Origin of the sequence: Shewanella gelidimarina (assembly GCF_023283945.1) — a bacterium.
GTDB lineage: Bacteria > Pseudomonadota > Gammaproteobacteria > Enterobacterales > Shewanellaceae > Shewanella > Shewanella gelidimarina.
On sequence record NZ_JAKIKW010000007.1, the window covers coordinates 1 to 115343 of the forward strand.

The following is a 115343-nucleotide window of genomic DNA, read 5'->3' on the forward strand; positions in this document are numbered from 1 at the left end:
GTACTTGAACCCCGGCGGGAAAGAACATTCCCCAGAACAGTAAAGCCACGGCCTCAACGATATGCTAGAAACAAAAATGCCGCTCACCTTAAGTGAACGGCATTAGAGCTTTCGCTCTCTTTTTATTACATCGTTGCCATGGTCCAGTAATCAAGCCGCTTATCTGGCTGACTAATCACCACTTTACACGACTCTTTATATTTCCCCATCAAAGGACCTAAGCTCTTTGAGTTAGGCATTGATGCTTTATGTTGCTCTGTAGCTGCAATAACAGCCTGATTAACATACTCTGTGCTTTGATATTTATTCGCGATTTCAACCGCTTGTTCGCCAGAGAGTTTTAATCTATCACCTACTGCTTGCATTTGTGGTGCATTCATAGCTGCTATCGCATTCGACGCTATCTGATAATATGCAGCACATTCAGTTAACTCTTTAGTCAATGCGTCTTCAGCATCGCCCGCAACAGCATTAAAAGACAATAAACCGACGGCTATTGCTAGCGTACTTGCGTAAGTGGTACCAGACATGAAAATAATCCCTTTTTATATTCGTTCGATTTAACTACTTCTACTTTAGCTTTCATTTAATATCAAGCGTAACATCAAAAAAGATGCAAAGACGCTAACAATTAGAACGAGTTAAAAACCATCGATTGATGTATTCGCTTTTATGAGATTGTCACATTGAGTTTGTTACGCAGAGCGGTTTTTACCTCACCCCATTCAGAGTCGATAATCGAGTAAACGACGGTATCTCTTATAGTGCCATTCTCTAAAATTTGATGGTTGCGCAAAATACCATCTTGATTCGCCCCTAAACGACAAATCGCCTGCCGTGACACTTCATTCTGAATATGAGTTCGAAACTCTACCGCGATAACATCTAATGTTTCAAAGGCATAGGCTAATAGCAGTAACTTACACTCAGTATTGACTGCAGTGCGTTGCACACTTTTAGCATACCAAGTGTGGCCGATTTCAAGACGACGATGATTTTGCTGCCAATGACAGATCCGTGTGCAACCGACAATAGCTCCAGAGTGACGATCTCGAACCGCAAATGCCAGTGTTTCCCCTTTTTCTTCCGCTAAAAGAGCTTGGCTAATATAATCATTCACATCGTCGGGATGCGGGACTTTGGTAAACCACAGCTGCCAGAGCTCACCATCACAAACTGCAATACTCAATGCTGGAGCATGCGCTAACGTTAAAGGTTCTAAAACAACGTGTTCACCCACCAGCGCATTGTCTTTCACTTGTTGTGCGTTCAACTCAATCTCCTTTTAAATTGTAGTCACTAGGGGTTGCTCATCCACTATAAATATCGAGCGAAGCCCATCCCCTCTTTCACCGGCTTAGTTGTTGCTTTCAGTGCTGGTGTCCCAATATAAAGGAAGCCAACAATCTGATCCGTCTGTTCAAGATCAAGTAATTGATGCACATTTTTATCAAAGGCTAAGGCACCAGTTCGCCATATCCCGCCCAGGCCCTGTGCAAATACAGCTTGCTGCATTGCCATTGCGGCGCAACCTGCGGCAAGCTGTTGTTCAAATGCTGGAACTTTGGGGTGCTGCTTCACTTTAGCCACCACGGTGATGACCATAGGGGCTCTTAAAGGCATGTTCTTTGTTTTATTGATAACATCTTCTTCTGCACCATTTAATGCTGACGCTTCAGCAAAAACGTTCCCTAGTTTCTCAAGCCCATCACCCGTCGCAATGATAAACTCCCACGGCGTCAAACCACCATGGTCGGGTACACGTGCCGCAGCGTCTAAAATATTCTTAAGCTGGTCATCTGATGGGCCTGGATCGATAAGGCGTGGCGCGGATTGTCTGGTCAATAAAAGGGTTAATGCGTCCAACGGATCATCCTTAATAAATTGAGATTAATAATTGCTTCAGTTGAGAGTATCAAGCTCCCAAAAAAAATCCCACCTATTTGGTGGGATTTAATAAAGTGAGCTCGTTAAGCAATGCCGTTCTTCTTCGCAATGTAATAATCAAGACTGGTATATCGGCCGCCCCCCATAAATACCAGAGCCACCAACATAAAGAGATAAGTTACCGCAAACTCGATGCCGTTATTCAGTACCACAATATTACCTGAACTGGTCAGCCACTCGTAATTCCCGTTCTGTTGTAGTAGTTCTTTAGCGCGTTCAAGTTTTTCTGTCGATGCCAACACCTTGTCGTTTGCTAACCATGAACTCGCATCCGCTATTGCTAACCAGCCGTTATCCCAATGAACCGCAAAAGCGGCAACTAACATGGTAATTGATAATGGGATTGCGATTAAACGAGTCGCTAAACCAAGAATGAGTAAGCCACCACCGACAAATTCTGTGCCTGCTGCCAAGACAACCATCACTTCAGGAAATGGCAAGCCAAGTCCCCAATCAGGATTACCAAACCAAGCTGCCGTGTCACTAAAATGGGAGAGTTTGTTATAACCTGCTTGCATTAATACCGGCGCGAGATAAAGTCGTAACGCCAGCGGTGCAATACCTTCAGCATAGCGAATGGTGTTTAGAAATTTTTGATATAGTTGTCCAAGTAGCATGTCGATCCCTCTTTAATTCCGTTAACCTATTAGACCTTAACAAGTATCATTATCTTTCAGTTGCAACTGATAAAAATCAATCCAGCAACAATAATATCAAGATGCTAGGGTTAAATATCTTCACTGATTTCAGTAAGCTCTCTAATGAGTGTATTCAATTTATTTTCAAAGCGCTGTTTTTGTTTTTGATTTGCTAAACGGTTTAGTTTGATCAGTAGCTCGCCGAATCTTGCCGTGTTGTCATCCAATTTTGTCTGATAGGCTTTTGATTTCAGCGTATCAGGCTGAGTCATTAACAGCTTTAAGCTATGTGACAGCGCTTTTTGGTTTTGCCTATTTTTTAATGCTTGTGAGAATAAACGGATCCAATCATGGCGGTATTCAAGCCACATATCTAACGTATCACCGCGCTTAACATTGTAAGCATGTATTGCTTTTTTTTGCGACGGCAAGAGTTTTCCAAGCCATTTTTCAACCCGTTTGTCTATTCGTTCATCAGCCATTTCAATCAACTGCGGTTGACTCTTGCCAAGATACTTCTCATTTAACTCCTTTTCTTCGACTCTAAGTTCAGCAATCACCTGTTTAACTTGATCATCTGAGAAAGAGCTTATGATTGGGATCAGCGATGGCTCAACAAAATCAAACACTCGAAGCCAATGTGCTTTAGCCGAAACCACATGATCACTCCAAGATTGTGTGCTAAAACGTTGATGATTGATTTCAGCTGCGAGCAGGGCTAACTGATCTTTATAACGGGGCATTTCTTGTGTCCGATGCCATACCAAAAATGCATCTAACGCCAGTTCAAATTGTTTGTCCTGCTGGTCATCTAATGCAACGTACTCTTCGAGTTTCCACTCAATTGCCCAATCCAAAAAGTAATAACCAACTTTGGTGGAGCAGCCAATTAAGCTAATCGATAACAATCCCCATAAAATCAATTTTTTCATATAACCCCCAACCGTTAATATCAACCTAGCATAGAATATGCGCAATCGTATGAACGGTTACAAAGTGTCAATGAAGGGAGTTTACAAGGTCGGGTTGGATATATTGACAGGTTTACGGCGTAAACAGTCTTGAATTATGAACAGCTGGCAATAAGATGCTGGTATTGCTCGGCGCAAATAAGATAGTTACTTGCTTGTTCATCAGAGGATATTGCTTGGCCGTTTTCATCGAATGCTAGAATATTATCAAACGCCATTTGCAGCGCCCAACAGACGGCAAAAACCCAATATAGATCAACGGCTGCAGGTACAGCATTCGATGCGTGTAGATTCAAATTACTTTGCTGTCGCAGATAATTTGCCACCAACCAATGTCGCTGTTTCGACGACAATGAATGACTGGCGATCACTGAGGCGAGATCGCATAATGGATGCGAGCTGCAAGCATATTCAAAGTCGATGCAATGGAGCTTATCTTGCCCGATTAATATGTTAAATGGATTTAAATCACGATGGCTAAACTGGAGATTGACTAAGCACTTATCGAGAGTGTCGAGCATTGAATTAATTGCATCTGTTTGTGTGAGTAAACAATCAAACTGTTGTAACCAAGGCTCAATACTTGGATGATTATTACTGTCTTTATTCAGTAATTGTTGCTTCATTTGGCACAAACGGGCGTGATATATCTGCCATTGTTTATCAACTGCGATGACATTTTCAGGAGTGGGCAACTCTTTTAAACCATTGAGTAATTGCAGTAACAATTGTTCTGCACCCGGCCAATCCTCTTGGGTATGGGTGACTGGGTGAGCCCCATTCGCACTGATAAGCTCACTCCAACTACGGTGGTGCTGTTGGGATAAGAACTCACTCAAATAAAATTGCTTATCGGGGCTGATATAGACCACCTTAGGCGCGAGGTTAGCATCGCTTGCAGAGCGCCAAGCAAGCACTTCACTATCTCGGTCACAGATTTGAGAGCTAGCCCAGCTGTTAAGCCTAAGCACCCACTCAGACTCTACGGCCTTACTCGGGTGTAATCCGCGAACATAATAGTTTTGATTGCTCAAACCTTGCGTTAAAGGGGCTATAACACTTACCCGAGTCAAACCTGACAGGGTCAAATAGCGAGCTAAGTCTTGCTTAAGCGAATCACTCAACTTAAGTCGCTCCTGCCAGTACAGCCATACTGTCACTTGGCTGCTGCGTTTTCATTTTATTGCGCCACATAAAGTAACCAAACACCACCATAACGACATAGAACACAAAGAGCACTGACGTTAACATCAGTCCCTTGCTCACATACAAGTAGATAGACACGGCATCAATAACAAACCAATAGATCCAGTTTTCCAACACTTTTTTAGCCACTAAAAAGGTTGTCATCACTGCAAAACAGGTCGTTGCTGCGTCCAAATAGGGAAATGAGGCTTGGGTTTGTGTTGCCATAAAATAGCCAATAATCAGCGCCAGCAATGTGGTTATCGCAATCAATTTAAGGTGAGTCGACAGTCGCCATGAAACAATTTTAATCCCATCATGGCCATTGCCTCCTTTGCTCCACAGCCAATAACCATAAACGGCCATCGCCATATAATAAACGTTAAGCACCGATTCCATCAGCAATGATACTTTCCAAAACAGCACCGTATAAATTGCAGTACTGGTTAATGCCGCGGGCCAGCACCACACGCTACCTTTCATCGCGAGTATCAAATAGGCTAAAGCCAGCAGCACAGCAACCGCTTCCCAAGCCGTTAGCGCTTGCGCTTCACCGAATGCTGATGTAAAACTGTCGACTAACGATAGCCAGAAATCTGCCATTGACTTAAGTCTCTCTATTAAAAATATATGCTATTAAAAGCCTAAAATAAAAAGCCACAAAGTATCGATAACACTCTGTGGCTAATTGTCACTACGTTAGCTTAGTTATTCACTGTGGCTTAAGTCGAGCTCACCACCGATAAACTTACACACAAACACCGCTTTTCCCCACTTCTCGTGAGCCGCTTCCATCTCGGTGGCTAACATTGCCATCACCTCAGCGTACTCTCCGCACACCTGTGTTGCCATTGCGTTAGTCACACGCTGGATATTGTCATAAGTATCTACTCGACCTATAAACCACTTAATCGGGTCTAAATAATTATCTTGTAGTGGGTAGCAACTAATTTCTGCAGTTAACTTCATTTTTTTGACCTTAGCATTTATCGCTGATAACAATATTAAAGATATTAATCTATTTATTAATGATGCTTTACATAAACTTAACGTTTAAGGTGACCCCTAATTGGCGAGGATCACCATAGCGTACATATTGCTTATCTGCCCAGCCTAAATCAGGCTCATTACCGAAGTAGAAGCCTCGAACGCCGTATTTTTCATCAAATAGATTGCGTCCCCAAAGATAGGCTGACCACATATCAGCTTCGTAACCTAGTTTGGCATTAAATATTTGGTAAGCATCGGATGTCGACTCATTACTATCGGAGTAATAAAAATCACTCTTACCACTGGTATTCACGTTAGCAAACCAACCAGAATCGTTGCGATAAGTGGCACCAACACTAAAGGTAAAGTTAGGTGAATGGGCTAGTTCACGGCCTGAAAGGTCCACCACTGTGCCATATTTATCTTCGTATTCGTAATCACCATAAGCAGTTTCTAACCAACCTAAACTGGTGTAAAGTTTTAGGTTATCGGTTGCATACCAGTTAGCATCAAGCTCTGCACCATAGTTATGAGAACTGCCAGCATTTTCGGTAAAGAGAATGAAATTACCTTCTTCGCCTACCACTGTCGATTGCTGTGATGCCGCAACTTGTTGATCTTGTCTATCCATAAAGAATACTGACAAATTGGTGCTTGCTTGACCCTCGAACCAAACCGACTTTAATCCCACTTCGTAATTATAAAGAATTTCGGTGTCATACTCTTTTTTATCGGCGAGTTCGAGCGGTAATGACATATTAAAGCCACCCGCTTTATAGCCTCTCGCGACACGAATATAAGATTCGTGGTTCTCACTGAGTGCTTTGCTTAACGCAATATGGCCGCCCCACATCGTCTCGCTTGGATCAAAACGGTCTCCATCTGAATCACTATATTCACTGTCTCGACGCTCAACGCGCAGGCCTAGTGATAACGCGTAGTTAGCGCCTAAATCTGAGTCCAACTGACCAAATAACGCATAGTTTTTAGCTTCGTATTCCGCACTTAGCTGACTATAAGTATCCATAGTCTCATTATCTTCTTGTAAATCCATAGCATATACACCCACCAGCCAGTCGGTACTGCCCGCGAAAATACGCCCTGATTCAGTCGAAGATAACCTAAACTCTTGCGTCACGGTCTGTCTGTCGCCTTTCTTATCCCAATTATACTCATATTCACAAGGGCTACCGCCGCAATCTCGACTGTCCCAATAATCAGGGTTAGCCCAGTCGCCGTCATAGTTATGGTGAGTTTCTGACTTTGCAACAGAGGTTAATGACGTCAGTTCAACGTTTTCAGCACCAGTGTAAGTAAACTTTAAAACGCTACCGTTAGTACGCTGTTTATCAACGCCTGGCGCATCCGTTAACGTATCAAAACCGTTGTTATCTAATGTCCAAGCGTCATAACCATTATCGTAGTTTGCATGTAAGTAGGTCAGGTCAATCTCTAGATCTTCAGTCGCGTACCAACGTAATTTTGCGCGACCGGTAAATTCATCACGATTATTAGTATCGCTCTCACCCAGATAAAGATTGTCACGATAACCGTCTTGCTGATGCTGCTGTAACGACACGCGGTAAAGCAAGTTACCAGAGTCGGTTAATGGTCCAGAGCTAAAGCCACTAAAAGTCTGCAAATTATCATCGCCTAGCGAGATCTCTGCACCATTTTCAAATACGTCGGTGGGGTCGTTACTTTTAAGGTAGATAAGGCCTGCTAATGCGTTTGCGCCGTATCGAGTCCCTTGTGGTCCCCTTAGCACTTCGACTTGTTGTAGGTCATACATGCTTGAAGCCATGCCTAAACCCGATAAGTCGATATCATCAACGATAAAGCCAACAGAGGAGTTAGGTGCGCCTTGATACTCTTCTTGTTCACCGACACCACGAATTTGGAAGTATTTAGGCCTTGAGCTACCGCCAGACCAGTTGAAGTTAGCAATTGAATTTAAGATATCTTCAAAGTGCTGGGCACCTTCATCTTCAATTTGCTGTTGATCAATAACGGTGACGCTTGATGGCATTTTGTCTAGCGTTGTACCACGAAAATCAGACGTCACAACCATGACTTCCATTTCATCAACAAGAGTCTTTGAGTCAGTATTGGCAAAAGTAGGCGATGACACTAGCGCTGCCATGACGGCAATCGCAACAGGGGAATAAACGTTTAAATTTAACATAGGACCTCAAATAAAAATTTTGAGATCCGGCAACATAAAGAAGCGATCGGGAAATGAATTGTGGCCCATTCCTACGCCGGTATTAGCCGGATCAGGTTCAAAGGGTTCGTTTTTCAACATCTCAGTTAAAGTCCACAATATCCAACTTATGGTTTATAGACTTTAACACCCCTTGGCGCGGCGGATTATACATCAATTTTACAAGCTGATGACAGACTTCTTAACGTTTACAATCTTTATGCATAAAAAAACGTCATCTTTACTGACGTTTTCATAACAAAATTAATGTCTAATTGTTTACATATTAATTAGAAAAGGCTTTTCTTACATATAGCTCAAAACGAGTTGCGTTAACATTAGGCGCAACCGCTGATACTTGTAGTTGCTGCTTGCCATGCAGTTTTACTGACTTCCAGCTTACGCCTTCATCATCAATCGTCATGCCACTGGTATCAAACCAAGTGAATTTATACTGCAAGCGCAAGTCAGTAGAGACCTGACTAATAATCGTGCCAGTGCCTTGTAAAAAACCACCTTCAGGACGCGCCATTACGCTTTGCACGGTGACTTCTTTACCAAAGCTGTTGTTATCAACACGCATTTCACCTTTAGAACCCACCATTAAGCCTGCAGTGTGTGGTGCACAAGCCGCGACAACCAATGCTGTAAATAAGCCTAAAATCAATTTTTTCATTTTGTTCCCTAGAATAAAATCATTCAGTGTTAATACAAAGATAGCTAAGTTAGTCTATTAAAAAATGGGCTCTTGCCGTCGCAATCAAGTGTTTACGATTAGTCTGCCAACAAGTAATGCTCACGTTAGCGACTCGTCGACCTTGGCGAGTGATCTTACATTCAGCAAAGCTGCCTTTATGGTAGCCAGCTCTGAGGTAATCTATCGAGAAATCAACTACTTTTGGTACTTTGGTTGTCTGCATAAAGACCATTAGCTGCACAATGGCTGACATTTCCATAAAACCCGCGATAACACCACCATGCAGTGCAGGTAGTACTGGGTTACCGATATTATCATCTTTTGCTGGCAGCTTAAAAACCAGCTCATCGCCAAAACGCTCAACACCCATTCCAATAAACTGGGCGTAAGGTACATGTTCAAGCAAGTGACCAAAATCATTTAGTTCCGTTGCTTTTCGTACGATACTTTTGAAATCTAACTTGGTCGCATCTGATTCTGAATGACTCGGGTTAGTCATGACGCGGCTCTCCCATCAGTGCTTGTCTAAACTCTTCGCCAACCATTTCCGGACTAATTCGCATGAACGAGCCTACCGCATTCGCAATGGGATCATCGATTGAGTCTTGGTAAGCAATAGCACGAGTAAAAGCGACGCTGGATGACAATTTATAACACTCTGCAAAACCATAGACTGGCTTAAACGGTTCAGCAGGTTTCATGTAATCAACTCGTAAATCAAGCGTTGGTGAGATCTCCAAAGCGCCAAACTGTTCAAAAATAGAGCACACTACTGCGCAACCACTGGCCGTATCCATCAATGTTGTTATCACTCCACCGTGGATCACACCGGTGTCTGGGTAACCAACAAGTTGAGGATCATAAGGCAGCTCAATGAGCACATGTTTATCACTGCCCTCTAGTACCTTAAGCTTTAATTTTTGGCACTGAGTAAGTTGCCCAACAAATCGACTTGCCATCTCCGTTAACGGGAAAACATCGGCAGTTTTTTTCATCGTTTTTTACTCAACATAGGGCCTAAAGAGTGGCCTCCGACTAGATGCATGTGAATATGAAAAACCTCTTGGCCTGCGTGTTCATTACAGTTCAAGATCAGGCGATAACCATCTTCTGCAATCCCTTCCTCGCGAGCCAGTTTGGCCGCCACAGACATCATTCTTCCCAACGCTTTCTCATCAGAGGCCTTAATATCATTTATTGTCGGGATCAGATGGTTGGGAATGATCAATATATGCGTCGGCGCTTGTGCACTGATATCTCTAAATGCAGTCACTAGCTCATCTTGAAATAAGATATCTGCTGGAATTTCACGTCGAATAATTTTGCTGAATATGGTTTCTTCGGCCATTTTATTGCTCTCATAAGAATAAGTTAAACCTAGTATACTCGAAAAACAGCATCTGGCGATTCGCGTTTTTAAGGGTTAAAAAGTCTATTTGCCATGATTTGAGTGCCGATTGAACAGGTGTATACACAATATGATTGACTTTAGGGCTATATCCATTTTAAATAAATAAAAAATTTACAGGACTCATCATGCTAACCACTAAAGAAACCGCACTGCTTAATGCTGCCGCCGAGCTGATACAAGAAAATGGCATGATCGCGCTCAATATGTCTGACGTTCACAAAAGAGCCGGTTACTCACGCGCCGCTCAATATCAGTCATTCAGTGACAAGAACTCACTACTTGCCGCACTTAGCATGCGTGAACTGGTATTGAATACGTATGCATTAGAAGAACAACGTTACTCAGATCTTAGCGGGAATTTTTCAGTTGTGTTAAGACCTGTTGTGTATCGTTACCTCAAATTATCAGATCGACTTATGATTGACTCAGCTTTTAACAATATGCTTAAAGAAGTGAGAAAGTTACCTGATGAAGAGCAATTTATATTTTGGAAAAGAGGCTTTGAATTTTTAAACAGTGAACGTGAACAAGATAAGTAATACCGATGTTAATCTTAATCAGTTGAGTATGGCCAAATAACACGCCTTGCCGTTGATTTGGCCCTTCGGCAGCACAAGCCGTAGCGCTAAACGACCCGCTTTAAAGAACGCCTCTTGCCAAATGATGTTTCATCATTCAATGCTGTCGCTGTCGACGTTTCTCTTACTTTCAAAAAGACTTGATAACACCCAGAGCAAACATAGCGGCCAAGCAATGTATTCTTGGTTTCATATTCGTTGCAAAAAGTACACAGTCCAAAACCACTCACTTTACCTAAGGCTAATGGCCTTATGTCTACGCCTTTCGCTTGCCGATGATGATCCAGTAAACTTAACGTACTATGGCTCAACCCAACAATTAACAGCTTGAAAATATAGAGCGTTAACGCCAGAAGCAGAGTCACTGCCATCGTCAAAATACTCATTTCAGAACCCTGCGATTTAATAATAAACATCACCCCAGAAAAGCACATCAGCGCAACGATCATCACCAAGGCGTGATCTAAAAATTTTAGATGTCGCTTAAACTCATCAACTTTGTTCATTTAGTTAGCCTAAATCTTTTATTATCCCTACTGTATTTAACCAATTCCTGATTAACTCTGTTCCTTAATCAGGTAAACAACGCCATCTTTTTCATAAACGTTTTTAACTTCATTACCTTCCCCAAGCACCACCACTTTATCGCCTTTATTGGTTACCGCATTACCGGCAGCATCTAGCACAATAGCTAAGCCTAATGCTGAAAGCAGTGGCGTATGATAAGCATGGTAATGGAGATGACTTCTAGGAATGACAACCACTTTTGCACGTTTATAGGGCTTGTAGGGCTTATTAACTTTCTGGCATTTCACTCCACCCGCCCTTTCACAACCGACAGTGGCCGCTTCAGCAGAAAACATTACCGATAGAATAGTAATAGCCAACATCATAACTTTAATCATATTCATCTCTTTCAATCTCATCGTTTAATCACGAGAGTGATAATATCAGATGAATACACAAGTGTATAGCGATGGGTTTACTTATGATGATCGTAACAAAAAAGGCACTTAAGTTGAGCGCCTAACAATATCAGTAAAGCCAATGAGAGCTTAATCCCATTGAAGAGGCTTATTGAATGACTTCATGGGTATTCATTTGTGCCCAAGCGATTGCTTGGCCACGGCTAGAAACTCCAATTTTTCTAAAAGCGCGATATAAATGGGTTTTAATCGTACTTTCACTAACAAACAGTTGATTTGCAATATCAATGTTGGTACTCCCAGAACGCAGGACCTGCAGTACTTCACGTTCTCGGATAGTCAGAGCGTCTGACTCTTCATCAGTACTGACGTTATGAACATCTTGCTGATTAAAATCGTCTGGGATAGAAGTTAGCCCCTGAACTATTTTGGCCATGCCTAAACCAATAGTGTCTAATGAGGCGCCCGAATAGAATAGTCCCGCTGTAATATTACTTTGCACTAAGAATTTGGCATCTACCTGTTGAGGATAATGCAGGAACACAACCCGAGCCCCACTCCTCTCCTTCTCTAACCTTCGTTGAATTTGATAGGCTTTTGGGATATCGACACTAGAGAGATCAATAATGACCAAGCTTACTCTGTTCTCAGTAAAATTATCGATCACATTATCTGGAATAACATTATGAATTTTAACTAAAAATTGTTGAGGCCATCGAGTATTGAGCAGATCGACTAATATTTGTGATCGGGTTACAATAACCCAGTGCATAACTTTAAACATTTAACTCTCCATGTTTATATGGTGATCATCCTTGTATGTATAAGTGTAATACAAAATTCAAATAATGAACTAACGAAAGAAATTCAACATTGAAAAACCTTAATCTTCATCCTACTCACACTTTTTTTACTATCGAAAATACAGATTACACACCTCGATAATCTGTTAATAAAAGACTCCCATCGTTGTTATAGCCGCCTCTTCCTTTGGGACGTCAATTCATTCAACCCTATAGCAAACTGATGTTAACGACAACTGCATGTGACTCACCTTAAAACAGCGCAAGTAATACGGCCAACAACCCAAAAAACACCGTCAAACATTGCCAAAAAAGCAGTGGCTGACGATCAATCAATGGCGATTTCATGGCTGATTGCTGCCAATGCGTTACCGGTTGAGTCATCTCAAACAACCATTCACTACTGTCAGCTTGGCGCTGCTCTGGCGCAACACTAAGCGCCTTTTTAAGGGCTTTATCCATCCAGATTGGCACCAGCGGGTTAATGTCATAACTGGAGGTATACTTAAGCCGCAAAAAATCCTGTTTCGTTTTACAGTGCGACTGCTTGCCATCGAAGGGTAATCGACCCGTTAACATCTCAAACGCGATGACCGCAATAGAATAAAGATCGGCTTTTTGATTAACTTGATAACCCAGTATGCTCTCTGGGGCAGAATAATCTGCAGTACCCAATATTCGGTCTCGTGGTAAGGGGCTGCTGATCTCAGCAATACCTTTAATAAAACAGGCGCCAAAATCGATGATCTTCAGCCGCCCCTCATTGGTCAACATTAGATTGTCAGGCTTAAGGTCTTGGTGCAGCGTTTCTTTACGATGAAACGCTCGTATCCCCGTCTCTAGCTGTTTTAACAGCTCTAATACCGTTTGAACTTCGGGTGTTGGATTGTGTTTGATCCATTGACTCAACGAATGACCGGCAAGGTACTCGGTTAAATAGTAGAGTGCCGACTTCGCTCTATTTCGATCGATTATCGACACCACATAAGGACTATTAATACGTTTGCCAATCCAGCTTTCAAGCAAAAATCGTTCTATGTACGCCGCATCATCTAAATAGTTAATAGACGGTGTTTTCATGCACATCAAACTCCCTAGCTCATTTTTAACTAAATAGACTTGGCTTCTCTGGCTTTGGTGCAACACCTCAACCACCTTGTAACCATCCAATGTCATGCCAATACTCAGCGGCGGTGGAAATGGCAGTTTAGATAGACTTCGATAAACCTCATCAATGTTTTTATCCGGTAAGGCCTCGATATACAGTAGCTGGCAACTCGCATTGTCCTGAGAGCGGCAATTAAACGCGTTATCAACCATCGCCATACAGAACTGATCGCACTCTTCATCGGTAAATCCAGCACTTGTCTCTGCATCACAGCGACCTTGAGAAAACTGCTGCAGTCTTGCCTCAATTTCGATGTCGGTAATGACATCATGCACACCATCGGTGGTGAGTAAATACAGATCGCCCTTGGCTATCGCTAGCATTCGGTAATCCACGTCAACGTTGACATCTAACCCCATGGCTCGAGCCAGATACTGCTGGTTTTTCCCTACAAGGCTGGTGTGATCATGGCTAAGTTTATCGAGCGTACCATCGCGGTAACGGTAAACTCTTGAGTCCCCAACATGAAACAGATGTAGATGGCAGGATTTAAAGACTAATGCGCTAAAGGTACATACGTAGCCCCGCCTTGCATCGCGGTAATCTTGCCCTAATCCGTAAAGCCATCGATTCAGTGCCGTTAATACTTGGGTACTGGACTTTTCTACCGACCAAAGATCAGGAGTCGAGTAGTAATCCGCGAGGAAATTACTCACACTAATGGCGGAGGCGGCAGCGCCACTTTCGGCCGTACTCACGCCGTCACTTATTGCAGCAACCGCCCCCTTAGTTGTGAGCATCAGTCCACTTGGAATACGGATCCCAATAGCATCCTCGTTTGTGGCTTTAATGCCCTTATCAGAATACTGACCCGCCGCTATCATTAAGCCATTAGCAGACTTTAATGAGGCTATAGCATTGCTATCTTTTGAAGAGTTCATCCATTTTATCCAAGGTCTACCTAGGGGCTGTTGATCTTTCGAGCATCGTTTTTGTTCGACTCTTACCCGTAAAGAAAAATGGGGTTAGTACGAGGCTTGCGCGAAAGCTCGTAACGCACTCTAGTCGTAGAAACCAAAAGTATTGAAATGAACCCGAAGGGCCGCGCTTCTTAGCTAATTGACGCTAATCAAGGTCACTTCACCTTTCTCATTCACTTCAGCGATATGGCCCTTGGGCTCGGTCATCAAGAACAATGTAAAAAAGCCAAATAGCGCACTAGTCGCAATAATGTAGAAAAATGTTTGCGTTGATACCATTGAATAAGCAGTTAAAAAGAACACCGCGCCCACATTGCCATATGCTCCGGTCATACCGGCTATCTGGCCCGTCAAACGGCGCTTAATCAGTGGCACAGCCGCGAATACAGCGCCTTCGCCAGCTTGAACAAAAAACGAGCAAGCCATCACCATCACGATGGCTAAAGGCAATGCCCAGCTGCCATCAATTTGCGCAACCCCTAAATAGCCTATGGCGAGCCCTGCCGTTAAAATCAATAACGTTGATTTACGGCCAAAACGATCACTTAACCAGCCACCTCCAGGACGAGACATTAAGTTCATAAAGGCATACGAAGACGCCACCATTCCCGCTTGTGCAAAACCAAGTTCAAATGTCTCAGCAAAGAAAAGCGGCAACATAGAAATAACTGCCAGTTCAGAGCCAAATGTTGAAAAGTACAATACATTGAGCACTGCCACTTGCTTAAATTCATAGCGCTCGAACTCTGGAATAGTGCCAGTAAATACTGGTTTGTTGACTTGATAAGTCTGATATACGTCAATGATAAAGATGGCGATAAGTAGCGCATAAATGCCATTGGTGACTTGTTGGCTAAACATCACCACGCCGGTGGGTGATAACTTCCAAGTCAGCAATGCTAACGTGGCATACATGGGCACTTTCATGATCAGTAGCAACACAAAATCGCCCTTACTGGTGACTTCCAGTGCCCCCGCCTTTTTCGGTTTAAAATAGGTTGAGCCTTTAGGAGTATCTGTCACATTAAAGTAGTAGATAAATGCAAAACCTAAACTCATCAAACCGGTGAGACCAATGGCATAACGCCATCCATCTGGCCCCCCAAATGCTAACGCAATCGTCGGCAACGTAAAGGCTGCTGCCGCTGAACCAAAGTTTCCCCAACCACCATAGATCCCCTCTGCAGTGCCTAACTCTTTCGCAGGGAACCATTCACTGACCATGCGAATACCGACAACAAAACCTGCGCCAATAAACCCAAGGAGGAAACGGGCTAATGCCAATTGCTCGAAAGTCGTCCCCAAGGCAAACATAAAGCAAGGGATAGAGCAAAAGCCAAGTAGTAAGGAGTAAACCAATCTGGGTCCATACTTATCGGTCACCATACCAATCAATACGCGCGCCGGGATCGTTAAGGCGACATTGAGAATAAGCAGGGTTTTTATTTGCGCTGTCGTCAGCCCAATACTCTCAGCAATCACCCCCAGCAGAGGCGCCGCATTAAACCAAACCATAAAGGTAATGAAAAATGCCATCCAGCTTAGGTGCATCATTTTCATTTTTCCTGAAAATGAAAACAGCTTAAATGTTGACTGACTTACATTGTTATAACTCATACTGTCCTTGAACATAATAGCGCCCTCATCCTTAAGCTAATGCACGCGCCAGAACGTTGCCCGACTGACGTTTGATTTCAAAAATATCGACACTTAGCGCTTCATTTTCCAAACACTGGCCGGTCGTTAAACTGTAATGTTGCTTATGAATTGGCGAGGCGACAAACAGCTCATTATTGAGTTCACACAATAGTCCACGCGACAGCACGCTAACCCCGGTAGCGGGGTCAATATTATCTATCGCGAATATTCCTGCCTCTCCCAAATGAAATACCGCAACAGCTCGACCAGCAACCCAAGCGGCAACCCCTCTGTTTGCCGGTAGTGCCGACTCTTCGCAGATAGTGACCCAACTCATACCAATGCATCCTCATTATCTAATAGGGTGATAGCGATATTGCCCGCCCCTAAATCACGGTTATTTATCGCAGCAAAAGTCTGCACATCAGATGCTATTGGGAATTTTTGTTCACGTTGATATTGATAGTGTTTTTCAGCGTTCGTCGGCGCCTCTTCTGGATTAACAAACTCACTAAAGCGCTGCAGAAAAACGTCATCTTGTAAGCTGGTTTTCCATTCACACTGATAATTCGCCACCACTTTATCCATCTGCTGCTCTAACTCATGATTCACACCCAGTGCGTCATCAATGATCACCGACTGCAAATACTCAAGCCCACCAGCAAGTGACTCCATCCACACCGAAGTGCGTTGTAATCGAGCGGCTGTTTTGGTGTAGAACATCAATACACGGTCGATGTACTGAACTAACTGTTCAGTAGAAAGATCGGTGGCAAATAGATCACCGTGTCTTGGTCGCATGCCACCATTACCACACACAAACAGGTTCCATCCTTTTTCGGTGGCTATCACACCGATATCTTTACTTTGTGCTTCGGCGCACTCTCTTGTGCAGCCCGACACGGCAAACTTAATCTTATGGGGAGAGCGCAGGCCCTTATATCGATGCTCCAACGCAATCGCTAAGCCGACAGCGTCTTGCACGCCATATCGACACCAAGTACTGCCAACACATGATTTAACCGTGCGCAGTGACTTGCCATAGGCATGCCCAGTCTCGAACCCTTGTGCTATCAGTTCTGACCAAATCGCGGGTAGGTCTGAAAGTTGTGCGCCAAACATATCTATGCGCTGCCCGCCAGTGATCTTGGTATAGAGATCGTATCGTTTGGCAATTTGCCCCATGGCGATTAGCTTGTCTGGGGTGATCTCCCCTCCAGGGACTCTTGGCACCACTGAGTAGCTGCCATTTTTTTGTAGATTACCTAAATAGGCGTCATTGCTGTCTTGCAGTGCCACATGCTTTTCATTAAGCACGTATTGATTTTCTAGCGAAGCAAAAATAGAGGCGGCAACGGGTTTGCAAATATCACAACCCAGTGCCAGTAGCGAGGCATTCGCGACGGCGTGCTGTTGGTATAAGTGTTCGAAGTCTTTAATATCTTCAACCTGGCACAGGTGAAATAGCGCCTGACGGTCATGATCAAAATGACAACAGATCCCGGAGTCCGTTTCTAACCCTTGCGCCTGCATCGTTTGATCAATGATCTGCTGTACCAAAGCAGAACAGCCACCACAACCTGAAGCCGCTTTGGTGCAGCTCTTTATCTCAGCCAATTGATGATTACCCGCTATCACCTTTTCAACAATGTCGGCCTTGGTCACCTGATGACACGAACACACTATGGCGTTGTCTTTTAGCGTTAGTGGCGCTGACTCATCCGTCAACAATAAGGTCACCGCCGGCTCCTCAAGCGCTTCACCGCTCAAGTATTGACTGAGCAAATGGCTATATTCATCGACGTTACCGACAAGCACCGCGCCGCGAAGATAAAGACCCGTTTCGTCAAGCCACAGCTTTTTGTAGACGCCCGCTTGTACGTCACTCAACTCAACATATTGCGCTTTATCAAAGCCACGACTTTCGCCAATTGACGCCACATCAACGCCAAGTAGCTTTAACTTGGTGCTCATGTCTGCCCCCGAAAATGTCAAAGGGGCCACCGATAAACCCGGCATTAGCGGCGTAATTTGCGACAAGGCCACTTTTGCCATTTGATATCCAGGGGCCACTAAGCCAAATATCTTGTGTTGCCATAAAGCACATTCGCCTATCGCATACACATCATTAACAGAGGTCTGGCAGTTATCATCAATAACGATGCCACCTCGTTCACCGACACTGATATCACTGTTTCTTGCCAATGTATCTTGAGGACGAATACCCGCAGAAAATACAATCAGATCCGTTTCTAAAAAGCTTCCATCACTGAATTTAAGCCGATGTTGCGCCGTCTCCCCATCGACAATCTCTTCAGTGGCTTTGCTCAAATGGACACCAAGCCCCAACGCTTCAATTTTCTGCTTCAGTAGCTCACCGCCTTTATCGTTTAACTGCACTGACATCAGTTGCGGTGCAAATTCAACCACATGGGTCTTTAAGCCTAATGCGCTCAACGCATTAGCCGCCTCAAGCCCGAGTAAGCCCCCACCGATCACGACCCCAGAGCTGGCATTGAGCGCTGCTTGCTCTATTGCTTCTAGATCGTCAATCGTGCGATACACCATACAATCGCGGCGATCATTGCCTTTTATTGGCGGTACAAATGGATAAGATCCTGTTGCCAGCACTAGTTTGTCGTATGGGGTTTGCTCGCCATTAACGGTCAGGCATTTATTCGCGGTATCGATATGTGAAACCTGCTGACCCAGGTGTAGCGTGATACCCTTAGACTCATAATCAGCCTGTGACGTCAGCATCAGTTCATCTGCGCTGCCGCTGACAAAATATTTAGACAGCTGCACTCTATCGTAAGCAGGTATCTTTTCGGCGCCATACGCCTCAACATCATAGTGTTGGCTGATCTCTTGTTCACATAACTGCTCGACAAAATGGTGGCCAACCATGCCATTTCCCACAACGACCAACTTGGGTTTATTTGTTTTCATGTTTCGCCCCTATCGCTATCCACACTGGCTTTTTGCCAACAAAAAGGCGCCAATCTCCCTTGCAGGAGATGGCGCCTTTGCCAAAAATTAAAATTGTTAGTTTTCTATACTGCTATTATCTGTTCTATTTATATGTTGCAGAGAGTATGCCAGTTTACACATTGCCTACCGACGAACCTAAAGTGCTGTTACTGTTAACTTTAATCTTAAAGTTAAAAACCAGGCCAACGCATTTCGATATGTGCCACACTGCCATTGCACCATTGTGGTTACCTGGTGCTGATTTGGGTGCAATTTAACGGCTCGATGGCTGATTACCAAGCTGAGTAGCAACTTCAGTCAAGCGCAAACCACTGCTCATAGCTTGTTGCTGTAGTGCCTTATGTGCATCTTGCTCAGATAAGCCAATGTGTTGTAGCTGATGTTTGGCGACACGCACTTGTTTTTGCTCTTCTAGGCTTCGCTCAAGTTCCGCCAGCTTATTATGCAATTGATTTGCTGTTTTAAAGCGTATCAACGCGAGCTCTATAATTTTATCTAGACGTGCAAAATTAAATTGCTGCGGGATATAGGTCACTCGTCCACATTGTAATAGTGCCGCTATTTGCGAGGGCTCTGCACGCCTTGAGGTAATAATCAGCGGCACCGCTGCAAACATCATGACTCGTTCAATGAACTGGACGTGCATCGCCGTCATTGAGTCAACGCATAGAAGCACAATATCGCTATCCGTTTTTAGCGAAAAACGTTCTAATTCCGATAGCGTGTTAAATTTTATTAGCTCATGGTTGCGGTTGATGGCACTGTTTAATAGCGGCTCATGATCCGTCATGTCATATAGATTCAGTATGCGCATTAGCCACCTCCGAATGGGTTATAAGCGATTGATACGGCTTAAAAGTACCTATCGCAGCTTGAGTCATAAAGTGGGAATGTCTATTCATCCAGTATTCACCCGCCAACCTCTTAGCGCTATCAATGCTGAGGGACAGATCAGTTAACATCAGTATCGCCATGACATTGGTCATAATCGCGCTGTGAGCCCGAAGAGACTCGGTTGAATTACGAGTGCTAGTACTAGTATTAGTGCTAGTACTAGTGCGAATACAAATGCCATGACTATCGCCGCCCAACGACTCACCATGCCAAAGTGCGGTTAACCACTGCGCCTGAAGCTCTGCCGCTTGCGCCTTACGGCCTATTAAAGCATTGAGTTGAGTTGTCATCTCAATCTGGGCAAGGCCTTCATGCTTGAAAACATTGATTCTGGTGCTCGATCTGGGGTTTAACTCGCACTCTCCTTGATAGCCTTTAAATATCGCCACATTCGTTTTACGTAGCGCTTGCGAATTTTCAGCCATTAACTTGGCCACGTTCAAATGAATATCATCTAGGCCCGGATGAAAATAACTTCTAAGACTGAGCCTTGCCCCCGTAGGGTTGATACAACGGATGGCACTTTGATAAAGACTTCTAAGGCCAATTTCCTGATGAATATCCGTAAACGAATTCACTAAGGGGGACAATACATCGGCGTTGACATAACAGATCCCTGTTGATGTTAATGCCACTTCCGCTTCTGCCGCTGAAGTAACACTGGTGATCCCTACTGCGTCAACGAAACCCGCAATGTGTTGCCGATGGGGCAACACCCTATTATCGCCGTGCAATAATATCTTAAACCCATTACCAGCCAACAGTTTGGCGCTCAGCAGTAAATAAGGGAGCTGATCTCGCTTTGCGCCATAACAGGGCCAGTCAATATCGACCTGAAGTTGCTGCCATTGATTATCGACCGTAGAGCGCAGAGCAAGTGCCGCCCCCGCAACCTCTTCTGCGGTCTCACCTTTTACGCGCATTAACATTAACGCCACACTAAGCTGGGTAACAGTGCCAATGTTGTCGTAAAAACCACGAACCAACTGAAAGCTTTCCACTAACGTCAATGAACGAGAACCTTTTTTACCTCGGCCAAGCGTTTTAATAAGCTGTCGATATTCTGCGGGGTCCGTCACTCCAGTGAGCAGATTATTGTGACTATCCATATGCACGCTCAAATGCATCACTTTTAACATCGCTGGTGATATCACAAGCAGCCAAGCATTGCGCTAGCTCTTGCCCTATGCCAACCACCTCTCCCACGATTAAAAGCGTTGGACCGTCGACGTTGATACTCAACGCAACATCCACCATATCTTGCACTGAGGTGGTCATTATCGATTGATTATCGCGGGCACCATTGCTAATAAAGGCCACAGGCAAAGCGAGTTTAGCTCCCGCCTGCAGTAAACCATGGGCGATGTCAGCCGCGCTCTCTTTTCCCATATAGAAAACCAGGGTGCTTTTTGCCGCTAACAATCCCGCCCACTCTCTTGCAGTGTCATCACAAAGATGTCCGGTCACAAAAGTCACCGAGCGCGCAACCTTTCTATGCGTCAAGGGGATCCCCGCACCAGCAGCGCAGCCTAACGCGGCAGTCACTCCAGCAACAAAATGGCTTTTAACGCCGTTTTCAGCCAAAAAGAGGGCCTCTTCAGCGCCTCTACCAAACACATTAGGATCGCCGCCCTTAAGTCGAATAACCACTTTACCTTGTTGGCTTAACTGCAGCAGTTTTAGGTTTATTTGCTGTTGCGTTGTACTGGGTTTTCCAAAACCTTTACCCATGTAATACATGTCGCAATCATCAGCGGCTAACTGCAAAATATCTTTACTCACCAAATTGTCATAGACGATCGCTTCTGCTGCTGCAATCGCTCTGGCTGCCTTAATTGTTAACATGTCGATATCACCACAGCCCGCCCCTACTATCGTCACGGTATTGGGGTCATCTTTACCCGTGGCGTCGTTGAGCTGCAGTAGCTTTGCCAACACTAAGTCACTATTTGATTGCTTTATTGATCGCGTTAACTTGCCAATATGATCGAGTTTCATTATGCAACCTCCTGCTTTAGCTTCTGTTTTTCTGCAATAACGGAATCGGCAAACTCATTCACTTGATTTAAGCAGCTGCCACACACAGCACTGCATTTGAGCGTTTGCTGCACCGCGTCGACAATCAACGCCGTAGTTGTCGCGCCACCGTCAAAACTCACCCGCATCTGCTGCTCAATTTCATTTTCGGTCACGCCAGTACAGGCGCAGACCACTTTGCTGCTGCCTGCACGTAAAACCTGGTGTAAGTGTTTAATAAATTTCGTATCAAAAGGAGTATTGATGAATGATTGAATCGCGTTAACATCAATGTCTAACGCTTGCTCACATGTGATAAGTACGCTTTTGAGGCTACCTTGGCTGAGGATGCAGTAGATCTGTTTGTCTTGATCGCGCCAATGCATAATGCGGCGGTAAGACAATGAATTTAGATTTTCCTCACTGTGATGTTCAAGCTCCATCATCTCAGAGGTAAAGCTCGATGTTGCCGCAATATGGCGGCAAACCCCACCACGGAGCTGCTGCTTTACATCCCAACAGAGTTGCTGAGGATCGATTAGCGTCTGCCCCCACTCGATCCCTTGCTGCGCCACCTGCTGATGTTGCAATTCAACCCATTGATTTTTAAAACCGGGTTGTTTTGAAAAAGGATCAACTTGAGCGGTAATCACCTTATTGACGCCACCGCTTTTGCTAAATTGCGATGACCAATGCATTGCAAGAAACGCCGTATCTTGCAATAGTGATTCATCAATCACCGCTCGAGCGATAAGCGGCTCCACTAGATTATCGGTTTTAATGGCCACTAGCCCACCAGCCTCTAGCCCATGCTTATTCAGAGTGTGCACATCAAGCATCAATTCCGGTTGATAATTAGAGGCTGCCAGTTGCTCAATATGCCCCGTTCTCGTCATTGTGTGCCATTGATCGCGACTACGACCGCTGTTTAAGCGCACTCGGTTTTGGCTTAAGGAATGATGGTCAATCACGGCTTGGTTACTGTTTGCTTGAGACAATCGAGTCTCTACAAAGTGAGCTTTACCACTGTCAGTGGCAAACTGACCTTGGGTAAATAAGCGCATATTTTTTTGGCCAATCGCATCGACATGTTCAACGGGCCATTGGGTGGGTATTAGTTGTTGATATTGCTCAGCGGATAGAGCTGATAAACCTGCGAGGGATAATTGTTTTTCAGGGTAGTGTTGCTGCACTTTGACGGTGAGATTAGCGTACTCATTAAAGATTTCCGCACTGTCTTTGAATGCAAACTCATCATTAAACCCAAGCTGCTTGGCAACTTCACACAGCGCCCACCAATCTGCTTTTGACTCTCCTTGAGGCTCAATAAAGCCGCGTTGACGGCTAATGGTTCGCTCACTGTTGCTGACCGTGCCTGACTTTTCTGACCAACCCTGCGCCGGGAGTAACATGTCGGCATATTGAGCGGTATCTGTGTCTGCTGTGATATCTGATACCACCACATACTCACACTGCTGTAACGCCTGTTTGACCAACTGGGTATCAGGCATTGAAACCGCCGGGTTGGTGCCCAAGATCCACACCGCCTTTATTTTACCCTTTGCCATATTGGCAAACATCTCTGTGGCGGTTAACCCTTTGGATTTTGGCAGCGCTGATGTCTGCCAAAAGTCTCCCACTAACTGCCGCTCGGGCTCCGAAAAGCCAAGGTGACAGGCTAGCTGGGTTGCCAGACCGCCCACTTCACGACCTCCCATTGCATTGGGTTGCCCCGTTAATGATAAGGGGCCACAACCAACTTGACCGATATCACCTCGCGCCAAGTGACAGTTAATAATCGCATTAGCAGTGTTAGTGCCAGAGGTTGACTGATTAACACCTTGGCTACTGGCAGTAACCACTTTATGGCTTTGTTGGTAAAGTGCGTAAAAAAATTCAATCTTATCTGCTTCAAGCCCGGTGACGTCGGCAATCTTATCCAGTGTGTCACCACCTTGTCGCGCACTATGAAGCGCTTGTTCAAAGCCTTCGGTATGACGATGTATATAGTCCTCATTCAATTGGCCTTTATCGGCAAGGGAACAGAGTAAACCATTAAATAAGTGCAGATCTGAGCCTGGAGTGAGTTGCAAATGTAGATCCGCTTGCGACGCTGTGGCGGTAAGCCGTGGATCGATTACAACAATTTTAGTACCACGCTTTGCTCTAGCAGCGAGGATTTTTTTAAATAGAACCGGATGGGTCCAAGCGGTATTAGCACCGACTAATACCACAACATCAGCAAGTTGCAGATCTTCATAACAACCAGGAACCACATCTTCTCCAAAAGCACGTATATGGGCACTTACCGCTGAGGACATGCATAATCTGGAGTTAGTATCAACATTTGCGGTACCCATAAACCCTTTGGCAAGCTTATTGGCAACATAATAGTCTTCGGTCAGTAACTGACCTGAAAGGTAGAAAGCGACAGAATCGACTCCGTGCTCCGCGATGGTATCTTTAAAATTTTTCGCTATTTCTGCTGTCGCAGCAGACCAGCTAATGTTTTGATCGCCGGCCTCTAAACCTGAGCGGTTTCTTCGGCGTGGGTACAGTAATTTATTCGGAATGTTTAAACTATCGATTAATGCAAGTCCCTTACCGCATAAGTCTCCCCAATTAGCCGAATGTTCACTATCACCAGAAACCGTCAGCGTGCGGTGGTGCGAAAAACTGATGCAGTCTGTTTCGATAAGATTATTCACTGTAACTCCGCAGCCAACGCCACAGTATGCACAGGTTGTTTTACAGCTTGGCATCATTAGCATCTCTCAATATTAGTGTTAACTCATGCCTATCACTTCGCAAATCCTATGCCAACGCATAACCACATGTTTTATATATAAAATAAGTAAAGCAAACTCAGATGCACTCATCTAATGTGCTACATGAGTGCATCTTCACGCACTAAAATCACGCAATCTATTGATAAAAAACAGTGGGGTAACCATAAAGATCTATTAGTGATTAAGAAGTTAGCGGATTTAAAACTATAGACAAATAACAAAAAGAGGACGAATCAACGGAAAAGAATCAGGGGGCCCTATTGAGGAACTATTAACGCCTGACATCGATTAAAAAACATCAATCTCAAATTTTGGGCACAAAAAAACCAGCGCTAAGCTGGCTTTTATCGGTAACGGTTTAGGTTACTTAAGTATTGACTCTGCCGTACGGCCATCATCATGACAGCTGTCACATGTTGGCTTATCACCCACGTTCATTTCGTGAGGTGCATGACAATCAGCACACATCAACATGCCATCGTGTGGTTGATGAACAGCGTCCATCTCGTCTAATGTACCGTGACAAGATTGGCATTGCTCAAATTCGTACTCGCCATCTGCAGATGGAGAACCGTCTTCGTGACATGCTTCACAGCCGTCCATTTCTGCATGCATTTCAGCCAGTTCTTGGCCTTCAGCGAAAACAGCAGGAGATAATGCTAGCGCTGCGATAGCCGCACCAAAGATTGCACTTAATAGTTTTTTGCTCACAATTGTATCCTCATTTAATGTCCGCATAGTGGAAACGCTATCAGTCAGGTTTGTTTCCATCTTGCGATCAATATTATTAGCACGACTTAGCTTAATTTAGCTAAGGAATGACAAATTCGCAACTAATTTAGTTTGAAGATCATATCATTGTGGTAAATAGCAAAACGTGCGCTCCATCAAATTATACGGCTCACTTGCGCTATGAAAGCCCAAAAGCGTTCAATTATCATCTTGATTTTGAGTAGTAAAAACACGATCCGGAAGTTGAACCTCCGAATCGGCTTTATTAGTGAAACATGAATTAACTTGCTCTTAGAGCCGCAATACGTTTCTCAAGTGGTGGATGGCTCATCAATAATTCAGACATTGATTTCTTACCATTGATACCAAGTGCTGACATCTGAGCTGGCATAGCGCCTGTCTCCGGGCCTTGACGAAGCCTGTCGAGCGCAGCAATCATCTTCGCTTTACCGGCCAATTTAGCACCGCCTTCATCAGCTCTAAACTCACGAATACGAGAGAAGTACGCCACTATCATTGATGCCAAGATACCGAACAGCATATCGAGCACAAAAACAACGCCCATATAGGCGAACATACCAAGGCCTTCACCCTCTTCATCATTGCTAGACACAAAATTGTTGATAATGCCTGCAACCACTCGAGCTGCAAAAATCACAAAGGTATTAACCACCCCTTGAATAAGCGTCAGCGTCACCATATCACCGTTAGCAACGTGGCTGATTTCATGAGCGAGAACCGCTTCAATCTCATCATGATTCATGCCATAAAGTAAACCACTACTGACGGCGACTAACGAGTTGTTTTTACTCGGACCCGTTGCAAAAGCATTGAATTCTGGTGATTGATAAATAGCCACTTCAGGCATTTTAATCCCAGCTTGCTCCGCTTGGCGCGTAACCGTCTCAACGAGCCAACGCTCGGTATTATCACGAGGCGTTGTAATGACTTCACAACCCATGGTTTTCTTTGCCATCCACTTAGAGATAGCCAAGCTGATAAATGCACCACCAAAACCAAAAATAGCAGCGAAGACTAACAGTCCGCCCATGGTTGAAGTATTCACACCCAAAATAGACATCACGATTGATGCCACTAATAAGATCGCCATATTGGTAGCAATCAGTAAAAATATACGCTTCATTTAAGCTCCTGTAGGATTCATACGTTCCAGATAAACACTCTTAAAGACATAATATGTCCGAAAGTTGGAATTTCAAGGGACGCTAAGGAAAAAACAGTTCAACTGCGTTTATCTTAGACGATCCGCTTTATTTATCAGGAGCTGCGAGTTTATGCCGTTTTTATTAATCTAATCTTAAATCGCTACTGAATAGGAGGATAAGAAGATTAATCTTTTTTAACAGAGGGATAGCCCTTAATAAAATGAACAATTTAACATCATTTAAAGGGCTAAAATAGCGAGGAGTTCAATGCCTAAGCGAGCAGTGTTACATCAAGGTGCAACGCAGCTTCTGCTGCTGTGGCGTTATCGATATAGGGAATATGGCCAAGAAACGGTGCTGACATCATCTGTTGTAATGCCGCTAGGTTATCTTGTTGATTAGCCATGTTAGCGTCAACTTGATTTGCAACCCAGCCCGCAATAACAAGGCCATCTCGCTCAATCGCTTCTGCAGTCAACAACGCATGATTTAGGCATCCTAGTTTCATGCCAACCACTAATATCACCGGCAGTTGCATCGCTTGCACTACTTCAGACATGAAGTGACCATCGCCTAATGGCAAACGCCAACCACCCGCTCCTTCGACAAGTGCAAAGTCAGCCCCTAAATATTGCGCCATATTGAGTTGGGCTTGGATCTTTTTCGGTGACAGCAAAATATTTTGTTCACTTGCTGCGATATGCGGTGCAATGGCCGGTAAAAAAGCAAACGGATTAACGTCGTCATAAGGAAGCTTTATGCTTGATGCCGCCATCAGCGCTAGTGCATCGCTGTTTCTAAGACCCTGTTCAGTTTGCTCACAACCTGACGCTACAGGTTTAAACCCAACCGTTTCTCCCTTTACTGCTGTTAACAATGCTGAAGACACTAACGTTTTACCGCAGTCGGTGTCAGTCCCGGTTACAAAATAAGTCATGCATACTCCAAGGTTTTTCAGCCTTTATTAACGCGTCTTTCTCGCTTTGATAAAACTGATATTATAAGTCAAAGGAAGCCCTTGCGGGCCGCGGCTTAACTCTGCCTTATTAAGCAATTTTTGCCAATCGCCTCGCCCTCTCAATGTGACGTGAGCTTGATTAAGCTGACTTTTAACCTCAACGGTAGATGCACCAACACCTTTAATGGACTGAAGTAACGACTTAAAGTCATCAAAATAGACCGTGATAGCACGCGTCTCTATATGCTCAATGCTCCAAACATCTTCATTAAAGCAGTCTTGTATCGTTCGCTCACTTTTAAATCGGTTAACGTTTAAGCGAAGATCTGACAGTTGGTACAGACTATTTTCGGCCACAATACTCGCATTAAACTCCCCCCCCACGTTAAGGACTCTATTGGCTTCTGCTACCGCAAGTGGCAGATTGCTACACCACTGCAGTGCCACATTGGAATAAACCGTCGCTATTGAATCATCCAACAAGGGTAAGTTTTGCGCATCACCACACAGCGCCTTGTAATCTGGAAAATCTTGTTTCAGCGTGCGCAGCATTCCCTGTGCTATGTCGACACAGATAACATCTTCGATATGATTAAAACGTGTAAATGAGGTTCCGGGGCCGCAACCAAGATCGAGTAAGGGTTGAGTAGGCGACATTTTCTCGAACAAATACTGAGCTGCCATTCGCTGTAAAACATCATGTGAATGGTATGAAGATGCCGCCGCGGAGAACCGATGAGCGACATCACTTTTTAACTGGTTTACCCCTGTTTTCACGACATTGGATCCTAAACGCTATGAGAGATTAAAATCATACTGATAAACAAGCGCTTTAATCATCTTGTAAAATATCAGCAAGTACGGCGACAAATGCGTTGATATCTTCTGCGCAATGCTCTGCTGTTATGGTTATTCGGAGTCTGGCACTTCCCTGAGTTACCGTGGGGGGTCTTATTGCGCCAACCCAAAAACCATGCTCTTTCAATCGTTTTGCTATCGCAAGGGTTCTCGCACTGTCACCGATAATAATCGGTTGAATCGCGGTGGTTGAGCCCGTTAAAGTGATATCTTTTGTTTTACATGCTTCTATAAAACAATCAATGTTCTGCTGCAGCTGTTCATTGAGTGAGGGACGCTCGATAATTGCTTCTACTGCAGCGCAAACAGCGCAAGCCATGGCTGGAGACAACGCCGTCGAATAGATATAATGACGGGCATTGGCCACGAGGTAGTCGATTAACTCACGGCTTCCTAAAATGGCTGCGCCCTGGCCGCCGAGTGCTTTTCCAAAAGTGACTATCTGCGCATCGATATGAATATCGCCGGCAAGTGTGCTGGCGCCAAGCCCCTTGTCGCCGATAATGCCAAAGCCATGTGCATCATCAACAATAAGCCACGCATTATACTGTCGACACAGCGCCGATAACTCAGCCAAAGGCGCAATGTCGCCATCCATGCTAAAGACGCTTTCGGTTAATAAAGCGCAGGGAGCATGACGCTCAAAATGGGTGTTTGCTGATGCTAAATCATTATGCAGAAAACGCTTTATAACAGCGCCACTCTCTTGTAATCCATCAATCACCGAGGCGTGTACCAGTTTATCAGCCAGTACGGTGTCGTTGTCGTTAAACAGGCTTTTCATTAAGGCATTATTGGCGCTAAAACCGGAGCAAAATAGCAATGCGGCTTCGTGGCCTGTTGCTTGGCAAAGGACTTGCTCCAATTGTTGGTGGGCTTGATTATAGCCAGTGACCAACGGAGACGATGTGCCGCCAACACCATAATCCTGCGCGCCTTTATGCAGCGCATCGATGACATTTGCAGACCTCGACAAGCCTAAGTAGTCATTACTGCTAAAATTTATGTAAGGTAAATCATCGACTTCAAAGCAATTAGCATGTTCAGTATCAAGGATAACCTTAACTCTCTTTCTCAACAGTCCTTTATTATCGAGTTCACGATTTTTATCGATGACTCTCGATTGCAGTGAAGGCTGTGTTGTATTTCGATCAGCAGCGTCAGACATTAACTCGACTCAATTGAAAAGCGGAACCCAAGTACTCATAGTATAATAAAAACATATCAATACGTTAGCCAAACGAGGCGCTAAAAATGAATGTTAGCGCCTGATATTGTTTTACGGGAAATTAAAGCGCTGCTGCATCGTAAAATGCTGAGGATTTTTTATCTTGCTGTGCTGCAGCTTTAGCCAGCATGGCTTTATCTTGCTCTTTGGTTGCTGCCACGCCCTGCTCTGGGTGCAAACCTAAACGTTTAAACAAACTCATATCATCATTTTCTTCAGGGTTTGCCGTGGTAAGTAGCTTACAGCCGTAGAAGATTGAGTTTGCCCCCGCAAAGAAGCACATGGCTTGTAATTCATCAGACATGTTTTCACGACCAGCTGACAAACGTACACGAGATTTGGGCATGATAATACGCGCCACGGCGATAGTCCGCACAAACACAAGCGGATCTAAATCTTCAATATTCTCAAATGGCGTGCCTTCGACTTTAACCAACATGTTAATCGGTACTGAATCGGGGTGCTGCTCTAGATTGGCTAACTGCTGCAGTAGCCCTGCTCTATCGGTTGCCTTCTCGCCCATCCCCACAATGCCGCCTGAGCAAACTTTCATTCCTGAAGCTCGCACATTTGATAGCGTGTCTAGTCGATTTTGGTAAGTGCGGGTAGTGATGACTTCACCATAATATTCAGGTGAAGTGTCTAAATTATGGTTGTAATAATCCAGGCCAGCATCGGCTAATTCGCCCGCTTGATCGGATGAAAGCATGCCTAGCGTCATGCACGTTTCCATGCCTAAAGCTTTAACCTCTTCAACCATGGTCTTTAGATAAGGCATGTCGCGCTCTTTAGGATTACGCCAAGCAGCCCCCATACAAAAACGTGAAGCGCCTGCCGCTTTTGCGCTGCGCGCTTCAGTTAAGACCGTTTCCATTGCGACTAAACGTTCTTTTTCTAAACCCGTGTCATAACGAGCACTTTGCGGACAATACTTACAATCTTCCGGGCAAGCACCAGTTTTTATAGAGAGTAAACGGCTGATTTGAACCTCATTGGGATCAAACTCTTGGCGATGTACGCTATGCGCCTGAAACAACAAATCATTCATAGGTAACGCAAACAAGGCTTCTATCTCTTCGCGTTGCCAGTTATTTCTCACTTGTACTTCAGACATACTTAATCCTTTTCTACCACACTCATTAAAAAACGTGCTTTGGTATCAATACTAACGCTGTGTTTATAATTACTGAGCTAATAAATGTACAGGGAAAAGTAAGGGTTATAAATTATATCCTTACTAAGCAGTAACATAAGCCACAGGCATCGCGTGATCTAGTTATTATTTATCTTGCCTAGGATACCTACAAGCCTTAACCTGTCAACGCCAACCAGTTTAAAAGGTTTACCAGCGGTTAAATTATGAACATAAAAAAGCACTCAACCACACAACTAATCGAGCCATCGGCCGATCAAACTATTGATCTAGAATTTGATAAGAACCATCTTTGGCACCCTTATACGTCAATGGAAAATGCCTTGCCGGCTTTTGGTGTGGTCAGCGCTGAAGGGGTCGAACTCACATTGCAAAATGGTGACAAGCTAATCGATGGCACCAGTTCGTGGTGGGCCTGTGTTCATGGTTATAGCCATCCAAAAATAGTGGCCGCGATGCAACAGCAGACGCAGCAGTTAAGCCATGTGATGTTTGGCGGTATCACCCATCGCCCTGCGGTTGAACTGGCAAGAATGCTTGTGAATATGACCAGTGAACGCCTTACAAAGGTGTTTCTAGCCGATTCAGGCTCTATCGCAGTTGAAGTTTCAATGAAAATGGCACTGCAATATTGGCAAGGTAAAGCCAAACCCGATAAACAGAAAATCCTTACGGTCAAGAGCGGTTATCATGGCGATACTTTTGCCGCGATGAGCGTCTGCGATCCTGACGGCGGTATGCATACCATGTTTGGCGAGCTGGTGACCAAGCAGTTGTTTGCCCCCGCGCCAACCTCTTGCTTCGGGGATACGTTCGATCCTGAAGAGTTGGTCTCTATTAGTGACATGTTTGAAAACAATCACCAACAGATTGCGGCGGTATTGATAGAACCCATCATGCAGGGGGCCGGTGGCATGCGTTTTTATCACCCTGAGTATTTAGCCGCATTACGCCGTTTATGTGACAAATACGATGTGTTGCTCATTTTAGATGAAATCGCCACTGGATTTGGCCGTACAGGCAAATTATTTGCCTATGAACACGCCAATATTGAAGCCGACATTTTGTGTTTGGGTAAAGCGCTCACGGGTGGCTATGTATCACTTGCTGCAACAATGTGTAGTGATAAGGTCGCCAAAGGTGTTAGCGACTCCCCTGCAGGCGTTTTCATGCATGGTCCTACTTTTATGGGCAATCCTCTCGCTTGCTCTGCAGCCATCGCCAGTCTTGAACTGATAAACCAACAACAGTGGCAAGCGCAGGTATCAAGTATTGAGTCACAGATGAAATCTGAACTTGCTGACGCCAAGGCATATAGCAACGTTGTGAATGTCAGAGTGCTCGGTGCCGTTGGTGTATTGGAGATGAATTCGACATTGAATACTGCTGAGCTTCAGCAGCAATTTGTTGATTTAGGCGTTTGGATCCGACCTTTCTCCAATCTCATCTACATCATGCCGCCCTATACCATCTCAGCCTCGCAGTTATCTAAGCTCACAACTGCGATGAAAACCGTCGCTAGCCAAATTGAGCTATCTGATGATAAACAGGCGTTTATCAGTCACGGTTAGGACAACTATAAACTCGCTGACGGTAATCGCCGTTGGCGTTGCATTATCTTCTTAGCTCATATTTTTATCGCTTTAAAGATTTAATGTTTAAAACTCAATTCTGTAATGAACCATCTTTTAAATGGGCTTGCGAACGCTCTGGTAAATGCCTTAGTAGATTGCCTTGTGACGAATAATACCGTGCTAATCGTTGCAGCTGCTCAGCTTTAATCACTGGGAAATCCTGTCTATCGATATAACGGCGGTACGTTTGATAAAATAAGCGAGTATTAGCAATAGCATCTAACTGCTGCATCAATGCTTCACCCGTACTCTCTTGTGCCAAACAACACTGACTGTATTTTTCGACCACCGCCGCTAAACTGCCTCCTTGTTGCATCAGCAGTAAGTCAACCTCAACAAAAAAGGCTGCACCGGTCCAATACACCCGCATATAGGCGTGCTGACGCCACATGTCGGCGGAAATATCGCTTAGTTTCCCCGGTTTTGATAACGTGTTTTTACGTCCCCTCTCTAACCCAGACAGCACCTTGTTCATGAATGTCTTTTTATCAATCACCCCACCATTTAGCATGCTGACATTCTGCATATAGGTGGCAAAGCCTTCATTGAGCCAAAACGCTGAATAGTTCAGGTAGGGAAGATATAGGTGTGATAACTCATGATATAAGGTCCAGTCATCAACAAAGTTTTGCAAAGGCCAAGTTGGATTAACTTGCAGCTTAACTTTATTGGGATCACCCCGGATGACTTGAGCAAAAGGGACGGGTTCACTCGCAAATGATTTTTTAACCAATTCGACATTCAATCTGTCGGCAGGCATTGGGCCTAACGTCAGTTCAACCACTTTTACGCCATTTTCAAGCCAGTGCTTCATCTTCTGTAGCTGTGCTTTTTCGATATGAGATTGCTGAATCAAAACCTCAGTGGTATCACGTTCAGCTTTACTATAAGCATCTAAAGGCACTAGCAGCAGAATGAATACCATCGCGAAGCCAAGCAAGAGCCTGCTAATGAGGCCACTAAAGTTAACCGACTTGAGTTGACCGCCAATAGCAAAAACCATCCCTTTTACCTTCATATTCTATCCCTTACTCTATTTAGTTTTCAGCTAATCAGGTGGATTACGTAATGCTAGTGCAAAAGGGACAAATTATTGTGCAAAGGACTGTAACAAAGCATGAACGGTTTCGACGCCAACAAAATGTGGCTCTGGTGGCGTTGGGTGCCATTGAGTCAGCGATATTTTCGCCACGGGCTTTCCGCGTCGCTCAGTCACTCTATTTGGATTTGCCTACCCCAAGCGTTCAAAATCGTCGATTCCAGCGCTAACCGTGCTAAATATTTGGTTACGCTTTAGCCCATAAGGGCCACTTCTAGCGCTGATGTTAACGCATTATAGACGTGCTCTTTAATGATCGCCGTTTGACTGCCCATCATCAGTAACAGTGTGAGTTTCGGCTTGTTGTTGGACTAAGGCACGCTATACATTAGCGGTAACACCTTGCACCTTCGCACTCGCAACAACATCTTCGCGGGGCAATTTATGTTCATAAACCGATTTTGCCAGCGGCTCTGCTGACCTCAGTGAATCGAAACGCTTGCTCTAGCGGGCTCAACGTAAGATGAGTAGATAAGCCAAAGATTTCACGTGTTATTTACAACATCCGCTTATCCTGCTAGTGCACGAAAAGCGTGTGCCAATCATTGAAAGTTAGCAGTGTTACAATCACAAATAGGTGCATTTCTTTTTAAAGCTCAATCGATTAGCGATGCGATTAAGGTAAGAGCAATCATGAGTCGTTGAGTCCGTTCTACATTGAAGTAGGTTCAATAGACCCGAAGCACGCACTTTTCATGTTATTTATTTAGCATTTAACATTAATACTGAATGCCAATATATCAAATGCGGGTTGTTAGGCTTCGACATCAGCTAACGGCTATTTTTCGAACTCACTATTGCAACTGACATTGCCGTTGGAATAACCGTTGGAAGTGTACCAAAGCACCGCGAATCCTCTTCGTTTATTGGATCCGCGCGGTCTGCAATATTCGTTAGCTTGTCACTGTATTTTTAGTTCTCTGTACAATAATCGAGCAACCCCATCTACCAAGCGGAGCATTGTGAAACATTGCCCTGAGCCCTTTTAGGTCAAAAAATGTGATTTTTTCATGATATTTCGCGAAATATGCCCCTGAATGATAAAAATGAATAAAATAAATGGGAAAGTATTGCTATACTTGCGCGGAATTTTAGAACGTAACTCCAATAGAGTAGAAAAATGACTGATTTATCAAAGTACAGAAACATTGGTATCTTTGCTCACGTTGACGCGGGTAAGACCACCACAACTGAGCGTATCCTTAAGCTTACCGGCAAAATCCATAAGATCGGTGAAGTTCATGATGGCGAATCAACAACTGACTTCATGGAACAGGAAGCTGAGCGTGGTATTACCATTCAGTCTGCTGCTGTTAGTTGTTTTTGGGACGGCCACCGTTTCAACGTTATTGACACCCCTGGCCACGTTGACTTCACTGTAGAAGTATATCGTTCTCTTAAGGTTCTTGATGGCGGTATTGGCGTATTCTGTGGTTCTGGTGGTGTTGAACCACAATCAGAAACTAACTGGCGTTATGCTAACGAATCAGAAGTTGCACGTATCATCTTCGTCAACAAATTAGACCGTATGGGTGCTGACTTCCTACGTGTTGTTAAGCAAACTAAAGATGTTCTGGGTGCTAACCCGATCATCATGGTACTTCCTATCGGTATCGAAGATGAGTTCACAGGTCTGGTTGATCTGCTGACTCGTAAGGCTTGGATATGGGACGAAACCGGACAAGCTGAAAACTACAAGATTGAAGAAATTCCTGCTGACATGGTTGACCTTGTAGAAGAATACCGTGAAATGCTAATCGAAACTGCTCTTGAGCAAGACGATGACCTATTAGAAGCATACATGGAAGGCGTAGAGCCATCTATGGAAGACATCAAGCGTTGTATCCGTACCGGTACTCGTAAGATAGAATTCTTCCCAACATACTGTGGTTCTGCTTTCAAGAACAAAGGTATGCAGCTTCTGCTTGACGCCGTTGTTGATTACTTACCAGCTCCACAGGAAGTTGATCCACAGCCGCTTACCGACGAAGAAGGCGAGCCAAATGGTGAATTCGCTATCGTATCTGCCGATGAGCCACTTAGAGCATTAGCATTCAAGATCATGGATGACCGTTTTGGTGCACTAACCTTCGTACGTATTTACTCAGGTACACTTAACAAGGGTGACACCATCCTTAACTCGTTCACAGGTAAAACTGAGCGTGTTGGTCGTATGGTTGAGATGCAAGCCGATGAGCGTAACGAGTTATCTTCAGCACAAGCTGGTGACATCATTGCTATCGTAGGTATGAAGAACGTGCAAACTGGTCACACTATTTGTGATCCTAAGCACCCTTGTACTCTAGAAGCTATGGTATTCCCAGAGCCAGTTATCTCTATCTCTGTTAAGCCGAAAGACAAAGGTGGCAGTGAGAAGATGGGTGTTGCTATCGGTAAGATGATTGCAGAAGATCCTACTTTCCGCGTTGAAACTGATGACGATTCAGGCGAAACCATCCTTAGAGGCATGGGCGAGCTTCACCTAGACATTAAGGTTGATATCCTTAGCCGTACCTACGGTGTTGACCTCGTTGTTGGTGAGCCTCAAGTGGCATACCGTGAAACTATCACTCAGGTTGTTGAAGATAGCTACACCCACAAGAAGCAGTCTGGTGGTTCTGGTCAGTTCGGTAAGATCGATTACATCATCCGTCCAGGCGAAGCCAACACTGGTTTAACATTTACCTCTAAAGTTGTTGGTGGTAACGTACCGAAAGAATTCTGGCCAGCCGTTGAAAAAGGCTTCAAGAGCTTAATGGGTACCGGTACTATCGCTGGTTTCCCTGTGCTTGACGTTGAACTAGAACTTATAGATGGTGCTTTCCACGCAGTTGACTCGTCAGCTATCGCGTTCGAAATCGCTGCTAAAGGTGCTTTCCGTCAGTCAATTCCAAAGGCAGATCCTAAGCTTCTTGAGCCAATCATGGCTGTTGACGTGTTCACTCCAGATGACCATGTTGGTGATGTTATTGGTGACCTTAACCGTCGTCGTGGCATGATTAAAGACCAAATGGCTGGCGTTTCAGGCGTTCGCATCAAGGCTGACGTAGCGTTATCAGAAATGTTTGGTTACATCAGTACACTACGTACTATGACATCAGGCCGTGGTCAGTTCTCTATGGAGTTCTCTCACTACAGTCAGTGTCCAAACAACATTGCTGAGAAAGTTATCGCTGATGTTAGAGAAAGAAAAGCTGCTGAAGCTAAGAAGTAACTATTAATCATAGTTATTGCTCCTAGGAGTTTTACACTTTAATAAAAGCCTATAGATGAAAATCTATAGGCTTTTTTATTGACTCACATATATGGTCATTTTAATCATCTTTATCTTTGACTTACAATAATGCCATTGTTTTTAATAATCTAACGCACGTATTTATTCAGGGCTTAGACGCAAAGTCTCTGTTATCTTACAATGCTAAAATCGACTCACCTTGCCCTAGCCCCTGTTAATATGCCCTCTCGGTTTACAATCTACTTATTCAATCAAAACACTCACACCGCCACGTGTTAGCAGATAACTAATTCAAGTTCAGAGAGACAGCAGATGGTGTTATGCCAGACAAGTGTAAAGCAGGGCCTGTGCTAAACTAGAGCATGTTGAAGGTTTACGCTGTGGTGACAATATTGTGCAGTCGAGGATACCTTGCAAATCGTGATGAACGATGGATTCGCAACAGTGCTGAGCGGTAAGATTGGCCCCATTATGGCTGATACGCCATTTACCATAATGACGTTTTGCGTAATAGTGAAAGCTAAGCAGCCTAATAATTAGTGGGCTTCAAACACTGATCCCATGCGTTTGATACTATTGAGTGGAACATGATGACGATTGCGTTTTGCGCACATTAATTGGTGTTCTAAATCTGTAGGAACACCCATTTGCTGTATGCGAACCTCGTACCCTAACGCTACTGCAGCAGCTTGATATGCCTTAAACTCCCACAATGCTAGATTGGTGTTATCACAAATAACAAACGCTACACCATCCGACATCGCTTCAATAAAGGCTGTCAGGTTTAATTGGTGATATTTGGACAACAATTTCACATTAAACTGATAAATACCGTTTTGACAAAAGTACTGGTCGGTTGAAAAAACCTCGACTTGAGCGGGCGTGCCGCTCAACTCCATCTGCTGAACTTTAGCCTCGACAAACTGCGACACCCAGTAACTTTTACCACTACCAGGCAGTCCACGCATTATAATCGCCTGCCTCGGAGTATCAATTTGTTCACGCATTGACGCTACCCTACTTGTAACTGATCATTAAGAACTTTACCTTGAAGGATCTGTTCAACTAATTTGGGTAAAACCTCACTGGCTTTACCCTCTAAATGATACTGAAATTGACTGTGGCGATCTGCAGGCAATAAATTAACATCAATCGTTTGAGCACCATGATGATTAGCGGTATCGACAAAACCCGCTGCGGGATAAACCGAGCCTGAAGTGCCAATGGCAATAAACAGATCGCATGTATCCAATGCATGTTGAATTCTATCGAGGCCTATTGGCATCTCTCCAAACCAAACAACATGAGGCCTGAGCCTTTGCGCTGGAATACAGCAGGTACAAGTATGATCTGGGCCAAAAGGCTCTCTAAGCAGAAAGGTTTGTCTGGAACGCGGACAACGTCCTTTTGAAAGCTCGCCATGCATATGCAATAAACGCTTTGATCCCGCTCTCTCATGCAAATCATCAATGTTCTGTGTTACGACGAGCAACTTACCATCGAATTCACTTTCTAATTTGGCCAGGGCTAAATGACCTGCGTTAGGCTCAATGGACCCATTATGAAACTGTTGCCAGCGCTCATTATAAAATTTTTCAACGAGCAGCGGGTCATTCTCATAACCTTCAGGTGTGGCAACCTCTTCAATCTTGTGCTCTTCCCATAAACCATCTTGATCTCGAAAAGTACGTAATCCAGATTCTGCGGAGATCCCTGCTCCGGTTAGTATCACTATCTGCTGGTACATCTACAATCCTATTTCTTAGTTTTATTATTTCCATTTTGCCTAGTTAACAACCCTTTTCACATTAGGCGTTAGTATAAACAGTAATAACAATACAAAAAGTATGCTTAAATTGCTTGTTTTATATCGGCTTTATCGCTTTTATCTACAATAGATGGCTTATTGATAGATCAAAGGTTTAAGTTTTCTAATTGTGCACATATAATGGATTGCATACCCACATATGAACTGGCTCGTGTTATCAGGCCGTTCTGCAATCAAGAGACCAATAATGACAGATGGAAATCAAGCGCTAAAGAAAGCGGGTTTGAAAGTAACCTTACCACGAGTCAAAATTTTAGAATTGATGCAAGCGCCAGAGAGTCAACACATCAGTGCTGAAGATCTCTATAAAAAACTGCTCGTATTGGGTGAAGAAATTGGATTAGCAACTGTTTATCGAGTTCTCAATCAGTTTGACGATGCTGGCATTGTTACCCGCCACCACTTTGAAAGCGGCAAAGCAGTATTTGAACTTGCTACCCAGCATCATCATGACCATCTAGTTTGTTTAACTTGTGGCAAAGTGTTCGAATTCTCAGACGATATGATTGAGCAGCGTCAAGATGAAATCGCGATGAAGCACAATATTAAACTGACAAACCACAGTTTATACCTTTATGGTGTTTGCACTAACGACAACTGCGAGCACGGCGAAGCGTAAAAGAAATTAAAAAAACAAAAACCAGCTTAATGCTGGTTTTTTTGTTTTATCCCCATTCCACTATATAGATGCTCATTCCGCGGGAATTGAAATCACTGTAGGTGAGTAAATGGGTTATCGATATTAGAGATGTTTGTGAAAGACGTTGACTTTATGCCCCATAAATTTGTCTCTACCACGTTCTGTCATACCTAACTTTTTAGCGACCCCCTCAGAGCCTTTATTACCGATCAAAATCAATGCAATCGCTTCTTTGACACCGTAATCTACGAATTTTGATAGTGCGGCACTGCCAGCCTCGCCTCCGATCCCTTGCCCCCAATAAGCGGGTAAGTAACGGTATCCCAGCTCCACTTCATCAAACTCGTCGATATATTTCGGCCCACAAAAACCGATAACTTTACCGTCGGCCTTATGCTCTACGGCCCAACGGCCATAGCCAAACTGTTCATAATTTTTCAATATCATATTTTCGAAAATCTGTTCAGCCTGAGAAATGTTCGTCATCGGCGCACCCGGTATATAGGTGAGAATTTCCGGAATACTATTAAGTAAAAAAATAGCTTTAATATCTTTAGACTCAAACCTGCGTAAGATTAGCCGTTCCGTTTCTGCGATTATCACTTTGAACTCCTTGGTATTGCACATCACTGCAACATACGACTGATTCAGCTTTGTATGCCTATCTGTATTCGCGACTCATTGACGATTATTGCTATTAATATACCCAGTTTCTGTTTAAATTAGAAAGTATTAAAACAAGTTTGCCTAAATTGCAATAATGGCTTTCAATATCACTGAGACTTATCTGCTGTATAATAGTAAGGAACAATTATGACCATCATGCAAAAATTCTTTTGGATTATCGCTTCCTTTGGAAATTTGTTCGCCATTAACTTTGCCCTCAGCCAAGTAGGTGTGGGGACGATATTATTACTGCTGTTTACGCTCAGCTATACCGCTGTTGGTTATTTTGATATGTACCACAGCAAACATACTTTAAATCGTTTATACCCTGTTGTGGCGCATATTCGATACTTCCTTGAATCCTATCGTGTCGAAATTCAACAATATTTTATTGCCAATGACACTGAAGAGAAACCTTTTAACCGCGAGCAGCGCTCACTAGTGTATCAAAGAGCTAAAAATGTACGTGACACCATTGCTTTTGGTACTCAGCGCGACCTTTTAGAAGATAATTATTTAAGCCTCTGGCAGTCATTACACCCTCTGCATGTGGTTGCAGAGGCTAAACGTGTTCGCTTTGGTGGGCCAGACTGCTTAAAACCCTACGATGCCTCCTACTTAAACATATCAGCAATGAGCTTTGGCTCTCTTAGTGCCAATGCTATTGAAGCGTTAAACTTGGGCGCCCTAAAAGCGGGCTGTTACCACAATACAGGTGAAGGTAGTGTTAGTCCTTACCACTTGAAACATCATGGTGATATCGTTTGGCAGATTGGCTCAGGATTATTTGGATGCCGTGATGATGAAGGTAACTTTAACCCAGACACCTTCAGTGCCATGGCAACTCGACCACAGATAAAGATGATTGAGATAAAGCTCTCACAAGGTGCAAAACCCGGACATGGTGGCGTTTTACCCGCAGCGAAAATCACTGATGAAATTGCCGCTATACGCCATATTCCCAAAGACAGGGATTGTGTATCACCCGCGGTTAACCCTGAATGCACAACGCCCAAGGCCCTGCTCAATTTTGTCGTCAAACTCAGAACATTAAGCGAAGGGAAACCCGTTGGATTCAAGCTATGCATGGGTAATCCAGTCGAATTTCTGGGGCTGTGCAAAGCGATGATCGAAACAGGGATAACCCCCGACTTCATCACCGTAGATGGCGCAGAGGGTGGCACTGGCGCCGCACCCGTCGAGTTTTCTAACCGTCTGGGCATGGTATGCCTCGAAGGCGTATATTTTGTTCACAATGCGCTTATAGGCGCAGGACTCAGAGACAAAATTAATATTATCGCTTCGGGTAAAACAGCATCCAGTTTCGACTTGTTAGCCAAAATTGCCATGGGTGCGGATACCGTTAATGCAGCCCGCACCATGATGATGTCGCTTGGCTGTATTCAATCTCGTCATTGTAATAACAACATGTGTCCGACGGGCATTGCCACACAAGATCCCGCCAGAAGCAAGGCGGTTAATGTGGTTGAAAAAAGTGAACGGGTTAAAAACTACCACAACAACACCATTGAAAGCTTCTTTGAACTGGTCGGTACCATGGGGTTAGATAATCCAGCCAAACTCATGCCGCATATGCTAAAAAGACGCACCCCATATGGCCTACTAATGTCAGTAGGCAGTCTCATTGAGCCTTTAAAGGAAAATGACTTGGTCGATGAAAAACCCATAGAGGGGCCTTGGAGAGACTGGTGGCGGATGGCAAGCAGCGAAGATTTTTACAGTGAAGATACCTATGTACTATCGCCAGCGGAGTTTTCTCGCTCTAGACATGCGAGCAATAATGTAAATCACTCATAATAAAATCGCTAACCAAAAGCTCATTGAAAATACACACAGTACTGTGGAAAGCACCACAGTACTGGCTATAACTGTTTGTTGAGCCTTAACTTGCATTGCGACCAGATATGCATTGATACCGAGAGGTGAAGCACTTAACAATACAAGTACCGCTAACAGTTGCTGTTCCAACTTAAATAATAACCCCAAAGCATAAACAAGCGCGGGGAGCACTAATAACTTAACCAATGAAGCAAGCAATGCCAATTTCCAGTCCTTAGCTATTTTATAAAAACTCAGGTTGGCACCCAACACAAAAAGTGCACAAGCTAACGCTGGCTGACTAAGTAAATTAATCCCATTAACCACATTTTCATAAAGCGGAATGTGCAGTATATTCAGCAGTAAACCTAAAGAAATACTCATCACTATCGGGTTAAGCACTATTCCTTTTATAAAAGGCCAACACTTAACACCAGCGCCCTCTTCCCTTAACGCTAGCATGAAGGTTAAAGAGAACAGTAATGCACTATGAAATGTAATGATTACAAATACATTTCCCATCATCTCTTGTCCAAGCGCACCCACAATAATAGGCAGGCCGACCAAGATTGTATTTGAATAACTGCATCCGAGACCGTAAGCAGACGCATTAGCGATAAGCTTACTTTGGCCTTTGCGTAGGAAACAATATAACGCTACGCCGATGCCATATGCTGCAAGTACAGGCAAGTAAAAACAGGCTAAGGCTTTAATATCAAAGCTCTTACTAAGATCTGCTTGAACCATATTAATAAACAAAAACGCAGGTATGCTGAGATAGAAGGTAAACAAACTAATACCACTAATTTGTTCTTTAGAAAAAACGGATTTAGTGGTTAATACATAACCTAAAACAGCCATAAAAATTAGCGGGAAAACGATTGAGATAATAACCATTTTTTGTTTACAACATCCTGTAGAATCGTTAGTAACCCAAGTCTATCGACCGAGGAAAATTAGCCGTAATGATAACAGATTAAAGGGATGTTAAAGTTATTTCACGAAGTGAACCAAGGGAAACACTGACTTATATGAAAATAGTGATTGGAGTTAGAAGTGAAATTATTGAGGGGCTAAAAGCATCCGCTGCTAACAATATTAAATATTTCAAAAATGAGACTCGATCCCTAAAGAAGACCCCACAGACTCGTTGACCGAGCTTAATTATTGGTGATGTTTAGTGGTATGACATTACAAAAAATTTCTTTCTCAAACTGCTCTTCGAGCTTTACACGCCACGATTGTTTATTAATCGGTACCAGATAAAAATTCTCACGAGACGTGTCCGTCACAAAGGCTAGATCATGACGCATTAATTCAAAATGAATATCATTAACAAAATCTGATGAAAAATTTTGCCGACCCGTAAGTTGATTGATATCTTTTCGGCTTAAAGATACTCCTTCATTAAGCCCTTCAAACCTTAACCTTAACCAATCCGAAAACTCTTTTGCACTGACCATAGACATATAATGTACCTACAAGTTCCTCTATAGATAAATTAGGTATAACAGATAGCGACCATATCGCCATATTTTTGACTGAATATAGCCATTTTGACACCATAAGTTCTAGCTACGTAGGTAAACACACTTTAAAGCTCTAAAAACACTGAGGCGGATTAATATACAGACACTAACCGTGCTTCTTTAAATGAGTCTTATCCACTGTTCAACCCATCACCTTAACGGCATACCGATAGCTTGCTTAAAGCTGCAACTCGATTAGTTTCTTGTTTAATCTATAGGCCTGCAATATGATTCGCTGATTAATATTTTTAATCGTTAAAACACCGTTAACGCCGCCGACTTTAATGTAAGAAGTGTTGGTAGAAATATTTTATGATAGCTAATGCTGCAGATTGAAAACGTTGCGGATGGTGCTGCTAGGTATTATGGAAGAGTGAGTGATTCATAATGAGTGTCTAGTCCTAAAATAGGTTGACGGTTTTTATTAAGCCAGTTGGTTTTTCCGACTGGCTTTTTCATGCACCTCGTTTGGGGTTTTCATTCCTAAACTAAGATGCGGCCGTAATTGATTGTAAATCTCTATCGATTCTTTGACTAACACACCAAGCTCTTTCATCGTTCGGCAACGACAAAGCAAAAACTCATGCTTCAAAATACCATTCACTCGCTCCGCCAGTGCATTTTGGTAGCAGTCATATCCATCCGTCATTGAGGGCGTGATGCCATTCGCCGCTAATCTCATTTGGTACTCAGCCGAACAGTATTGTATTCCTCTGTCCGAGTGGTGAATAATATTGCCCGTTGTTATCCGGTTCTTTACCGTCATATCCAACGCTTTAACGACATCTGAGGCTTTCATTTCATCGCTGAGTTCATATCCCATTATCTTTCTGGAGTACGCGTCTGTCACCAGCGATAAGTAATGTGTTCCCTCATCTGATTTCACATAAGTGATATCGCTAACGAGTACCTCTTCTGCACGTTCAATAACTTTGTCTTTAAGTAAGTTAGGGTACTTTCTAAGCCAATGATGGCTATTCGTTGTTTTGGTGTAGTTCTTTCGCGGCTTTACCAACATATCGTGCCGTTTCAAATGTTGAAATAACCCATCTCTGCCAAGCTTTATTCCTTGCTCGATCAGCTGTGGCTTGATGAGTTGGTAGAGCTTACGGGTTCCTACTCTAGGCATAAATTGACGCCAATACATCACCATCGGCACCACGGGTTTGAGCTTTTCAGCTTTCGTTTCAACGCGTTGCTTCCACTGATAAATAGCTTGTCTCGATAAATTAAATTGCCGACTCGCTGATGCTAACTTTACTGTGCCTTTTTCTTTGGCAATCCAGAGCGCTCGGCTAAGTACTTTTTTTCTAAATCGATCCCATATTCATTCTTTAACAGTTCAACCATATCGCCGTAAATCATATTTTTCATTTCTAGATTAGAAACTTGCTTCTCGAGGCGTTTGATTTTTTGGGCGGGTGTTTCTTTAGATTTAGACATAAGGGAGTGCTCAATGGGCTGTGTCCAGTCTAATCTACCATGCTTTCTTAGCCATGTAAGGACAGTACTCCGACCTTGGATCCCGTAGTGTTCTTGAGCTTGTTTATAAGTCAGCTCGCCTTTTTCTACCTGGCTGACGACGGCTAATTTAAAGCCTAATGTATAATCACGCTGTGTACGTTTACTGCTGATTGAACTTGAAGGTTTCATAGATAAGTCTCCAAAGTGTCAACTTATCTCAGGACGGGACAGAGCCAATAAAAAAGCCGCTCTACTAATAGAGCGGCTTTTCAACTAGACGGGGTTATTACCAACCTGTTCTAGTACGAAGTGCTTTACCAATATCAGCAAGAGAACGTACAGTTGTTACGCCTGCTGCTTCTAGCGCAGCAAACTTATCTTCTGCAGTACCTTTACCGCCAGCGATAATCGCGCCAGCATGGCCCATACGCTTGCCTTCAGGTGCAGTAACACCAGCAATGTATGAAACAACAGGCTTAGTCACATTCGCTTTAATGTATTCAGCTGCTTCTTCTTCAGCAGTACCACCAATTTCACCAATCATTACGATTGCTTCAGTTTGTGGATCGTTTTGGAACATTTCCAATACGTCGATGAAGTTAGTACCAGGAATAGGGTCGCCACCAATACCAACACATGTTGATTGGCCGAAACCTTCGTCAGTTGTCTGCTTAACCGCTTCGTACGTCAACGTACCAGAGCGAGAAACAATACCGACTTTACCCGGCTTGTGAATATGACCAGGCATGATACCAATCTTACATTCACCCGGAGTGATAACACCTGGGCAGTTAGGACCGATCATACGTACGCCAGTCTCTTCAAGTTTAACTTTAACTTGAAGCATATCTAACGTAGGAATACCTTCAGTAATACATACGATTAGCTCAATGCCACCGTCGATTGCTTCAAGGATTGCATCTTTACAAAAAGGTGCTGGTACGTAGATAACTGACGCTGTAGCGCCTGTCACTTCAACTGCGTCTTTAACAGTATTAAATACTGGAAGACCTAGGTGAATTTTACCGCCTTTCCCTGGTGATACACCACCGACCATCTGAGTACCGTAATCGATAGCTTGCTCAGAGTGGAATGTACCTTGACCGCCAGTGAAACCTTGACAGATAACTTTGGTATCTTTATTAATTAAGACAGACATTATTTGCCCTCCGCAGCTTTAACAACTTGCTCAGCCGCGTCAGTTAGACTTGTAGCAGCAATGATATCTAGATCTGAGTTCGCAAGCACTTCACGACCCAGTTCAGCGTTAGTCCCTTCTAGACGTACAATAACAGGCACTTCAACGCCAACTTCTTTGACTGCGCCAATGATGCCTTCAGCAATCATGTCACAACGAACGATACCGCCAAAGATGTTCACAAGAACAGCCTTAACATTTGAATCTGACAAGATGATCTTGAATGCTTCAGCAACACGTTCTTTAGTTGCTCCGCCTCCTACATCGAGGAAGTTAGCCGGCTTGCCGCCATGAAGGTTTACGATATCCATCGTACCCATTGCTAGGCCTGCGCCGTTAACCATACAACCCACGTTTCCGTCAAGTGCTACATAGTTAAGTTCAAACTTAGCAGCGTGAGCTTCACGAGCATCATCTTGTGATGGATCGTGCATATCACGGATTTTAGGCTGACGGAATAAAGCGTTACCGTCGATACCAATCTTGCCATCAAGACAATGAATGTTGCCTTCGTTTGTGATAACAAGTGGGTTGATTTCGAGTAATGCGAAATCATGATCTTCAAACATTTTCGCCAAGCCCATAAAGACTTTAGTGAACTGCTTCATTTGTGTTGGGTTTAGACCCAATTTGAAGCCAAGATCACGTGCTTGGTATGGTTGAGGCCCTGTAATCGGGTCGATGATAGCTTTATGGATCAACTCTGGCGTTTCTTCTGCCACAGTTTCAATTTCAACGCCACCTTCAGTTGAAGCCATGAACACAACGCGTCGTGTTGCACGGTCTACAACAGCACCTAGGTATAATTCTTCTGCGATATCGGTACAGGTTTCTACTAAGATTTTAGCAACCGGCTGGCCTTTCTCGTCAGTTTGATAAGTTACTAGGTTCTTACCTAACCACTTTTCAGCAAATGCTCTGATCTCTTCTTTATCGCCAGTAACTTTAACGCCACCTGCTTTACCACGGCCGCCTGCGTGTACTTGACACTTAACAACCCACATATCACCGCCAATATGTCCTGCAGCTTCTACAGCTTCTTGAGCTGTATCACATGCAAAACCTTCTGACACTGGTAAACCATATTCGGCAAATAAAGATTTTGCCTGATACTCATGCAAATTCATGATGATCTATCCATATTACTACTAATCAATTTTTCAACAGGCCCAAATGGACCTGCAGCGAGGGTATTGTCTGTCTTGATTTATAGGTCAAGTAGCAGACGAGTTGGGTCTTCTAGGAAGTCTTTAATAGCAACCAAATAACCAACCGACTCACGACCATCTACGATACGATGATCGTAAGAAAGTGCGAGGTACATCATAGGCAGGATTTCAACCTGACCATTAACTGCCATAGGGCGATCTTTGATGGCATGCATGCCTAAAATCGCGCTTTGTGGCAGGTTCAAAATTGGAGTCGACATTAGCGAGCCAAATACACCACCGTTAGTGATGGTGAAGTTACCGCCGGTCATGTCAGCAACAGTTAACTTACCGTCACGGCCTTTAAGCGCAAGTTCACGCACGTTACGTTCGATGTCTGCAAGGCTCATCTTATCGGTGTCACGCAGCACTGGAGTCACTAGACCACGAGGGGTCGAAACGGCGATGCTGATGTCGAAGTAGTTATGATAAACAATTTCGTCACCATCGATAGAAGCGTTAACTTCTGGGAATCGCTTCAATGCTTCAGTCACGGCTTTCACGTAGAAAGACATAAAACCTAAACGGATACCGTGGCGCTTCTCAAAAACTTCTTGATATTGCTTACGGATACTCATGATTGGCTTCATGTTAACTTCGTTAAACGTCGTTAGCATGGCAGTTGAATTTTTAGCTTCCAGTAAACGATTAGCAATCGTCTTACGCAGACGGCTCATCGGTACACGCTTTTCACTACGTTCAGCAAGCGGCGCTGCAACAACGGCTGGTGCGCTAGGGGCAGGAGCTGCTTTAGCATTTTTAACAAATGCTTCAACATCTTCCTTAGTAATACGGCCACCAACGCCAGTGCCTTTAACTGCGCTTGCATTAAGATTATGCTCAGCAATTAAACGTCGAACTGATGGGCTTAAAGCATCACTTGTCTCTTCAGCTTCAGCTGCAGGCGTTGCCGCTTCAGCTTCAGCTTTAGTCACTTCTTGACCCGCTACTGCGCCAGCAACGAACTTAGCAATCACGGCTTCGCCTAAAACAGTCTCGCCTTCTTCCGCAAGGAATTCAGCAATTTGACCATCTTCAGGTGCAACAACTTCAAGTACGACTTTGTCGGTTTCAATATCAACAAGGATTTGATCACGAGAAACTTGCTCACCAGCTTGAACATGCCAAGTAGCAATAGTTGCATCAGCAACAGATTCTGGCAGTACGGGTACCTTAATTTCGATACTCATGGATAACGATCCTTTTTATATAATGTCTATTACTACAGTTTTAATGCACTGCTAATTAACGATTCTTGTTGCTGAGCGTGCAGCGTAGGGTAACCACATGCTGGCGCAGCTGAAGCTTCACGACCGGCGTAGCTCAATTGAGCTCCTGCAGGTACAACGCTCCAGAAATGATGTTGGCTGCAATACCAAGCCCCTTGGTTTTGCGGCTCTTCTTGGCACCAAACAAAATCTTTGACGTGTGCATAATCAGCGATCATCGCTGCCGCTTCTTCATGTGGGAACGGATATAATTGTTCCACACGAATAAGTGCGACGTTATCTTTGCCTTCTTTACGACGACGTTCTAGCAATTCGAAGTAAACTTTACCGCTACAGAATACAACTCTATCAACTTTACTCGGCGTTAAGTCATCGATTTCACCGATAACATTTTGGAATGTACCTTCGGCTAACTCTTCCAAGCTTGAAACCGCTAATGGATGACGTAGCAGCGACTTAGGTGACATAACCACAAGTGGACGACGCATAGGACGTACAACTTGACGGCGCAACATGTGATAAACCTGCGCTGGCGTTGATGGCACGCACACTTGCATATTGTGGTTAGCACAAAGTTGCAAGAAGCGTTCTAGACGCGCACTTGAATGCTCTGGGCCTTGACCTTCATAACCGTGTGGCAGCAACATTGTTAGGCCACATAGGCGGCCCCATTTTTGCTCACCAGATGATAAGAATTGATCAATCACCACCTGTGCACAGTTAGCGAAATCACCAAACTGAGCTTCCCACAGTGTCAGTCCACCAGGTTCTGCCGTTGCATAGCCATACTCAAATGCAAGCACTGATGCTTCAGACAAGACAGAATCAATAAGATCGATTGGACCTTGGTCGTCAGCGATATTACGCAATGGCATATACGCCGTTGCGTCATTTTGATTATGCAACACAGCATGACGATGGAAGAATGTTCCACGGCCTGAATCTTGACCTGTAATGCGGATACGCTTCTTATCTTCAAGAATAGATGCGTATGCGAGCGTCTCGGCAAAACCCCAATCGAGAAGCTTTTCGCCAGCAGCCATCAATAGACGGTCTTTGTAGATTTTTGCTACTCGAGATTGCAGCTTGTGGCTTTCTGGCACATAACTGATTTTATCGGCTAGGTTCTTAATGCGATCCATTGACATTTGCGCAGGATAATCGTCATTCCACTCAGCGCCGATATAGGGTGTCCAGTCGACAGAATGTAACGTCATAGGACGCCACTCTTTAACCACACAATCGCCTTCATCTAATGCATCACGATAAGCATTCACCATCGAAGTCACGTCATCAGAACCAATTGCATTTTCAGCAATGAGCTTGTCGGCGTAGATTTTTCTTGGTGTAGGATGTTTTTTGATTTTGGCGTACATCAATGGCTGAGTCGCACTAGGTTCATCCGCTTCGTTATGGCCATGACGACGATAACAAACCAAATCAATCACCACATCACGCTTAAATTCATTTCGGTAATCAACAGCAAGTTGAGAAACAAAAGCGACCGCTTCAGGGTCATCAGCGTTAACGTGGAAAATAGGCGCCTGTACCATCTTGGCAATATCAGTACAGTATTCTGTTGAACGAACATCTTCCATCAAGTTTGTGGTAAAACCGACTTGGTTGTTGACAACGATACGGATTGAACCGCCTACTTTAAAGCCGCGAGTCTGCGACATATTAAACGTTTCTTGAACAATGCCCTGACCCGTAATAGCGGAATCACCATGGATGGTGATTGGCATCACTTGCAGGCCGGTGTCACATTCACGTCGGTCTAAACGAGCACGTACTGAACCAATAACCACTGGATTTACGATCTCTAAGTGAGATGGGTTAAAGGCGAGTGCTAGATGGACATTGCCACCGGGTGTTTCAAAATCTGAGGAGAAACCTTGGTGATACTTAACATCACCCGAGCCGTTAAGCTCATCGCTATGCTTACCGGCAAATTCATCAAACAACTCTGATGGTTTTTTACCAAGCACATTGACGAGCAGGTTTAAACGACCACGGTGAGCCATGCCGATGACCACTTCTTTGGTACCCGCATCACCCGCACGATAAATAATTTCGCGCATCATAGGAACAAGCGCATCACCACCTTCGAGTGAGAAACGTTTTGCTCCTGGGAACTTAGCACCAAGGTATTTTTCGATACCTTCGGCTGCGTTAAGTCCTTCAAGAATGCGAGTTTTATCGGCTTTCGAATATTTTGCGGCACCGAGAGACGGTTCGAGACGTTGCTGGATCCAGCGTTTCTCGTCCGTATCAGTGATATGCATGTATTCTGCACCTATCGAACCACAATAAGTGGCTTTTAAGGCTTTAACAAGATCGACTAGCTTCATGGTATCACCACCATGAGCAAACGAACCAGTATTGAATTCACGCTGCATATCATCGCTGTCTAGACCGTGGAAAACGGGGTCTAATTCAGAAACCTTATCGCGTTTCCAAATGTCTAGCGGGTCCAAATTCGCGTTCTGATGACCACGGAAACGGTGCGCGTTAATCATCTGTAGGACTTTAACTTGTTTTGCATCGACTTCGTGATCGGTCACCTTAGGTGAACCTTTCTGACGTCCATCTAATGCAAGACTACGAAAATAGTCGCGTACTTTAGAGTGGGCAGCTTCAGGCACGTCACTTGATGTACCATTCACTAGAGGGAGGTTATCAAACACGACACGCCAGTCTTCAATTACTGACTGCGGATCTTCTTGATAGGCTTCATACATCTCTTCTACATAGGTCAAATTCGCGCCATTAAGATGAGACGATTCAAGCCAGGCTTTCATGATGCCTTGGTGCATTTCTATTCCTTTCAAACTGTATACACGTGCTTAGCCAAAGTCATAAATACAGAATCTTGTTCTAAGCAAGGATTCTGCAATCTCTGTAGCCCCTAGAGTTCCAGATTTACTATTATTGTCTTCCATGACAAAAGAGTCACTCCCCTAAATGAAAGTGACTCTCATAGAGCTATATCAATATCGGCTCTTTAATTTGCATCTAAACAGCTCTCTTCAGAAGCATAGACTTAATGTGTCCAATTGCTTTTGTCGGGTTAAGCCCTTTAGGACAAACATCAACACAGTTCATAATACCGTGACAGCGGAATACACTGTACGCATCATCAAGCTCTGATAAACGCTCTTCAGTCGCAGTATCGCGGCTGTCGATCAAGAAGCGATAGGCATGAAGCAAACCACTCGGACCGATGAACTTATCAGGGTTCCACCAGAATGAAGGACAAGCTGTAGAACAACATGCACACATGATGCACTCATAGAGTCCATCTAAATGTGCACGCTCTTCTGGTGATTGCAGATGTTCACGCGCAGGCGTTTTCTCATCGTTAATCAAGTAAGGCTTTATCTTTTCGTACTGGGTGTAGAACTGTGTTAAGTCTACAATTAAGTCACGCACTACAGGCATGCCTGGTAGTGGACGGATCTCAATCTTCTTATTTTTGAAGGTAGAAACAGGCGTGATACACGCTAGACCGTTTTTACCGTTCATGTTAACACCATCACTACCACAAACACCTTCACGGCATGAGCGTCTAAATGACAATGTTGAATCTAACTCTTTTAGCTTTATCAGTGCATCCAGTACCATCATATCAGTACCTTCGTCCACTTCTAAGCTGTAATCCTTCATGTAAGGCTTAGTGTCTACATCAGGATTGTAGCGATAAACTGCAAATTCCAATTTCATCGGGGCTTCTCCTAGTAGGTGCGCTTAACAGGCGGGAACGCGTCACGAAGCTTAGGCTCCATGTTCACATCACGCTTAGTCATAAGCTCGGTAATCGGGTCATAAACACTGTGGCATAACCAGTTTTCATCATCACGTTCTAGATAATCTTCACGTGAATGCGCGCCCCGACTTTCAGTACGGAAGTTAGCCGCCGTTGCCGTTGCAATCGCTGTCGCCATCAAGTTATCAAGCTCTAAGCACTCAATTCGCTGAGTATTGAACTCAGATGAATTATCAGAGAGCTTAGCGTTTGCGAGACGTGTTCGAATAGTCTTCAGTTCTTCAAGGCCTTCTGCCATTGCATCGCCACTTCTAAATACTGAGAAGTTAAGCTGCATACAAAGTTGAAGATCTTTACGGATAGCCTCAGGCTCTTCACCGTCTTTGTTGCTTTCCCAACGATTTAAGCGTGCTAGAGAAGCGTCAATATCGGCTTCAGTGGCATCTTTAGGGTTAGGTGTAGCATCAAGCGCTTTACCTAAGTGCTGACCTGCTGCACGGCCAAAGACCACTAAATCAAGCAGCGAGTTACCGCCTAAACGGTTAGCACCGTGTACTGATACACACGCAATCTCACCAACGGCAAATAGACCAACGATATCTTCTTCGCTGCCATCTGCGTTTTGGCGTAAAACTTGACCACTCACTTTGGCAGGTAATCCACCCATCATATAGTGACAAGTCGGTAATACTGGGATTGGACCGTCTGCGGGATCGATGTGGGCGAATGTACGAGACAATTCACATACACCAGGAAGACGCGCTTCAAGCGTTTCTTTACCCAAATGATCAAGCTTAAGTAAACAGTGCGGTCCTAATGGGCCGTCGAGACCACGACCTTCACGAATTTCAGTCATCATCGAACGTGCTACCACGTCACGAGAAGCCAAATCTTTCGCGTTAGGCGCATAACGTTCCATGAAACGTTCGCCGTCTTTGTTTAGCAGGTATCCACCTTCACCACGACAACCTTCTGTTACAAGAACACCTGCGCCAGCGATACCCGTTGGGTGGAACTGCCACATTTCCATGTCTTGCATCTGAACACCAGCGCGAATCGCCATACCAACGCCGTCACCAGTGTTGATGTGTGCATTGGTAGTCGATGCGTAAATACGCCCTGCACCACCTGTCGCTAAAATCGTTGCCTTAGCTTTGAAATAAACGATTTCGCCAGTTTCAATTTCGATTGCTGTACAACCGACAATGACACCGTCGTCGTTTTTAACTAAATCGAGCGCGTACCACTCTGAGAATACTTGAGTCTTATGTTTAACGTTTTGCTGGTATAAACAATGAAGTAGCGCGTGACCTGTACGGTCAGCTGCTGCAGCAGTACGAGCCGCCTGTTCGCCACCAAAGTTCTTTGATTGGCCACCGAACGGACGTTGGTAAATAGTACCGTCTTCAAAACGAGAGAATGGTAGACCCATCTGCTCTAATTCGATAACGGCTTCAGGACCGGTTTTACACATAAACTCAATCGCTTCTTGGTCACCGATAAAATCGGAACCTTTCACGGTATCGTACATGTGCTGTTCCCAGTGATCTTCGTGCGCATTACCCAGTGCGACAGTAATGCCACCCTGTGCAGATACGGTGTGAGAACGAGTAGGAAAAACTTTAGATAACAGCGCGCAGCTCTTACCTTCTTTTGAAATCTGCAATGCCGCGCGCATACCCGCGCCACCAGCGCCGATAACAACCACGTCAAATTCGCGAACTGGAATACTCAATTAAACACCCCACACAATCAAAATGCCTGCGGCCATATAAGAAAAGGCTGCTACGACAAAAACAAACTGAAGCACACCACGTAATGACACACACTTAACGTAATCGGTAAGTACCTGCCAAACACCAATCCATGCATGGACTAGAATCGCAACCAGTGCGAGAAGTGTGAAGACTTTCATCGGCAAAGCACTGAATAAACCGTGCCATGCATCGTAAGTCAATGGAGAGCTACATGCGATAAAACCAACCATAAAGATGGTGTAACAGGCTAGAATTACTGCACTTGCACGTATAAGAATAAAGTCATGGACACCACTGCGACCAAGACTTGCTGCATTAGTTACCATACCCAAATCCCCGCGATGATAGAAAACACTACTGATAATGCCATAGCGACTTTAGCTGAAGTTAATCCTGAAGAAAGTTCTTCCCAGTAGCCGGCATCCATCACTAAGTGGCGTAAACCCACTATCAAGTGATAACCCAACGCGGTAAGAATTCCCCAAACGATAAACTTGACGATAAAGTTATCAAAAAGAGATTGGACGCCAGCAAAACTTTCAGCGGATGCTAATGATTCATTAAGCAACCAAATAAGAATACCGACAGCAAACAACATAATAACGCCCGATACACGGTGTAGGATGGACGCGATCGCCGTTGCTGGGAACTGTATAGTCTGCAGATCTAAATGGACAGGTCTTTGCTTTTTCACGTTCTGCTCACTCTGCTCAATTGAGCTAATTTTTGTTATACGAACCGCTTTTACTCAGATCCCCATCCGTGAACTAGGTCACAGTTTAAGCCCTTTGCAAAAGAAAACTTGAAACAAACATTTAACAGTTTAGCGACCACTAATTAAGGTTGTATAAATGTGGTAACTATTCCTCAATGTATGCAGCTCATCTGAGCCGCAGCAAGTATACGTGGGTGAAATGTCAAATACAAACATCACATTATGCAAATTTTGTTTTTTTGGTAAAAAAATCTGCCAAGCCCCTGTTGCGACAGGTGGTTATTGCTAATTAAGACCATGGTCTAACAAATTTAAACGCTTATTTAAATTGAAATGTGATCTAGATTCACTGTAAAGTATTGGGGTTTGATAAGCCGCACTCAATAAGAATGAAGTAAGGAGAATGGGGTATGGCTGATAATATAGCCAAGTTGGAACTACCAGGGAACGATTCAATCGATTTGCCGATCAAGAAAGGAACGGCAGGATTTGATGTAATAGACATCAGTAAGCTAGGTAGCACAGGTCACTTTACCTTCGATCCAGGATTTCTCGCGACAGCTTCCTGCGAATCAGCTATTACTTATATCGACGGCGACCAAGGGATCTTGCTTCATCGCGGATACCCAATTGGCGAGTTGGCAATAGACTCTGATTATCTAGATTTATGCTATTTGCTGCTTTACGGAGAGCTTCCGAATAAAGCACAGTACGATACATTCGTACACACGGTTAAAAACCACACCATGGTTAACGAGCAACTTGCGAGCTTCTTTAGAGGTTTCAGACGTGATGCTCACCCAATGGCAATGTTGTGTGGCGTTACTGGCGCCCTTTCTGCATTCTACCAAGATTCTTTGGATGTGAATGACGAGCGCCATCGCGAAATTGCTGCTTACCGCTTGGTGTCAAAAATGCCAACAATCGCAGCGATGTGCTACAAGTACTCTATTGGTCAGCCTTTTGTCTATCCACGTAACGATTTAAGCTACGCTGGTAACTTCCTAAGCATGATGTTTGCTGTGCCATGTGAAGAGTACAAAGTTAACCCAATCGTTGAACGTGCTATGGACCGTATCTTCATTCTACATGCAGATCACGAGCAAAATGCATCGACTTCAACAGTTCGTTTAGCAGGTTCATCTGGGGCTAACCCATTTGCGTGTATTGCTGCGGGTATTGCGTCTCTTTGGGGACCTGCTCACGGTGGTGCTAACGAAGCTTGCTTGAACATGCTAGAAGAGATCGGCAGTGTTGATCGTATTCCAGAATTCATTGCACGTGCTAAGGATAAAGAAGATCCTTTCCGTCTAATGGGCTTTGGTCATCGTGTTTACAAGAACTTCGACCCTCGCGCTAAAGTCATGCGTGAAACGTGTCATGAAGTGCTTGCAGAGCTAAATGTGAATGATCCATTGTTAGATGTTGCAATGGAACTTGAACGTATCGCACTAGAAGACGAGTATTTTGTCTCTAAAAAGCTATACCCGAACGTTGATTTCTATTCAGGGATCATCATGAAAGCTATTGGCATTCCAACAAGCATGTTCACTGTACTGTTCGCATTAGCGCGCACAGTCGGTTGGATTGCACATTGGAAAGAGATGCTAGATCAGCCTGGTCACAAGATCAGTCGTCCTCGCCAGCTATACACTGGTGATGCTGAGCGTAGCTTTGTTGCAAAAGACAAACGCGATTAGTAATCTGGTTAATGATTAACCGAAAAAAGGCACTCGTTGAGTGCCTTTTTTATTGTCTGAAATAAAGGGTTAGCTTGACGAGAACAGTCTGCTCATAAGCTCAGTCACTCTCGCCAGCGATACACGGGTGATGCTGAGATGAATGTTGCCGTAAGATATTGTTGCAAAAGACAAACACGATTAGTAATCTGGTTAGTGATTAACCGCAAAAAGGCACTCGTTGAGTGCCTTTTTTATTGCCAGCTTCAAACATTTACCTTGATTGACATCGGCAGCCAATAATAAATTCATTAATGGCGCGCATGGTGAGTTAATTTGCTGCTATCGGAGCAGATTAAGAAAGTCATCAGGTGCAGGTGTCTCGAAAGTGAGTCGCTTGCCTGTCTTTGGTCGCGTAATACTCAGGCGTAATGCATGCAGCCCCATGCGCGGGCCTTCAGTTCCATAACGGGGATCGCCAATCAGCGGATGCCCTAGCCAAGCCATGTGGGCACGGATTTGATGTTGTCGACCCGTCTCCAGTTGAACTTCAAGCAATGACCGCTCCCCCACTGTCCGCTGGGTGTTAAAATGCGTGATGGCTTTTTTAGCTTCTGGATGTGGACCAACTATCATTTGATACTTCTCAGGATCTATTCTCAAGGGCTGGTCAATGGTGCCTTGACTCGGATTAGGGCAACCTTCAACCACCGCAAGGTAAGTTTTTTCGGCCTCACCCCAGCCATCCATAACGGCTTCGCGCATTTCGCGAGACGTTGCAAACATCAAAACACCCGATGTATCACGGTCAAGCCTATGCACCGGCCAAAGATTAACGGTACGCTTAGGACGCGTGAGCTGCTTGCGAAGAATGGCAAGCGCATGGTCTTTGTTTTCATTGGCTGTTGCCACTGACAACAAGCCAGCAGGTTTGTTGATGACGATAAGATCGTTGTCCGAATACAAGATTTCAAGCCGGGAGACTTTAAGTTGCACGTTCTTCCCCGTAGCCCGAACTTCTACATCATCGCCGACGTTGATCTCATGATCATGGCGCATGATCGGCTGACCGTTGACGATTATGCATCCTGTTGTCAGCCGTTGTTTAATTTTGCTGCGACTCCAGCCTTTTAGCTCGGTGGTGAGGAAAGAGAGTAGAGGCGATGCCTGTTTCACTCGTAATCTTTCAGACATAGTAAGTTGTTCTCCAGCTTGGTGTTTCTAGTAATTCAATAGACATAATAATCATACCAACGCCCACATAACAGGCAAATAATACTTGGCTAAAATTGGTGAAAATGAGCGTTTAACGTACATTCGATGCGTTTGTTAAGTGTCGCGGCACTGATTTTCAGTAATGAAAGTAAATGAAGTCAGTTATCGAGTTTGAAGCATTGATACCGATAACGCTCTCATTATGTCCAATGAACGGCCACATTATAAAATCAATAATGTGAGATTCTAACAGCAAGAGATCAATACCACTAGATAACCGCAGTTTATAAAAATGGGGCTTCAATGCTTTCCATCAGTAAAACTTCAAAAAGAGCGCTATGGAGGGAGTAATAACGGCTTTGGGCGTAAGAACCTTTGCCCTGATAAGCACCTGCAGACAATAATGTTTGAACCGTTTTTCACTTCGTTTTGAAGAGCATTTTGTTAACGCATTTATGAACAAAATCTTGTTAGCGTTAATACTCAAAATTCTATAATTCACATTACAATAAAGATGGTAAAACTCGGTTCTTGTTAAATTCGATAATCAAGAATACTGCAAGCGTTAAGCTTTACAACATCGAATAATAGTTAAGAAATCAGAATTGTATTCGTTGAGAGATGGATTGCAGTTTACTCTCGCAACAGGAAGCTAACTAGCAAGGTTAGGAGCTCTTATTATCGAGAGTAGATGACGCCCCCCCCCCCTCGGCAACATGCTTCTTAGTTGCTCTACCTTCTAAATCCATTCAATCGTGTGCGGAGCCGCATCTAGAGTGTTTTTTGGTCTGGTAGCTAGAGACCTCCAGCTACCAGATTATGCGTGTTTTCCAATAATATGAAGCAGGTCTTCAACATTTCTCGCAATGTAATCAGGCTTAACTTCCCAACGTTCAGGCTCTGAACGACTATATGCGGCAGCGACAGAAATCACCTTGGCACTTCCTCCAAGTGCTGACTGCAAATTACGGGCAAACTTGGCGTCTGCTTCATGGTCACCGATGTACATTAATAATTTACAATTTCTATGCCCAAAAATTGACTCCACACACTTGAGACCACCAAATGAATGTGGTTTTTGGTGACCATTTGATACATCGTCGTAACCAACAATAGCTTTAAATGGTGCGTCTATCCCATTGCGTTTAAGCACCCTACTAATATTTTTTTGCGAGTTTTGAGAGCAAATACCATGGTGTAATTTAGAAAAATGCTCAACGACATTTTTTATTCCGTCAAAAAGTGCAACTTCGGTTTGGTTTTTATCTTGGTGTTCAGCCCACATACTGCCAGCTTGAATCATCTCGCCATGAGATAGACCGTAGTAATCAACATATAATTCTTGCCAGTTAAATGTGGAGCAACAATAGATAGAATTGCTTTTGTAAAAAAGCAATATTCTTCGGCACTGAATTAACGAGTGTCCCATCGTAATCCCACAGTATTGCATCTAATTTCATTTCATCATCTCATTGTCCAATAAACCGATTTGGATCATACACCTTGCAACGAATTGGCAAAGCTTAAACATAGCCAGCCATTAATAATCAACAACATAACTAGCTTTCAACTCAATATCAATGATTGACGTCTATCAAAGACAAACTTGAACACTGTTCAACAGAGTGGCGCGATTAAATACCAGAAAATAAGTGAAGTAACTGAGATTGGTGAGTTTTAAGGCGTGGATTGTTAACCTGTAGATTAACATAGGAAAGGGCTGTTGAAGTTACGGTCTTTAGGCAAGTCTACTTGCATATACTGATAACTATTTGAAAAGTGCCGCGGGCGTGTATCTAAGTTTTCACAGTAACTGCTTAGCTCTTGCAACGTCCCGACTGGGCCGTGAAACAGTTGCCCAAACTCGGTGGTGATTTTTAGCCAATTAGCGGCTGGGATATTTAATCGATTCAAAATCATTTCTGCACTTGAAGAAATAGCACCACACTTATCGTTACGGATTATTCTGCCTGTTCCATCAACCAGTTCAAGGTAGTCTTTCAGCGAGAAAGCACTACCTTTGGGTTGATGCTCTCGCTCATTGTCAATAAAGGCTAATAGCTTGCTCGGTTGTTGACCTTTAAGCGTTGCAGTGACTCTGAGTTTTAAACTGGTGAAGTCCGATTGCTCTGGCGTTTACGCCATCTTCGCACGGATTGGCCTATCTATTAGCAAAAAGTGTTCGACATAGGTCATACAAGCCAGCACAGCGGCCTCATCCAAAAGGGCTTGAGATTTAAACCGCCCTTCCCAAAAATGCCCAGTGCAGTAATCTTCAAAGTTGGCTTGTCTAGCTATTGGTTCATTCAAACATCTCATGAACCATTAGATATCACTGAGTCTTGAGCGGTAAATCGCTACTTGGTGCTTTAACTGAGCAACTAGGTGTTCTTCAATCACTTCACCTTTAGCAAACTTTTGAGTCAGCCCTGTACCGTTAAAGCATTTGTGCCCATTGCTCAACAACATCCCTATCTGACCAGAAATTTACTTTGTCTACATCGATATACAGCACGATATGCAAATGATGACTTCCTCTCAGTTACTAAGAATGCATAAGCTGCAACATCAATAGCAAACACCTCGGTAAGCTTCAAAATTTGCGTTTATAGCCAACTTCGGCGATGGTCATATTTTTTCCCGTGTACTTATCATCACCGCACACTATTTATGAAAAGTCAGGCACGCCGCACGACACGGCTACAACAATTATAATCAGGGTTCTTCTTGGCCTTGGTATACAACCTCCTTGTTAAATGCTCTTTCAAAGCTTAGTAGGAGGTCGTTCTTTATGCCATTAACTATGGGCGGCACTATTTTTGACTTGATTAAAATCTAATTAAATTAGCTCTTTATGATGACTTGTCATGATGTTCGATTAACTGATGCACAGCCTCGAGCAGCTGTCACTCAAACCCGAGAGCCTAGGACATCGGTTCCGCTGCAATGCAATACTAGGCTAGGTGCCGTTTCCCGGAAGTATACGTTTTAACCACGTGCTATAGCGCACATACTGAGGATACCTTGGTAGTATCCTCGACTATGTTGGTAGTATTCTCTACGACGTCCATTAGGCATTTATAAGAGAAGTAACTAAATGAACGAGTTATTACTACAAGTAAGGACACTCACCAACGGTGATCCTTTGTTGACAGCTGTAATTGTCGGAGTATTGACATTAACGTTAAGTGGACTAGTGGGCTATATGTTAAAAGGTATCCCCTCGAAGATGTTAAGCTTGGTCAGTAGCCTGCTGTTGATACGGCTGACTATAGACGACAGCCAGCAGGTGCGTACAGAGGTATTCAATAAACTGTCCTTTCTGATAAGTAACACTACCGTTCCGCTGTTTTCACGCTCTATCTCTGAGGCTGTGTACTTTGACTATAGTGCGAGTTACGACGGTCTTATCAGTGTTAAATCTATCGGTTACGGCATGCACGTGTTTAAATACCATGATTGCTTCATGCTGGCGACTCGGTCTAAGGTCGATAGCACTATGCCGTACGATACTATTACTATAGCTGTACCATGGTGGTCGAAAGATAAACTATATAGCTTTTTAGAAGATGTTCGTGGAGACATATCTACTGAGCCAAAGGTTAATATTTTCGAGGAAACTGAATGGTGTCGCTATGGCACATTAAAGTCATCAGGTTTTAGAGAATTAGTGCTAGATGGAGGGTTTAAGCAGGAGCTACTTCGTGAAGTAGGTAACTTTGCAAGTAGAGATAAATCGGTTGTAAGTAAGCTAACCTTACTGCTACATGGACGAACGGGTACCGGTAAGACTGGTATAGCTAGAGCCTTAGCGGTTGAATATGATCGCGATCTATACATACTTAATCTTTCTACTGTAAACGATGTCACTGTTCATAAGGCGATTAGAAAGATACCGCCTGGAGCCATGTTGTTAATAGAAGACTGTGACTGTGTAAAGGCTACGGTATCACGTGCTGCAGAAAGTAACGTAGATAATCCGCCGCTAACCTTAGGTGGCGTACTTAACGCGCTAGACGGAGTCATTCCTCTTGAAGACTGTCTTGTAGTAATGACCACTAACCATCTTGAGAGTCTCGATCCTGCGTTGATACGTAAAGGTCGTGTAGATGTCAGTATTGAAGTACCGCTTATAAGTGCAAAACAAATCAATGAAGACTACCAGGACCGTTTTGGCGCAGTTATCAATAGAACTGAACCTATGTTAGGTTGTGAAGTATATGAACTCCATCGTAGAGCCAGCTTAAGATATGGTGTGTGTTGTAAGCCTCTAGGCCTATTAGGGTAAAACATGCCGCGTACATAAATGGAGAAAGGGGATCAGAGCTTGATGGATCCCCACGAATTTAAAAACGAGCTTGTAGTGCATTGATGAATTCTCTTAGTGCATCAATGCCGCGTTCTACATGCAAGTGCACTGCAAATAGATATAGCCAGCCACTAATAATCAATAACATAACTAGCTTTCAGCCCAATATCGACGATTGAAGTCTATCAAAGAAAACTTGAACCATTTCCAACAGAGTGGCTGCGGATAAAGGACGCAGAATAAGTGAATTAGCGGGGATTGGTGAGTTTTAAGGTGTTGAATATTAACTCAATGGACTAACTGAGAAAAGGGGTCTTGAGGCGGTGAGTTAGAGTCTAGTTTACTTGAATATACTGACAGCTATTTGAAAAGTGCCGTCGGCGTTTATCTAGGGGTTCGCAGTAGCGGCTAAGCTCCTGCAGCGTACCCACTGGGCCGTGAAAAAGTTGTCCAAACTCTGTGATGATTTTCACCCGAAAAACTAAAGCCACCCATCGTTAATCAATAACATAAGACATCATATACAAATGCATAGGATTTGCGCAATGTTCGGTATTGGTGGTTTTCGAGGATCACTGAATGATAGCCTGATATAAGGAAAAGTAAGGTAAAGCTGCTTACGAAATCTACTATCGAATTGTTGTGGAAACACACAAAGGGGCAAAAGCTCGTTAGACGAAACTGCCAAATTGAATATGCAATGTTGATAACGCGGACGCTACTAGAAATTCGACTATGCTTACCAAGCGTTGATATATATCAAGTTATATCACCTAAATGTCGTGTAAATTGCTTCGACCTTCCTTAATCAATCAGTCATATAAAGGATTATTGTCGTGATGCGCTTAATTAGTTTAGTTTTCCTTACGCTTTTTTTTGCACTCCCAATCCAAGCCCATGAGCTACATTCTTCCGGTGGTTTTATTTCTGGATTTAATCACCCCGTTCTCGGTTTTGATCATATGTTAGCCATGATATGTGTTGGGCTTTTAAGCACCCGACTTGGCGATCGTGCAATCTGGACCGTACCCACTGTGTTTGTTTTATTCATGCTTATTGGTGGCATAATTGGCTTACTCGCGATACCGATTCCGTTCGTAGAGATAGGTATTGCTACTTCTGTTTTGTTATTAGGGTTAGCATTAGCCATAGACAAAAGATTACCTCAGTTATTGGTAATGGGATTTGTCGCCCTATTCGCCATATTCCATGGTCATGCTCATGGTGTTGAGATGCCCCAACTAGCTGACCCCGCTCTCTACGTTTTAGGGTTTATCTTTGGTACTGCATCTATCCATATTGTTGGGGTTTTATTAGGTATGGCTATGCAGCAAAAAGACCCTCAGCATCGTTTAATTCGCTCATCTGGTGGCGTCATAGCACTTATCGGTGGTTATATTTTGGTCAGCATTTAGTCGTTCCTATACCTTTTTGAGCCTGTCCAACACCGGAACTGGAATACTGTGTTGCTATAGAGTTTAAACTTGCTTCAGGCGAGAAATCTCACTTGGAGCCTAGAAAGAATAAGCCCGCTATTATTAATCAGTTGCACGAAGCTGCGGCTGTACAACTTAGGCCTGTATTGATGACTACAGCCACTATGGTTATTGGCGTATTCCCACTTCTAACTGGAGTTAATCGGGTCAGAGTAAAATTTAGCGGTGTCATTTTCGAAAACAGGGACATCAATTGAACCAACCTTTGGTGCAGGTATTTCATCCATAATTTGATTAGTTGCTGTACGTCAAAAGCCGATGAATCTTGAGTTGTCGAAATCACGATCTAACCAACTTTGGGGGGAAAGTGAGTTAGCTCAGACCAAAGAGGTTCCAATTGCCTGCGGCTGGCATATGTGCAGACGCAACTGAGGCTCGCTGCAACTCTTTATAAAATGAAGGGTCCATGTAAGCTCAACGAGGGCATCTAATCCCCAAGAATGGCGGAAATACCAAATTATGTAGGGAACAGAATTGGCCATGTTTCCGAAGCCTGATGCTTCAAAATTGATAGCTTTCACTCTCGGCCAAATTAGGGCAAAAGCCCCACTACCTTGGTCAAGCGTTGCTTGATAAACCTCAAGACCACTAACCAACTTTGCGTGCATAAATGAGTTAGAGCAGCAAGGGAAGTTGATGAAGCTAAATATGGACACTGGAAATGAAGTTATTCCTTCATAACATGCTAAAAATTGTTGGCTGAAATTTTAGGGACGAAAATAGCCAATTGTATTCAGTCCTTATTTATTAACTTGTTCTGAATTATTTCATAGTCAATTAATTGAAAATATAGAACTTCAAGCTGACAATTATAAATATAACATTGAGGCTGTACTGAGCTATTTGCCAATATCATTAAAACCATAAACATCGAACCCTCTCATCGTAGCCGGCCTTTCATTACATCGACAAACCCATGCAGTTATATTTTTAAAGGATTCAAGCTCCAATTGTTCACTTGCCTTATAGAACATATCTAACCACATGACCCATGGGAATATTGATATATCTACAATGCTATATTTATTAGCAATAATGTAATTTTGGCCTTGAAGCTTATCATCTAATATTTTTAGAAGTCGTACTGTTTCTTTTTCAAACCGCGCTTCAGGATAAGGGTGATTACAATTTTCTTTTCCATAAGTATGGAAGTGACCAAAAGCTCCAAACATCGGCCCAATATTGGCGGCCTGAAAAAATAGCCACTGTATAGCCTCACATCTAGTAGCTGAGTCCTGTGGTAGCAATTTTCCTGATTTTTCTGCCAGATACAGTAAAATGGCTCCAGATTCCATTATTGATATCGGCTTTCCACCTGGGCCACTTGGATCAATAACAGCCGGTATTTTCCCATTAGGATTTATCTTTCTAAATTCTTCAGCAAACTGATCTCCCTTTAAAATATCAACGGTATGGATATCGTATGTAAGACCCATTTCTTCCAATGCAATCGGAATTTTAATTCCGTTAGGCGATCCTAAAGCATAGACCTGTATATTTTTCATGAGATCGATTCCTTACATTCCTGATGCATAACAGCTTACTACACGGAATGCCTGATAACGCCGACCGTGTGAGTTATTTTTACTTTAGTTTGAACATAATGAACTTGAGTCGATAACATAAAACCGACGCTACCATTCATCTCACCTTGGGGCATAAATGGTTAGCTTCAGCCCATATTGGTTCCAATGACCTGCGGTCGGTGCATGTGCAAATACTGTAGGGGCATGCTGCAATTTTTTATGAAAGAGATGGTCTCTGTAAGCTCAACGAAAATCTCTGCCCTCCATGACCGCTCTGCTGTTTCATCCCTGAAACCAAAAGCCTCAGACGCATCTACACTAAATTATAAAGGCGCAGCTTGATAAGTTTAGGTTATCTAGACTAACGACCTACAAACAAGCTTTAGCGCAAAAGTAATTGACCTCAATACCCTAGAGGCCACCACCCTCTCTACTAAAGTGAGCTTCTGCTTACATTGTTAAAAACCGCAACAATTGAACTTTTTCGCTACATCACCCATCAAAATAACCAACAAACATTCACACTCACAACTTAAGCTGTTGTATATAAAGGAAATTAAACCTTGGCATACATAATGCTTAGTAAAGCCTAATGAAATAACTTAAATGGGTTTAAAGACATGGAAGCATTCAAAAACAAAAAAATCATTCTCCCAATACTACTTGCTGCACTGCTTAGTGCTTGTGGCGCAGAAGAAGAGGTTAAAGAAGAAGAGAAATATGCCGTCCCTGTAGAGACAACCACAGTGATCCAAGGGGATGTATCGTCATTTTATAGCACTACCGCGACCCTTGAAGCACCAGAAGAAGCTAAAGTTGTTACCCGCATTGCCGGACTTATCCAGTCAATCAATGTTGAAGAAGGTGATCGCGTCGCTAAAGGCCAGCTGTTGGCGATTATCGATTCAAAAAGACAGAAATTTGATTTAGACCGCTCACAAGCCGAAGTTGAGATTATTCAACAAGAACTGAATCGCCTCAAAAAAATCAACAACAAGCAGTTTTTTAGTGCCGACTCTATGGCTAAACTCGAATATAACCTACAAGCTGCCATGGCTAAACGTGATTTGGCCGCATTGTACGTACAAGAAAGCATGATCCGCTCACCCATTGAAGGTGTGGTCGCGACGCGATTTGTGAAATCTGGCAATATGGCTAAAGAGTTCGACGAACTGTTTTATATCGTTAACCAAGATGAGCTGTACGGCATTGTCCACCTCCCAGAGCAGCAGCTGCAACACCTCCGCTTGGGACAAGATGCACAGATTTTTGCCAACAAACATACTCAAGATACCACTCACGCGACAGTGTTGCGGATAAGCCCTATTGTTGATGCTCAAAGCGGTACGTTTAAAGTCACGCTTTCAGTGCCAAACCAAAAGGCAACCTTAAAAGCTGGGATGTTTACCCGTGTAGAGCTTAGATACGACACTCATAATGACGTAATAACCGTTCCTTATAACGCGCTTGTAAATCAAGACAATGAATTTGCCCTTTATGTGATTGACGGAACAAGCGCTAATCGCCGCACAGTAACACTCGGTTATCGCGAAGCAGATACAGTAGAAGTGGTTGCTGGTATCGAACCTGGCGAGCAAATCGTTATTCGTGGTCATCAAAATCTAAAAGACCAATCGCTCGTTGAAGTGATTAGCTCTTTAGATATTGCATCAGCCAAGTAGACCGGGAGTCAACGCTATGTCAATAATAAAAACCTCGGTAAACCGACCGGTTACCGTGTGGATGTTTATGTTTGCCGTCATTCTTTTCGGCATGGTTGGATTTTCACGCTTAGCAGTGAAACTACTGCCTGATTTAAGCTATCCAACCATTACCATACGCACGCAATATGTGGGTGCTGCGCCCGTTGAAGTAGAACAACTGGTATCAAAACCTATTGAAGAAGCCGCAGGTATTGTTAAAGGCTTACGTAAAATTAACTCTATTTCTCGTTCTGGTATGTCTGATGTGGTGCTCGAGTTTGAATGGGGTACTGACATGGATATGGCCAGTCTCGATGTACGAGAAAAACTTGATACTATTGAATTGCCATTAGATGTTAAAAAGCCGTTGTTGCTGCGGTTTAATCCCAATTTAGATCCCATTGTCCGTCTCGCATTATCGGTTCCGAGTACCAGTTCTGATGTGGCTGAATCTGCGAGCGAAAGTGATTTAAAGCAGATGCGTACCTATGCTGAAGAGGAGTTGAAACGTCAACTTGAGTCATTATCTGGCGTCGCAGCGGTGCGTCTTTCAGGTGGACTACAGCAGGAAGTTCATATACTGCTCAATCAACAAAAGCTCACTCAGCTTAACCTCAGCGCCGATCTTATTCGTGCTCGTATCGCCGAAGAAAATATTAACCTTTCCGCTGGCAAGGTTATTCAAGGTGACAAAGAGTATTTAGTCAGAACCTTAAACCAATTCAACTCATTGGATGAGCTCGGACAAATTGTTATCTATCGCGATGAACAAACGTTAGTGAGATTGTTTGAAGTTGCCGATATTGTTGACTCGTATAAAGAGCGTAACGATATCACCCGTATTGGCGATAGAGAGTCGATTGAGTTAGCCATTTACAAAGAGGGTGATGCCAATACAGTGGCTGTCGCGCGTAAGGTCACTGACGAACTCGAAAAACTCAACAAAAACAGCCCCAAGGCTGAATTAAAAGTCATTTACGATCAATCAGAATTTATTGAAAGTGCCGTCAATGAAGTCACATCGGCTGCGCTCATCGGTAGTCTATTGTCTATGTTGGTTATCTATCTATTTTTAAGAGATATTATTCCAACCCTTATTATTTCAATCTCAATCCCCTTCTCCGTTATTGCCACCTTTAACATGATGTATTTTGCCGGTATTAGCCTCAATATTATGTCTCTTGGCGGCATCGCATTGGCCGTGGGCTTGCTCGTCGATAACGCTATTGTGGTGCTGGAAAATATAGATCGCTGTAAATCACTGGGCATGAGTAAACTCGAAGCCGCTGTCACTGGGACTAAAGAGGTTTCAGGTGCCATCTTTGCTTCAACATTAACCACGCTCGCCGTATTTATTCCTTTGGTCTTTGTTGATGGTGTGGCTGGTGCGTTATTTTCAGACCAAGCACTTACCGTGGCTTTTGCGCTACTGGCATCGCTGTTAGTGGCACTCACCACCATCCCGATGTTAGCCTCACGTGAAGGTTTTAAAGCCCTACCACCACTATTAACAAAGTCTGAAAAAATCAAACCAGACACCACATTTGGAAAATTTAAGCACTACAGTGCAACTGTCTTTTCATTTCCTTTCATACTACTATTCAACTACATACCCAGCGCACTATTGACGCTAACGTTAATTATAGGCCGCACTGTCTCTTGGGTTGTAGGACTCGTTATGCGCCCGTTGAGTAGCGCATTTAACTGGATTTATAGTTTGCTTGAAGCTGGCTACCACCGTCTGTTGGCAGCGGCCTTAAGGTTTAAAGTGCTCACCTTGTCTATTGCTATCGGTATTACGGCAGGCGCTGCGTTACTAGTGCCAAGCTTAGGGATGGAGCTCATTCCACCGATGAACCAAGGTGAGTTCTACGTTGAAGTATTACTCCCACCAGGGACTGAAGTGTCTGAAACAGACAAAGTACTGCGCACGCTCGCACTCTCTATTAAAGATAGAGCCGATGTAAAGCATGCCTACAGCCAAGCGGGTAGCGGCGGTTTAATGACCTCAGATACTTCACGCGGTGGAGAAAACTGGGGACGTTTACAAGTTGTACTGGCCGATCATGATGCTTTTGACGCTGTCACGCAAAAATTACGTACCGTCGCAATGCGGATCCCAGAGCTTGAAGCCAAGATCCAACATCCTGAGCTGTTTAGTTTCAAGACTCCACTTGAAATTGAACTCGTAGGTTACGATCTCGCCCAACTTAAAACCACGGCTGATACCTTAGTTGAAGCCTTGTCTGAATCGGACCGATTTGCCGATATCAATACCAGCTTGCGAGATGGCCAGCCAGAGTTAAGCATTCGATTTGATCATCAGCGTCTTGCTGCCTTAGGTATGGATGCACCCTCTGTTGCAAACCGCATTGCTCAACGCATTGGTGGCACAGTTGCCAGTCAATATACGGTGCGCGATCGTAAGATAGATATCTTGGTTCGCAGTGAACTAGATGAGCGTAATCAAATTAGTGATATCGACTCAATGATCATCAATCCAAACAGTAATCGCCCGATTTCGCTGAGTGCCGTTGCTGATGTCACCCTCAAGCTTGGCCCTTCTGCTATCAATAGAATAAGCCAACAACGCGTGGCTATTGTGTCGGCCAACTTAGCTTATGGCGACCTTAATGATGCGGTGTTAACCGCCCGAGAAATTTTGGCAAATCAAACACTACCCACTTCAATTCAGGCGCGTTTTGGCGGTCAAAATGAAGAGATGGAACATTCATTCCAGTCGTTACAAGTTGCATTAGTGTTAGCAGTGTTCTTGGTGTATCTGGTCATGGCAAGTCAGTTTGAATCGCTATTGCACCCTTTACTCATTCTTATCGCAGTGCCAATGGCTGTCGGCGGCAGTATTTTGGGGCTTTATATCACTCAAACTCACTTGAGCGTGGTGGTGTTTATTGGCTTAATTATGCTTGCTGGTATTGTGGTCAACAACGCTATTGTACTGGTTGACAGAATTAATCAATTACGCCGTTCAGGGCAAGATAAACTAACCGCAATAACAAACGCAGCAGAGTCACGCTTACGTCCAATTATCATGACCACCATGACAACCGCTCTCGGATTATCACCCATGGCCTTAGGCTTAGGTGATGGCAGCGAAGTGCGCGCGCCAATGGCTATTACGGTAATATTTGGTCTATCGCTATCAACATTGTTGACGCTGGTTGTCATCCCCGCTCTTTATGCACTTTTTGACCGCAAGGATTATGCTCAAGAAACGACAGAGCCACAAAGTAGCGATTCAGTAATAACTGAAGGAGGCCAGGCATGAGTATCACCCGCTTAGCCATTGCAAGGCCGGTAACCACGGCGATGTTTTTTGTCGCTATTTTACTCTTCGGCCTTGCCTCTAGCAGATTGTTACCGCTAGAGATGTTTCCTGGAATCGACATTCCTCAGGTCATCGTTGAAGTCCCCTACAAGGGGTCAACGCCGTCTGAAGTCGAACGAGACATCACCAGTATCTTGGAAGAAACGCTTGCCACCATGGGGGGCATAGAAGAGCTTCGCTCTAGCTCTTCGCAAAACGGCGCTGAAATAGAGCTCAGAATGAAGTGGGGAGAAAACGTTGCCACTAAAAGCTTAGAAGCGAGAGAGAAAGTCGACTCTGTGCGTCACTTGCTGCCAAAAGATGTCGAACGTGTTTTTATCAGGCAATTCAGTACCGCCGATATGCCCGTACTCAATTTACGTATATCCAGTGACCGAGAACTGTCTGGTGCATTTGATTTGCTCGATAAACAACTAAAGAGACCACTGGAGCGCGTTGAAGGCGTGTCTCAAGTGACCTTGTATGGCGTCGAGCAAAAGCAGATAGAAATTCGCATTAATGCAGACAAACTTGCCGCGAGCAACATCTCTATCAAAGACCTCACTCGTCGCATGCAGCAAGAAAACTTTGTGATAAGCGCAGGTGTATTAAAAACCGATTCACGTGTTTATCAAGTATCTCCTAAAGGGGAGTTTAGAAATCTCGATGAGATAAACTCGCTAGTACTTACCCCTGGGATCACGTTAGGCGATATCGCATCGGTGAAATTTGCCTTGCCTGAGCGTTTAGACGGTCGTCATTTAGACCAAAATTATGCTGTCGGTTTGGATGTTTTCAAAGAATCGGGAGCTAACTTAGTCGACGTATCGGCTCGCGTAATGAAAGTCATCGAAAGAGCTAAGCAAGATCAGCAATTTCAAGGAATTAAACTCTTTGTAATGGAAGATCAAGCCTATGGCGTAACATCATCGCTGAAGGATTTATTAACCGCAGGCTTGATTGGCGCCCTGCTCTCTTTTGTGGTGCTGTATCTGTTTATACGTAACCTAAAAATGACCTTGGTCATTGTGTCATCGGTCCCTATCGCTATTTGTATGACGCTCGCCGCGATGTATTTACTGGGATACAGTTTAAACATCCTCTCGATGATGGGGCTGCTGCTCGCCGTCGGGATGTTAATTGATAACGCCGTTGTGGTCACCGAAAGTGTATTACAAGAAAAACAGCTACAAAAGATAGCAGAAGGAGCTTCACAACAAGCATCAAAAAACGACAATAGCTCAGTACTCAATGGTGTCGATAAAGTGTCGCTGGCGGTGCTAGCGGGTACCTTAACGACCGCCATTGTATTTCTACCCAATATCTTCGGCGTTAAAGTCGAGTTAACGATTTTTCTTGAACACGTCGCCATCGCTATCTGCATTTCGCTAGCGGCATCACTTTTGGTCGCCAAAACTCTGTTGCCATTGATGCTCAGTAAAATGGAGTTTGACCTACCTGAAAAAGTACATGAGAGTAAATTACAACAACGCTACCTTAAAAGTCTTAACTGGATATTGGCGAGACCGCGTCTATCTGGAGTGATAGCGTTATTACTACTCGCGTCGACAGCGTTACCACTGTCAATGGTGCAGCAGGATCAATCCGATGGTGAAGGTAATAATCGACTCTATATCAACTATCAAGTTGAAGGACGTCATAGTTTGGATGTTACCGAAGCCATGATTAATAAAATGGAGGATTACCTTTACGCCAACCAAGACAAGTTCCATATCGACTCAGTGTATAGCTATTTTGCAGCAGATAGAGGCCAATCGACTTTGCTGCTAAAAGAAGATATTGAAGTGGATATGAAATCCCTTAAAAAAACCATTCGCGAAGGGTTTCCTAAATTTTCTATCGCAAAACCGCAATTTGGTTGGGGGGGAGAGAATAACGGCATTAGGGTGTCACTGACAGGTCGCTCTACCACTGAGCTAATCCACATCAGCGAACAAGTCATTCCGTTACTGAGTGCTATTGAAGGCTTAACCGATGTGCGTTCAGAACTGAGCGGTGCTCAACAAGAAGTGGTGATTCGAATTGATCGTGAAATGGCCGCGAGACTCGATCTTAAATTAAATGAAGTGGCATCGAGTATCTCAATGGCATTGCGCGGAACTCAGTTACGTTCATTCCGCCATGATCCCAACGGCGAGCTCCGTATTGAGATGGCCTATGAGCAACAGTGGCGTTTATCACTTGAAAAGCTTAAACAGCTGCCTATTATTCGTATCGATAGCCGCGTTTATACGTTAGATAGCCTCGCTACCATTGAGATTTTGCCGCGATTCGACACCATTCGCCATTATGACAGACAAACGGCATTGTCTATTGGCGCTAACTTGGATGACATGACCACCGAAGAGGCTCAAGAAAAAATTACCCAAGTCATGGAAGCAATAAACTTCCCTGCGGGTTATGGATACTCACTGCGAGGCGGTTTTCAAAAGCAAGATGAAGATGAAGCAGTAATGGCAACCAATATGATTCTAGCTATCGCGATGATCTATATTGTCATGGCAGCTCTGTTTGAATCCTTACTGTTACCCACAGCCATTATCACCTCAATCTTGTTTTCGATTACTGGCGTATTTTGGGCATTACTGTTTACGGGAACGCCGATGTCCATTATGGCCATGATCGGTATATTGATTTTGATGGGGATTGTGGTCAACAACGGCATTGTATTGGTCGATCAGATTAACCAGCTTAATCCAGAGCTAGATAAACTCTCTGAAGCCATCAGCCAAGTATGTCATACCCGCTTACGTCCAGTGCTGATGACAGTAGGCACCACGGTATTGGGCTTGGTTCCTTTAGCGATGGGAGATGCACAACTGGGTGGCGGTGGTCCATCGTATTCACCGATGGCGATTGCCATTATTGGTGGCCTGACGTTTTCAACCGTGACCAGTTTGTATTTAGTGCCACTGTGTTATCAGGCTCTTTATAGAATGCGTTATCAATCAGCAATCCGTTTGGGTCAAGCTGATCGTTTCTCACGAAAGGTGCTGCCTTGGATGAGTTAACTGCAAAAAGAGATCTTGATATTAAAAGGCTCTAATTGTAATAAAGCTGACGATAACTTATTTTCAACAACTATTTGTTGCGGTTATCAAAACCTAAACATCCGAGTCCTGTCCAGGGGCTCGGATTTTTTATGCCCACAATTAAGACTCTGCTACAAAATCATTGATGAATTTTATCCTTTAGCAATTAACATATTATTAATTGATATCGGCAACCGCCAGTATGTTCCCATCCAGTTCAACTTAATCTTAATAGCTGATAAAAACCACTTCAAATACAAAATACAGACACACCCGCAACAACAAGCCCATGTATTGATTAATAAAAACCCAATAACTAAATGTTGAGATATGTCACAAATTGATACAATGAAATTCACCCTTGGATCGCAAAAGTTACACAAATAGTCGCTATAATCACGTCCGTTAATAGAGAGTTATGCCAAAAATAAACCTATTAACAGTTTAAGAAGTGCTTAATGCCTTCTTGGGGTCTAAACAAATATAAGAGAATGGATATGTTAAACAAGAAATTTTTAGCAGTTGTTATCGCATCTACACTGGGTCTAACCGCATGTGGTTCAGATGATGATAAAAATAATAGTGGAATTCAAGTTGATCTGCGTATTTTAGAAACGTCTGATCTACACGCCAATATCATGGATTATGACTATTACAAAACTAAGTACGATCCAACGATCGGTCTTGCAAGAACTGCCAGCTTAATTAAGCAACAAGGTGCAGAGGTTAGCAACTTCGTATTAGTGGATAACGGAGACTTACTGCAAGGTAGCCCTATGGGCGATTTTGTCGCCGATAACTTTAAACGTGATCATACCATTGGTGGTACTCACCCTGCATATAAAGCAATGAATACGCTAGGTTACTCAGTGGGTAACTTAGGTAATCATGAGTTCAACTATGGGCTGGATTTCTTAGAAGAGGCGCTTGCTGGTGCTAACTTCCCATACATCAACGCTAACGTATTGTGTGAAGCGGATTGCTGGGAAGGTAAATCTAAAGGTGACAACTTATTCACCCCGTATATCATCGAAGAAAAAACAGTTATCGATAGTAATGGCGATCAACAAATCGTTAAGATCGGTTATATCGGCTTTGTCCCCCCTCAAATCGTTCTTTGGGATAAACAAAACTTATCAGGCAAAGTGTCAGTGATGGGAATTGTTGAAGCCGCTGAAAAGTTTGTTCCATTAATGAAAGCGGAAGGCGCAGATGTGATTGTCGCGATTCCACACTCTGGTGTTGGTACCCCGTCTAACCCTACTGATGTCAACGACGAAAATGCCACTTATGCGCTATCGCTTGTTGAAGGCATTGATGCGATAACCTTTGGCCACAGTCACTCGGTTTTCCCTTCTGCAACATTTGAAGGTCTTGAGAATGCCGATTTGGAAAAAGGAACCATCAATGGTGTTGCAGCGGTTATGCCTGGACGCTGGGGTGACAACTTAGGCATTGTCGATCTCAAACTTGAAATGCAAGACGGTGCATGGGTTGTTATCGACCGCACTGCAAAAGCCGCTCCTATCTATGATAAGAATGCAGAAAATCCAGAGTTAGTGATTGCAGACAATGGGATACGTGATTCAGTTGCATTAGAGCACCAAGGTACGCTTAATTATGTAAACCAACCGATTGGTAAAGCCTCTGCTGATATGTATAGCTTTTTGACCTTAGTACAAGATGACCCAACAGTTCAAATTGTGTCTGATGCACAAATTGCTAAAGTAAAAGCTAACCTGACAGCTGAGCTTAAAGACATTCCTGTACTGTCTGCATCTGCTCCATTTAAAGCCGGTGGACGTCATAGCACAACTGCTGATGCCGAATCTTATGTTCAAGTCCCCGCTGGCGACTTAACCTATAAGAATGCCGCTGATCTTTACTTATATCCAAACACTATGGTTGCGGTTAAAGTGACCGGTGCTGAACTTAAAGATTGGTTAGAGTGTAGTGCTAACCAATTCAATCAAATTGATCCAACGGTTAGCACACCGCAGATGTTGATCAACTGGGATACCCACCGTACCTATAACTTCGATGTTATTGACGGCGTAACCTACAACATTGATGTCACTCAACCGACGAAGTTTGATGGCGACTGCAAAGTCGTTAATGCTGATGCGAATCGTATTGTCGATTTGACGTTTAATGATGGCACGACCAGCTTTACTGGCGCCGATTTAGACAGCAAAGAATTTATCATTGCCTCAAACAACTACCGCGCCTTTGGCGGCAAGTTCGCAGGTACCGGTGCTGAGCACGTCGTTATGGAACTACCTGATTCTAACCGTGAAGCGCTAGCACAGTACATCACCAGTGAAACTGAGAATCCTGATGGACCTGGTTACGTTGATCCAAGCGCTGACTACAACTGGGGTTTTGTGACGATCACACCAACCACTACCCTTGATGTGCGTTTTGAAACGCAAGACAGTGCAACGGCTGATCAATTCATTATTGATAATCAACAGCGTAAGCTTGAGAAACAAGCTGAAAACGATGAATTTGGCTTCGCCATATATAAAATTGATCTAACTCAGTAAGTTAAATTGAGAAATGAGTAACGCTAGCCGTTAACTAAAAAGGCTCCTTCGGGAGCCTTTTTTAATGCAACAGCAATACTCGTGTTGTTATACCAATTCCATTAAGGATGTGATCAATTCAGAGCTTTTTCAGGACTTTCAATTCAAGGCGCATTGTGGAAGAAATGGTTATTCCCTTTTAAGACAATGCAACGCAGCAGTGAATGTGCTGAAAAGCTCACTGCGTGCGGGTTTTAAATCCCTTAATACGGCGCATGTGGCTTTCGAAATAGAATAACTATTAGCGACAACCCACGTGCTTGTCTAAAGTGATTTAAATTCCCGCTGAATGACCAACTCTTTAACGGAATTGGTATTAGCCCACTGGGAATAACCATTGATAAACCCAACGAGCACTGTAAAAGCCAGCGGGTAAACCTGCAACAATGCCGAGCATTAAGCCAAATAACTTTAATCTCTTACGATTTAACTGTGACAACATCTCAATATCGTTATCACAATCAATAGGGTCCTGTTGATGAGTCACTTGATTGGTATCCATATTTGATTCGACTCCCTGTCTTTTTATTAGATATCCTTCTCGATAAATTATGGCTGGAAATTACAGTTAACGCCACTCATCACTTGCTACAAAATGTTAACCTTATTTCAACCAACAGATTAAAAATGTGTGTTAACAACCATCATGCCTATTGATATATCAGTATGATAACTCAAAGCTCAAATCAACGACCGATTAACGGCTTCGCTCTTCAGTTTCAAAACAGCACTGCTTTGCGGCATTATTAATATGGATATTATGCTTAGCGAGCGCGCTACAGGCAATATTTGCCATTTTGTCTGTTTGTAACTGCAGCTTAGCTTTTCTAAGTGACTCGTTAGTGGCAAACATAAAAGTGACCTGCAAACTATGGTTCACATTTGAGAAATCAACTTTATGGCTCAACCATTCAAATCCAAATACTTCACCTTTAAGGCTCTCGCACACCTCAGTTAACGAGATGCGGATAGTATTTTCAATTTTTTTGTCGGTCTTTTTCAAACTCACCTCTATGTTATCGCGCCAATATTAACCTTGATTTATCAAGATTAGTTTTTTGATAAAACCTTTTACAGCATCGATATTTTCGAAACTAAAGGCCAAACCATAATGGATCCCGTTAACACTCTTTTGCACCCGCTTCGGAAAACGAGTCATCTCTGAATAGTGACAAAATTGGTCTTTTGCAGTGACACCATCAAGCGCTGCAAAATCACCTTTAAACACTTCATAAGCAGGCCGAATCACTAACTGAACCTGCTTACCATCTATATAGAGGTAAAAAGGCTCTTTTAGTTTAGGTAACATATACTCAGTGACTTTTTTGATAGTGAAGTTTGTACGGCATTCAAGTTCACTTAATAACGCCATCATCTCTTGCTGTTCAATCGCCAAGTTATTTCCTTACCTAGGGGCTGTTGATTTTTCAGGGTTGCCGCTGTTTATTGGCTATTTTGACAAAGCGGAGGCTATGTCGTTTAGTCATTCTCCACAAATAGCCTACAACACAGTAAAAAGCGACCAAATATTAACGCTAGATAATAACGCCTTTACTTATAGCTGCCTATGACTATCTCTTTGATAGAGATAAATTGGCGAACAAACGCTATAGAGTTGTTTTTAGGTAAGTAACGCGGTAAAACACTAGGGCTGTAGATCTTTCACGGTTGTTTTTGCCGCCGTTTATTGGCTATTTTAACAAGGCGGAGGCTATGTCGTTTAGTCATTCTCCACAAATAGCCTACAACACCGTAAAAATAGCCAAGAAGCGCGGCCCTTAGGGGCGTTTCAATGCTTTTAGTCTTTTATGACTAGAATGCGTTACGCGCTTTTCGCTTAGGTTGCTAAATCATCGCTCAAGCCTTGTACTAAAAGCATTATTCTTTACGGGAAAGAGTCGAACAAAAACTAAGCTCGAAAGATCAACAACCCCTAACCATTATTGAATCGACAGGAGTATTTTGTGATGCCATTACCCTACTCTCAATCATGTGAGAATAATAAAGCCCCCATCGCTGTGATCTTGGAAAGTGCCTTCAGCCAATCATCACATGTACTAGAAGTTGGCAGCGGTTCAGGGCAACACGCGGTCCATTTCGCCAAGCTTTTACCGCATTTAATCTGGCAAACAAGCGATCAAGTTGAGTACCATGCTGGTATCAGCGCATGGTTAAACGAATCACCGAGCACTAATTTGCAGCAACCATTAGCGCTTGATGTGTTAAAACCATGGCCGATAGATCCTGCAACGCACCCTGTCATTGATGCCATTTTCACTGCAAATACACTGCATATAATGTCCAAAGAGATGGTTAAAGCATTTTTCAACGGTGTTGGTCAGCATTTGAGTGTGCATGGGCAACTGTGTGTTTACGGACCCTTTAATTATCAAGGTCAATATAGCAGTGACAGCAATCGTAATTTTGATGGTTGGCTCGCGGCACAGAATCCGCAGAGTGCAATTCGAGATGTTGAGTGGATTTTACAGCTTGCTGCAGAGCAACAATTAACATTAATAGCCGACTTTTCTATGCCGGCCAATAACCAAATACTGCATTTTGAAAAGCGAGCTTAATGACCTGCTAACAGGATCTGCTGTAACTCATTTAACGAGCGTACTTCATAGTGAGGCGTAATACCCTCTGGTTGATTTTCGCCATGGCGATTCAACCAACAAGTATCTATGCCTGCGTTTAAACCGCCCTGTATATCGGAATGTGGGTTATCCCCAACCATTAAGATAGATCCACGAGCAGGGTGGCCCATACGTGCAAAAGCATGCTCAAAGATCCCAACATCCGGCTTTGCCACACCGACCTGTTCTGAAATGACTAAAGGAGAAAAGCGTTCACCAAAGCCTACTTTCTGTAATCTTATCGTTTGTAACTCAGTAAAACCGTTGGTGATGATCCCCATATTAACCCTACCCGTTAAGGTATCAATTAACTCTTGAGCCCCAGGTAATAAAGTACAGATATCAGCCATCGCGCTAAGAAAGTCACTGTTGAGACGCTGGGTTGAGACACTTATTTTTTGAGCCCAAGTTTCAAAGCGGGTATTTTGTAGCTGTTTAGCGGTGAGCCTTCCATCTTGGTAATCAACCCACAAAGGCTTATTCACCCTTTGGTATTGCTGAAAATCTTCTGCCGTAAATTCAACATTAAAACGAGAGAACATCAGCTGCAAACCTTTAAATGCATCAAAATGAAATAGAGTTTCATCGGCATCAAATAGTACCCAATCATATTTCACAGGTTTATCCTTCTAAAACAACATGTCGCGAATAGCTGGCTATACTAACCTAAAACACCTCCAGTAAAGCGGACCATCTCATTAAACGGGCATAAAAAAACCTATTACGTCGGCGTAATAGGTTTCTCATTGACCTTTTTGGCTTGCTATCTTTGTGGCCTAGAAGTCAGCTTCATCGAACTCACAAATAATCTGACTTGCAGACTCAATCTGCTTCACTAAGCTGCGCGTTTGCGGAGCCCAATACGCCATATAAAACTGGGCTGTTTTCACCTTGTTTTGATAAAACGCCTTATCTTCACTCGCACTTTCTAGGCCAGCTAAGGCTTTTTCAGCCGTTCTCGCCCACATCCATGCTAAAGAGGTGATACCCAACAGTTGCATATAGGCAAATGACGCCGCCCCTATCACATCAGGCTTTTTGGCCGCTTCAGTGGCAATGATCACCGTGGCTTTTTCAAGATCTGCCGCCGCGAGCATCAAACTTGAAACAAGTGGTTTCATCGCTTCATTACCAAGGTTAGCTTGAATAAACGCTTTAACCTCTTCAGACCATAATTCTAGTGCAGCCCCTTTGTCAGACATGATTTTTCGGCCGACAAGATCAAGCGCCTGTACACCGTTTGTGCCTTCGTAGATCATTGAAATACGAATGTCACGTACATACTGCTCCATGCCCCACTCATGAATATAGCCATGTCCTCCGAACACTTGCTGTGCATCAACACAGGCCTTAAAGCCTTGATCGGTTACAAAACCTTTTACAATTGGTGTGAATAAAGCCGCCAATTTAGAAGATTTCTTCTTTTGTAGTGGATCACTGTGACGTTCTGCCTCATCAAGCCAAAGCGCTTGCTGTCCCATAAGTGCGCGGGCACCTTCATTAAATGATTTTTGCGATAGCAGCATACGACGCACATCACCATGAACCAGAATAGGATCAGCAACCAACTCCTTGTGCTTTACGCCACTTAATGCACGGCCTTGAAGACGGTCTTTGGCATAGGCTAACGCATTTTGATAAGCAATTTCAGAGACACCAAGACCTTGAAGACCCACCCCCAATCTTGCTTGGTTCATCATCGTAAACATCGCACGAAGACCTTGATGCGGCTCACCGACCAGTTCACCGATGGCACCGTCAAAGTTCATCACGCAAGTCGAGTTACCATGGATCCCCATCTTATGTTCAAGGCTTGCAGCACATAAAGTATTGGGTTCACCGAAACTGCCATCGTCATTGACCCATATTTTAGGCACCGCAAACAACGAAATCCCCTTCACACCTTCAGGCGCATCAGGTAATTTGGCTAACACTAAATGAATAATATTATCTGTTAAGTCATGATCGCCAGAGGAGATGAATATTTTCTCTCCGGTAATGGCAAACGTACCTTCTCCTGCGGGAATCGCTTTGGTGCGCAGTAATGCCAAATCGGTCCCGGCATGAGACTCTGTCAGGTTCATGGTGCCAGTCCACTCACCACTGACAAGCTTGTCCAAATACTTGCGTTTTAAGCTATCACTGCCATGAACATGAATTGCAGAGTAGGCACCATGCGTAAGACCTGGATACATGGCAAACGCCATATTAGTGGCCGTTTTCATCTCTGTGGCAAATATACCCACGACTTCAGGCAACCCTTGACCACCATATTCAGGATCGCACGTCAGTGTGGCCCAACCATTATCAACATATTGTTGATAAGCATCGATAAACCCTTTAGGGGTAACTACTTTGCCATCGACTAATTTACAGCCTTCAACATCACCAGAGCCATTGAGAGGCAACATAATGTCGGTAGTAAAATCAGCAACACCTTGCAGTACCGCTTCAATAAGTTCTGGATCAAACTCATTAAAACCCGCTAAATCCTTTTGGTTATAAATGTCGAGCAATTCATTAAGTACAAACTGATAGTCACGTAATGGTGCTTGATAAATTGGCATTGCGTCATCCCTTTAGTTATTGTCTTTATGGCCAGTGCTCCGACCACCTTATCTAAATTTGAGCAAAAACTCAGCATTATTTTTGCTTTGTTTATTTATCAGAACAGCGTTACCGTAAAATCACTTTAAATAGCCCTTATCTCACTTGTAAAAACGGGTTAAGCTAAATCATCTATCCCGTTAACTCTCTGAAAGGACATGTCTCCATGGGTTTCGTCACCACTAAAAAACACGCCAACGGTCTAGAATATGTCGATATAAGTACCCCTCATTGCAAGGCGCGGATCTTTCTCCAAGGCGCGCAAATTGACTACTTTGAACCTACGGGTAAAAAGCCTCTTTTATGGGTATCAACTGCTGATGATTATCAACCTGGAATTGGTATTCGTGGTGGAGTGCCAGTGTGTTGGCCTTGGTTCGGCATGAGTTCAACGCCGGGTTTTCCACAACATGGTTTCGCGCGCACTCGAATTTGGACATTAGATTCGGTCAAAATGAATGAAGATGCCGTAGAGATAAAACTCAGCTTACCTCTGACTGACAACGATAGAGAATTTTGGCCACATAACACCAGTGTAGAGATGTCATTTAGGCTTAATGAGACACTCTCAATAAGTATTACTAATATTAATCATGCTGATTATGATGTGAGCTTAACCCAAGCTTTGCACAGCTATTTTCCTATTGAAGATATTCATCAATTAAAAGCCACTGGGTTTGAGGGGGCTAACTACATAGAGTTTGCTAAGGGCCCCTTCCCTCAAGCACAAGATCATGTCGATTTCACTCGCGAAACAGATCGTGTTTATACCGAGCTGGCTACCACACAAGCACTACATACTGTTGATGGCGTCATTGAAGTCAGCCGTGAAAATAGTAAGAGTGCAGTATTGTGGAACCCTTGGATTGATAAATCTCAGCGTTTATCTCGTTTTAATGATGATGATTACTTAACAATGGTCTGCCTAGAGGCTGCAAATGTACTTGACGACAAAGTCACTTTGGCCCCAAATGAAAGTCATACATTAACGACCCATATTCGCTGGAAATAGCATTAACTAAGTGAGCCTACATAGCACTTGGATCTTCAAGTTTATGTAGGTTCATCAATCGATATCTAAGCCACTTCAACATGCTGCACCCCGTATTCCCTGCTCATTTGGGTCTCCATGCGGCTTTAAATCAATAGAATGTATCAGCTCCATTAATAGGCAAATAACCTAACTCCAAAACCAATATTGCGCAGTACTTCCCATGATATTGCCAATGATAAAAAACTGCGAACCTAATAAAGACTGCAAATGACAATAAGCACTAGTTGGCAGTCGATAACTGCAATTGCTTAGCACTTCTGCATTAACATTTAATGACGAAGCTCTATACTCTCTTAATGCCATGCAGAATGATGTTGAGGCGACCATTTTGATATTTCATATCGCAGCCAAATACAACTTAAGTCATTGATAAACTGTTCAGGGCTTTTGATAAGATGCTAGAATCGGCCCATTAAATATAGCCACAATTAGCGTTAATATAGATAAACGTGAGTAAGCTTAGAGAGTGTAACGAGTGCAACAGTGGGTACCAAAGACATTTAGCCAAACAGCCCGTCGCTTATTACTGATATCATTCGGTATTATATTAAGCGCGACCTTAATGACAGCACTCTATGTCGGCTGGAATTATCAGCGCTTAACTATCAAGCTGGCTAATCATTTTTTACAGCCTTACCAAATGCAAATTGAACAACTTAGCGTTAAGCCGCTGACGTTCACGCATTGGCAAGTGCCATTTGTTTCCTTGACGGTCAATAATAGCAATGTTGAGATTACAGAACTGGATATTGTCCTTGGGCAAGACGCTGCTTTTTGGGCATTAAGCGTTGCCGATTTACGTTCGCTATCAGCCAAAAGCCTCAAGGTACAACTAGACCCAAGCGTGTTACGTCATTCAACAACACCCAATAATGACCCAGGGCCCACAATGGCGCTCGATTTTACAGCCTTGCCCGAAATACAAATAGGCCAAACACAGTTCACTGTAAAAGGAGTTACAGCCGCTAAACTCAATATGACCTTAGAACACCTCACGCTTGATCAAAACGGTCACTTTAGCAGTGAAATCAGTCATAACCAGCATTCAGTTTTTGCTCTGAAGGCGCAACTATCATCTTCGGAGTGGCGCGCCACAACGCGTCTCGATTTGACTCAACTACAGGTATTTAGCGCTGACATTCATGCCGCTGAAACCACTTTATTTCCCTCATTCAGTGATGCTGATGCTGATGCGAATACTGACACCCAACAAGACCGCAGCTTATTTGCCCCTTTATATGCACTGCAAACCGCAATTCAAGCGCAGCGAATTGAACTCAATGCAACGTTAGATTCAAGCATCACATTGGCAATAAAATCAGGGCAATTACAATCAGAGCATAGGTTAAGTCAGCTACAAATAAGACTCAATGCGTTAGCCGGGTTACAACTCACTCCGACTCTAATGGTAAACGACAGTAATGATGCTCTCACAGACAAAAAAATCACGCCGCCAACACCATTAAAACAACAGGGGCAACTGGCATTCAACATCGATGGCCATATTGCCGATTTGAAACTGACCCTGCAGCCTTTTGAGTTACCGATAGCATTGAAAAAGCCTCTTTTGGTGATAAGTCATAAAAGTGCAGTCCCCCATCAGCTAGTCAGTTTATTAAACCACCTTGATGATGCTCCTCTAGAGGCCGCACTGGCTCATCTATATCAAGTTTTGTCATCAAATAGTAGTACAAGTCCGTCTAAAATGGGCCCTGTATTACGCATCAAAGTGGTATCGCCGCTGGTTTACCAGCTTAACGATAAGGCTTTATCGTTGCCTACGTTGTCAGTTGCGATTGAAAATACCAAATTAGCCGCTGTAGTTCGTTTTCAAGATATTGACTACAACTCACAGTCCGCATCAGCAAATACTTCCACTGCGCAGCAGGGTGACTACCAATTGGCTTTTGGGTGGCAACTACAGGCCAGCCATCAACAAAATATAACCATTAATACGCTGTGGCCAACGTTAGCAAAGTTACCTTACAAAGTCGCAATCGATAATGCTTCCCTTGCGCTGCGGGGGCAATTTTCAGCGCTGAAAAAACAGGGCAAGTCGGCCTATAAAGTCAGTGTACTCCCTCAAGCTTCTCAGCTGACTCAAGGAATAACGCTCACGCCGAACAAGGCGGATCTGGATAATCAGCATGACCCCCTGCTCACGGCGAATATTGCTGAAACCCAGTTAGTGTGGGATTCTGCCGCTGAATACCGTTTTGCAAACGGACAAACCCACATTTCCATTCCGGCATTGCATTACCACGTTAACAACGCTGAGCTAAGCCAACAAAATAATGATGAACAGCAAACTCATTATCAACTGTTTATCGATGCTATGGACATAGCCTTAAATGCGCCAATCTCTTTGTCGCTGGACTCGAACAACTCACAACCTTTTATCAGCCAATTAATGCGGCAGAAACAGGTCAACCGACTTCACTTATCGTTAGAAAACCTAGTATTAGATAAATCGGCTCTAGCGTTGAAATCAAAAAAATCAGCTAAGATAAAAAAAGCTCCATTACTAACGAAACAAACCTTATTGCATTTATACCAAGTTGAGCTGAGCCAGCAAATTGATCTGGATTCTGGTCAACTCAGTACCGGTGAGACTTGGCTGATAAATGGCTTAGATCTGTCGAGCCAGCACCATTATCTGCCATTAAAGAGCACACCGAGCCAGTTCCAATTAGAGGGTGATTGGCAATTTAGTAGTGATTTTGAACCTATTCTTGCCTTTTTTAGCCAGAGCAATTCATTACCTGAATCAATTGATCTTAACGGAAATGCTGCGCTAAACATGCATTACCAATTAAACCGCGATAAATACACCAGGTTCGCGCTCGCCCTAGAACCCACTGTAACGGATATTCAAGGCAGCTTCGCTGATTTGCCCTTCGAAGGCGGTAATATGAAGACCCAGTGTCAATATGACTGGCAACAAGCCCAAAATAGCACTAGCAGCTTCCATTGTGATGATATAACGCTGTCATTACTGGCTTTCAATCCTGGCGTATTAATGACAGACATTGAAGCGAAAGCGGCCGTCTCTTTTAGCACTGATTCCAATCAATCTACAGCAGAGTCAAGCAGTAGTAGCCAACATAAGCTGGCTTTACCTGCTGAGCTACTCGGCATTAAACAGGCATCTATCAGCCTCACGGCGAAGGGGGACTTACTTAATGGTCAGTTGCTTATTCCCCAATTTCAATTGAATTTAAAGCAACCTTCATCAGCTTATTTTGTATTACAACATATTGATCTTGAGGAACTCCTCACAGTTCAACCACAGGTTGGTGTTTACGCTGATGGTATTTTTGATGCTGTACTGCCTGTCACGCTTGAAAACGGCCACGCTGCCATCGCTGGAGGGCAAATAGCTGCGAGAGCTCCCGGTGGACTCATTGCGGTCAGCGGCAACCCTGCTGTTGATCAAATGCGCTTGAGTCAGCCCTATCTTGAATTCGCCTTTTCAGCATTAGAGCACTTAGCGTATTCAGAGTTATCCAGCAGTTTTGATATGGACTCTCTGGGCAATGCCATACTCAAAGTTAATGTCGAAGGCCAAAGCCGCGGCATTGAACGCCCTATCCACTTGAACTATTCTCAAGAAGAGAACATGTTACAGTTACTTAGAAGTTTGCAAATTGGTAATAATTTGCAAAACCAGATTGAAAATTCAATACAGCAATAAAACGATTGGCGTAAAAGGTAAATCTGTTTAATCTAGATGACATCGAGCCAAGGATTATTTACTCTACCCTTTTATTATGAAGTAAGGATAAGTCATTGAAGATATTTAATATCCCCAAATCGACTCTGAGCATACTCATTGCAACCTATGCCTTAGTCGGCTGTAGTCCTACGGTTAAAATTGAGCCTCCAGATAAACCCATCGTCATTAATCTCAATGTCAAAATAGAACATGAAATTAAAATTAAAATCGACAAAGAACTCGATGAGTTACTCGCCGATGATGAACTTTTTTAACCTAAGGATAAAAAGGAGTAATCAATGAAATTTAAAATACTAGTGCTGTTTGCTAGCCTATTACTTAGCTTCAATGCCTTGGCTATTTCGCTGCAAGATGCAAAAGCACAGGGATTCGTAGGTGAACAAACAAATGGTTACTTAGGGCTTGTAAAAGAGACCTCGGACGCTAAAACCTTGGTCAGTTCAATTAACGCCAAGCGTAAGTCTCACTATCAAAAAATAGCCAAAAAGAACAACATATCTTTGAATGATGTGGCTAAACTCGCGGCGGAAAAAGCCATTAAAGCGACTAAGAAAGGTCAATACATTCAAAATACACGCGGTAAATGGATCAAAAAATAACTAACTCCAATCTGTTTTAGCTAAAACTAAGAGCAGGTTAGGAATTAAAAAAGCCCGCATTGCGCGGGCTTTTTTGGTTGCATAATGTGTCTAAAAGTAAGCGTTATTCATCTGTCGCATTATGAGGTGCTGCACTCACCAAAGGTTTATTCACATCGTCACTATCCGGTTCTGTTGCTTTGACACGACCATCTTCAGTGTTAAGCCAGGTAATAAACAGTTCATACCAAATAGCCAATACAACCGCTCCGAGGAATAGTCCGATAATACCTGCGCTGATCATGCCTCCAATAGCACCAATTAAAATAACGGGCATAGGCACATCAACTCCACGTCCCATCAACATCGGCTTCAAAAAGCTATCTGACACTCCAGCGATTAACACCCAAATGGTAAATATTGTCGCAGGAGTTGAATCGTGCGTTGAAAACACATAAAAAATTAGCGGTAATACAACGAGTAACGGTGGTAACTGTGCAATCCCCAATATAAACACGATAAAGGTAAACATGCCTGCGGCAGGGATACTAAAGGTAAAGAGTGCAGAGCCAATCAATATTGCTTGAATAAATGCAACGCCAACCACCCCGAGTAACACGCTTCTAATTGTCGCAGCGGTTAACGATGTCCATTCTGCACCATGCGCTCCAACAACCTTTACAGCAACTGTACTCACGGCAGCAGCAGATTTTTCCGCATGTGCCATAAAGCCACCAGCGATTGCTAAAGAGACAACAAACATGACCAATGTGCCAAGTCCACTGCCTAATACACCCGCCATAGTGCCGACAGCAGATTTAATTTGCGGTAAAAAGTGGATGACGGCTTTCTCTAGGTTGGTCGAGAACAGCGCCCATGCATCAAACAACTTATCGCCAATTAAGGGAATATCCGCTATTTTCTGTGTCGGTCCCGGTATTTTTATTTCGCCAGACTGCACCACAGCAATGGTCTGGCTAATCCCATCAAAGATGGAGCTTGAAACCAGTACAAAGGGAGTCACCAGTAGCGTTATCCCTGCTAGAGCCATAATAGTGGCCGCTAAGCCGCGCCGTCCTTTAAGTGCCCTTTCCAGTTTTTGGGTTAACGGCATTAATGCCACTGCAATGATTGCGCCCCATAGAACAGGGATCACAAAGGGCTTGATAATGTCATACGTCCAGATGATCAAAATAAACAATAAGCCGATCCGAATTGCCGATTCCATCATATTAGTGATAAACAGTTTACTTTGACTGTGCTGCATTGGATTTTCCATATTAATGTTCCTGTTCTGTCTCTTTTTGAGCCAATCCAGCACTCACTAAACTCGCAACAACAATTGCCATATAAAACACACCAGCAATTGCCTCCATATAAACGACGACCTGAGCAAAAGGCGTATTGGGGCTAATATCGCCATAACCTAAAGTGGTTAATGTTACAAAACTAAAGTAGGCCATTTGAGAAAAATTTTGCCCCCAAGGTATCTGTTCTATCCCCGTAAAAGCATTAGGTGAAAAAGCTAAAACAAGTAGATAGATCAAAGCCCACTGTAGACCAAGCAGTAAAAATAGTGCAATCGAACCAACAACTTTATTGGTATTGACTGAACCAGAGAATAGTATTTGCTTTGAAATAGAGCTAAACGTACCCCAAAAAAAGGCAAACATAAGCACTAGCATGAGCAAATCTAAATGAGGAACAACCACAAACCTTTTAACCAATATGGCGGCGACCCAAACCACTATCAGTGTCTGCATAAAGCGTTTCCAACTTTTATCCACACCTAAGCTGACGACGCACACTAAGAAAGTGACTCCGATAATACCTTCCAGAATAGACTCAAGCATTCCATCAGCAACAGTACGTACAAGTGATGCACTCAATAAAAGCACAACCAGCGCTGCTGTCATGTAGTAAAAGTTATTATGCTTATTAATTTTGCGCTCAAGCACGCTTAAAACTCCCTATATGCGTTGTTATGACAGACCTTATCGAACTCTCTATTAAACATCGCACAAAATTCACATAGGTCAATGTTTAATCTAACATAATTTTATCGTGAATTAGAAAAAGTACCATTCCAAATCATGACCATAGCCTAACAAAGCACCTAGAGAGAAAGTGCTGTAGCCAAAATAAATCCTCCATCAGAGGTGATAACACGGAATATAACGACAAGAGTATGGCTTATGATCACGCAGCGTGAGCAAGCAAGAGGAAAAATTAGCGGCTAAGTGAACCCATTGATTGGCAGTGCCATATATTGTCCAATCAATGGCTCGATTGATGAATTAACCAATCGTAAAAATAACCGAGTAAAAAATACTTAAAACTAAGGGGCTTTATCTCAAGCTATTGATAGTGAATAAACAAAACTAAGACGCACGGCATAACCTAATGTCTTTAATCTGTTGCTAAAGTGCTATTTATCTTGCTCTTCATTTTACTCAAATCACTGTAAAACAGCAGACTTTCAGCAAAATCTAAAATTCTAGGGGTACCTGATTCATGCAAAGCTTGATAATAGAACTCTTCTGCAGAGGCTGGGTTGCCAAAAGATTCAGATAATTTTGCCCGCAAAATAAAGGTCATTATAGTGTTGTGAGTGTGAGGTATTTTATTGAGGTACTGCACTGCTTCAATCGGTAAGTCTTTTGAAAGTGCGTGTAACGCCAGTGCTTCGTATACTTTAAAAGAAGCAGGTTCTGCGATTAGATCAGCAATAACTAGCTCAAACTCATTATTAAGGGCATTGATGTCATCGAGTGCCAAGTTCGACTTATCAAGGTAAGCTATCATCATTTGGTAGATATAACTCATCGATATCAAATAGTGATTACTAGGTTCAATATCCAGTGCTTTTTGCAATATTATTACAGAATCAAACTGATTTTCCGCACTATGCAATGCGCCAATGGCTTCTAGCGAGTAAGCTAATGCTTGTGGTTCATTGGGCATTGCCGCCAGTACTTGGTCAATATCTGCTTTAGCAATATCGATATTAAACGCATCTAAAATATCGTCTAACATGACCTTAATACTGCGTTTTAAATGGTTTTCACTGATAGGGTATTTTCTATCCAGATGCTGATAATTCGAGATTTTATTAAGATATTCGACATTAACATAGTCAATACCATTTTCATTAGTGACGATAAAAGACACCACTTTTGCCGCCATCGCTTCATCTTGAGCGTTAAAGGAAACACGATAATTAACATTATACTTAAGGTACTCAATGACCTTAAATATAATGCCGTTCTGCAAGTTAGCATTTACAAGTTGATTATCGATTGATGCCTGAATAAATCGTGGCTCTAACGCAATATATGGGCTTGTCTGAGTGGGCACCGGCTTAACCATTGCCGGACTAAGATAAAAAACCAAGGCAGCAGTTAATGTAATAACGCCCACGACAGAGGCAACAATGGTCGACAGTCTAAACTCAAATTTATTACCCTTACCTACCTTCATCTGCGTTGCAATTGCCTCGTTTGTTTCAGCTTCAATTGATGCTGCTTGCAATGGCAAAGCCGTCGCGACAGCTTCTGAGGTTACAGATCCCGTCGTTGTAGCGCTTGGTGTCTCTTGTAATTCTAATGATGGCTTAAATGGCGCAGGAATAGTTTCGACGTCAATATCGAGCTTATAGCCTCTTTTCGGTATCGTAATGATATAGCCCTGAAGATGGAGGTTATTCGTTTTAAGTATTTTTCGTAACTCGAATATGGCTTGAGTGATAACTTGATCAGTAAGAATTGACCCTTTCCAGACGTGATTGATTATTTCGTCACGACTAAGAGTGGTTTTAGGGTGATGACACAGAAAAAGCAATAAATTTGATAAGCGGTTATCGATTAAGATCTCCTGCTCATCGAGGATAAGTTTGTTTTCATGAGGAATAAAAAACCAATTATCGATCCTATAACTTTGCTTTACCATTAAACGTCCTAAGGTATTCTCTCTATAGGATTATATTAGGCTGTTTTGAGGAAATATCAACAACCTAGCCTAACCCCTGCGCTACTTCATATAGAACTGAAACAGCTTAGGGGACTCAATACACAGAGTAAGGCTCTATAACGTTATTTGCTAACCAATACCTTTGATAAACACCACTTCGTTACCATTATCAACCACATCAACTTTACCGGCCTCAATCAGCTTAGTTTCAACAACAATAGACTCTTTCCCCTCCACTGTGGGTTGCCCTGTTGCAGCGTCAATAATAATTGCAGCACCGACTACAGCACCAAAAGCGGCCCATGGATTAGCTTGATAGCCCGGTGTAACAACCACACTATGATGTCTATTCACCACAACGGTATTGTTGTTGCCACAATAACGACTCCCATTGACCCAGCGACAAGATGCAAAACTAGAGGAGCTAAAAGAAACGAGTAATAAGGTAAGCACGATGGTCTTTTTCATAAAATATTCCACTTAAATTTAAATGAGCAAGTTGTAAGTAAATTCGATTACGCTGAAGAGATAACAATAACTATACGAGTTAAAGACTATATTCAGTCACTTTGGCTATGTACTCACTAAAACCATTATAGTATTTGTCACCCTTTAACAACGTTGTTGAAAAGTAAGCGGGTTCATTATTATTCAGATGTTTTTCAACATTGTCGGTTAAGCCTTTCAATCCATTAACGCTGTAAATATAATAAGATTTAGTTTCGTACAGCCCCATTTCAACTGCTTTCCTATCAGTCACCCTCTTGATTAATGTATATTCAGACATGTATTCGGTAGCTTCGGTAATGTCTTCAAAAGAATTAGAGACGGTGGCTACGTAAATATTGTCATTAATTTCTACTTGTTCAAGCTGATTCATCTCTTTATTAAATATACTGATATCATGTTTGTTGTTATCGACACTTGCTGCTGACGAAGATAAAGAGACCAAAGAGAGTAAAGTAATAGATGCTATTCTAATCAACTTACTATTGAAGGTAAGAGCATTCTTAGAGTGTATTTTCATGGTAATTCCTAAACGTTAGTGGCTAACCGCTTGTTAGCTTGACAACGAGTTTAGGCTTTTGAGATTACGATACATCAACTAAGTATAATCAATAAATAAAATTAAATTTTATATATCAAGCCGCTGTATTTAAACAACTTAAATTCGACTTCCGGTTTCAAGATAACTCTAACCAATGTTTCTTACTATGTAATTTACATTACATAGAATCATTTAATATATCGTTTATAAAACCGTTATTTTTTGCTTATTTCTTTATCTGATAACAAGGCTAATCTAGCGTCAAGTTATGAGTCTATTGATGAATAGATGCGTTATCGACACCCTTTATATAAGCGAGAACAGAATGTCTAAGAAAGCTACCCTTATCACTGCAGCATCAATGCTCACTATTATTGTTGTTGTATTTGGTTTTAACTCATTTAAACAACATATGATTAAAAGTAAATTAGCAGCCTATAAACCTGCTCCTGCAGCAGTAACTTCAATTACTGTAAAGGGTAATGACTGGAAACAAACTATTGCCACCGTCGGGCATATTACGGCTAACCAGCAGGTTAATGTCACACCGCAGTTATCGGGTCAAATAAACAAGATAGCCTTTAACTCTGGCGATATAGTTAAGCAAGGTAGCGTATTGATTCAATTAGATGACCGACTATTACAAGCAAACCTAAAAACAAGTGTCGCTAATTTAAAACTTTCTCAAATCGAATACAAACGTCAATTAAAGCTATTGAAAACACACAATACATCACAAGACTCAGTTGACACCGCAGCAGCAACGCTCTCAACAAGCCAAGCAGACGTTGAATATATTAAAACTCAAATTGATTTTATGCAGGTGAAAGCCCCATTCTCTGGTCAAGTTGGCATTAGGCAAGTCAATAAGGGCGATTTTATCCAGCCTGGTACAACGGTGGTTGAACTGCAAAATTTGGATGAACAATATATAGATTTCACGATTCCAGAAATACAGCTCGCCAATGTTGCTCTGGGTCAAAAGGTCGATTTCACCACAGATACCTACAAAGGCCAAATCTTTGTGGCTCGTATTTCAGCTATCCAGCCCTCTGTCGACAGCCAGTCTCATAACTTAGACATTCGTGCAAAAGTGGATCAAAGCATAAATACACATAAAGTCTCATTCATCTCAGGTATGTATGTAGAAGCTAATATTGATACCGCTATTAAGTTAAGCGTGATTCCAGTACCCAATATTGCCGTGACCTATTCGCTCTATGGTAATGCGGTATATGTATTAAAAACCGATTCTAAACTCGCGAGTAAGAATAACCTTAATTTGTTTGAATATAACGTTGAGCGACGCGCCGTAACAACAGGTGGCGAGCGAGATGGCTTAGTGGGAGTGACGTCAGGACTGACGGCCGGAGAACAAATCATTACGTCTAATACACAAAGCTTAAAAGATGGTGCACTGGTATTAGTCAATAACAGCCGTCCATTTACTCAAACTGTTTCAAAAGCAGCTAATCAAGGCGAGAAATAATCAGATGAACTTTACCGATATATTTATTAAACGTCCTGTTCTGGCAACAGTACTCAGCCTCATGTTGTTGGTGTTAGGACTAAAAGCCTTTGGCATGATGCAAGTAAGGCAATATCCAGAGTTGGAGACGGGTGTTATTACCATTACCACTCAGTACCCAGGTGCCAGTGCATCAAGTGTACAAGGTTATGTCACTCAGCCGTTGCAAGCACAAATAGCTCAAACTGAAGGTATTGACTACATGACTTCAGACAGTAGCTTAGGTAAATCACTTATTACTGTTTATCTAAAACTGGATTATCCGTCAGACAAGGCCCTGACAGAGGTATTGTCTTTGGTACAGCAAGTTAAATACAGACTACCAGCAGGAGTGTTAGATCCCAGTATTTTGAAATCGACTTCTCAATCGCCAATTTTGTATCTGTCATTTTCAAGCGATACCCTAGCAACTGAACAGATTTCTGATTACATCAGCCGTGTAGTTAAGCCTACGATTTCGACCGTAAGCGGTGTATCAAAAACAGATATTCTTGGGCAACGCGATTTCGCAATGCGAATTTGGTTAAATCCAACCAAAATGGCAGCATTTGGGATCACTGCAACAGATGTTCAAAATGCGATTAAGGGTAACAATGCCGTTAGTGCCGCCGGTAAGATAAAAGACCAATATATAGAAGTCGACATTAACGCTCACACTGATGCGTCTACTGTAGCTGAATTTAAGCAAATCGCGTTAAAGACAAGCGATGGCAGTATTACTCATATGCAAGATGTAGCGACCGTTGAACTGGGCGCGAACAGTTACGACTCGGTGGTTAACTTTAACGGTAAACCTGCCGTGATGACGGCGATAAGCAACACATCAAACTCAAACCCACTCACTGTGGCAGCAGATGTTTATAAAGTTTTACCCAGCATTATTGATAGTTTGCCTGCTGGAATGGAAGCAAATGTGGTTTATGACTCAACAAAATATATTCAGACTTCAATAGATGAAGTGGCAAAAACACTGATGGAAGCAGCGTTAATTGTTGTGATTGTTATCTTTGCATTCTTGGGTTCAATGCGTGCCATGATGATCCCATTAGTCACTATTCCACTGTCTTTAATTGGCTCTATGTTCTTTATGCTAGCAATGGGCTTTAGCATCAACATTTTAACCCTACTGGCAATGGTATTAGCCATTTCCTTAGTGGTAGATGACGCAATTGTTGTGGTAGAAAACACCTTTCGTCACTTGGAAGACGGTACCGACCCCGTCAAAGCGGCAATCATTAGTGCGCGTGAAATTGCAGGCCCTGTATTTGCAATGACAATCACCTTAGCCGCGGTTTATGCCCCCATTGGTTTTATGGGCGGACTAACCGGTAAGTTGTTTACTGAATTTGCCTTTACCTTGGTAGGCGCAGTATTAATATCAGGATTTTTAGCTCTCACATTAACGCCGATGATGTGCTCTAAAGTGTTGTCGCAAAAAACACTTGAGGGAAAGTTAGTTAAAAAGATTGATGGCGTCATTGAAGTTGTCACTCAGCATTACACCCGTATGTTAAACGTCGTCGTTGATAACCGTAAACTAGTGTGGCCTTTTGCGGGCACGATATTGATTGCATTGGTCTTTATGTTTACCCATACATCATCAGAGCTTGCGCCGCAGGAAGACCAAGGCGTGATGATAATGATGGGTAAAGGGCCAACAACATCGAATACCGATTACTTGAACCACTTTACTCAGCCATTAACACAGCTTGTTGATACTTATCCAGAAAAAGAGATGGATATGATGGTCAACGGTTACCAAAATGACCAAACATTCTTCGGCCTTGCAGTACTCAAGGACTGGAGCGAACGTGATGCCTCGGCTAAAGATGTTATGACGCGTTTTCAAAGTGATATGAAAACGATACCCGGCCTACAAGTGTATACTTTCTCGCCACCAGATTTACCTGGTACAGCACAGGGCTTACCCTTTCAAATGATTTTAAAAACGCCGACAGGGACTTACAAAGAGCTGTATCAATACGCTGAAAAAATGAAAGCGTACGCAATGAAAAGTGGCAAATTTCTCTACGTGCAAAATGATTTAGACTTTAGTAAGCCACAAATTGAGGTCAGTATTAATCGAGATAAAGCCGCATTAATGAATGTTGATACTCAGCAAATTGGCTTAGTGTTATCTCGCTATTTAAGTGAAGGTTTCGTCAACTACTTTGCATTGAACGAGCGTAGCTATCAGGTCATTACTCAAGTGCCTCAAGATGATCGACGAATTGAAAAAGACTTGCAGCAATACTATGTGAAGTCAGCAAATGACCAGATGGTGCCATTAGCGTCACTAGTGACAATAACTAAAAGCGTTCAACCATCGGCAGTTGATCAATTTCAGCAGTTAAACAGTGCGATGATAGAAGCTAAAATGATGCCTGGTGTCAGTATTGGTGAAGCATATACCGTTATGGCAGAAGCTGCGAAGCAGATTCTCCCTAAATCATATAGCACCGATGCTTCAGGGCAACTGCGTCAGTTCTTAGAAGAAGGTTCATCATTAATCGCGACGTTCTTCTTGGCGATTATTATTATTTATTTAGTATTAGCGGCGCAGTTTGAAAGCTTCCGCGACCCACTCGTTGTATTAACCAGTGTGCCACTATCCATTTTTGGTGCAATGATCCCACTGTACTTTGGCGTCGATACATTAAATATCTATACCGAGGTGGGCTTAGTCACCTTAATCGGCTTGATCAGTAAACACGGGATCTTGATTGTTGAGTTTGCTAACCAGCTACAAGCAGAAAATGGATACAGCAGACGCGAAGCTGCAGTAAAAGCCGCGGCAGTGCGACTAAGACCGGTATTGATGACTACCGCGGCCATGGTGATTGGTGTAGTCCCCCTACTCATTGCCGTTGGTGCTGGTGCCGAGAGTCGTTTTGCCATTGGTTTGGTGATCACTGTAGGTATGTCAATCGGCACCTTGTTTACGCTGTTCGTATTGCCTACGGTTTATACTTTCTTAGCACAGGATCATAGACAAAAACCTGCGATTACGGCCCCAAATAGCCCAGCGCTAGCGGATGCTACTGTGTAGAAAAACCTTATTTAAACAGTCTCATTAGGACTGCCACATTGAGCCACGTAAAGCCTAGAGTTATGCTCTAGGCTTTTTGCTATAAAGAGAATGAAAACTCAAGCTAATAAATTGAAAATAAACAATTTAACAACCCTACAGCCAACCAACGACTACACCACAATAAACACGAGTTAAACAGGTCTATTACGTTTGATACAAAAATTGATTTTGACCTATAAACCCTAACCGACTATGGTATCGCCCTAATAAGAATAACAATAAAAATAGGATGTCACTTCTCTACCGGAGTGGCTAACATTGCCATGCCATCATTATCATTCAAATCTGCGTTACTGTCAGTTTCACTACTGTTTGGACTCACACTGTTTGGGTTAATACAACCGGTACAAGCTGCCGGGCAATTTTATGCCACTCAAGAGTTACAATCTCAATATCCCCAAGCATTCGCGCTACAACCCGAAGCTCAAGCGTTTGTATTAGCGGCCCAATCTAAAACGGTTGCAGATGCCAACAGATTGGTTGAACTCATCTTGGCTGATAAAAGCCTAGTAAAAGCGCTGGCCGATTGGCAGCAACTGTCAATTGACGAGCAGATCCCCCACTTACGCAAGATCTTCGCATTAGAATACCGCTCTATGGGGATAAAACAGCCAACGCTCATCATCGATAACCATAGTTATCCTACTAAAATGGTTTACTTCGACTTCGACGTCTCCCACTTTGCGCCGTTGCCGTCATCAAGCATAAATAACGTGAGCCGCGGCACCGTTTATCTTAATCCAGAGAAACTGGCGACTCAGGACAAATTTGCGAGTTTGGCATTTCTGATTCACGAAACTCGTCACTCATACCAATTTCAGTTAAGTCAGCAAGCTAACACCAGTGCAAATGATGCCATATTCGCTGCGGGTTATAGGGCTGCATTTAATGCGCAAAAATCATTAACGGGCTTTGGCTTTAGTGACTTTTTAACCCTGCTCAATGAATACGAAGCTTTTCAATATGGTAATTACGTTCTAGGTCAGTTAACACACTGGACATTAGATCTTACCGGTATGGGCACCTTTGCCAGTCAATTTGACCAACACGGCCAGTTAAAAATTGATTTAGCAACGCTAATGCCACCAGCAAAGAGTAATGCAAATACTGACGAGCTAAGTTTACTTGAACAATATAACTTGGCGGCAAAAGTACAGTATCAATTACGTGAAGCCGATGCTCGTGCACAATGAATAGGCCTAACCCAATAGCGTTTATGTTGCTGGCAATGCTGTCAGCCATTTTAATGGCGACTATCGGCGTATTTGCCCGCTACACCCAGCTTCCAGCGGAACATATCACCTTTTACCGACTCGTGATTGGTGCGGGATGTATGTTCACGTTTATGTTGATGAGTGGTAAGGCTTGGCAGATCAGGCATACGCCAAGTAAACGTACCGTCATCAATGGCATGATGCTCTCTGGCTTTATGCTCTTTTACGTACAAGCGATTAGTTATATCAGCATGGCCAATGCCGTGATGATCCTTTATCTGGCGCCGCTTACCAGCGCTATTTTTGCCCATTTTGTTTATAAAGAGACATTGTCACGGGTAAACGGTGGGTTAATTGCACTCGCACTGACAGGCTTTGCACTGATGCTGCCAACCGGCAGTGATACTCTGAGTCAGCAACAAGAACTTGGCTACATATATGCCATGTTAGCGATGCTAAGCTATAGCAGTTTTATGTTAATCAATCGCAAACCGAGCCACTCCACACCCTATCAAAGTGCCTTGGTACAACTAAGTGTCGGCGCTATTTGTTTGCTGCCCTTCGTTGTCATTACGCCGATACTGCCCTCCGCAGCCCAATTGGGTTGGTTAGTCGCAATAGGGGTATTACCCGGTTTTCTCGCCATACTCTTTGCGGTAAAAGCACTACGGGTTTTGCCCGCGGTCTCCTTCGGCACTTTAGCCTATTTGGAGCCCGTTGCTGTTGTCATATTTGCGTGGTTTCTATTTGACGAACAATTAACGGCGATCCAACTGCTTGGCGCTGTATTAATTGTATTGGCAGGTATTGCACAAGGAATTGTCATGAGAGCGCCACGGCCAATAAAAGAGGCGGTTGCGGAATAGATTACCCACCCCGACACTGTTTATGGGCTAGCTTTATATAAGACACTCTTTGTTCTTATTATCCTAAGCAATTTTACACAGGGGAAATATGCGCCATATTAGCGTCGATTGGTTTAGACTATTTCGCTACTCGTTATTATTCATAGCCTATAGCGGTATTGTGATGGTACTGATGTTGCTCTACTTCTCAAGCAGCCTTGAAGAGGCTTGGCGCAAAGGTTTGATGCTGACATTAGAGGAGGTGGAAATAACCATTGAGTTGAGCCTAACGCTGTTTATCTACATTAGCTTTCCGCTGCTACTGTTTCGATTTATGTACTATTTTTCAAAGATGCTTTATCGAGGTAGACAAGAAAACGTGCCGCTCATGACCTATAAAACACTGTTCAATCCTATAAACTTTTTGCTATTGCCAAGCTTGCTCAATCCAGAGGGGCTTATGTATCGAAGACGTTGTCTTTTGGCCCTGCTCTTAATGGTATTAATCTACTTAGTTATTCTGTTCATTACTTAATCTGCTCAAGAAATTTAACCGCGTTGTCCAGCTCTCGCGTTCTGGCCATTGGCGGTAGAGAGTTCAAAAATGCTTGTCCATAAGGCCTATTCACAATGCGATTGTCACATAAAATAAGCACGCCTCTGTCTTTTTCATCGCGAATTAATCTGCCAACGCCTTGATTCAGTGAGATAACAGCCTGCGGCAATGAGATCTGCGTAAAGGGGTCTTTACCTTCCCGAGAAATACTCTCGCTGCGAGCACGATAAAGATTGTCTTCAGGCGATACAAACGGCAGTTTATCGATGATCACGCAGCTAAGCAGCTTGCCTCTAACGTCGACTCCCTCCCAAAATGCCCCCGTGCCAAGTAATACAGCATTGCCCAATTGGCGATACTTTTTTAACAGGCTTTGCTTATTTGCCTGCCCTTGTACCAGCAATGGGTATGACACTCGTCGTTGCAACTCAATAGCCACCAGCTTAAGCATTCGATGACTCGTAAATAATATAAAGGTGCGACCTTTAGCTGCTTCAATCGCTCTTATGCATACATCGACAAATTGCGGCAGGATCGCATTATGGTTACTGACGCTGGCAAGATGCCGAGGGACGCAAAACAACGCATTGTTGGCGTAATCAAATGGGCTTTGTAGTAACAGCTCCTTGCACTTACCTATACCTAATTGCTTGGTAAACAGGCTTAAATCTTGATTAATTTGTAAGGTTGCCGACGTGAATATCCACGCGACATTGACATCAAAGAGCTTCTTACACTCCTTGGCGACATCAATCGGCGCGATTCTAAGCATCAGATAACGATGACCATAATCAATGCTGTAAGCCGCTTGATTGTTCTCACACAGAAAAAATAGTTGCAACTTTGCCGTCTGAGCATCGAGCTTTTCAAGTGCATCATCCAAATTATCACTGCGGCCAACGTGTCCTTGTAATAATGCTTGCAGTGCATTTAGCTCTTTGAGCAATGACCAAGACAGAACTGACAAGGCTTTATTGCTCAGCATTCGACGCCAATCAGTGTCTCCAGTGGCAAAGAGTGCCTGATGCCATTCATTTAACAGCGTTAAACAACGTGCGCTTAATAGTTCTATCTGCTTTGCATCGCGCAATTCAGTACGATAAATATCAGCGAAACGTTCAAGCAGTTCAGCAATTTGCCGAGTTGAGCACTGTTGGCCAAAGTAGTTGACTGCGATATCGGGGAGCAGATGGGCTTCGTCAAAAATAACCACATCAGAGTCTGGAAGTAACTCTGCAAAGCCAGTTTCTTTTATGATCCTATCCGCTAAAAAAAGGTGATGATTGACCACAATGACCCGCGCATCCATTGCTCGATTACGCGCTTTACGGGTAAAACAGACATCATAGTGGTCGCAGCGTTGACCAATACAGGTCTCTTTTGCACTATTAATCAATGGCAATGCCGCTGAGTTTTCAGAAACCGACGTTAAGCCGCCAAGGTCGCCGTCAATGGTCCGTCCTGCCCATTGATTGATCCTCAGTAAATCATCAAGAATTTGAGTATCCATCGAGCTTGCACCCGATAACTCTGTCTCCATAAGATGCTGACATAAATAGTTATTGCGGCCTTTAAGTAGCGCCACTTTAGGCGTGAGGCCTAGCATCAACAGTAATGCCGGAAGATCTTTATAAAACAGCTGTTCTTGCAGATTTTTACTGCCCGTACTCACGATGACCTGCTTACTGCTCAGCAGCGCAGGAATGAGGTAGGCAAACGTTTTACCGACTCCAGTGCCCGCTTCAACGACTAAATTGTCGCGACTGCTTATCGACTCACTGACCGCTTCAGCCATCTGTTGCTGCACTTCGCGGCGACTAAACCCTTTAATGGCTTTTGCCAGCGCGCCGTCAGCAGAAAAGGTCGCCGCGACTTGCTGTGTCAATTTAGCGCTCAAAAGCCACCGTACTTAGTTGTCATAGAGTCCAACATTATTGCCATTAAAAATAAAAATCGCTGAAGTGTAACGTAAGCCGCTTATTGGTTAAATACCCTAGCCGATATGCAACGCTTCAAAAAGGGATTATACCCGCCGAAATAGTTGGCTATGATTGTCTTGTCATCAAAACAGTCAGCAGCACATTTATCTGAGTGCTAAAAAGTGACATTTAGATGAACATTCCTCATATGCTAAAATAATAGTTGCAATCAGTGCTGAAACTGATTAATTTAAATGCATCGCCGCTTGAAAATTTTCTTCAGCTGGCAGATATTATGGTCATCAGACCCAAACATTATTGAGATAAGAATATGACACAGCTTACGAACGCTATCCATCATCATCACCATATGCGGTAGCCTTCGGAAGCTCACTGCCGAAGGACTCATTCCTTCTGGCGGTTGATTCAAGATAAATCAAAAACCCCTGGAAGGAATTCCAGGGGTTTTTTGGTTTCAGATTAACAGATTGTTTTATAAACATTTTTGAATCAACTTAAAGGAAGTCACCATGTCAGAGTCAAATAGATTAAGAATCGCCATCCAAAAGTCAGGTCGTTTATCGAAAGAGTCACTGAAATTATTAAAAAGCTGTGGCGTAAAATTCAATATCAATGAACAGCGACTCATCGCCCACGCTGACAACATGCCAATCGATCTGCTACGAGTTCGAGATGATGATATTCCAGGCCTAGTGATGGACGGCGTGGTAGATTTAGGCTTTATTGGCGAAAACGTATTAGAAGAGGAGCAAATTGAGCGTCAAACTTTAGGAAAGCCAGCAGAATGTATCAAATTACGTCAGCTTGATTTTGGTGCTTGCCGTTTATCACTCGCTGTTCCTAACGAGTTTAGCTACCAAGACGCTAACTCACTGGAAGGCCTGCGCATTGCAACGTCTTATCCCAACATACTTCGCCGCTTCATGCAGGAAAAAGGCATTACCTATAATGACTGTATGCTAAAAGGCTCGGTTGAAGTGGCGCCCCGAGCTGGATTGTCTGACGCAATATGTGATCTTGTATCAACCGGCGCAACATTGGAAGCCAATGGATTATACGAAACTGATGTCATCTATCAGTCAATGGCTTGTCTCATTCAGTCAACAAAAAGCCAGCCAGATGATAAGCAAGCGCTGATCAATAAAATACTGTCACGCATTAATGGTGTCGTCCGTGCTAAAGAGAGCAAATATATCCTGCTACACGCACCGACCGAAACACTAGAACAAATTGTAGCGCTACTTCCAGGCGCAGAAAACCCAACCATATTGCCACTAAAAGATGATAGCAATCGCGTCGCCATTCACGCTGTCAGCACAGAAGATCTCTTCTGGGACACCATGGAAGAGCTAACGCAGCTAGGTGCCAGCTCTATTCTTGTTATGCCTATCGAAAAAATGATGGGGTAAGCAGATGGACATCCTCAATTGGCAAACGCTAACGCCCAGCGCAAAACAAGCAGCACTGTTAAGATCGCCTTTAATTGGTGATGCAAATCTAGAGCAAAGCGTTGCGGCGATCATTGAAGCGGTCGTTAATGATGGCGATCAGGCATTGCGCCGTTTCAATAAGCAGTTTGATAACGTCAATATTGACCAACTTAAGCTGTCAAAAGATGAAATAGCTAACGCCTGCGCTGCAGTGCCCGAACAACTGAAACAGGCAATTGCGCAGGCCAAAGGTAATATCAATGCCTTTCATCAAGCGCAGGTCTCAACCACGGTTGATATTGAAACTCAGCCAGGGGTGCGTTGTGAGCTTAGAACAGAGCCAATTGAGAAAGTCGGACTCTATATTCCAGGGGGCACCGCGCCGTTAATTTCAACGGTACTCATGCTCGCCCTCCCCGCTAAAATCGCGGGTTGTGCCAAGCGTGTTTTGGTCAGTCCACCACCGATCGATAACGCTATTATTTATGCTGCCAATGCTTGTGGTATTACCGAGATATATCAAGTCGGTGGTGCCCAAGCTATTGCCGCGCTGGCGTTTGGCACTGACTCAGTACCACAAGTCGATAAGATTTTTGGCCCTGGTAACCGTTTTGTCACGGAAGCAAAGCGCGCAGTGAGCCAAGATAATCGCGCGACAGTCAGTATCGATATGCCCGCAGGCCCTTCAGAGGTATTGGTCATTGCCGATGCTGATGCTAATGCCGAGTTCGTTGCAGCCGATCTGTTGTCGCAAGCAGAACACGGTCCTGACTCCCAAGTCATGCTCGTTACCGACTCAAGCATACTTGCAGACGAGGTTAATCAGGCATTAACCCAGCAACTCGCGCTACTTTCTCGCTCAGAGGTGGCTAAAACGGCGCTCGGTTGCAGCCGCACATTGCTGGTGAGCAATATGATAGAAGCCGCAGCGGTGTCAAATCGTTATGGACCAGAGCACCTAATCATTCAAACGGCACAACCCAGAGATATTCTGGCCAACATCCGCGCGGCGGGATCGGTTTTTCTAGGGGCTTATACTCCAGAATCGGTGGGGGATTATGCCAGCGGTACTAATCACGTATTACCCACATACGGCTACAGCAAAACGGTTTCAAGCTTGTCTTTAGCGGATTTCAGCCGCCGATTTACGGTACAAGAACTGACCCCTGAAGGCTTAGTCTCTTTAAGCGATACCGTGATGATATTGGCCGCGGCAGAGCAGCTCGATGCGCATAAAAATGCGGTTGCGCTGCGTATTGCCACAATCAACAACCAAGCTCTGGAGGCATGATGACAACTGCAAAAAACCTTGCCCAGCGCCTAGCCAGACCAGAACTGTTAGATCTACAAATCTATCAATCTGCGCGGCGCATTGGTGGTCAAGGAGATATCTGGATAAACGCAAATGAATCACCGTTTAATAACAGCGATTTAGAAGGCGTAAACCGCTATCCAGAGTGCCAACCCCCGGCATTGATAGACGCTTATAGCCGCTATAGTGGTGTGGCGAGTAATTGCATATTAACGGGACGCGGCGCAGATGAAGCGATTGAAATCCTCATTCGTACTTTTTGTACTCCAGCACAAGATGCGATTGCAACTTTCGGCCCGACGTATGGCATGTACGCCATCAGTGCGAAGACCGCCAATGTCGCCGTAAACGCGCTGCAATTGACTGATAATTTCCAGCTGCCAAGTGACTATGCATCTCAACTCAACGACAGTGCCTATAACGCAAACACCAAAATTGTGTTTATCTGCAACCCTAATAATCCAACCGGCAGCGTTATCGCTAAAGCCGAACTTATCAAGGTGATTGACAGTAACCCTGAGCGGATCATTGTCATCGATGAAGCCTACATTGAGTTTAGCCCCGAGTATTCGGTCGCTGATCTTGTTGAAAGTAGAGCCAATCTGGTGGTCCTGCGTACCTTGTCAAAAGCATTTGCGTTAGCGGGTGCCCGTTGTGGATTTTTACTGGCAAATCCTGACATTATTGATATATGCATGCGAGTGATAGCCCCCTACCCTGTGCCGCTCCCCGTGAGTGACTTAGCGGTAAAAGCACTCAGCCCGAAAGGGTTACTGACGATGCAAAGCCAGGTTGATGAAATGAGTCAGCAAGGCTTGCGATTAGCACTCGCTTTACAAGCCTATGGCGCGACGGTCGTTAGCGCACATGGCAACTACGTATTAGCCCAATTTAGCGATAAAGCGACCGTGCAACAAAAATTGACTCAAGCAGGCGTCATCGCCAGAAGTTACAGCGATAGCCGTTTAGCCGACTCGATTCGGTTTAGTTTCTCAAACCGGTCGCAAACAGATTATTTAATTAGCCTGTTTTCAGCGTCGAATTAACAAGAATAACAATGATAATGGTTTGACCAAAGGTTAAGCCATTCAATCTAAAAATCTGAAAGGTATCACCGCTATGAAACAGAAAATTCTCTTTATCGACCGTGACGGCACTATTATCGAAGAGCCAATCACAGACAAGCAAGTCGATAGCTTGGCAAAGTTAGTGTTTGAGCCCAATGTCATTCCTGCATTATTGAAGCTACAAAAAGCGGGCTACCGTCTTGTCATGGTCAGTAATCAAGATGGCCTAGGCACTCCGTCTTTCCCTAAAGATGATTTTGATGAGCCACAAGACATGATGATGCAAATATTGAGCAGCCAAGGCATTAAATTTGATGATGTGCTTATCTGTCCGCATTTTAATGACGAAAACTGCAGCTGCCGCAAACCTAAGCTTGGCCTTGTTAAAACCTACCTGACAACAGGCCGTATCGATTTTACCCAGTCCGCTGTTATTGGTGATCGTGAGACCGATATGGGTCTTGCAGATGCAATGGGGATCCAAGGATTACAATACCACCCACAAAACCTTACCTGGGATGATATTGCCGATAAGCTACTGAGTAAAAATCGTATTGCGACGGTCGTACGCACCACTAAAGAGACTGATATTACGGTTTCTATTGATTTAGATTCTGGCGTAAAAGGTAATATCGATACTGGAATTGGTTTTTTCGACCATATGCTAGAACAAATTTCGACCCACGGTAACTTTAAAATGGATGTTAATGTCGATGGCGATCTCGAGATTGACGATCACCATAGCGTAGAAGACACTGCGCTCGCAATTGGCGATGCACTGCGTCAAGCATTAGGCGACAAACGCGGTATTGCACGATTTGGCAATGCATTTGAACAGTCCATCCCAATGGATGAAGCCAGTGCCGAGTGTCTACTCGATCTATCAGGTCGTCCCTTTATCAAGTTTTCAGCCGAATTTGAGCGTGAAATGGTCGGTACGATGGCAACAGAGATGGTACCGCACTTCTTCCGCTCCTTTGCTGATGGCCTACGTTGCACTTTGCACTTAACCACAGTCGGCGATAACGACCACCACAAAGTGGAGAGTCTATTTAAGGTGCTTGGCCGTACTTTACGCCAAGCTGTTGCGGTTGAAGGTGATGCGCTGCCATCGAGTAAAGGTGTGCTATGAGCAAAATAGAGGCTCTCAGTCAGATTATCGAAGATACTGCGGTGATGGGTTCCACGGTCATTATCGATACAGGCTGCGCCAACTTAAGTTCCGTGCGCTACGCCTTTGAGCGCTTACTCTCTGTTGATGAGCGTAAAAACTTAGCCGTAACTGACGACATAGCGGCAATTAAGGCCGCAACTCGGGTGATCCTGCCCGGAGTCGGCACTGCGGGGGCAGCGATGGCATCATTACGCAACAAGCAGTTGGTAGGGGTTATTAAGGCCTTAACTCAACCCGTGCTAGGCGTCTGCTTGGGCATGCAAATGCTGACTCGAGCCTCTAAAGAGCGTGGCGCAACGGCAACCGATTGCGAATGTTTAGGCTTGATCCCAACGGATATTGAACAATTGGACAGTAAAGGGCTACCGCTGCCGCACATGGGCTGGAATCAGATCACCCCTTCAGCGCACCCCATATTTAACGGTATCGACACTGGCGCCTATGTGTATTTTGTCCATAGCTACCGAGCGCCAATCAGTGAGTACACCATAGCAACAGCTGAACATGGTGAGCAATTTAGCGCAGCCATCGCCAAAGATAATTTTATTGGCCTGCAGTTTCACCCGGAAAAAAGCGCTGCAGTGGGGGCAAAGATGCTTAAAAACTTCTTAACCATGACTCAGTCCACCTTAGCAAGAAGCAAACCGTACCAGAGGCAATCATGATAATACCTGCAATTGATCTAATAGAAGGTCAAGTGGTTCGTCTCTATCAAGGCGATTACAACCAGCAGACGACATTTGACTTAAGCCCGTTAGCGCAGCTGCAATCTTATCAAGAGCAAGGGGCTAACTTACTGCATATTGTTGATTTAACTGGAGCTAAAAACCCTAGAAAACGACAAACCCAACTGATCGCCAGTTTGGTTAAAGGTTTAGACACCCCTATCCAAGTCGGCGGTGGGATTCGAACTGAAGCCCAAGTCAGCGAACTGCTAGAGATTGGTGTCAGTCGTGTGGTCATTGGATCCTTGGCCGTAAACGAACCAGAGTTAGTCAAACGCTGGTTTTTGAAATATGGCAGCGATGCCATTTGCTTAGCACTCGACGTCAATATCAATGAGCAAGGCGAAAAAATTGTTGCGGTATCGGGATGGCAATCTGGCGGCGGTAAAACCCTTGAATCCCTCGTTGCTGAATTTATGACTGTGGGTCTTAAACATGCTCTCGTGACTGACATCAGCCGTGATGGAACCTTAAAAGGGGCCAATAATGAGCTTTATCAAGAGATCAGTGGTACCTATCCTGAGATTAACTGGCAGGCATCGGGCGGCATCGCAACACTTGCAGATGTTACCGCAGTAAAAAACAGTGGTGCCAATGGCATTATCATAGGTAAAGCCCTGCTTATTAATCAATTTACGGTTAAGGAGGCAATTGAATGCTGGCCAAACGCATAGTCCCTTGTTTAGATGTTAAAGAGGGAAAAGTGGTTAAAGGAGTGCAATTTCGAAACCATGAAATTGTGGGCGATATAGTGCCCCTCGCCGCTCGTTACGCTGAAGAAGGCGCCGATGAGTTGGTGTTTTATGACATCACTGCCAGTGCGCATGATCGCGTCATTGATAAGTCTTGGGTTAGCCGTGTTGCTGAACGTATTGATATCCCTTTCTGTGTCGCTGGTGGGATAAAAACCATCGAACAAGCACGTGAAAAGTTAGCGTTCGGTGCCGATAAAATATCAATTAACTCACCCGCCCTAACCGATCCTAGCCTGATTGAACGACTGCAGGATGAATTTGGTCGCCAATGCATCGTCATCGGTATCGACTCCTACTACGATGACATCAATGATAGCTATAAAGTAAAACAGTTTACCGGCGATGAGTCGGCAACCAAAGACACCCAATGGTATACCCCCGATTGGGTTGAAGAAGTGCAAAAACGAGGTTGCGGCGAAATAGTGCTTAATGTGATGAACCAAGATGGCGTTCGTCAAGGCTATGACATCAAACAACTGTCGATGATCCGTTCTCTGTGTGATGTTCCGTTAATCGCCTCAGGAGGCGCAGGCACAATGGCACACTTTAAAGAGGTATTTACACTCGCCAATGTTGATGCAGCATTAGCAGCCAGTGTATTTCATAAAGGGATCATCGATATCCAAGCATTAAAGCGCTATCTGCGCGATAACAATATTGCCGTACGTATCTAAGTTGACCCGAATAAATAGACCTAATTAAGGATGTAATATGACATCGCTTTACCAATCACAGCAAGAAGACCGTGAATTACTGAGTCAATTAGACTGGGCAAAAACAGACGGTTTAATCCCCGCCGTGGTGCAAAACCACTTAACCGGTAAAGTTCTTATGCTGGGCTATATGGATCAAGCAGCCTTAGACAAAACCTTGTCCAGTGGCCAAGTGACTTTTTATAGCCGCAGTAAAAAGAGGTTATGGACCAAAGGTGAAACATCCGGTAACACGCTGGATTTAGTCGCTATCGATATGGATTGCGACAACGACAGTTTATTAGTGCAGGTGATCCCCAATGGACCGACTTGCCACAAAGGCACTCAAAGCTGCTGGAAAGACGGTAAAGCCCACAGCTTTATTGACAACCTCAGTACATTAATCGCCTCACGAAAAGGGCAAGATCCCAAATCAAGTTACACCGCATACCTGTTCGACCGAGGTACTAAGCGAATTGCACAAAAAGTCGGGGAAGAGGGACTTGAAACAGCCTTAGCTGCCGCCACAAATGACAAGCCGGAGTTGATTGATGAAGCCTCAGATCTCATCTATCACTTACTGGTGTTATTAGAAGATCAGTCGTTATCACTTGAAGATATCACCGCCAATTTAATGAAGCGACATAACGCCGCCAAACAAGCTTAGTTTTCAGCTAAGGTTAGCGATATCTTTTCAGGTAACGCTAACCTTTCTAAAAATAGACTCATACGTTAAAATGAAAACAATCAAACTCTATTAATAACTAATCGTATCTATAACAGTTACATCCAATGAAATAGTCGATATACTTATCGCGAATGAGCCACCTCTTATTAGGGATTAGCCATGAGCCGTATGATCAACTCACTTGCCTTAATTACAGCGCTGTTATGTACACTGTACAGTCAGTCTGCTGCCGCTGAAAAACTCACCTACCTGATCATAGCGGAACAAGCAGAGCCGTTTCAAATCAACAGTGTGACCGACTATGTGCAGTCAGGGATCATCACTGACATCGTTACGTTTATTGCACAGAAAAAGTCACTTGAAATAGACCACCAGATCATGCCGTTCAAACGCTACCTTTACGAGATCAAACAACAGACCTACCCTAATTGGATAAGTTATGGCTCACCTACCTGGCGTGCAGTCGAGGGTAATTTGGCACAAAACAAGCGTCTTTCAAAACAGGCTTTATTCAGCGCAGAGCACATTATGGTGTCACTAAAGAGTCAGCATGATTCCCCATTGAATGTTAACGATTTAGTCGACAAAACCGTTATCCTGCTAAAAGGATTTGATTACCCAGGTCTAACACCCATAATCCAACAGAATACGATGAATACACTCGAACTTAACAGCCACAAAAGTGCGCTACTTGCCCTTAAAAATGGTCGAGGAGATCTGTTTATCGAGATGAAAAGTCGGGTTTTGTACAGCATTAGACAGCACCAGATAGATGCATCCACCTTTGAGTTTACCGATATTCCTGATGCTATAGCACCTGTCGACATTCACCTAAGCTACGGTGATGCAGTACCGCAAGAGCTTGTCGACTGGATTGATCTACAAATTTTGCAGATGAAAGCTAACGGTGAGATAGCAAGAATTATCAGTGATTATCAATGAGCCTCACTCTTAGTTAGTGATCTTATTTTCTTTTATTAAGAACACTGTTTTCTACTAACATAAAACACCGCTTGCCATGGTGTTGCCAATTCTAAGTTCTGATACAATCTGCGCCACTAAAATGAAGCTTCTTAATAATAAAAGTGTGCCCTATGAATCTTGCCGATAAAGTTTTAGTCGTAAATGACAACCTTCCCATCCGTACCGACAAACCCGTCCATTCTGGTAAAGTTCGCAGTGTTTACTGGTTAACAGCAGAAGACAGCGCTCGCTTAATCAAAGATAAAGGCTATGACGTTCCCTCTGACGCCCCATTAGCAATAATGGTTATCAGTGATCGTATATCTGCTTTTGATTGCGTATGGCAAGGTGAGAACGGTTTAAATGGTGTTCCTGGTAAAGGAACAGCGCTAAACGCAATTTCAAATCACTGGTTTAAGTTATTTAAAGAGAAAGGCTTAGCTGATAGCCATATCCTTGATATTCCGCACCCGCTGGTATGGATTGTACAAAAAGCACGCCCAGTGATGATTGAAGCGATTGCCCGCCAATACATTACCGGTTCAATGTGGCGCGCTTATAGCAAAGGTGAAAGAGAGTTTTGCGGGATCACGCTGCCAGAAGGTTTAGAGAAAGACCAAAAACTGCCTGAGATCCTTATCACCCCTTCCACTAAAGGTGTGTTAACTGGCCTTGAAGGCGTACCTGAAGCTGATGATGTCAATGTATCTCGTCGCGACATAGAACGTCATTATAAGGGCTTTAAATTCAGCAATACTGATGACATCGATCTTTATGAGAAATTGCTTTCTGAAGGCTTTGATGTGATAAGCGAAGCATTAGCAGAGCAAGATCAGATTTTTGTTGATACCAAATTTGAATTTGGCTATGTCCATGACGCAGCGGGCAACGAAAAACTCATCTATATGGATGAAGTCGGCACCCCAGATAGCTCACGTATTTGGGATGGTAGCTCTCATCGTGACGGTAAGATCATTGAGCAATCAAAAGAAGGCTTTAGACAGTGGCTGCTAAACCACTTCTCTGATGCGGATATCTTACTCAATAAAAACCGCATGGAAGAGCGTTTCTCACTGGCTAAAGACAACAAACTGCCAGAATCGGTAATGATGGATATCTCCAATACCTACGTTGGTATTGCAGAGAAAGTGATCGGTAAGAAACTTCACATCAGTGAAAACCCAAAGCAAGAGATCATTGATATTTTGCGCAATGAGTACCAACTTATCGTTTAAGCTCGATTGGGTTTAACGTTAAGCATCAATATTTAGCAAAAAGCCGCAATTAATATTGCGGCTTTTTAATGGTGTATTACCAGAGCCGTTATTGCTTACGTGGCTTCTTTTTATAAATAGACTCTTCGCCCTCTGGACGAGTTTTTAAGACTTTAAGAAACCACATATATTGTTCAGGGTAAGCTAATATGACTTGCTCAACCGCTTTATTCAATGCAATCGCTTCGTTCTCTTTACCCTGCATGCTGTCAGGTGAAATGGCCGGCATCACCGTTAACTCATACTGACGCTTAGTTTGGTCATAACCAATCTTAACCGGCATCACTTGCGCGTTTCCTGCTTGAGCTAGACGGCCAACGACGGGCAGCGTTGCTTTAGTTGTGCCGAGAAATGGGGCAAAGATGCTTTTATCGGGTCCTAAATCTTCATCGGGGAGATAAAAAAAGCTGTTGTTACGCTTCAATTCTGAGAGCAATGCTCTAATCCCCGCCTCACGCATATAGATGTTGCCACCTTGCGAGCTGCGCATACGATTATTAAACCAGTTAAAAAGGTCGTTCTTGTGGGCTTTAGCCATAGAGACCATAGGTAAATCAAGATTCAGACGCAAGCCTGCATACTCAATACCCCACACATGCGGCATAATAAAAATCACCGGTTGCCCTGCTGCGGTTGCTTGTTCAACATGCTCAAAGCCAATAAGCTTAACTCTGTTACGAATATTTTGACGAGACTTAACTAACAGCTCTGATTGAGCTAGTAAAATCATCACAAAATTTTCGACATTGTCTCGAATCAACCCTTCTATTTCGTCATCCGATTTATCAGGGAAACAGGTCGTTAAATTTGCTCTTGCAACTTCAATGGGCTTTACCGCAATTTTCAGTACGAGTTTAGCCAACTGACGCGCAATGGGATCTCTTAGCCACGCAGGCATAAGGCCAAAAAGCACTAACACTAATATGGCTACCCAAGTAAGCCAATACTTAGGATGTAATAAAGATAGCCTGAAGCGACGGTCAAAATATTTAGGTTTTCTAGACAAACGCAAAACCTCGTTAGCAGATGAATAACAGAAAAAGCCACTCAATTGAGTGGCCTCTTCATCACGATGCTAGTGCAATTACTTCTTTGCGTTAGCTTCTTCGACGCGACTTTTCAGCTTTTGTCCTGGACGGAACGTCACAACACGGCGCGCTGAAATAGGGATATCTTCTCCCGTCTTTGGGTTCCTTCCCGGTCTTTGATTCTTATCTCTCAGGTCGAAATTGCCAAAGCCAGATAGCTTGACCTGCTCACCACTTTCAAGCGCTTGACGAACTTCTTCGAAAAACGTCTCTACCATCTCTTTCGCTACTCTCTTATTGATACCTAGCGTTTCAAAAAGATGTTCTGCCATTTCGGCTTTGGTAAGTGCCATACTTTTAGTCCCTCAACGATGCGTTGAACTCGTCTTTCAAAGAAGAAACCACCACATCTACCATCGCTGCGATCTCTTTCTCTTCAAGTGTACGAGTGTTGTCTTGTAATAAGAGTGCGATTGCAAGGCTCTTTTTGCCTTCCTCTACACCTTTACCTTGGTATACATCAAACAAGTTTATGCCAACCAACTGATTTTCGCCAACTTTTCTTATCATTTTTACAACATCAGCCGCTGCAACAGAGTCATCGACTACGATGGCGATGTCACGACGGTTAGCTGGAAACTTAGATACAGTCTGGGCTAGCGGTAAATTAGCATGCAATAACGCGTCTAATTCGAGCTCGAAAATAATTGTTTTGCCATTAAGGCCAAATGGCTTCTCAAGGGTAGGATGAACCGTGCCTATGATACCAATAACACAATCATTTCTCAATATTTCAGCACATTGGCCCGGATGAAGCGCTGGATGTGATGCTGCTCTAAAGCTAAATTCACTGTCCGCAACCGTTAATCCGATGACGGCTTCGAGATCACCTTTTAGATCGAAGAAATCAACAGTATTTGATTCCATTGACCAGTGCTCGTCATTCTGATTACCTGAAATAACCGCGGCAAGCATAGGTTGCTGTGACACACCAGAGTCTGCCGTTGCATTAGGGATGAAACGCAGGCCGCTTTCAAATAATCTAACGCGATTTTGCTGACGGCTTTGGTTATAACCGACTGCCGATAAAAGACCGGTAAACATCGATAAACGCATTGCTGACATTTCAACCGAAATAGGATTCGGTAAAATCATCGCCTCTGCACCTGGGTGCAGCAGATTCTGTTGCTTAGGATCTACAAAGCTATAAGTAACCGCTTCTTGGAAACCACGTGCAACCAACATGCTACGAACACGTTTAAGACTGATATCAGACTCATTGTGATCAGACATGCTTAGTTGCGCAATTGGCGCAATATTTGGAATATTGTTGTAACCGTAGATACGAGCAACTTCTTCAATTAAATCTTCTTCAATTGCCATATCAAAACGGTAAGTCGCTGTAGTAACGCTCCACTGTCCTTCACTAACGTCAACCGCAAAGCCGAGACGCTCTAAGATTTCAGTGACATCATTATCTTCGATATGGTGACCCAAAATGCGATCTAGTTTGCTACGGCGCAATACTATTTGCACAGGTTTTGGCAAGTTAGCGTCAGATTTAGCTTCAACGACAGGACCCGCTTCGCCACCACAGATATCAAGTACAAGACGACTGGCGCGGTCCATTACTTTATGTTGCAACTCTGGGTCTACACCACGTTCAAAACGGTGTGATGCATCAGTGTGCAAACCAATTTTACGGGCTTTACCTAAAATAGCTAAAGGTGCGAAAAAGGCGCACTCAAGCATAATGTCGGTTGTGTCAGTAGTCACACCTGAGTACTCGCCGCCAAATACGCCTGCAAGTGCTAATGGTTTAACCTGATCGGCAATAATCAACATACCTTCAGGGATAGTGATCTCATTACCATCAAGTAATGTCAGCTTCTCTTCACCATTAGGTTTACGAACCTGAATACCACCTTCCAATTTAGCATTATCAAATGCATGCATTGGCTGACCAAACTCAATCAACACGAAGTTAGTGATATCAACAATCGGATCAATTGAGCGAATGCCACTACGACGTAGCTTTTCTTGCATCCAAAGAGGGGTAGCTACTTTAACGTCGACGTTTTTGATAACGCGACCTAAATAACGTCCACACTCTTGCTCAGCTTGAAGATCGATACTCACTTCATCGCTAATGGTTGCCGTAACCGCTTCCCAAGTTGGTTCAGTAACCGCTTGACGGTTTAATACACCCACTTCACGAGCCAAACCCGCCATACCTAAACAATCGGCACGGTTAGCGGTTAAATCGACATCAATAACCGCATCATCAAGTTGCAGATATTCGCGAATATCTTGACCGATAGGCGCATCGGTTGATAACTCAATAATACCATCACTTTCAATGTCGATGCCTATCTCGCCGTATGAGCAAAGCATACCGAAAGAAGGCTCGCCACGTAGTTTTGCTTTTTTGATTTTAAAATCACCAGGCAAAACAGCACCAACCATTGCAACAGCAACTTTAATGCCTAAACGACAGTTTGGAGCACCACAAACAATGTCGATTAGCTCTTCACTACCCACATTAATTTTAGTCACGCGGAGTTTATCCGCGTCTGGGTGCTGACCACACTCTACAACTTCACCTACTATTACACCGCTAAATTCTGCAGCAACAGTATCAATACCGTCGACTTCAAGACCCGCCATGGTAATTTGGTGTGCTAATTCTTCACGATTAACGCTTGGGTTAACCCATTCACGAAGCCAAGATTCGCTAAATTTCATGCTATACAGCTCCGTTTATTTAAATTGCTTAAGGAAGCGAAGATCATTTTCAAAGAAAGAACGTAAGTCATTCACGCCATAGCGCAACATTGATAAACGTTCGACACCCATACCGAAGGCGAAACCAGAGTATATTTCTGGATCGATACCCACGCTACGCAGTACATTTGGATGTACCATGCCGCAACCAAGCACTTCTAACCATTTACCATTTTTACCCATTACATCCACTTCTGCTGAAGGCTCAGTGAATGGAAAGTAAGATGGACGGAAACGCACTTCTAAGTCTTCTTCAAAGAAGTTACGTAAGAAATCGTGCAATATCCCTTTAAGCTCTGCGAAGTTAACCTTCTCAGCAACCAACAAACCTTCAACTTGATGGAACATTGGCGTATGTGTTTGATCGTAATCGTTACGATATACACGGCCAGGAGAGATAATACGCAGTGGAGGCTTTTCATGCTCCATAGTACGGATCTGTACACCAGACGTTTGAGTACGCAACATCACTTTCGGATTAAAATAGAAAGTATCGTGATCAGCACGCGCTGGGTGATGCTCTGAAATGTTCAATGCATCGAAGTTATGAAAGTCATCTTCAATTTCTGGACCATCTTTAACTGTAAACCCAAGTTCACCGAAGAAGCTCTCAATACGCTCAATCGTACGAGTAACCGGGTGCAGTCCACCGGTCTCGATATGACGCCCAGGTAGGCTCACATCAATACTCTCAGCTTTCAACTGCGCTTCAAGCTCTGCCGCTTTCAATCCATCGATGCGTGTAGACAGTTGCTGTTGAACCGCTTGTTTAGCTTGGTTCACAGCTTGACCAAAGGCCGGTTTCTCTTCTGGGGGTAGTTTCCCCATCATCTTCATCATGTCAGTGATTTTACCTTTCTTACCAAGGTAATCGACACGGAGGTCATCAAGCGCTTTTAAATCTGTAGCGTCTTTGATGGCGGCTAAGGCCTGTTCTACGATCTCTGTTAACTGTGACATCATCTCTTCCAGTGCATGTAGGAAAACCTACGAGTCTTCGGGCTTACATATTTTCTTAGGTGAAAATAGAAAAAGACACAAATTTTACGCGAGCAAACCCTATTTTACTAGGGTTAATTGCGCCTTTT

Annotated in this window: 95 protein-coding genes, 1 pseudogene, 1 riboswitch and 1 other annotated feature; of the genes and pseudogenes, 32 read left to right on the top strand and 64 right to left on the bottom strand. The window is 43.5% G+C overall.

Translation table 11 applies throughout. From position 1 onward, the window contains the following. Positions 1-125: 125 nt before the first annotated feature. From L2729_RS07970 to hinT, 13 genes are all read right to left on the bottom strand, one after another. A complete protein-coding gene (locus tag L2729_RS07970) occupies positions 126-530 on the bottom strand; it encodes a hypothetical protein (protein ID WP_101091096.1) in 405 nt (134 codons plus the stop codon). A 140-nt stretch (positions 531-670) separates the two neighbouring features. Further along, on the bottom strand, positions 671-1273 hold the full coding sequence (locus L2729_RS07975) for a GNAT family N-acetyltransferase (protein ID WP_248987799.1): 603 nt from the start codon (positions 1271-1273) through the stop codon (positions 671-673). A 44-nt stretch (positions 1274-1317) separates the two neighbouring features. After that, a complete protein-coding gene (locus L2729_RS07980; protein ID WP_248987800.1) occupies positions 1318-1866 on the bottom strand; it encodes an NAD(P)H nitroreductase in 549 nt (182 codons plus the stop codon). Positions 1867-1970: 104 nt separating this feature from the next. After that, on the bottom strand, positions 1971-2564 hold the full coding sequence (locus L2729_RS07985) for an HvfX family Cu-binding RiPP maturation protein (RefSeq protein WP_248987801.1): 594 nt from the start codon (positions 2562-2564) through the stop codon (positions 1971-1973). A 110-nt stretch (positions 2565-2674) separates the two neighbouring features. Then, the gene (locus L2729_RS07990; RefSeq protein ID WP_248987802.1) at positions 2675-3517 is read right to left on the bottom strand and encodes a DUF6279 family lipoprotein; all 843 of its coding nucleotides are present in this window, start codon (positions 3515-3517) and stop codon (positions 2675-2677) included. A gap of 134 nt (positions 3518-3651) precedes the next feature. Then, positions 3652-4680 (bottom strand): phosphotransferase, encoded by a 1029-nt coding sequence (locus L2729_RS07995; RefSeq protein ID WP_248987803.1) that lies wholly within the window; start codon positions 4678-4680, stop codon positions 3652-3654. 1 nt (position 4681) lies between these two features. After that, positions 4682-5344 carry a nicotinamide riboside transporter PnuC gene (gene pnuC, locus L2729_RS08000; protein ID WP_248987804.1) on the bottom strand — a complete coding sequence of 221 codons (663 nt, stop codon included), beginning with the start codon at positions 5342-5344 and terminating at the stop codon, positions 4682-4684. A 105-nt stretch (positions 5345-5449) separates the two neighbouring features. Beyond that, positions 5450-5710 (bottom strand): hypothetical protein, encoded by a 261-nt coding sequence (locus tag L2729_RS08005; RefSeq protein ID WP_248987805.1) that lies wholly within the window; start codon positions 5708-5710, stop codon positions 5450-5452. 67 nt (positions 5711-5777) lie between these two features. After that, the gene (locus L2729_RS08010) at positions 5778-7916 is read right to left on the bottom strand and encodes a TonB-dependent receptor (RefSeq protein ID WP_248987806.1); all 2139 of its coding nucleotides are present in this window, start codon (positions 7914-7916) and stop codon (positions 5778-5780) included. A gap of 51 nt (positions 7917-7967) precedes the next feature. After that, positions 7968-8099: riboswitch (TPP riboswitch) on the bottom strand. Between the two features lie 121 nt (positions 8100-8220). After that, entirely contained in the window at positions 8221-8610 is a 390-nt protein-coding gene (locus tag L2729_RS08015; RefSeq protein ID WP_248987807.1) for a YcfL family putative periplasmic lipoprotein, read from the bottom strand. A 49-nt stretch (positions 8611-8659) separates the two neighbouring features. After that, on the bottom strand, positions 8660-9130 hold the full coding sequence (locus L2729_RS08020) for a PaaI family thioesterase (protein WP_101091107.1): 471 nt from the start codon (positions 9128-9130) through the stop codon (positions 8660-8662). After that, entirely contained in the window at positions 9123-9626 is a 504-nt protein-coding gene (locus L2729_RS08025; RefSeq protein ID WP_248987808.1) for a PaaI family thioesterase, read from the bottom strand. Before L2729_RS08025 ends, L2729_RS08020 begins: the two co-directional genes overlap by 8 nt. Further along, a complete protein-coding gene (gene hinT, locus L2729_RS08030; protein WP_248987809.1) occupies positions 9623-9979 on the bottom strand; it encodes a purine nucleoside phosphoramidase in 357 nt (118 codons plus the stop codon). Before hinT ends, L2729_RS08025 begins: the two co-directional genes overlap by 4 nt. Positions 9980-10167: 188 nt before the next feature. Here hinT and L2729_RS08035 point away from each other — a divergent pair, with 188 nt between their 5' ends. Beyond that, entirely contained in the window at positions 10168-10581 is a 414-nt protein-coding gene (locus L2729_RS08035) for a helix-turn-helix domain-containing protein (protein ID WP_248987810.1), read from the top strand. An 86-nt stretch (positions 10582-10667) separates the two neighbouring features. On the opposite strand, the gene L2729_RS08040 is transcribed toward L2729_RS08035, so the two are convergent. The 17 genes from L2729_RS08040 to bioB all read right to left on the bottom strand — a co-directional run bounded on the left by L2729_RS08040 (position 10668) and on the right by bioB (position 30821). Next, positions 10668-11126, bottom strand: coding sequence for a hypothetical protein (locus L2729_RS08040; protein WP_248987811.1), 459 nt, complete (start codon positions 11124-11126; stop codon positions 10668-10670). 51 nt (positions 11127-11177) lie between these two features. Then, positions 11178-11525 (bottom strand): hypothetical protein, encoded by a 348-nt coding sequence (locus tag L2729_RS08045; protein WP_248987812.1) that lies wholly within the window; start codon positions 11523-11525, stop codon positions 11178-11180. A 169-nt stretch (positions 11526-11694) separates the two neighbouring features. Continuing rightward, positions 11695-12330 carry a response regulator transcription factor gene (locus tag L2729_RS08050; protein WP_248987813.1) on the bottom strand — a complete coding sequence of 212 codons (636 nt, stop codon included), beginning with the start codon at positions 12328-12330 and terminating at the stop codon, positions 11695-11697. A 271-nt stretch (positions 12331-12601) separates the two neighbouring features. After that, positions 12602-14398 (bottom strand): bifunctional protein-serine/threonine kinase/phosphatase, encoded by a 1797-nt coding sequence (locus L2729_RS08055; protein ID WP_248987814.1) that lies wholly within the window; start codon positions 14396-14398, stop codon positions 12602-12604. Between the two features lie 174 nt (positions 14399-14572). Beyond that, positions 14573-16054 carry a NarK family nitrate/nitrite MFS transporter gene (locus L2729_RS08060; RefSeq protein WP_248987815.1) on the bottom strand — a complete coding sequence of 494 codons (1482 nt, stop codon included), beginning with the start codon at positions 16052-16054 and terminating at the stop codon, positions 14573-14575. 31 nt (positions 16055-16085) lie between these two features. After that, on the bottom strand, positions 16086-16412 hold the full coding sequence (nirD, locus tag L2729_RS08065) for a nitrite reductase small subunit NirD (RefSeq protein ID WP_248987816.1): 327 nt from the start codon (positions 16410-16412) through the stop codon (positions 16086-16088). Next, positions 16409-19024: a nitrite reductase large subunit NirB gene (nirB, locus tag L2729_RS08070; RefSeq protein WP_248987817.1), complete on the bottom strand. Its 2616-nt coding sequence runs from the start codon at positions 19022-19024 to the stop codon at positions 16409-16411. The genes nirD and nirB overlap by 4 nt, the downstream gene beginning before the upstream one ends. Before the next feature lie 295 nt (positions 19025-19319). Beyond that, positions 19320-19880, bottom strand: coding sequence for an ANTAR domain-containing response regulator (locus L2729_RS08075; RefSeq protein ID WP_248987818.1), 561 nt, complete (start codon positions 19878-19880; stop codon positions 19320-19322). After that, the gene (locus tag L2729_RS08080; RefSeq protein ID WP_248987819.1) at positions 19858-21069 is read right to left on the bottom strand and encodes a glycosyl transferase; all 1212 of its coding nucleotides are present in this window, start codon (positions 21067-21069) and stop codon (positions 19858-19860) included. Before L2729_RS08080 ends, L2729_RS08075 begins: the two co-directional genes overlap by 23 nt. Continuing rightward, positions 21062-21958, bottom strand: coding sequence for a uroporphyrinogen-III C-methyltransferase (cobA, locus tag L2729_RS08085; RefSeq protein WP_248987820.1), 897 nt, complete (start codon positions 21956-21958; stop codon positions 21062-21064). The genes L2729_RS08080 and cobA overlap by 8 nt, the downstream gene beginning before the upstream one ends. After that, positions 21958-24747: a nitrate reductase gene (locus L2729_RS08090; RefSeq protein ID WP_346347758.1), complete on the bottom strand. Its 2790-nt coding sequence runs from the start codon at positions 24745-24747 to the stop codon at positions 21958-21960. Before L2729_RS08090 ends, cobA begins: the two co-directional genes overlap by 1 nt. Before the next feature lie 381 nt (positions 24748-25128). After that, positions 25129-25476 carry a tetraheme c-type cytochrome CctA gene (gene cctA / locus L2729_RS08095; RefSeq protein ID WP_248987822.1) on the bottom strand — a complete coding sequence of 116 codons (348 nt, stop codon included), beginning with the start codon at positions 25474-25476 and terminating at the stop codon, positions 25129-25131. A gap of 301 nt (positions 25477-25777) precedes the next feature. Next, entirely contained in the window at positions 25778-26641 is an 864-nt protein-coding gene (gene htpX / locus L2729_RS08100) for a protease HtpX (RefSeq protein ID WP_101091122.1), read from the bottom strand. Positions 26642-26934: 293 nt separating this feature from the next. Further along, entirely contained in the window at positions 26935-27600 is a 666-nt protein-coding gene (gene bioD, locus L2729_RS08105) for a dethiobiotin synthase (RefSeq protein ID WP_248987823.1), read from the bottom strand. Between the two features lie 27 nt (positions 27601-27627). Beyond that, on the bottom strand, positions 27628-28398 hold the full coding sequence (locus L2729_RS08110; protein WP_248987824.1) for a methyltransferase domain-containing protein: 771 nt from the start codon (positions 28396-28398) through the stop codon (positions 27628-27630). A gap of 55 nt (positions 28399-28453) precedes the next feature. Then, positions 28454-29647: an 8-amino-7-oxononanoate synthase gene (locus tag L2729_RS08115; RefSeq protein WP_248987825.1), complete on the bottom strand. Its 1194-nt coding sequence runs from the start codon at positions 29645-29647 to the stop codon at positions 28454-28456. A gap of 121 nt (positions 29648-29768) precedes the next feature. Beyond that, positions 29769-30821: a biotin synthase BioB gene (bioB, locus tag L2729_RS08120; RefSeq protein WP_248987826.1), complete on the bottom strand. Its 1053-nt coding sequence runs from the start codon at positions 30819-30821 to the stop codon at positions 29769-29771. A gap of 245 nt (positions 30822-31066) precedes the next feature. Between bioB and bioA the strand changes: the two genes are divergently transcribed. Continuing rightward, complete coding sequence (bioA, locus tag L2729_RS08125) at positions 31067-32431, top strand: adenosylmethionine--8-amino-7-oxononanoate transaminase (protein ID WP_248987827.1); 1365 nt, start codon at positions 31067-31069, stop codon at positions 32429-32431. Positions 32432-32525: 94 nt separating this feature from the next. Here bioA and L2729_RS08130 read toward each other — a convergent pair whose 3' ends face one another. Then, on the bottom strand, positions 32526-33512 hold the full coding sequence (locus tag L2729_RS08130) for a M61 family metallopeptidase (protein WP_248987828.1): 987 nt from the start codon (positions 33510-33512) through the stop codon (positions 32526-32528). A gap of 1201 nt (positions 33513-34713) precedes the next feature. On the opposite strand from L2729_RS08130, the gene fusA reads away from it, so the two are divergent. Continuing rightward, on the top strand, positions 34714-36807 hold the full coding sequence (fusA, locus tag L2729_RS08135) for an elongation factor G (RefSeq protein ID WP_248987829.1): 2094 nt from the start codon (positions 34714-34716) through the stop codon (positions 36805-36807). A 557-nt stretch (positions 36808-37364) separates the two neighbouring features. Here the strand turns inward: fusA and L2729_RS08140 are convergent. Continuing rightward, positions 37365-37835 (bottom strand): AAA family ATPase, encoded by a 471-nt coding sequence (locus tag L2729_RS08140; RefSeq protein ID WP_248987830.1) that lies wholly within the window; start codon positions 37833-37835, stop codon positions 37365-37367. 5 nt (positions 37836-37840) lie between these two features. Continuing rightward, the gene (cobB, locus tag L2729_RS08145) at positions 37841-38575 is read right to left on the bottom strand and encodes a Sir2 family NAD+-dependent deacetylase (RefSeq protein ID WP_248987831.1); all 735 of its coding nucleotides are present in this window, start codon (positions 38573-38575) and stop codon (positions 37841-37843) included. A gap of 268 nt (positions 38576-38843) precedes the next feature. On the opposite strand from cobB, the gene fur reads away from it, so the two are divergent. After that, entirely contained in the window at positions 38844-39275 is a 432-nt protein-coding gene (gene fur / locus L2729_RS08150; RefSeq protein ID WP_101091237.1) for a ferric iron uptake transcriptional regulator, read from the top strand. Positions 39276-39398: 123 nt separating this feature from the next. On the opposite strand, the gene L2729_RS08155 is transcribed toward fur, so the two are convergent. Then, positions 39399-39899 carry a GNAT family N-acetyltransferase gene (locus L2729_RS08155; RefSeq protein ID WP_248987832.1) on the bottom strand — a complete coding sequence of 167 codons (501 nt, stop codon included), beginning with the start codon at positions 39897-39899 and terminating at the stop codon, positions 39399-39401. 210 nt (positions 39900-40109) lie between these two features. On the opposite strand from L2729_RS08155, the gene L2729_RS08160 reads away from it, so the two are divergent. Beyond that, positions 40110-41780 carry an FMN-binding glutamate synthase family protein gene (locus tag L2729_RS08160; protein ID WP_248987833.1) on the top strand — a complete coding sequence of 557 codons (1671 nt, stop codon included), beginning with the start codon at positions 40110-40112 and terminating at the stop codon, positions 41778-41780. Here the strand turns inward: L2729_RS08160 and L2729_RS08165 are convergent. From L2729_RS08165 to sdhC, 11 genes are all read right to left on the bottom strand, one after another. Continuing rightward, entirely contained in the window at positions 41775-42698 is a 924-nt protein-coding gene (locus L2729_RS08165; protein ID WP_248987834.1) for an AEC family transporter, read from the bottom strand. The two genes, L2729_RS08160 and L2729_RS08165, sit on opposite strands and share 6 nt — an antisense overlap. Before the next feature lie 263 nt (positions 42699-42961). Further along, entirely contained in the window at positions 42962-43270 is a 309-nt protein-coding gene (locus L2729_RS08170; protein WP_248987835.1) for a hypothetical protein, read from the bottom strand. Positions 43271-43754: 484 nt separating this feature from the next. Further along, a protein-coding gene (locus L2729_RS08175) for an IS3 family transposase (RefSeq protein WP_248987836.1) occupies positions 43755-44983 on the bottom strand; the annotation gives its coding sequence in 2 pieces (ribosomal slippage) (positions 43755-44632 and positions 44632-44983; 1230 coding nt in all). A 97-nt stretch (positions 44984-45080) separates the two neighbouring features. After that, positions 45081-45953 carry a succinate--CoA ligase subunit alpha gene (gene sucD, locus L2729_RS08180; protein WP_101091137.1) on the bottom strand — a complete coding sequence of 291 codons (873 nt, stop codon included), beginning with the start codon at positions 45951-45953 and terminating at the stop codon, positions 45081-45083. Further along, the gene (sucC, locus tag L2729_RS08185; protein WP_101091138.1) at positions 45953-47119 is read right to left on the bottom strand and encodes an ADP-forming succinate--CoA ligase subunit beta; all 1167 of its coding nucleotides are present in this window, start codon (positions 47117-47119) and stop codon (positions 45953-45955) included. The genes sucD and sucC overlap by 1 nt, the downstream gene beginning before the upstream one ends. Before the next feature lie 80 nt (positions 47120-47199). Further along, positions 47200-48390, bottom strand: coding sequence for a 2-oxoglutarate dehydrogenase complex dihydrolipoyllysine-residue succinyltransferase (odhB, locus tag L2729_RS08190; protein ID WP_248987837.1), 1191 nt, complete (start codon positions 48388-48390; stop codon positions 47200-47202). 32 nt (positions 48391-48422) lie between these two features. Then, on the bottom strand, positions 48423-51245 hold the full coding sequence (gene sucA / locus L2729_RS08195; RefSeq protein WP_248987838.1) for a 2-oxoglutarate dehydrogenase E1 component: 2823 nt from the start codon (positions 51243-51245) through the stop codon (positions 48423-48425). Positions 51246-51444: 199 nt separating this feature from the next. Further along, the gene (locus L2729_RS08200; protein WP_101091141.1) at positions 51445-52152 is read right to left on the bottom strand and encodes a succinate dehydrogenase iron-sulfur subunit; all 708 of its coding nucleotides are present in this window, start codon (positions 52150-52152) and stop codon (positions 51445-51447) included. A gap of 11 nt (positions 52153-52163) precedes the next feature. Continuing rightward, on the bottom strand, positions 52164-53930 hold the full coding sequence (gene sdhA / locus L2729_RS08205; RefSeq protein ID WP_101091142.1) for a succinate dehydrogenase flavoprotein subunit: 1767 nt from the start codon (positions 53928-53930) through the stop codon (positions 52164-52166). After that, positions 53931-54278: a succinate dehydrogenase, hydrophobic membrane anchor protein gene (gene sdhD, locus L2729_RS08210; RefSeq protein WP_101091143.1), complete on the bottom strand. Its 348-nt coding sequence runs from the start codon at positions 54276-54278 to the stop codon at positions 53931-53933. Then, positions 54272-54667 (bottom strand): succinate dehydrogenase cytochrome b556 subunit, encoded by a 396-nt coding sequence (gene sdhC / locus L2729_RS08215; protein WP_101091144.1) that lies wholly within the window; start codon positions 54665-54667, stop codon positions 54272-54274. Before sdhC ends, sdhD begins: the two co-directional genes overlap by 7 nt. 410 nt (positions 54668-55077) lie before the next feature. On the opposite strand from sdhC, the gene L2729_RS08220 reads away from it, so the two are divergent. Next, positions 55078-56367, top strand: a complete 1290-nt coding sequence (locus L2729_RS08220; protein WP_248987839.1) for a citrate synthase — start codon at positions 55078-55080, stop codon at positions 56365-56367. A gap of 321 nt (positions 56368-56688) precedes the next feature. Here the strand turns inward: L2729_RS08220 and L2729_RS08225 are convergent, their stop codons facing one another. From L2729_RS08225 to L2729_RS08235, 3 genes and pseudogenes are all read right to left on the bottom strand, one after another. Further along, complete coding sequence (locus L2729_RS08225) at positions 56689-57540, bottom strand: RluA family pseudouridine synthase (protein WP_102044558.1); 852 nt, start codon at positions 57538-57540, stop codon at positions 56689-56691. An 838-nt stretch (positions 57541-58378) separates the two neighbouring features. Next, positions 58379-58990: an HAD family hydrolase gene (locus L2729_RS08230; protein WP_248987840.1), complete on the bottom strand. Its 612-nt coding sequence runs from the start codon at positions 58988-58990 to the stop codon at positions 58379-58381. 275 nt (positions 58991-59265) lie between these two features. Beyond that, a pseudogene (locus L2729_RS08235) lies at positions 59266-60329 on the bottom strand (transposase). Positions 60330-60658: 329 nt separating this feature from the next. Between L2729_RS08235 and L2729_RS08240 the strand changes: the two are divergent. After that, on the top strand, positions 60659-61849 hold the full coding sequence (locus L2729_RS08240) for an AAA family ATPase (RefSeq protein ID WP_248987841.1): 1191 nt from the start codon (positions 60659-60661) through the stop codon (positions 61847-61849). A gap of 857 nt (positions 61850-62706) precedes the next feature. Beyond that, complete coding sequence (locus L2729_RS08245) at positions 62707-63285, top strand: HupE/UreJ family protein (RefSeq protein WP_248987842.1); 579 nt, start codon at positions 62707-62709, stop codon at positions 63283-63285. Between the two features lie 920 nt (positions 63286-64205). Here L2729_RS08245 and L2729_RS08250 read toward each other — a convergent pair. After that, positions 64206-64871, bottom strand: coding sequence for a glutathione binding-like protein (locus L2729_RS08250; protein ID WP_248987843.1), 666 nt, complete (start codon positions 64869-64871; stop codon positions 64206-64208). 641 nt (positions 64872-65512) lie between these two features. Here L2729_RS08250 and L2729_RS08255 point away from each other — a divergent pair. The 4 genes from L2729_RS08255 (at position 65513) to L2729_RS08270 (ending at position 75522) form a co-directional block, all read left to right on the top strand. Next, the gene (locus L2729_RS08255; RefSeq protein WP_248987844.1) at positions 65513-66574 is read left to right on the top strand and encodes an efflux RND transporter periplasmic adaptor subunit; all 1062 of its coding nucleotides are present in this window, start codon (positions 65513-65515) and stop codon (positions 66572-66574) included. A 16-nt stretch (positions 66575-66590) separates the two neighbouring features. Further along, the gene (locus L2729_RS08260) at positions 66591-69884 is read left to right on the top strand and encodes an efflux RND transporter permease subunit (RefSeq protein ID WP_248987845.1); all 3294 of its coding nucleotides are present in this window, start codon (positions 66591-66593) and stop codon (positions 69882-69884) included. Then, positions 69881-72955, top strand: coding sequence for an efflux RND transporter permease subunit (locus L2729_RS08265; RefSeq protein WP_248987846.1), 3075 nt, complete (start codon positions 69881-69883; stop codon positions 72953-72955). The genes L2729_RS08260 and L2729_RS08265 overlap by 4 nt, the downstream gene beginning before the upstream one ends. Before the next feature lie 518 nt (positions 72956-73473). Then, positions 73474-75522, top strand: coding sequence for a bifunctional 2',3'-cyclic-nucleotide 2'-phosphodiesterase/3'-nucleotidase (locus L2729_RS08270; RefSeq protein ID WP_248987847.1), 2049 nt, complete (start codon positions 73474-73476; stop codon positions 75520-75522). 355 nt (positions 75523-75877) lie between these two features. On the opposite strand, the gene L2729_RS08275 is transcribed toward L2729_RS08270, so the two are convergent. From L2729_RS08275 to L2729_RS08285, 3 genes are all read right to left on the bottom strand, one after another. Continuing rightward, entirely contained in the window at positions 75878-76063 is a 186-nt protein-coding gene (locus L2729_RS08275) for a hypothetical protein (protein WP_248987848.1), read from the bottom strand. Between the two features lie 195 nt (positions 76064-76258). Beyond that, positions 76259-76564: a hypothetical protein gene (locus L2729_RS08280; RefSeq protein WP_248987849.1), complete on the bottom strand. Its 306-nt coding sequence runs from the start codon at positions 76562-76564 to the stop codon at positions 76259-76261. Positions 76565-76591: 27 nt separating this feature from the next. Further along, complete coding sequence (locus L2729_RS08285; RefSeq protein WP_101091157.1) at positions 76592-76957, bottom strand: hypothetical protein; 366 nt, start codon at positions 76955-76957, stop codon at positions 76592-76594. 571 nt (positions 76958-77528) lie between these two features. On the opposite strand from L2729_RS08285, the gene L2729_RS08290 reads away from it, so the two are divergent. After that, on the top strand, positions 77529-78137 hold the full coding sequence (locus L2729_RS08290) for a DUF938 domain-containing protein (RefSeq protein ID WP_283104187.1): 609 nt from the start codon (positions 77529-77531) through the stop codon (positions 78135-78137). Here the strand turns inward: L2729_RS08290 and yjjG are convergent. Beyond that, positions 78134-78814: a pyrimidine 5'-nucleotidase gene (yjjG, locus tag L2729_RS08295; RefSeq protein WP_248987851.1), complete on the bottom strand. Its 681-nt coding sequence runs from the start codon at positions 78812-78814 to the stop codon at positions 78134-78136. The two genes, L2729_RS08290 and yjjG, sit on opposite strands and share 4 nt — an antisense overlap. A gap of 159 nt (positions 78815-78973) precedes the next feature. Then, complete coding sequence (locus tag L2729_RS08300; RefSeq protein ID WP_248987852.1) at positions 78974-80764, bottom strand: acyl-CoA dehydrogenase C-terminal domain-containing protein; 1791 nt, start codon at positions 80762-80764, stop codon at positions 78974-78976. Between the two features lie 206 nt (positions 80765-80970). On the opposite strand from L2729_RS08300, the gene L2729_RS08305 reads away from it, so the two are divergent. From L2729_RS08305 to L2729_RS08320, 4 genes are all read left to right on the top strand, one after another. Then, the gene (locus L2729_RS08305) at positions 80971-81816 is read left to right on the top strand and encodes a D-hexose-6-phosphate mutarotase (RefSeq protein WP_248987853.1); all 846 of its coding nucleotides are present in this window, start codon (positions 80971-80973) and stop codon (positions 81814-81816) included. A 517-nt stretch (positions 81817-82333) separates the two neighbouring features. Next, positions 82334-85552 (top strand): intermembrane phospholipid transport YdbH family protein, encoded by a 3219-nt coding sequence (locus L2729_RS21785; RefSeq protein ID WP_248987854.1) that lies wholly within the window; start codon positions 82334-82336, stop codon positions 85550-85552. Positions 85553-85647: 95 nt separating this feature from the next. Further along, a complete protein-coding gene (locus L2729_RS08315) occupies positions 85648-85848 on the top strand; it encodes a YnbE family lipoprotein (protein WP_101091168.1) in 201 nt (66 codons plus the stop codon). A gap of 24 nt (positions 85849-85872) precedes the next feature. Continuing rightward, entirely contained in the window at positions 85873-86193 is a 321-nt protein-coding gene (locus tag L2729_RS08320) for a YdbL family probable chaperone protein (RefSeq protein WP_248987855.1), read from the top strand. Positions 86194-86296: 103 nt separating this feature from the next. On the opposite strand, the gene L2729_RS08325 is transcribed toward L2729_RS08320, so the two are convergent. From L2729_RS08325 to L2729_RS08345, 5 genes are all read right to left on the bottom strand, one after another. Continuing rightward, positions 86297-87451: an AI-2E family transporter gene (locus L2729_RS08325; protein ID WP_248987856.1), complete on the bottom strand. Its 1155-nt coding sequence runs from the start codon at positions 87449-87451 to the stop codon at positions 86297-86299. Between the two features lies 1 nt (position 87452). Beyond that, on the bottom strand, positions 87453-88130 hold the full coding sequence (locus tag L2729_RS08330) for a potassium channel family protein (RefSeq protein WP_248987857.1): 678 nt from the start codon (positions 88128-88130) through the stop codon (positions 87453-87455). Between the two features lie 451 nt (positions 88131-88581). Further along, positions 88582-90120, bottom strand: coding sequence for a winged helix-turn-helix domain-containing protein (locus tag L2729_RS08335; RefSeq protein WP_248987858.1), 1539 nt, complete (start codon positions 90118-90120; stop codon positions 88582-88584). 150 nt (positions 90121-90270) lie between these two features. Then, complete coding sequence (locus tag L2729_RS08340) at positions 90271-90609, bottom strand: hypothetical protein (protein ID WP_248987859.1); 339 nt, start codon at positions 90607-90609, stop codon at positions 90271-90273. A 79-nt stretch (positions 90610-90688) separates the two neighbouring features. Further along, positions 90689-91168 carry a hypothetical protein gene (locus tag L2729_RS08345; RefSeq protein ID WP_248987860.1) on the bottom strand — a complete coding sequence of 160 codons (480 nt, stop codon included), beginning with the start codon at positions 91166-91168 and terminating at the stop codon, positions 90689-90691. A gap of 346 nt (positions 91169-91514) precedes the next feature. Between L2729_RS08345 and L2729_RS08350 the strand changes: the two genes are divergently transcribed. From L2729_RS08350 to L2729_RS08370, 5 genes are all read left to right on the top strand, one after another. Further along, positions 91515-92678: an efflux RND transporter periplasmic adaptor subunit gene (locus tag L2729_RS08350; RefSeq protein ID WP_248987861.1), complete on the top strand. Its 1164-nt coding sequence runs from the start codon at positions 91515-91517 to the stop codon at positions 92676-92678. 4 nt (positions 92679-92682) lie between these two features. Continuing rightward, positions 92683-95766: an efflux RND transporter permease subunit gene (locus tag L2729_RS08355; RefSeq protein WP_248987862.1), complete on the top strand. Its 3084-nt coding sequence runs from the start codon at positions 92683-92685 to the stop codon at positions 95764-95766. 305 nt (positions 95767-96071) lie between these two features. Beyond that, the gene (locus tag L2729_RS08360; protein WP_248987863.1) at positions 96072-97001 is read left to right on the top strand and encodes a hypothetical protein; all 930 of its coding nucleotides are present in this window, start codon (positions 96072-96074) and stop codon (positions 96999-97001) included. Further along, positions 96998-97888 carry a DMT family transporter gene (locus L2729_RS08365; RefSeq protein WP_248987864.1) on the top strand — a complete coding sequence of 297 codons (891 nt, stop codon included), beginning with the start codon at positions 96998-97000 and terminating at the stop codon, positions 97886-97888. Before L2729_RS08360 ends, L2729_RS08365 begins: the two co-directional genes overlap by 4 nt. 88 nt (positions 97889-97976) lie before the next feature. Beyond that, positions 97977-98402: a hypothetical protein gene (locus L2729_RS08370; RefSeq protein ID WP_248987865.1), complete on the top strand. Its 426-nt coding sequence runs from the start codon at positions 97977-97979 to the stop codon at positions 98400-98402. On the opposite strand, the gene yoaA is transcribed toward L2729_RS08370, so the two are convergent. Beyond that, positions 98395-100320: a DNA repair helicase YoaA gene (gene yoaA, locus L2729_RS08375; protein WP_248987866.1), complete on the bottom strand. Its 1926-nt coding sequence runs from the start codon at positions 100318-100320 to the stop codon at positions 98395-98397. The genes L2729_RS08370 and yoaA overlap by 8 nt on opposite strands. A gap of 376 nt (positions 100321-100696) precedes the next feature. Further along, positions 100697-100817, top strand: a sequence feature (His leader region). 55 nt (positions 100818-100872) lie between these two features. Between yoaA and hisG the strand changes: the two genes are divergently transcribed. From hisG to L2729_RS08425, 10 genes are all read left to right on the top strand, one after another. Then, positions 100873-101772: an ATP phosphoribosyltransferase gene (hisG, locus tag L2729_RS08380; RefSeq protein ID WP_101091191.1), complete on the top strand. Its 900-nt coding sequence runs from the start codon at positions 100873-100875 to the stop codon at positions 101770-101772. A 4-nt stretch (positions 101773-101776) separates the two neighbouring features. Beyond that, complete coding sequence (gene hisD / locus L2729_RS08385; RefSeq protein WP_248987867.1) at positions 101777-103084, top strand: histidinol dehydrogenase; 1308 nt, start codon at positions 101777-101779, stop codon at positions 103082-103084. Next, the gene (gene hisC / locus L2729_RS08390; protein WP_248987868.1) at positions 103084-104151 is read left to right on the top strand and encodes a histidinol-phosphate transaminase; all 1068 of its coding nucleotides are present in this window, start codon (positions 103084-103086) and stop codon (positions 104149-104151) included. The genes hisD and hisC overlap by 1 nt, the downstream gene beginning before the upstream one ends. 73 nt (positions 104152-104224) lie before the next feature. Beyond that, complete coding sequence (hisB, locus tag L2729_RS08395) at positions 104225-105304, top strand: bifunctional histidinol-phosphatase/imidazoleglycerol-phosphate dehydratase HisB (protein ID WP_248987869.1); 1080 nt, start codon at positions 104225-104227, stop codon at positions 105302-105304. Then, positions 105301-106011: an imidazole glycerol phosphate synthase subunit HisH gene (gene hisH / locus L2729_RS08400; protein WP_248987870.1), complete on the top strand. Its 711-nt coding sequence runs from the start codon at positions 105301-105303 to the stop codon at positions 106009-106011. The genes hisB and hisH overlap by 4 nt, the downstream gene beginning before the upstream one ends. Then, positions 106008-106745 carry a 1-(5-phosphoribosyl)-5-[(5-phosphoribosylamino)methylideneamino]imidazole-4-carboxamide isomerase gene (hisA, locus tag L2729_RS08405; RefSeq protein ID WP_248987871.1) on the top strand — a complete coding sequence of 246 codons (738 nt, stop codon included), beginning with the start codon at positions 106008-106010 and terminating at the stop codon, positions 106743-106745. The genes hisH and hisA overlap by 4 nt, the downstream gene beginning before the upstream one ends. Then, positions 106727-107500 (top strand): imidazole glycerol phosphate synthase subunit HisF, encoded by a 774-nt coding sequence (hisF, locus tag L2729_RS08410; protein ID WP_248987872.1) that lies wholly within the window; start codon positions 106727-106729, stop codon positions 107498-107500. Before hisA ends, hisF begins: the two co-directional genes overlap by 19 nt. Positions 107501-107537: 37 nt before the next feature. Continuing rightward, positions 107538-108185 (top strand): bifunctional phosphoribosyl-AMP cyclohydrolase/phosphoribosyl-ATP diphosphatase HisIE, encoded by a 648-nt coding sequence (hisIE, locus tag L2729_RS08415; protein WP_248987873.1) that lies wholly within the window; start codon positions 107538-107540, stop codon positions 108183-108185. A gap of 180 nt (positions 108186-108365) precedes the next feature. Further along, positions 108366-109148, top strand: coding sequence for a substrate-binding periplasmic protein (locus L2729_RS08420; RefSeq protein WP_248987874.1), 783 nt, complete (start codon positions 108366-108368; stop codon positions 109146-109148). Positions 109149-109300: 152 nt separating this feature from the next. Then, positions 109301-110404 (top strand): phosphoribosylaminoimidazolesuccinocarboxamide synthase, encoded by a 1104-nt coding sequence (locus L2729_RS08425; protein ID WP_248987875.1) that lies wholly within the window; start codon positions 109301-109303, stop codon positions 110402-110404. A gap of 88 nt (positions 110405-110492) precedes the next feature. Here the strand turns inward: L2729_RS08425 and lpxM are convergent, their stop codons facing one another. From lpxM to pheS, 4 genes are all read right to left on the bottom strand, one after another. After that, positions 110493-111449 (bottom strand): lauroyl-Kdo(2)-lipid IV(A) myristoyltransferase, encoded by a 957-nt coding sequence (lpxM, locus tag L2729_RS08430; RefSeq protein ID WP_248987876.1) that lies wholly within the window; start codon positions 111447-111449, stop codon positions 110493-110495. A 78-nt stretch (positions 111450-111527) separates the two neighbouring features. Beyond that, positions 111528-111824, bottom strand: coding sequence for an integration host factor subunit alpha (ihfA, locus tag L2729_RS08435; protein WP_101091201.1), 297 nt, complete (start codon positions 111822-111824; stop codon positions 111528-111530). A 4-nt stretch (positions 111825-111828) separates the two neighbouring features. Continuing rightward, positions 111829-114216 carry a phenylalanine--tRNA ligase subunit beta gene (gene pheT, locus L2729_RS08440; RefSeq protein ID WP_248987877.1) on the bottom strand — a complete coding sequence of 796 codons (2388 nt, stop codon included), beginning with the start codon at positions 114214-114216 and terminating at the stop codon, positions 111829-111831. 15 nt (positions 114217-114231) lie between these two features. Then, positions 114232-115215, bottom strand: a complete 984-nt coding sequence (gene pheS, locus L2729_RS08445) for a phenylalanine--tRNA ligase subunit alpha (protein ID WP_101091203.1) — start codon at positions 115213-115215, stop codon at positions 114232-114234. Between the last annotated feature and the right edge of the window lie 128 nt (positions 115216-115343).

Excerpts from the sequence above, each read along its gene's own strand:
- L2729_RS08370 (WP_248987865.1), top strand. The coding sequence starts at position 97,977 with ATGCGCCATATTAGCGTCGATTGGTTTAGACTATTTCGCTACTCGTTA.
- bioB (WP_248987826.1), bottom strand. The coding sequence starts at position 30,821 with ATGTCTGAAGTACAAGTGAGAAATAACTGGCAACGCGAAGAGATAGAA.
- L2729_RS08200 (WP_101091141.1), bottom strand. The coding sequence starts at position 52,152 with ATGAAATTGGAATTTGCAGTTTATCGCTACAATCCTGATGTAGACACT.
- hisH (WP_248987870.1), top strand. The coding sequence starts at position 105,301 with ATGAGCAAAATAGAGGCTCTCAGTCAGATTATCGAAGATACTGCGGTG.
- L2729_RS08255 (WP_248987844.1), top strand. The coding sequence starts at position 65,513 with ATGGAAGCATTCAAAAACAAAAAAATCATTCTCCCAATACTACTTGCT.
- L2729_RS08300 (WP_248987852.1), bottom strand. The coding sequence starts at position 80,764 with ATGCCAATTTATCAAGCACCATTACGTGACTATCAGTTTGTACTTAAT.
- pheS (WP_101091203.1), bottom strand. The coding sequence starts at position 115,215 with ATGTCACAGTTAACAGAGATCGTAGAACAGGCCTTAGCCGCCATCAAA.
- L2729_RS08345 (WP_248987860.1), bottom strand. The coding sequence starts at position 91,168 with ATGAAAATACACTCTAAGAATGCTCTTACCTTCAATAGTAAGTTGATT.
- L2729_RS08365 (WP_248987864.1), top strand. The coding sequence starts at position 96,998 with ATGAATAGGCCTAACCCAATAGCGTTTATGTTGCTGGCAATGCTGTCA.
- sucA (WP_248987838.1), bottom strand. The coding sequence starts at position 51,245 with ATGCACCAAGGCATCATGAAAGCCTGGCTTGAATCGTCTCATCTTAAT.
- L2729_RS08080 (WP_248987819.1), bottom strand. The coding sequence starts at position 21,069 with ATGGATAGTCACAATAATCTGCTCACTGGAGTGACGGACCCCGCAGAA.
- L2729_RS08290 (WP_283104187.1), top strand. The coding sequence starts at position 77,529 with ATGCCATTACCCTACTCTCAATCATGTGAGAATAATAAAGCCCCCATC.
- L2729_RS08305 (WP_248987853.1), top strand. The coding sequence starts at position 80,971 with ATGGGTTTCGTCACCACTAAAAAACACGCCAACGGTCTAGAATATGTC.
- L2729_RS08250 (WP_248987843.1), bottom strand. The coding sequence starts at position 64,871 with ATGAAAAATATACAGGTCTATGCTTTAGGATCGCCTAACGGAATTAAA.
- L2729_RS08055 (WP_248987814.1), bottom strand. The coding sequence starts at position 14,398 with ATGAACTCTTCAAAAGATAGCAATGCTATAGCCTCATTAAAGTCTGCT.
- htpX (WP_101091122.1), bottom strand. The coding sequence starts at position 26,641 with ATGAAGCGTATATTTTTACTGATTGCTACCAATATGGCGATCTTATTA.
- L2729_RS08130 (WP_248987828.1), bottom strand. The coding sequence starts at position 33,512 with ATGAAGGTAAAAGGGATGGTTTTTGCTATTGGCGGTCAACTCAAGTCG.
- fur (WP_101091237.1), top strand. The coding sequence starts at position 38,844 with ATGACAGATGGAAATCAAGCGCTAAAGAAAGCGGGTTTGAAAGTAACC.
- L2729_RS08045 (WP_248987812.1), bottom strand. The coding sequence starts at position 11,525 with ATGATTAAAGTTATGATGTTGGCTATTACTATTCTATCGGTAATGTTT.
- hisIE (WP_248987873.1), top strand. The coding sequence starts at position 107,538 with ATGACATCGCTTTACCAATCACAGCAAGAAGACCGTGAATTACTGAGT.
- L2729_RS08035 (WP_248987810.1), top strand. The coding sequence starts at position 10,168 with ATGCTAACCACTAAAGAAACCGCACTGCTTAATGCTGCCGCCGAGCTG.
- L2729_RS08260 (WP_248987845.1), top strand. The coding sequence starts at position 66,591 with ATGTCAATAATAAAAACCTCGGTAAACCGACCGGTTACCGTGTGGATG.
- L2729_RS08425 (WP_248987875.1), top strand. The coding sequence starts at position 109,301 with ATGAATCTTGCCGATAAAGTTTTAGTCGTAAATGACAACCTTCCCATC.
- nirB (WP_248987817.1), bottom strand. The coding sequence starts at position 19,024 with ATGAAAACAAATAAACCCAAGTTGGTCGTTGTGGGAAATGGCATGGTT.
- L2729_RS08040 (WP_248987811.1), bottom strand. The coding sequence starts at position 11,126 with ATGAACAAAGTTGATGAGTTTAAGCGACATCTAAAATTTTTAGATCAC.
- L2729_RS08165 (WP_248987834.1), bottom strand. The coding sequence starts at position 42,698 with ATGGTTATTATCTCAATCGTTTTCCCGCTAATTTTTATGGCTGTTTTA.
- L2729_RS08160 (WP_248987833.1), top strand. The coding sequence starts at position 40,110 with ATGACCATCATGCAAAAATTCTTTTGGATTATCGCTTCCTTTGGAAAT.
- L2729_RS08170 (WP_248987835.1), bottom strand. The coding sequence starts at position 43,270 with ATGTCTATGGTCAGTGCAAAAGAGTTTTCGGATTGGTTAAGGTTAAGG.
- L2729_RS08220 (WP_248987839.1), top strand. The coding sequence starts at position 55,078 with ATGGCTGATAATATAGCCAAGTTGGAACTACCAGGGAACGATTCAATC.
- sdhD (WP_101091143.1), bottom strand. The coding sequence starts at position 54,278 with ATGGTAACTAATGCAGCAAGTCTTGGTCGCAGTGGTGTCCATGACTTT.
- odhB (WP_248987837.1), bottom strand. The coding sequence starts at position 48,390 with ATGAGTATCGAAATTAAGGTACCCGTACTGCCAGAATCTGTTGCTGAT.
- L2729_RS08005 (WP_248987805.1), bottom strand. The coding sequence starts at position 5,710 with ATGAAGTTAACTGCAGAAATTAGTTGCTACCCACTACAAGATAATTAT.
- hisA (WP_248987871.1), top strand. The coding sequence starts at position 106,008 with ATGATAATACCTGCAATTGATCTAATAGAAGGTCAAGTGGTTCGTCTC.
- pheT (WP_248987877.1), bottom strand. The coding sequence starts at position 114,216 with ATGAAATTTAGCGAATCTTGGCTTCGTGAATGGGTTAACCCAAGCGTT.
- ihfA (WP_101091201.1), bottom strand. The coding sequence starts at position 111,824 with ATGGCACTTACCAAAGCCGAAATGGCAGAACATCTTTTTGAAACGCTA.
- L2729_RS08325 (WP_248987856.1), bottom strand. The coding sequence starts at position 87,451 with ATGGAAAATCCAATGCAGCACAGTCAAAGTAAACTGTTTATCACTAAT.
- L2729_RS08240 (WP_248987841.1), top strand. The coding sequence starts at position 60,659 with ATGAACGAGTTATTACTACAAGTAAGGACACTCACCAACGGTGATCCT.
- sucC (WP_101091138.1), bottom strand. The coding sequence starts at position 47,119 with ATGAATTTGCATGAGTATCAGGCAAAATCTTTATTTGCCGAATATGGT.
- L2729_RS08340 (WP_248987859.1), bottom strand. The coding sequence starts at position 90,609 with ATGAAAAAGACCATCGTGCTTACCTTATTACTCGTTTCTTTTAGCTCC.
- hisD (WP_248987867.1), top strand. The coding sequence starts at position 101,777 with ATGGACATCCTCAATTGGCAAACGCTAACGCCCAGCGCAAAACAAGCA.
- L2729_RS08270 (WP_248987847.1), top strand. The coding sequence starts at position 73,474 with ATGTTAAACAAGAAATTTTTAGCAGTTGTTATCGCATCTACACTGGGT.
- L2729_RS08075 (WP_248987818.1), bottom strand. The coding sequence starts at position 19,880 with ATGCGCATACTGAATCTATATGACATGACGGATCATGAGCCGCTATTA.
- sucD (WP_101091137.1), bottom strand. The coding sequence starts at position 45,953 with ATGTCTGTCTTAATTAATAAAGATACCAAAGTTATCTGTCAAGGTTTC.
- L2729_RS08230 (WP_248987840.1), bottom strand. The coding sequence starts at position 58,990 with ATGGGACACTCGTTAATTCAGTGCCGAAGAATATTGCTTTTTTACAAA.
- L2729_RS08010 (WP_248987806.1), bottom strand. The coding sequence starts at position 7,916 with ATGTTAAATTTAAACGTTTATTCCCCTGTTGCGATTGCCGTCATGGCA.
- L2729_RS08320 (WP_248987855.1), top strand. The coding sequence starts at position 85,873 with ATGAAATTTAAAATACTAGTGCTGTTTGCTAGCCTATTACTTAGCTTC.
- L2729_RS08015 (WP_248987807.1), bottom strand. The coding sequence starts at position 8,610 with ATGAAAAAATTGATTTTAGGCTTATTTACAGCATTGGTTGTCGCGGCT.
- bioD (WP_248987823.1), bottom strand. The coding sequence starts at position 27,600 with ATGACTTATTTTGTAACCGGGACTGACACCGACTGCGGTAAAACGTTA.
- L2729_RS08420 (WP_248987874.1), top strand. The coding sequence starts at position 108,366 with ATGAGCCGTATGATCAACTCACTTGCCTTAATTACAGCGCTGTTATGT.
- cobA (WP_248987820.1), bottom strand. The coding sequence starts at position 21,958 with ATGAAACTCGATCATATTGGCAAGTTAACGCGATCAATAAAGCAATCA.
- L2729_RS08265 (WP_248987846.1), top strand. The coding sequence starts at position 69,881 with ATGAGTATCACCCGCTTAGCCATTGCAAGGCCGGTAACCACGGCGATG.
- hisF (WP_248987872.1), top strand. The coding sequence starts at position 106,727 with ATGCTGGCCAAACGCATAGTCCCTTGTTTAGATGTTAAAGAGGGAAAA.
- L2729_RS07970 (WP_101091096.1), bottom strand. The coding sequence starts at position 530 with ATGTCTGGTACCACTTACGCAAGTACGCTAGCAATAGCCGTCGGTTTA.
- pnuC (WP_248987804.1), bottom strand. The coding sequence starts at position 5,344 with ATGGCAGATTTCTGGCTATCGTTAGTCGACAGTTTTACATCAGCATTC.
- L2729_RS08140 (WP_248987830.1), bottom strand. The coding sequence starts at position 37,835 with ATGCGTGAACAAATTGATACTCCGAGGCAGGCGATTATAATGCGTGGA.
- L2729_RS08050 (WP_248987813.1), bottom strand. The coding sequence starts at position 12,330 with ATGTTTAAAGTTATGCACTGGGTTATTGTAACCCGATCACAAATATTA.
- hisG (WP_101091191.1), top strand. The coding sequence starts at position 100,873 with ATGTCAGAGTCAAATAGATTAAGAATCGCCATCCAAAAGTCAGGTCGT.
- L2729_RS07985 (WP_248987801.1), bottom strand. The coding sequence starts at position 2,564 with ATGCTACTTGGACAACTATATCAAAAATTTCTAAACACCATTCGCTAT.
- L2729_RS08115 (WP_248987825.1), bottom strand. The coding sequence starts at position 29,647 with ATGTCTGACGCTGCTGATCGAAATACAACACAGCCTTCACTGCAATCG.
- L2729_RS08335 (WP_248987858.1), bottom strand. The coding sequence starts at position 90,120 with ATGGTAAAGCAAAGTTATAGGATCGATAATTGGTTTTTTATTCCTCAT.
- L2729_RS08090 (WP_346347758.1), bottom strand. The coding sequence starts at position 24,747 with ATGCTAATGATGCCAAGCTGTAAAACAACCTGTGCATACTGTGGCGTT.
- hisC (WP_248987868.1), top strand. The coding sequence starts at position 103,084 with ATGACAACTGCAAAAAACCTTGCCCAGCGCCTAGCCAGACCAGAACTG.
- L2729_RS08350 (WP_248987861.1), top strand. The coding sequence starts at position 91,515 with ATGTCTAAGAAAGCTACCCTTATCACTGCAGCATCAATGCTCACTATT.
- fusA (WP_248987829.1), top strand. The coding sequence starts at position 34,714 with ATGACTGATTTATCAAAGTACAGAAACATTGGTATCTTTGCTCACGTT.
- L2729_RS08025 (WP_248987808.1), bottom strand. The coding sequence starts at position 9,626 with ATGAAAAAAACTGCCGATGTTTTCCCGTTAACGGAGATGGCAAGTCGA.
- L2729_RS08275 (WP_248987848.1), bottom strand. The coding sequence starts at position 76,063 with ATGGATACCAATCAAGTGACTCATCAACAGGACCCTATTGATTGTGAT.
- bioA (WP_248987827.1), top strand. The coding sequence starts at position 31,067 with ATGAACATAAAAAAGCACTCAACCACACAACTAATCGAGCCATCGGCC.
- L2729_RS08020 (WP_101091107.1), bottom strand. The coding sequence starts at position 9,130 with ATGACTAACCCGAGTCATTCAGAATCAGATGCGACCAAGTTAGATTTC.
- L2729_RS07990 (WP_248987802.1), bottom strand. The coding sequence starts at position 3,517 with ATGAAAAAATTGATTTTATGGGGATTGTTATCGATTAGCTTAATTGGC.
- L2729_RS08225 (WP_102044558.1), bottom strand. The coding sequence starts at position 57,540 with ATGTCTGAAAGATTACGAGTGAAACAGGCATCGCCTCTACTCTCTTTC.
- L2729_RS08060 (WP_248987815.1), bottom strand. The coding sequence starts at position 16,054 with ATGAGTTATAACAATGTAAGTCAGTCAACATTTAAGCTGTTTTCATTT.
- nirD (WP_248987816.1), bottom strand. The coding sequence starts at position 16,412 with ATGAGTTGGGTCACTATCTGCGAAGAGTCGGCACTACCGGCAAACAGA.
- L2729_RS08355 (WP_248987862.1), top strand. The coding sequence starts at position 92,683 with ATGAACTTTACCGATATATTTATTAAACGTCCTGTTCTGGCAACAGTA.
- L2729_RS08360 (WP_248987863.1), top strand. The coding sequence starts at position 96,072 with ATGCCATCATTATCATTCAAATCTGCGTTACTGTCAGTTTCACTACTG.
- hisB (WP_248987869.1), top strand. The coding sequence starts at position 104,225 with ATGAAACAGAAAATTCTCTTTATCGACCGTGACGGCACTATTATCGAA.
- hinT (WP_248987809.1), bottom strand. The coding sequence starts at position 9,979 with ATGGCCGAAGAAACCATATTCAGCAAAATTATTCGACGTGAAATTCCA.
- cobB (WP_248987831.1), bottom strand. The coding sequence starts at position 38,575 with ATGTACCAGCAGATAGTGATACTAACCGGAGCAGGGATCTCCGCAGAA.